Origin of the sequence: Corynebacterium ulcerans, from assembly GCF_900187135.1 — a bacterium.
In the GTDB taxonomy this organism is placed as follows: Bacteria; Actinomycetota; Actinomycetes; order Mycobacteriales; family Mycobacteriaceae; genus Corynebacterium; species Corynebacterium ulcerans.
This window is the reverse complement of the sequence record NZ_LT906443.1, coordinates 173,014-288,356: the sequence shown is the minus strand read 5'-3', so window position 1 is coordinate 288,356 and position 115,343 is coordinate 173,014. Positions and strand designations below refer to the sequence as shown.

Annotated in this window: 96 protein-coding genes and 2 tRNA genes (2 of these 98 only partly in view); 62 read left to right on the top strand and 36 right to left on the bottom strand. The window is 51.5% G+C overall.

What is annotated here, in order from left to right; translation table 11 throughout:
- On the bottom strand, nt 1-1,081 hold the start of the coding sequence (locus CKV68_RS01255) for a DUF5979 domain-containing protein (protein ID WP_095075449.1). It extends 1,307 nt beyond the left edge of the window; 1,081 of the gene's 2,388 nt are visible here — the first part of the coding sequence; it begins with the start codon at nt 1,079-1,081; the stop codon falls past the left edge of the window.
- Nucleotides 1,082-1,413: 332 nt separating this feature from the next.
- Nucleotides 1,414-2,523: an ATP-binding protein gene (locus CKV68_RS01250; RefSeq protein ID WP_013911517.1), complete on the bottom strand. Its 1,110-nt coding sequence runs from the start codon at nt 2,521-2,523 to the stop codon at nt 1,414-1,416.
- Nucleotides 2,524-2,677: 154 nt separating this feature from the next.
- Between CKV68_RS01250 and CKV68_RS11470 the strand changes: the two genes are divergently transcribed.
- On the top strand, nt 2,678-2,887 hold the full coding sequence (locus CKV68_RS11470; RefSeq protein WP_014836393.1) for a hypothetical protein: 210 nt from the start codon (nt 2,678-2,680) through the stop codon (nt 2,885-2,887).
- Between the two features lie 59 nt (nt 2,888-2,946).
- On the opposite strand, the gene CKV68_RS01240 is transcribed toward CKV68_RS11470, so the two are convergent.
- The 5 genes from CKV68_RS01240 to can form a co-directional block, all read right to left on the bottom strand.
- Complete coding sequence (locus tag CKV68_RS01240; protein WP_095075448.1) at nt 2,947-4,311, bottom strand: PFL family protein; 1,365 nt, start codon at nt 4,309-4,311, stop codon at nt 2,947-2,949.
- Between the two features lie 21 nt (nt 4,312-4,332).
- Nucleotides 4,333-4,602 (bottom strand): ACT domain-containing protein, encoded by a 270-nt coding sequence (locus CKV68_RS01235; protein WP_013241939.1) that lies wholly within the window; start codon nt 4,600-4,602, stop codon nt 4,333-4,335.
- Nucleotides 4,603-4,654: 52 nt separating this feature from the next.
- Nucleotides 4,655-5,374 carry a glutamine amidotransferase gene (locus CKV68_RS01230; protein WP_013911514.1) on the bottom strand — a complete coding sequence of 240 codons (720 nt, stop codon included), beginning with the start codon at nt 5,372-5,374 and terminating at the stop codon, nt 4,655-4,657.
- Nucleotides 5,375-5,451: 77 nt separating this feature from the next.
- Nucleotides 5,452-6,030 carry a TetR/AcrR family transcriptional regulator gene (locus CKV68_RS01225; RefSeq protein ID WP_013911513.1) on the bottom strand — a complete coding sequence of 193 codons (579 nt, stop codon included), beginning with the start codon at nt 6,028-6,030 and terminating at the stop codon, nt 5,452-5,454.
- 96 nt (nt 6,031-6,126) lie between these two features.
- A complete protein-coding gene (can, locus tag CKV68_RS01220; protein WP_014525779.1) occupies nt 6,127-8,934 on the bottom strand; it encodes an aconitate hydratase in 2,808 nt (935 codons plus the stop codon).
- Between the two features lie 417 nt (nt 8,935-9,351).
- Between can and CKV68_RS01215 the strand changes: the two genes are divergently transcribed.
- From CKV68_RS01215 to CKV68_RS01205, 3 genes are all read left to right on the top strand, one after another.
- Nucleotides 9,352-9,816, top strand: a complete 465-nt coding sequence (locus CKV68_RS01215) for an Rv1476 family membrane protein (protein WP_095075447.1) — start codon at nt 9,352-9,354, stop codon at nt 9,814-9,816.
- Between the two features lie 573 nt (nt 9,817-10,389).
- Nucleotides 10,390-12,132 (top strand): DIP1281 family NlpC/P60 protein, encoded by a 1,743-nt coding sequence (locus CKV68_RS01210; RefSeq protein ID WP_095075446.1) that lies wholly within the window; start codon nt 10,390-10,392, stop codon nt 12,130-12,132.
- A 143-nt stretch (nt 12,133-12,275) separates the two neighbouring features.
- Entirely contained in the window at nt 12,276-13,406 is a 1,131-nt protein-coding gene (locus CKV68_RS01205; protein ID WP_095075445.1) for a ferrochelatase, read from the top strand.
- Here the strand turns inward: CKV68_RS01205 and CKV68_RS01200 are convergent.
- Nucleotides 13,388-14,161, bottom strand: a complete 774-nt coding sequence (locus CKV68_RS01200; RefSeq protein ID WP_095075444.1) for a hypothetical protein — start codon at nt 14,159-14,161, stop codon at nt 13,388-13,390. The two genes, CKV68_RS01205 and CKV68_RS01200, sit on opposite strands and share 19 nt — an antisense overlap.
- Before the next feature lie 33 nt (nt 14,162-14,194).
- Between CKV68_RS01200 and CKV68_RS01195 the strand changes: the two genes are divergently transcribed.
- Genes CKV68_RS01195 through CKV68_RS01185 form a run of 3 tightly spaced genes read left to right on the top strand, consistent with a single transcriptional unit; the run spans nt 14,195 to nt 16,728 of the window.
- Entirely contained in the window at nt 14,195-15,037 is an 843-nt protein-coding gene (locus CKV68_RS01195; protein WP_095075443.1) for a DUF3097 domain-containing protein, read from the top strand.
- Nucleotides 15,038-15,087: 50 nt separating this feature from the next.
- Nucleotides 15,088-15,516, top strand: a complete 429-nt coding sequence (locus tag CKV68_RS01190; RefSeq protein ID WP_014836385.1) for an NfeD family protein — start codon at nt 15,088-15,090, stop codon at nt 15,514-15,516.
- Nucleotides 15,517-16,728 (top strand): SPFH domain-containing protein, encoded by a 1,212-nt coding sequence (locus CKV68_RS01185; RefSeq protein WP_013911505.1) that lies wholly within the window; start codon nt 15,517-15,519, stop codon nt 16,726-16,728.
- 69 nt (nt 16,729-16,797) lie between these two features.
- Here CKV68_RS01185 and CKV68_RS01180 read toward each other — a convergent pair whose 3' ends face one another.
- On the bottom strand, nt 16,798-17,370 hold the full coding sequence (locus tag CKV68_RS01180) for a hypothetical protein (RefSeq protein ID WP_013911504.1): 573 nt from the start codon (nt 17,368-17,370) through the stop codon (nt 16,798-16,800).
- Nucleotides 17,371-17,458: 88 nt separating this feature from the next.
- Nucleotides 17,459-18,160, bottom strand: coding sequence for a TVP38/TMEM64 family protein (locus CKV68_RS01175; protein ID WP_014836383.1), 702 nt, complete (start codon nt 18,158-18,160; stop codon nt 17,459-17,461).
- A gap of 225 nt (nt 18,161-18,385) precedes the next feature.
- Here CKV68_RS01175 and CKV68_RS01170 point away from each other — a divergent pair, with 225 nt between their 5' ends.
- From CKV68_RS01170 to meaB, 3 genes are all read left to right on the top strand, one after another.
- Nucleotides 18,386-20,197: a methylmalonyl-CoA mutase family protein gene (locus CKV68_RS01170; protein WP_095075442.1), complete on the top strand. Its 1,812-nt coding sequence runs from the start codon at nt 18,386-18,388 to the stop codon at nt 20,195-20,197.
- A 5-nt stretch (nt 20,198-20,202) separates the two neighbouring features.
- Nucleotides 20,203-22,410 (top strand): methylmalonyl-CoA mutase, encoded by a 2,208-nt coding sequence (gene scpA, locus CKV68_RS01165; RefSeq protein ID WP_095075441.1) that lies wholly within the window; start codon nt 20,203-20,205, stop codon nt 22,408-22,410.
- Between the two features lie 76 nt (nt 22,411-22,486).
- On the top strand, nt 22,487-23,590 hold the full coding sequence (meaB, locus tag CKV68_RS01160; protein WP_013911500.1) for a methylmalonyl Co-A mutase-associated GTPase MeaB: 1,104 nt from the start codon (nt 22,487-22,489) through the stop codon (nt 23,588-23,590).
- A gap of 9 nt (nt 23,591-23,599) precedes the next feature.
- Here meaB and CKV68_RS01155 read toward each other — a convergent pair whose 3' ends face one another.
- The 4 genes from CKV68_RS01155 to CKV68_RS01135 all read right to left on the bottom strand — a co-directional run bounded on the left by CKV68_RS01155 (nt 23,600) and on the right by CKV68_RS01135 (nt 28,089).
- The gene (locus CKV68_RS01155; RefSeq protein WP_029975285.1) at nt 23,600-25,072 is read right to left on the bottom strand and encodes an SDR family NAD(P)-dependent oxidoreductase; all 1,473 of its coding nucleotides are present in this window, start codon (nt 25,070-25,072) and stop codon (nt 23,600-23,602) included.
- Between the two features lie 19 nt (nt 25,073-25,091).
- Nucleotides 25,092-26,045 carry a DNA glycosylase AlkZ-like family protein gene (locus CKV68_RS01150; protein ID WP_095075440.1) on the bottom strand — a complete coding sequence of 318 codons (954 nt, stop codon included), beginning with the start codon at nt 26,043-26,045 and terminating at the stop codon, nt 25,092-25,094.
- 46 nt (nt 26,046-26,091) lie between these two features.
- Entirely contained in the window at nt 26,092-27,741 is a 1,650-nt protein-coding gene (locus CKV68_RS01145) for an ABC-F family ATP-binding cassette domain-containing protein (RefSeq protein WP_095075439.1), read from the bottom strand.
- A gap of 262 nt (nt 27,742-28,003) precedes the next feature.
- Nucleotides 28,004-28,089: transfer RNA gene (locus tag CKV68_RS01135), tRNA-Leu, on the bottom strand.
- Between the two features lie 378 nt (nt 28,090-28,467).
- Here CKV68_RS01135 and dhaK point away from each other — a divergent pair.
- From dhaK to CKV68_RS01105, 6 genes are all read left to right on the top strand, one after another.
- Nucleotides 28,468-29,469: a dihydroxyacetone kinase subunit DhaK gene (gene dhaK, locus CKV68_RS01130; protein WP_095075438.1), complete on the top strand. Its 1,002-nt coding sequence runs from the start codon at nt 28,468-28,470 to the stop codon at nt 29,467-29,469.
- Between the two features lie 2 nt (nt 29,470-29,471).
- Nucleotides 29,472-30,119, top strand: a complete 648-nt coding sequence (gene dhaL, locus CKV68_RS01125) for a dihydroxyacetone kinase subunit DhaL (RefSeq protein WP_013911495.1) — start codon at nt 29,472-29,474, stop codon at nt 30,117-30,119.
- Nucleotides 30,116-30,793 carry a dihydroxyacetone kinase phosphoryl donor subunit DhaM gene (dhaM, locus tag CKV68_RS01120; RefSeq protein WP_038618469.1) on the top strand — a complete coding sequence of 226 codons (678 nt, stop codon included), beginning with the start codon at nt 30,116-30,118 and terminating at the stop codon, nt 30,791-30,793. The genes dhaL and dhaM overlap by 4 nt, the downstream gene beginning before the upstream one ends.
- A 116-nt stretch (nt 30,794-30,909) precedes the next feature.
- Nucleotides 30,910-31,446: a YbhB/YbcL family Raf kinase inhibitor-like protein gene (locus CKV68_RS01115; RefSeq protein WP_013911493.1), complete on the top strand. Its 537-nt coding sequence runs from the start codon at nt 30,910-30,912 to the stop codon at nt 31,444-31,446.
- 133 nt (nt 31,447-31,579) lie between these two features.
- On the top strand, nt 31,580-31,834 hold the full coding sequence (locus CKV68_RS11465; RefSeq protein WP_231910445.1) for a hypothetical protein: 255 nt from the start codon (nt 31,580-31,582) through the stop codon (nt 31,832-31,834).
- Nucleotides 31,835-32,037: 203 nt separating this feature from the next.
- Nucleotides 32,038-32,271 (top strand): hypothetical protein, encoded by a 234-nt coding sequence (locus CKV68_RS01105; RefSeq protein WP_013911491.1) that lies wholly within the window; start codon nt 32,038-32,040, stop codon nt 32,269-32,271.
- A gap of 22 nt (nt 32,272-32,293) precedes the next feature.
- Here CKV68_RS01105 and CKV68_RS01100 read toward each other — a convergent pair whose 3' ends face one another.
- The 3 genes from CKV68_RS01100 to CKV68_RS01090 form a co-directional block, all read right to left on the bottom strand.
- Nucleotides 32,294-33,406, bottom strand: a complete 1,113-nt coding sequence (locus tag CKV68_RS01100; protein WP_014525766.1) for a quinone-dependent dihydroorotate dehydrogenase — start codon at nt 33,404-33,406, stop codon at nt 32,294-32,296.
- A gap of 41 nt (nt 33,407-33,447) precedes the next feature.
- A complete protein-coding gene (locus CKV68_RS01095; RefSeq protein ID WP_014525765.1) occupies nt 33,448-34,488 on the bottom strand; it encodes a hypothetical protein in 1,041 nt (346 codons plus the stop codon).
- A gap of 106 nt (nt 34,489-34,594) precedes the next feature.
- On the bottom strand, nt 34,595-35,497 hold the full coding sequence (locus CKV68_RS01090) for an aldo/keto reductase (RefSeq protein ID WP_013911488.1): 903 nt from the start codon (nt 35,495-35,497) through the stop codon (nt 34,595-34,597).
- 27 nt (nt 35,498-35,524) lie between these two features.
- Here CKV68_RS01090 and CKV68_RS01085 point away from each other — a divergent pair, with 27 nt between their 5' ends.
- From CKV68_RS01085 to CKV68_RS01040, 10 genes are all read left to right on the top strand, one after another.
- On the top strand, nt 35,525-36,412 hold the full coding sequence (locus CKV68_RS01085; RefSeq protein ID WP_014525764.1) for an undecaprenyl-diphosphate phosphatase: 888 nt from the start codon (nt 35,525-35,527) through the stop codon (nt 36,410-36,412).
- Nucleotides 36,413-36,526: 114 nt separating this feature from the next.
- Nucleotides 36,527-37,786, top strand: a complete 1,260-nt coding sequence (gene mshC, locus CKV68_RS01080; protein ID WP_095076210.1) for a cysteine--1-D-myo-inosityl 2-amino-2-deoxy-alpha-D-glucopyranoside ligase — start codon at nt 36,527-36,529, stop codon at nt 37,784-37,786.
- A gap of 64 nt (nt 37,787-37,850) precedes the next feature.
- Nucleotides 37,851-38,291, top strand: a complete 441-nt coding sequence (locus CKV68_RS01075; RefSeq protein WP_095075437.1) for a hypothetical protein — start codon at nt 37,851-37,853, stop codon at nt 38,289-38,291.
- Nucleotides 38,292-38,393: 102 nt separating this feature from the next.
- Nucleotides 38,394-41,993, top strand: coding sequence for a methionine synthase (metH, locus tag CKV68_RS01070; protein WP_095075436.1), 3,600 nt, complete (start codon nt 38,394-38,396; stop codon nt 41,991-41,993).
- Between the two features lie 88 nt (nt 41,994-42,081).
- Nucleotides 42,082-42,765 (top strand): HAD family hydrolase, encoded by a 684-nt coding sequence (locus CKV68_RS01065; protein WP_013911483.1) that lies wholly within the window; start codon nt 42,082-42,084, stop codon nt 42,763-42,765.
- A 28-nt stretch (nt 42,766-42,793) separates the two neighbouring features.
- The gene (locus CKV68_RS01060) at nt 42,794-43,057 is read left to right on the top strand and encodes a phosphoribosyl-ATP diphosphatase (RefSeq protein WP_013911482.1); all 264 of its coding nucleotides are present in this window, start codon (nt 42,794-42,796) and stop codon (nt 43,055-43,057) included.
- Nucleotides 43,058-43,072: 15 nt separating this feature from the next.
- Entirely contained in the window at nt 43,073-43,918 is an 846-nt protein-coding gene (hisG, locus tag CKV68_RS01055; RefSeq protein WP_095075435.1) for an ATP phosphoribosyltransferase, read from the top strand.
- A gap of 432 nt (nt 43,919-44,350) precedes the next feature.
- Nucleotides 44,351-45,658: an anaerobic C4-dicarboxylate transporter gene (locus tag CKV68_RS01050; RefSeq protein WP_013911480.1), complete on the top strand. Its 1,308-nt coding sequence runs from the start codon at nt 44,351-44,353 to the stop codon at nt 45,656-45,658.
- Nucleotides 45,659-46,061: 403 nt separating this feature from the next.
- Nucleotides 46,062-47,492 carry an aspartate ammonia-lyase gene (gene aspA / locus CKV68_RS01045; RefSeq protein WP_013911479.1) on the top strand — a complete coding sequence of 477 codons (1,431 nt, stop codon included), beginning with the start codon at nt 46,062-46,064 and terminating at the stop codon, nt 47,490-47,492.
- A 124-nt stretch (nt 47,493-47,616) separates the two neighbouring features.
- Nucleotides 47,617-49,266: a formate--tetrahydrofolate ligase gene (locus CKV68_RS01040; protein WP_013911478.1), complete on the top strand. Its 1,650-nt coding sequence runs from the start codon at nt 47,617-47,619 to the stop codon at nt 49,264-49,266.
- Between the two features lie 56 nt (nt 49,267-49,322).
- Here the strand turns inward: CKV68_RS01040 and CKV68_RS01035 are convergent, their stop codons facing one another.
- Together CKV68_RS01035 and CKV68_RS01030 are read right to left on the bottom strand one after the other, a co-directional pair.
- Nucleotides 49,323-49,592 carry a HigA family addiction module antitoxin gene (locus CKV68_RS01035; RefSeq protein ID WP_014525756.1) on the bottom strand — a complete coding sequence of 90 codons (270 nt, stop codon included), beginning with the start codon at nt 49,590-49,592 and terminating at the stop codon, nt 49,323-49,325.
- Nucleotides 49,593-49,823: 231 nt separating this feature from the next.
- Entirely contained in the window at nt 49,824-50,714 is an 891-nt protein-coding gene (locus CKV68_RS01030; protein ID WP_095075434.1) for a RecB family exonuclease, read from the bottom strand.
- Between the two features lie 154 nt (nt 50,715-50,868).
- Between CKV68_RS01030 and CKV68_RS01025 the strand changes: the two genes are divergently transcribed.
- The 16 genes from CKV68_RS01025 (at nt 50,869) to CKV68_RS00950 (ending at nt 69,105) form a co-directional block, all read left to right on the top strand.
- Entirely contained in the window at nt 50,869-52,188 is a 1,320-nt protein-coding gene (locus CKV68_RS01025) for a M18 family aminopeptidase (RefSeq protein WP_167376979.1), read from the top strand.
- 6 nt (nt 52,189-52,194) lie between these two features.
- Nucleotides 52,195-53,031 (top strand): tRNA (adenine-N1)-methyltransferase, encoded by an 837-nt coding sequence (locus CKV68_RS01020; protein WP_095075432.1) that lies wholly within the window; start codon nt 52,195-52,197, stop codon nt 53,029-53,031.
- A 189-nt stretch (nt 53,032-53,220) separates the two neighbouring features.
- The gene (gene arc / locus CKV68_RS01015; RefSeq protein ID WP_095075431.1) at nt 53,221-54,801 is read left to right on the top strand and encodes a proteasome ATPase; all 1,581 of its coding nucleotides are present in this window, start codon (nt 53,221-53,223) and stop codon (nt 54,799-54,801) included.
- Complete coding sequence (dop, locus tag CKV68_RS01010) at nt 54,798-56,330, top strand: depupylase/deamidase Dop (RefSeq protein ID WP_095075430.1); 1,533 nt, start codon at nt 54,798-54,800, stop codon at nt 56,328-56,330. The genes arc and dop overlap by 4 nt, the downstream gene beginning before the upstream one ends.
- A gap of 101 nt (nt 56,331-56,431) precedes the next feature.
- The gene (locus CKV68_RS01005) at nt 56,432-56,626 is read left to right on the top strand and encodes a ubiquitin-like protein Pup (RefSeq protein WP_013911471.1); all 195 of its coding nucleotides are present in this window, start codon (nt 56,432-56,434) and stop codon (nt 56,624-56,626) included.
- 4 nt (nt 56,627-56,630) lie between these two features.
- Nucleotides 56,631-58,088, top strand: a complete 1,458-nt coding sequence (gene pafA, locus CKV68_RS01000; protein WP_038618449.1) for a Pup--protein ligase — start codon at nt 56,631-56,633, stop codon at nt 58,086-58,088.
- Nucleotides 58,085-59,074 (top strand): helix-turn-helix transcriptional regulator, encoded by a 990-nt coding sequence (locus CKV68_RS00995; RefSeq protein ID WP_095075429.1) that lies wholly within the window; start codon nt 58,085-58,087, stop codon nt 59,072-59,074. Before pafA ends, CKV68_RS00995 begins: the two co-directional genes overlap by 4 nt.
- Entirely contained in the window at nt 59,074-60,063 is a 990-nt protein-coding gene (locus CKV68_RS00990; protein ID WP_095075428.1) for a helix-turn-helix transcriptional regulator, read from the top strand. Before CKV68_RS00995 ends, CKV68_RS00990 begins: the two co-directional genes overlap by 1 nt.
- 38 nt (nt 60,064-60,101) lie before the next feature.
- Nucleotides 60,102-60,386, top strand: coding sequence for a Sec-independent protein translocase subunit TatA (gene tatA / locus CKV68_RS00985; RefSeq protein WP_029975304.1), 285 nt, complete (start codon nt 60,102-60,104; stop codon nt 60,384-60,386).
- 107 nt (nt 60,387-60,493) lie between these two features.
- Nucleotides 60,494-61,582: a twin-arginine translocase subunit TatC gene (gene tatC, locus CKV68_RS00980; protein WP_095075427.1), complete on the top strand. Its 1,089-nt coding sequence runs from the start codon at nt 60,494-60,496 to the stop codon at nt 61,580-61,582.
- A gap of 18 nt (nt 61,583-61,600) precedes the next feature.
- Nucleotides 61,601-64,357 carry a DEAD/DEAH box helicase gene (locus CKV68_RS00975; protein WP_095075426.1) on the top strand — a complete coding sequence of 919 codons (2,757 nt, stop codon included), beginning with the start codon at nt 61,601-61,603 and terminating at the stop codon, nt 64,355-64,357.
- A 39-nt stretch (nt 64,358-64,396) separates the two neighbouring features.
- Nucleotides 64,397-65,539, top strand: coding sequence for a M24 family metallopeptidase (locus CKV68_RS00970; RefSeq protein WP_095075425.1), 1,143 nt, complete (start codon nt 64,397-64,399; stop codon nt 65,537-65,539).
- Nucleotides 65,506-66,279 carry an SDR family oxidoreductase gene (locus CKV68_RS00965; protein WP_014525746.1) on the top strand — a complete coding sequence of 258 codons (774 nt, stop codon included), beginning with the start codon at nt 65,506-65,508 and terminating at the stop codon, nt 66,277-66,279. Before CKV68_RS00970 ends, CKV68_RS00965 begins: the two co-directional genes overlap by 34 nt.
- A 38-nt stretch (nt 66,280-66,317) precedes the next feature.
- A complete protein-coding gene (gene cbiE, locus CKV68_RS00960; RefSeq protein ID WP_095076209.1) occupies nt 66,318-67,604 on the top strand; it encodes a precorrin-6y C5,15-methyltransferase (decarboxylating) subunit CbiE in 1,287 nt (428 codons plus the stop codon).
- Nucleotides 67,605-67,612: 8 nt separating this feature from the next.
- Nucleotides 67,613-68,386: a precorrin-4 C(11)-methyltransferase gene (gene cobM, locus CKV68_RS00955; protein ID WP_095075424.1), complete on the top strand. Its 774-nt coding sequence runs from the start codon at nt 67,613-67,615 to the stop codon at nt 68,384-68,386.
- Nucleotides 68,374-69,105, top strand: coding sequence for a cobalt-precorrin-6A reductase (locus CKV68_RS00950; protein WP_038618431.1), 732 nt, complete (start codon nt 68,374-68,376; stop codon nt 69,103-69,105). Before cobM ends, CKV68_RS00950 begins: the two co-directional genes overlap by 13 nt.
- A 2-nt stretch (nt 69,106-69,107) precedes the next feature.
- Here the strand turns inward: CKV68_RS00950 and CKV68_RS00945 are convergent, their stop codons facing one another.
- From CKV68_RS00945 to CKV68_RS00930, 4 genes are all read right to left on the bottom strand, one after another.
- On the bottom strand, nt 69,108-70,568 hold the full coding sequence (locus CKV68_RS00945) for an amino acid permease (RefSeq protein ID WP_038618428.1): 1,461 nt from the start codon (nt 70,566-70,568) through the stop codon (nt 69,108-69,110).
- A gap of 261 nt (nt 70,569-70,829) precedes the next feature.
- Entirely contained in the window at nt 70,830-72,335 is a 1,506-nt protein-coding gene (gene cobJ, locus CKV68_RS00940; RefSeq protein ID WP_095075423.1) for a precorrin-3B C(17)-methyltransferase, read from the bottom strand.
- Entirely contained in the window at nt 72,332-72,982 is a 651-nt protein-coding gene (locus CKV68_RS00935) for a precorrin-8X methylmutase (RefSeq protein WP_095075422.1), read from the bottom strand. Before CKV68_RS00935 ends, cobJ begins: the two co-directional genes overlap by 4 nt.
- Nucleotides 72,979-74,154 (bottom strand): precorrin-3B synthase, encoded by a 1,176-nt coding sequence (locus CKV68_RS00930; RefSeq protein WP_013911456.1) that lies wholly within the window; start codon nt 74,152-74,154, stop codon nt 72,979-72,981. Before CKV68_RS00930 ends, CKV68_RS00935 begins: the two co-directional genes overlap by 4 nt.
- Nucleotides 74,155-74,635: 481 nt before the next feature.
- Here CKV68_RS00930 and cobN point away from each other — a divergent pair, with 481 nt between their 5' ends.
- The 4 genes from cobN to CKV68_RS00910 all read left to right on the top strand — a co-directional run bounded on the left by cobN (nt 74,636) and on the right by CKV68_RS00910 (nt 81,405).
- Nucleotides 74,636-78,250 carry a cobaltochelatase subunit CobN gene (gene cobN / locus CKV68_RS00925; protein ID WP_095075421.1) on the top strand — a complete coding sequence of 1,205 codons (3,615 nt, stop codon included), beginning with the start codon at nt 74,636-74,638 and terminating at the stop codon, nt 78,248-78,250.
- 70 nt (nt 78,251-78,320) lie between these two features.
- Nucleotides 78,321-78,851, top strand: coding sequence for an FxsA family protein (locus CKV68_RS00920; protein ID WP_013911454.1), 531 nt, complete (start codon nt 78,321-78,323; stop codon nt 78,849-78,851).
- A gap of 160 nt (nt 78,852-79,011) precedes the next feature.
- Entirely contained in the window at nt 79,012-80,568 is a 1,557-nt protein-coding gene (lnt, locus tag CKV68_RS00915; protein WP_095075420.1) for an apolipoprotein N-acyltransferase, read from the top strand.
- Nucleotides 80,569-80,601: 33 nt separating this feature from the next.
- The gene (locus CKV68_RS00910; protein ID WP_013911452.1) at nt 80,602-81,405 is read left to right on the top strand and encodes a polyprenol monophosphomannose synthase; all 804 of its coding nucleotides are present in this window, start codon (nt 80,602-80,604) and stop codon (nt 81,403-81,405) included.
- 79 nt (nt 81,406-81,484) lie between these two features.
- On the opposite strand, the gene CKV68_RS00905 is transcribed toward CKV68_RS00910, so the two are convergent.
- Nucleotides 81,485-81,877, bottom strand: coding sequence for an RNA polymerase-binding protein RbpA (locus CKV68_RS00905; protein ID WP_013911451.1), 393 nt, complete (start codon nt 81,875-81,877; stop codon nt 81,485-81,487).
- Nucleotides 81,878-82,060: 183 nt separating this feature from the next.
- On the opposite strand from CKV68_RS00905, the gene CKV68_RS00900 reads away from it, so the two are divergent.
- Genes CKV68_RS00900 through CKV68_RS00890 form a run of 3 tightly spaced genes read left to right on the top strand, consistent with a single transcriptional unit; the run spans nt 82,061 to nt 83,311 of the window.
- The gene (locus CKV68_RS00900) at nt 82,061-82,387 is read left to right on the top strand and encodes a hypothetical protein (protein ID WP_013911450.1); all 327 of its coding nucleotides are present in this window, start codon (nt 82,061-82,063) and stop codon (nt 82,385-82,387) included.
- A gap of 19 nt (nt 82,388-82,406) precedes the next feature.
- Nucleotides 82,407-83,099 carry a YceI family protein gene (locus CKV68_RS00895; RefSeq protein WP_014525737.1) on the top strand — a complete coding sequence of 231 codons (693 nt, stop codon included), beginning with the start codon at nt 82,407-82,409 and terminating at the stop codon, nt 83,097-83,099.
- A gap of 14 nt (nt 83,100-83,113) precedes the next feature.
- On the top strand, nt 83,114-83,311 hold the full coding sequence (locus tag CKV68_RS00890) for a hypothetical protein (protein WP_095075419.1): 198 nt from the start codon (nt 83,114-83,116) through the stop codon (nt 83,309-83,311).
- 483 nt (nt 83,312-83,794) lie between these two features.
- On the opposite strand, the gene CKV68_RS00880 is transcribed toward CKV68_RS00890, so the two are convergent.
- Nucleotides 83,795-84,775, bottom strand: a complete 981-nt coding sequence (locus CKV68_RS00880; RefSeq protein ID WP_095075418.1) for a bile acid:sodium symporter family protein — start codon at nt 84,773-84,775, stop codon at nt 83,795-83,797.
- A gap of 156 nt (nt 84,776-84,931) precedes the next feature.
- On the opposite strand from CKV68_RS00880, the gene CKV68_RS00875 reads away from it, so the two are divergent.
- A complete protein-coding gene (locus CKV68_RS00875) occupies nt 84,932-87,853 on the top strand; it encodes an FAD-binding and (Fe-S)-binding domain-containing protein (RefSeq protein ID WP_095075417.1) in 2,922 nt (973 codons plus the stop codon).
- A gap of 226 nt (nt 87,854-88,079) precedes the next feature.
- Nucleotides 88,080-89,465 (top strand): MFS transporter, encoded by a 1,386-nt coding sequence (locus CKV68_RS00870; protein WP_013911445.1) that lies wholly within the window; start codon nt 88,080-88,082, stop codon nt 89,463-89,465.
- A gap of 86 nt (nt 89,466-89,551) precedes the next feature.
- On the opposite strand, the gene CKV68_RS00865 is transcribed toward CKV68_RS00870, so the two are convergent.
- Nucleotides 89,552-90,859, bottom strand: coding sequence for a class I SAM-dependent methyltransferase (locus CKV68_RS00865; protein ID WP_014836349.1), 1,308 nt, complete (start codon nt 90,857-90,859; stop codon nt 89,552-89,554).
- Nucleotides 90,860-91,031: 172 nt separating this feature from the next.
- Here CKV68_RS00865 and CKV68_RS00860 point away from each other — a divergent pair, with 172 nt between their 5' ends.
- Complete coding sequence (locus CKV68_RS00860) at nt 91,032-92,393, top strand: NAD(P)/FAD-dependent oxidoreductase (protein ID WP_095075416.1); 1,362 nt, start codon at nt 91,032-91,034, stop codon at nt 92,391-92,393.
- A gap of 103 nt (nt 92,394-92,496) precedes the next feature.
- Here CKV68_RS00860 and CKV68_RS00855 read toward each other — a convergent pair whose 3' ends face one another.
- Nucleotides 92,497-93,081 (bottom strand): class I SAM-dependent DNA methyltransferase, encoded by a 585-nt coding sequence (locus tag CKV68_RS00855; RefSeq protein WP_095075415.1) that lies wholly within the window; start codon nt 93,079-93,081, stop codon nt 92,497-92,499.
- A gap of 42 nt (nt 93,082-93,123) precedes the next feature.
- Here CKV68_RS00855 and CKV68_RS00850 point away from each other — a divergent pair, with 42 nt between their 5' ends.
- Nucleotides 93,124-94,197: a magnesium and cobalt transport protein CorA gene (locus tag CKV68_RS00850; RefSeq protein ID WP_013911438.1), complete on the top strand. Its 1,074-nt coding sequence runs from the start codon at nt 93,124-93,126 to the stop codon at nt 94,195-94,197.
- A 68-nt stretch (nt 94,198-94,265) separates the two neighbouring features.
- Here CKV68_RS00850 and CKV68_RS00845 read toward each other — a convergent pair whose 3' ends face one another.
- Entirely contained in the window at nt 94,266-94,763 is a 498-nt protein-coding gene (locus tag CKV68_RS00845; protein WP_014525729.1) for a PaaI family thioesterase, read from the bottom strand.
- Between the two features lie 246 nt (nt 94,764-95,009).
- Between CKV68_RS00845 and gndA the strand changes: the two genes are divergently transcribed.
- From gndA to CKV68_RS00815, 6 genes are all read left to right on the top strand, one after another.
- Entirely contained in the window at nt 95,010-96,467 is a 1,458-nt protein-coding gene (gene gndA, locus CKV68_RS00840; RefSeq protein WP_095076208.1) for an NADP-dependent phosphogluconate dehydrogenase, read from the top strand.
- Between the two features lie 121 nt (nt 96,468-96,588).
- The gene (locus CKV68_RS00835) at nt 96,589-97,941 is read left to right on the top strand and encodes a DEAD/DEAH box helicase (RefSeq protein ID WP_095075414.1); all 1,353 of its coding nucleotides are present in this window, start codon (nt 96,589-96,591) and stop codon (nt 97,939-97,941) included.
- Between the two features lie 15 nt (nt 97,942-97,956).
- Nucleotides 97,957-99,357, top strand: coding sequence for a hemolysin family protein (locus CKV68_RS00830; protein WP_013911434.1), 1,401 nt, complete (start codon nt 97,957-97,959; stop codon nt 99,355-99,357).
- Nucleotides 99,357-100,409 (top strand): hemolysin family protein, encoded by a 1,053-nt coding sequence (locus tag CKV68_RS00825; RefSeq protein WP_013911433.1) that lies wholly within the window; start codon nt 99,357-99,359, stop codon nt 100,407-100,409. The genes CKV68_RS00830 and CKV68_RS00825 overlap by 1 nt, the downstream gene beginning before the upstream one ends.
- Nucleotides 100,410-100,411: 2 nt before the next feature.
- Nucleotides 100,412-101,299, top strand: coding sequence for a hypothetical protein (locus CKV68_RS00820; protein ID WP_095075413.1), 888 nt, complete (start codon nt 100,412-100,414; stop codon nt 101,297-101,299).
- Nucleotides 101,300-101,336: 37 nt separating this feature from the next.
- Nucleotides 101,337-102,767, top strand: a complete 1,431-nt coding sequence (locus tag CKV68_RS00815; protein WP_095075412.1) for a vWA domain-containing protein — start codon at nt 101,337-101,339, stop codon at nt 102,765-102,767.
- A gap of 123 nt (nt 102,768-102,890) precedes the next feature.
- On the opposite strand, the gene CKV68_RS00810 is transcribed toward CKV68_RS00815, so the two are convergent.
- The 5 genes from CKV68_RS00810 to secA2 all read right to left on the bottom strand — a co-directional run bounded on the left by CKV68_RS00810 (nt 102,891) and on the right by secA2 (nt 107,985).
- Nucleotides 102,891-103,454 (bottom strand): MerR family transcriptional regulator, encoded by a 564-nt coding sequence (locus tag CKV68_RS00810; RefSeq protein WP_032802971.1) that lies wholly within the window; start codon nt 103,452-103,454, stop codon nt 102,891-102,893.
- Nucleotides 103,455-103,577: 123 nt separating this feature from the next.
- Nucleotides 103,578-104,192, bottom strand: coding sequence for a bifunctional nuclease family protein (locus CKV68_RS00805; protein WP_013911429.1), 615 nt, complete (start codon nt 104,190-104,192; stop codon nt 103,578-103,580).
- A 17-nt stretch (nt 104,193-104,209) separates the two neighbouring features.
- Nucleotides 104,210-104,965, bottom strand: coding sequence for a transcriptional regulator FtsR (ftsR, locus tag CKV68_RS00800; RefSeq protein WP_013911428.1), 756 nt, complete (start codon nt 104,963-104,965; stop codon nt 104,210-104,212).
- Nucleotides 104,966-105,080: 115 nt separating this feature from the next.
- Entirely contained in the window at nt 105,081-105,512 is a 432-nt protein-coding gene (odhI, locus tag CKV68_RS00795) for an oxoglutarate dehydrogenase inhibitor Odhl (RefSeq protein ID WP_013911427.1), read from the bottom strand.
- Nucleotides 105,513-105,687: 175 nt separating this feature from the next.
- Nucleotides 105,688-107,985: an accessory Sec system translocase SecA2 gene (gene secA2 / locus CKV68_RS00790; protein WP_095075411.1), complete on the bottom strand. Its 2,298-nt coding sequence runs from the start codon at nt 107,983-107,985 to the stop codon at nt 105,688-105,690.
- A 504-nt stretch (nt 107,986-108,489) separates the two neighbouring features.
- On the opposite strand from secA2, the gene CKV68_RS00785 reads away from it, so the two are divergent.
- The 3 genes from CKV68_RS00785 to CKV68_RS00775 all read left to right on the top strand — a co-directional run bounded on the left by CKV68_RS00785 (nt 108,490) and on the right by CKV68_RS00775 (nt 110,232).
- Nucleotides 108,490-109,677, top strand: coding sequence for a bifunctional alpha/beta hydrolase/OsmC family protein (locus CKV68_RS00785; protein ID WP_095075410.1), 1,188 nt, complete (start codon nt 108,490-108,492; stop codon nt 109,675-109,677).
- Nucleotides 109,678-109,691: 14 nt separating this feature from the next.
- The gene (locus CKV68_RS00780; protein WP_071575948.1) at nt 109,692-110,081 is read left to right on the top strand and encodes a YchJ family protein; all 390 of its coding nucleotides are present in this window, start codon (nt 109,692-109,694) and stop codon (nt 110,079-110,081) included.
- Nucleotides 110,082-110,155: 74 nt separating this feature from the next.
- Nucleotides 110,156-110,232 (top strand) — tRNA-Pro (locus CKV68_RS00775).
- Nucleotides 110,233-110,610: 378 nt separating this feature from the next.
- Here the strand turns inward: CKV68_RS00775 and CKV68_RS00770 are convergent.
- The 3 genes from CKV68_RS00770 to CKV68_RS00760 all read right to left on the bottom strand — a co-directional run.
- Nucleotides 110,611-110,874: a hypothetical protein gene (locus tag CKV68_RS00770; RefSeq protein WP_013911423.1), complete on the bottom strand. Its 264-nt coding sequence runs from the start codon at nt 110,872-110,874 to the stop codon at nt 110,611-110,613.
- 111 nt (nt 110,875-110,985) lie between these two features.
- Nucleotides 110,986-112,290 (bottom strand): MFS transporter, encoded by a 1,305-nt coding sequence (locus CKV68_RS00765; RefSeq protein ID WP_095075409.1) that lies wholly within the window; start codon nt 112,288-112,290, stop codon nt 110,986-110,988.
- A protein-coding gene (locus tag CKV68_RS00760; protein ID WP_095075408.1) for an IucA/IucC family protein crosses the window boundary here: on the bottom strand, nt 112,283-115,343 show its 3' portion. 326 nt of this gene lie beyond the right edge of the window; only the last 3,061 of its 3,387 coding nucleotides appear in the window; its start codon lies off the right edge, out of view; it ends in the stop codon at nt 112,283-112,285. The genes CKV68_RS00765 and CKV68_RS00760 overlap by 8 nt, the downstream gene beginning before the upstream one ends.

Here is a 115,343-nt window from a genome sequence, read left to right as displayed (position 1 = left end):
CAGCGTTGGGGAAACGAACGTATCCTTCGACCTCAACATTGTCGATTGTGGCCTTGTTCGTCACGATGCTACCTGGAGCGGGCTTGGTTTTTGTTACCGCTGTAAGAGTTAACACGGGACCGGACTGCTCGTACAACCCGTAAGGGAATTCAACAGAAACTTCGCTGGGAGTGCAGTTGATTGCGTAATTATAACCATCGCGGAATCCATCATTTTGAGTTACATTACTAAAACCGCTTCGCGTTCCACCTCCGGCATTTCCTCCGGCATCATAAATAGCGTGACGAATTTGTTGCTGACCGGCCATGAATGAAGAAACGTAGACAGGTGCGTAGCCATTATTATCATTACCATCACAGGTAAACTGCCATCCGTCAGGAGCCTTATCTGTAACGATCACTCGCCTACCCGTGTATTCATTTTGATGCTTTTTAGGATCGATTCCTACTGACCACTGGATTTTGTAGTTGCCAGTCTTTTCATCGTAACCGGTGTATTCACCGATTTTTGAGTCATCGTGAAAAAGACCGCCTTCGCGCTGTTCAAATCTCCCGGGTAGGTTACCACTGCCGCAACCGTTGAAATTCAGATTACCGTCGAAATTGTTACTTGTATTCCATGCAACAGAGACGAATGCACTGCCCTCAACATCGAAGTTACGTTCCTGGAAGTTGGTGAGTGTGATGATGAATTCATCGCCGGACCAAGAGCCAGTGGCAACGATCTCGCCGTTTTTATCTTGAAGTGGAACTGTTCCAGTGTTGACGGCTTTTAGCTCTTTTGGAAGCTTGAGTTTAATAGTGTCGCCAGCTTTGGCTTCTTTGTTGGCTTTCCAATCAAATTGGACTTCTGCGAATCCGCTCGGACCTACGTATTTGCCGTCCTTGATGTTCGGACTATCGTCTTTCCATTTGATATTCGACCAGCTACCACCTGTACACGTTTCTTGTGCAGCAGCTGAAGGCGATTGTGCTAGGAGAGGGGAGAAACTTGCAATGAGAAGCAAGGCGAGCAGCACACTAAGCCAAGGGTTTTTTGTTAATCGTTTGACTGAGGCGTGCTTTACGTTAGTAAGCATCATAATTTTCCGTATCGCCATCCTTGAAAGAATGGGTAATAAAATAATTGAGATTTTCTTCAGATTTAAATGGGGGAGACAGCGCAAAATAAATGTTTTTTCGTTGATGTCTTATATGTAGCCTACTTTTATAGGGACATGACAACAAACCAACATTAAGGCACTGAAAAATATTTCATTTCCCTAGCGAAAGGGTGATATTAAGGGCCCCCGTGCTCTCATTCGGGGGTTTCTGAGAATGTCGGGTACAGGTTTTGGGTTGTTTCCCCAGTGGTGGTACCCCGCATGGAAGCTGAATATTCGCAACCTGTGATGACTGACTTAATCGCAAGCAGCTACAGGTACTGTTCGGCGTTGAGCCTCAAGTGCTCGCGCAGATAGGGGAGAGCAAAGTCTGCGCGTCCGCGCCCCGTGGCGACTATAACGCCACGATCAAGGAGTCGCCTGCGATATGTAGAAGGCTGGCTTCCTGGTATGCCTAGTTCGGCTCCCAGTTCATTAAAATTGGCAGGACCTTCAGATTCTGCAAGCTTGATAAGGAATTGCATCTCACGATAAGGGATGCCCTTCATTGCTGGCATATGAACTTGTTGTCCCATGCGCTCGATGACTAGGGGGAGGGATCTGTTGACGTGCTCTTCGGATATGTCATGAGATCCCGCCATGGTCCATGCGATCGAACCGCATAGTTGAATGAGGTAGGCGTACCCATGGCATGCGTAGGTGAGAGTACTAAGTGCCTGATTGTCGATGTCCTTCCCGCCCTGCCTGACCGTTTGGGCAATGGCCGTGCGAACATCATCATTATTCAAAGCTTCTATCGGGATATGCATTGCGCGACGAAGAAATGTGGTTCCCTCATGCGCAAGGAGTTTTGATATCTCAAGCGGCAGTCCTGCCACAGCCAACGCGATATTGTATTCATTGCGTACGCAGTCTTGGATGGCGTCCATGAGGAAATGAAGTGATTCGGGTGACGCTGATTGCACCTCATCCATCGTGATCAAAAGTCCAGATCCACTTGCAGTGAGATCTCTTGCAACATCATTCATTATCGACCATAGGGATACCTGAGGTGGCAACTGAGAAGGCTTGTCAAAGGTTATCCCTCCAATATTGGCAATGGATACGCCCGAAACTCCTATATGCGGCCCGCGGGGTTGTCCTTGTTTAAGCAGCTGTGGCAATGAGACATGAATAAGCTCGTGGTGCTCATGGTCGGACGCGCGGGCACGAACGCATTCCCACTGCAATTCCTTGGCTTCTGCTTCTAGTTGATTGAGGAGAACGGTTTTGCCAGTTCCACGAGTTCCGCTAATAAGTATGAAGCGATAGGGGGCGCCAATGCCTTCTCTTAGTGCAAAGCCGAAGTTATCCACGATGGAAGTTCTTCCGGCAACAACAAGGGGGTTGACTCCAAAGCTGGGGCGGAATGGATTGCGCATATTTCCCAACATACCCTATGTAGGTTTTGTAGGTAATGGAATAGCTTGTAGGTTTTGTAGGTAAATCTCTGTTGGTAGCTAAAGAAACCCCGTAGTATCAAATACAACAGGATGTTTCTTAGTCAGCAATAGCCACGATGGAACGGAAAGAAAAATGAAAAAGTGGTTCACTCTAAACTCTACTGAACGAAAAATCGTTATTTCTGTCTTAGTTGCGGACGTGATAGGCAAGGCTGCTGCATGGCATTTTCTCTATCATCTTCCATCTCAAAAAATAATTGGATCTAAGTGGCTGTGGCTACCAGTTACGTTTATAGGAGGACTGGGCGCACCAGCTTTTTTGGCTTTCGGAATAAAAAAGTAGTGTGCTGAGCAGTTATCCATCAATAACTGCTCAGCACACTATAAAGCTGGAAGAAAAGATTAGTTCCTAAAACCATGTACCGGAGCGGGGATGAAACCACCGCGCTGGATAAAGGCAGAATTATCAACGGTGGATACGGGGATAACGGGGGCGTATCCCAGGAGGCCGCCAAAGTTAACCTCATCGCCAGGGTGAGTACCAGGAACAGGGATTACGCGGACGGCTGTGGTCTTATGGTTCATGACGCCGATTGCAGCTTCGTCGGCGATCATGCCAGAAATCAGCTCTGCCGAGGTAGCTCCAGGAATAGCAATCATGTCTAGGCCCACCGAACAGATTGCTGTCATTGCTTCGAGTTTATCCACGGAAATGTTTCCAGCACGTACTGCGTCGATCATTCCCTTGTCTTCTGAAACAGGGATGAAAGAGCCGGAGAGGCCTCCCACGCGGGAGCAGGCCATCATGCCGCCCTTTTTCACTGCGTCATTAAGCAATGCAAGAGCCGCGGTTGTTCCATGAGTTCCTACTTGATTAAGCCCCATGTGCTCCATAATGTGTGCAACAGAATCGCCTAGTTCCGCGGTTGGTGCTAGTGAGAGATCCACGATGCCAAAAGGAACCCCCAAGCGTTCGGATGCCATATTTCCCACTAATTGTCCTGCGCGGGTGATTTTAAAAGCAGCCTTTTTAATGGCTTCTGCGACCTGATCTAGGCTAGCTCCATCAAGAGAACCAAGCGCCCTATCCACAACACCAGGTCCGGACACACCGACGCTTACCACGCAGTCGGGTTCTTCCACACCATGGAAAGCTCCGGCCATAAAGGGGTTATCGCCCACAGCATTAGCAAAAACGACCAATTTAGCGCAAGCAATTGCACTGTTATCCTTAGTCAGTTCTGCTGCTTCTTTAATGACCCTGCCCATTTCCCTTACCGCATCCATGTTGATGCCGGCGCGGGAAGAACCAATGTTAACGGAAGAACAAACAACATCCGTAACAGTTAGTGCCTCAGGGATGGAGTCAATAAGCTTCTTATCCCCTGAGGTCATGCCCTTTTCGACTAATGCGGAGTAGCCGCCAATAAAGTTGACTCCTACTGCCTTTGCGGCTCGATCGAGAGCCTTCGCAATTTCTACAGGGCTGCCATCGACAGCTGCAGCAATGAGGGCCACAGGTGTCACGGAAATGCGTTTGTTGACGATGGGGATTCCGAGTTCGCGTTCAATGCCTTCACACTCGGATACCAGATCTTTAGCTACGGTCGTGATCTTGTTATAAATCGCATCGCACGTATCCTCCATTGTTCCCCGGACACAATCTAGAAGGCTGATGCCCATAGTTACGGTGCGAATATCAAGACGATATTTTTCAATCATCTCGATTGTTTCCAAGATATTGCTGCTTGAATGAAGCGTAGTCATGTGTCTGAAGTTCCTCAGGAGCTAGATTGTGTTCATAGCATCGAAAATGGCTTGGGACTGAATCCGGATGACCAGATTTTGATCCTTTTCCACTCCTGCCATGTGCTCTTGAATCGTGGCGATGTCTGTCGCAGAATCATCAAAGGAGACGTGAAGAATCATGGTGAAATAGCCATCCATGATTGTCTGCGACACATTATTAATATTGATTTCAAGCTCTGCGCATTTGGTAGCGACTGCAGCAATGATTCCAGTGTGGTCTGCACCGGTGACGGAAATAATGGCGAACATGACGCTATCTTAGCGGGAGGTCGAATGAGCGGATCTTTCGGGGGAGAGTTACTTAGCGGTTGTTCCGGCAGACCTCAACAAAATTTTGTAGCACTTTGTTGGAATGCGTCGTGTCAATATAGGGGAGCATCGCAACGATGGAATCGTAATCTTCGGGGGTGAAATACCCATAGTCAAAATAGAAATCCATACGCGTTTTCATCGCAGCAGCATCCATTTCTGCATGAAACTGGCACGCCCATGTGGAGCTGTTGATTCGAACCATCTGGATCGGACAAGTGGGTCCCGTAGCTAATAACGTAACCCCGTGTCCGAGGCTCTCAGCACTTTCTGTGTGTCCGGTGAGCGAGCTAAACTCTGCGGGAAGGTCGCGGGTGATTCTATCTTGTTTCCCCTCAACAGTGAGCTGAACGATCGTAGGACCAGATGCTTCAGGATGCGAACGCTCGACGGTTCCACCTGTCAGGGATATAGCAAGCGCCGTACCGTAACAAATAAAAAACACTGGGAGGGGAGCGTCGATAAGCTTCTGTAGCTCTGAATGAACCTGAAGCTGCCATTGGTCATAGGAATCGTTGGTAACGTTGAGCGGACTACCACCGACGATTACTCCGTCAAATCCTTCCAAAGACCCCACGGTTGCTTCGGCGGTATCCAACATTCGCTGCGTGAGCTGTTCGGGAGAAAGGCCCGTGGCGCGAAGGACATCGTTATATTCAGCGTGCGCAACTGATTCGCCAGATCGTGGAGAGACTAAAAGAACGGAGACCATAGAAGTAACTCTAGACTACTTGGTCTAGAGTTACAGAATGCTGTGCCGTGATGATGCGGTTTGTCTGGCACGGGGCCCTACGACGTAGGCTTTGAGTGAGAACGCACAGTTTCTTCTACAAGGTCGAGGACTTGATCAAGATCCTCTGTCGCTGTACCGGAAGCTAGGCGGGAAATAAAGCCATCCATCACTGTTTCCAGGTAGGTATGAAGCACCTGTATGGGGACGTCGTCACGCATTCTTCCTAAATGCGCATTTCGCTCAAGGCGAGTTACTACCGCTTCGTCTAATACTCGTTGATGCTCTTGCCACCGAGCTCTGAAAGCTGGATCCGTGCGGAGCATTTTGGTGATCTCTAGCCGCGTGGCCAGCCAATCGTGTCGCTCCGGATGATCAAGCATATCTCGCATGACTTCAACCAAGCCGTTTTCCGCAACAACTTCCGCCATCCGTGCGGCGTCTTCCCGTGCCAACGCCAGAAAAAGATTTTCTTTGTCGCTGAAATGATGAAAAATTGCGCCACGAGACTTTCCTATAGTCTCTTCCAGACGACGTACGGTCGCTCCCTCGTAGCCGTGCTCAGCGAAACACCTGCGAGCCCCTTCTAGGATCTCTTGGCGACGCAACGTCAGTTCGGTGCTACTTACAACGGGCACGAAGGACCCCTTCCTTCTGGTCTAAAGAATCGAGGACTCCACTCAAGGAGAGTGGAGTCCTCGAAGTTCATGATCCTAAATGATTAAAGCTGCACATTAGCCCTTAATCATCTGGCGGAGCACGAATTGCAGGATACCGCCGTTACGGTAGTAATCTGCCTCACCTGGTGTATCGATACGAACAACTGCATCGAATTCAACCTTATCGCCGGAATCCTTTGTAGCCGTTACATGAACGGTTTTTGGAGTAACTCCGTTGTTCAGCTCTTCGATGCCTTCGATGTCAAAGACCTCAGTGCCATCTAAGCCGAGGCTTGCATGCGACTCGCCTTCAGGGAACTGCAGTGGAATCACGCCCATACCAATGAGGTTAGAGCGGTGAATACGCTCGAAGGACTCGGTGATAACAGCTTTGACTCCGAGGAGGTTGGTACCCTTTGCGGCCCAGTCACGCGAGGAACCGGTACCGTACTCCTTTCCGCCTAGAACAACTAGCGGAACGCCAGCAGCCTTGTAGTTTTCGCATGCGTCGAAAATAAAGGCCTGAGGTGCACCCTCTTGTGTGAAGTCGCGCGTATAACCGCCTGCGACGTCTACCAGCTGGTTCTGTAGACGGATGTTGGCAAAAGTGCCTCGCATCATGACTTCGTGGTTACCACGGCGAGATCCCAAAGAGTTGTAGTCATTGCGCGATACGCCATTGGCGTCCAGATATTGCGCAGCAGGAGTTCCTGGTTTGATGGACGACGCAGGGGAGATGTGGTCGGTGGTTACCGAGTCGCCTAGCTTGGCTAGGACGCGGGCACCCTTGATATCGGTGACAGGGGAGGTCTCCAGCGTCATGCCGTCAAAGTAAGGCGCCTTGCGGATGTAGGTAGAGGACTCGTCCCACTCAAAAGTCTTGCCTTCTGGGGTGGGGAGGTTCTGCCATTGTTCGTCACCCTTGAACACATCGGCGTAGTCAGCTTCATAGAGCTCACGAGAGATGGCAGACTCGATGGTGGACTCGATCTCTTCAGTAGAGGGCCAAATGTCCTTGAGGAAGACATCATTTCCGTCCTGGTCTTTGCCGAGCGCTTGAGTCTCAAAGTCAAAGTCCATTGTTCCCGCGATAGCATAAGCGATGACCATGATCGGGGATGCCAGATAATTCATCTTAACATCGGGGGAGATACGGCCTTCGAAGTTGCGGTTACCGGACAGGACAGCGGTTGCGGTCAAGTCGTGCTCGTTGATCGCGGTGGAAATCTCTTCTGGAAGCGGGCCAGAGTTGCCGATACACGTGGTGCAACCAAAGCCGGAGAGGTAGAAGCCCAGAGCTTCAAGATCTTTCCAGAGATCGGCGCGGCGGTAGTAGCCGTCGACTACCTGGGAACCAGGCGCACAAATGGTCTTGACCCATGGCTTAGCTTTGAGTCCCTTTTCTGCAGCCTTACGCGCGATCAGACCCGCACCAATCATGACGGATGGGTTAGAAGTGTTAGTGCAGGATGTAATGGAAGCGATAGCAACCATGCCATGATCGAGCGTGTACTCGCCGCCGTTTGGAGATGTCACCACTACAGGGTTGGACTGACGGCCGGCCGCGCCTGCAGCAGCAGACTCGCCGTTGCCTGAACGGGAAGCGTTGTAGTTAACGTTGGAGTCACCGTCTTCTTGTACTGCGCCCTCGGCGTCCATGCGCTTTGCGGGTAGAGACTCATCAGCAGGTTCTGCTGAACAGTAATCAGGAAGATCTTTACGGAATTGCTCTTTAGCCTCGGTGAGCAGGATGCGGTCCTGTGGACGCTTGGGGCCGGCGATCGAAGGAACAACCGTACCAAGGTCTAGCTCTAAGTACTCGGAATACTGAGCCTCTGGTGCGTCTTGGTCAAGCCACATGCCTTGAGCCTTGGCGTATGCCTCCACGAGAGCGATCTGCTCTTCAGGGCGTCCGGTAAGACGAAGGTACTTGACGGTTTCTTCGTCGATCGGGAAGATTGCACAGGTAGAGCCGAATTCTGGCGACATGTTGCCGATGGTTGCGCGGTTAGCAAGCGGAACGGACTTAACGCCGTTGCCGTAGAATTCAACGAACTTTTGAACCACACCGTGCTCACGGAGCATTTCGGTGATGGTAAGCACAACGTCGGTTGCGGTCACGCCCGTTGGGATTTCACCAGTAAGCTTAAATCCGACAACACGAGGGATGAGCATTGAGACTGGCTGGCCAAGCATAGCTGCTTCAGCTTCGATGCCACCGACACCCCAGCCGAGAATGCCGAGGCCGTTTTCCATCGTGGTGTGTGAATCGGTGCCGATGCAGGTATCAGGGTAGGCCACGCCTTCATTGTCAAAAACAACGCGTGCGAGGTTTTCGATATTTACCTGGTGAACAATGCCTGTTCCCGGAGGAACCACGCGGAAGTTGGAGAAGGACTTGGAACCCCAACGTAGGAACTGGTAGCGCTCTGCGTTGCGTTCGTACTCAATTTCTACGTTTTTAGCCAGTGCGTCGTGAGAGCCGAAAGCCTCAACGATAACTGAGTGGTCGATAACCATCTCGGCAGGGTTGAGTGGGTTGACATCATCAGGGTCGCCGCCCAGGGTCTTAACTGCTTCCCGCATGGTTGCTAGGTCAACAACACAGGGAACGCCGGTGAAGTCCTGCATCAAAACACGCGCGGGGGTGAACTGAATCTCGATGCTTGGCTCAGCGCTGGGATCCCAGTTAGCAATGGCGTTGATGTGGTCGGCGGTGATGTTTGCGCCGTCTTCTGTGCGGAGAAGATTCTCCCCGAGAACCTTCAGGGAGTAAGGCAGATTCTCCATTCCTTCAACTGCATTGAGCGCGAAGTAATCATAAGACTTGTTGCCAACCTCAAGCGTCTGCTTGGCGTTGAAGGAGTTCTTGCTTTCAGTCACGGTGAGCTCCACTTCCAAATAGTGATCAGTTTCTTCTGTTCACAGCTGCTGCGTAGTGCTTTGGGCCGGTATCAGCAGCGGATCATATTGTCGTCGTCACCCGTTTCCTGAACCTCGAAACGGTGTATGGATATGACGTCGCCTAACGCACATTCTAACAGTACGAGCGTTCTGTTGGCCAATGTTTCAGGCCGTGTGTTGTTATTTTCACCCCCTCGTGGCGGTTATCGAGCTTTATTAATTCAGAGCGAATTCACAAGCAGGGGTGGGGGCAGGCAGAAGGAGAGGCGTTTAATTTCCTTTAGGGGTGGGGTCTGTATTTTGTTAGGTGCCTTTCACTCCCGAGCTATCCTGGACTCCTTGTTATATTTGACACCTAGGGCTCTATCTAACAATCATGGAAACACTGGAGGGGCGATGCTGCCGCAGGGGATCGACGTCAATGCCTATGAAGCTGAACTTAAATCAAGTGGCGTAGCTTTGCAGACTCCCAATGTTGAAGTGCGTGAGAAGCTTATCGACGCCACCCAGGGGCGAGGGCTCGCTATCGCGGTGGTTGATCAGACCCCTGAGCATCCGGCCGACCTGAGGGACCTAGCGCAGGAGCTTCTTAATAGGCTTTCCGCTGATAGTGAAGTCTCAACGGTGGCCGTGCGCTCTCCCCATACTGGGGCCATAGTAAGTAAAGGGCATAGTAGGGCAGAACTGGAAGCGGCGCAGCATCAGTTTTTTTCCGAGCCAGATTATGTAGTGGGGGTTACTCGGCTGGCGATGGATTTAGAGCATGAAACCATTCCGCTACTCCCTATTGGTTTCGCGTCCATGGCTGTTGTTTTTCTGGCGATCGTTGGAACATTTATCTCACAGCGTCGTCGAGGTTAGTTCCGTGAGGTAAATGTGCTATAAGCACCCCTTAAGTCAAGCCCTTTTTCTTGACTTAAGGGGTGCTTGTTTATGTTTTGTGGGGATTTTTATAACGCGTTCATTTTTGGGTCTAGCCTGGATGTCTCCATATCTTGTCAGGGTTAGTGGCTTGACTTTTGACTAGTTGGAAATTGGTCGAATGCATTCAAAATCCCGTCTTCCCTGTCCGACACGCAGCAGTGGGTCAATTTGTGATGTAAATAACAAATTGAATGCATGATTGTAGAGTTTGCAGGTCAAGTGCATAAGTGTGACTGAAGTGGCTTTAGAGTACGGGTTAGGCTAAAGGAAAAGATGAAGACAAAGTGGAAAAAGTGCTTTATGGTTCAATTGTTGACTCGCGAGTCGACTCAAGACACTTGACCTAGCCAAAATCACGCATGTGGGGAAGCACGCGGAGGAAGAGGCTGGTCACGATCTCAACGTTGGTTCGCGAGTCGTTTAAATAGAAAGCTGTTTCCTCCTAGTTTTGCGCTGGGACATAGATGTGTGCGGTTTTTCCGTCGCGTTTGGAGACTGACAGGAGAACTCGTGACCAATTTCGCTTCACGCCGCGGCTATACAGCCAGAGTTAATGCGTTAGGGAAAGCTCGCATTATTGTTGCGTCGGGTGTTATCGCCGCATGTATTGGAAGCATCACACCTGTATATGCCGAGCCGGTAAACCCTTCTGACTCAGAGATCGCCGAAGCTAATGGGGCGGTCGGTCAGGCAGAAGGCAAAGTCTCTGGCCTGGCAGCTTCCTTATCTAGTTCTGATAGTCAGATCGCTAGCCTGGAAATGGAAATGGGTGGTCTGCGAGAAGCTGTAAATAAAGCACTTGTGGACTATCACGATGCCCAGAGCTCCGCTCAGCAGGCGCGCGAGGGTGTTTCAGTTGCACGTTCTCATCTTGACGAGACTCAGTCGGAGATTGTTAATGCTCAAAAAGTATTAGATGAGATCTCTCGGAGTGCGTATCGTAAGGGGGCGGCCCCTAGCGGTGTTGCAGGCGTTGCTGGAAAGGCAGCATCTGAGGACGCGCTGGACCGGCAAACATATCTACGTACCAATGCGGAGAAGCAGCGGGAGGCCGTCGACAAGCTTGATCGTCTCCGCACTGAGCAGGCGAACGAGGAATCTCGGTTGCGCGAGGCTCGGAATCTTGCGGAGCAGCGTGAAAAGGCTGCCGAAAGTGCTAAAGCGACAGCTCAACAGGCTATCGACGATTCCAGTGCCAAGCTTGAAGACAACCTACGTAAGCGTGCTGAGCTTGTTGCGCACCGAGATGAGGCTCAACGCGAGCTTGATGCTGCGCGGGGCAATGTTTCTCATCTGAACAACCAGCGCAACGAATATAAAGAGTACAAGGAAGCTGAAGCCGCTCGTAAAAAGGCGGAAGAAGAAGCTGCTGCGGCAGAGAAGGCTCGCCAAGAAGCCGAAGCTGCACAGAGGGCTAAAGAAGAAGCCGCTCGGATCGCCGCGGAAGCTGCTGCGAAGGCTGCAAGGGAAGCTGCTGAAGAGAAATCTCGTAAGGAAGCTGAAGCTCGAGCCGCGCAGGCTGCCGAGGAAGCTGCAGCCGCAAGAAGGGAAGCGGAGCAGCGGGCTGCCGCTCAGGAGCGTGCGCAGCAAACTCGTCGGGATGCGAACACGGCCTCCGCGACGGCAGCTGAGGCACTTATCCAAGCTGCTATGCCAGATCATGCTTCGCTCAATAACTCCCAGACTGGCAACGGGCTCAACACGGTACAGTCTCCGCAGGCCGTAGATGCGGCTAACGGGGATTCCGTACTGCGGGACCTGGATGTTGTGCAACCAGAGACCTTAGACACGCTCACCAAAAAAGCGACGGCAGCGGCTGGAAATGCTAGCCGTTCTGCAAAAATTGAGACTGTTATCTCTCGCGCTCAAGCCTATATTGGAACTGAGTATGCCTGGGGTGGCGGCAATGCAAGCGGCCCCACATTAGGCATACGCGATGGCGGAGTGGCTGACTCCTACGGCGACTATAATAAGGTCGGTTTCGACTGCTCTGGCCTCACACTTTATGCTTTTGCGGGTGTGGGTATCGCGCTCCCTCACTATTCTGGCTACCAGTACCAGAAAGGGACAAAAATCAGTCCTTCCGAGATGGAACGAGGCGACTTGATCTTCTATGGTCCTAACGCGGAAAACCACGTTGCCATTTACCTGGGTGATGGAACAATGCTGGAAGCCCCGCAGTCAGGTTCTACAGTGAGGATCTCCCCCGTGCGGTGGTCTGGAATGAGCCCATATGCAGTGCGCCTGATCTAAGTAGGTGTACAGCAGTTTTAAACGCCCCAGAAGTGGAATTGAGAAAGCAATCTCTACTTCTGGGGTTGGTTTATGGTCCGGGAACGCAGCAGTTCCTCTTTCTTAATTTCTCCTGTGATCTAGAACGGTGTTAGGCTTTGCACATGGCCGACTTTGATAGTGTGTACCGATCAAAAGCTCTTCATTCATTACCTGTGTGGAATTTAGAGGATGTTGATGCTGTGCTGGTTCTATCTTTTGGGGGACCAGAAGGGCCTGAACAGGTGCTACCTTTTTTGGAAAACGTCACACGCGGCCGCGGTATACCACGTGAAAGGCTTGAGGAAGTTGCCGTTCACTACCATCATTTTGATGGAGTAAGTCCTCTTAATCGGCTTAACCGTGAGATTGTGGCCAATCTTGAAGCTGAACTGCGAAAGCAGAATTTAGCGATCCCAGTCTACTTTGGTAATAGGAATTGGCACCCCTATGCCAATGACGTTGCTGAAGAAATATCGAAGGCGGGGCATCGCAAGATTATGGTGTTTGCAACGTCTGCGTGGGGTGGCTATTCAGGTTGTCGTCAATATGGGGAAGACCTGGTCAAGTTAAACCAGCATCTCGACGCCAGGGGACTTCCTCAGTTGGAGTTTTTAAAAGTTCGCCAATTTTTTGACCACCCCAGTTTTATCAATGAAGAAGTCGAAGTCGTACAGCAGGCCTTTGCGAGCTTTGGGGTAAGCGCTAAAGAGGGGGGAAAACAAGGAATACGACTTGTTTTTACTGCTCATTCCATCCCATTGATAGCTGACGAAACTTCAGGAACAATTACTGATGGAAATCTTTATTCACGTCAGATCGCTGAAGCATCGCGTCTTGTTGCTGATCGACTCGGGGTTCAAGAATATGATGTGGTGTGGCAATCGGCTTCAGGAAACGGAAAAATTCCTTGGCTTGAGCCGGATATCGTGGATCATATTACTGACCTTCATTCCCAAGGTATTCGCAAAGTAGTTGTCTCCGCTATCGGTTTTATCTCAGATCATATGGAAGTGGTTTGGGACTTAGATAATGAGCTACAGGTTGAGGCGGAGAAGCTCGGGATCACAATCGTCAGGGCACAAACCGTGGGGCACACCAGCGCATTTGCATCGATGGTTGTCCAGCTTGTTCATGAGACCCTCAACCCAGATTCCGCTCAACATCTTGGGACGGTTCCGTCGAGAGGTTGTTCTTTTAACGGAGCGGCTTGCGCACCCCAGTGCTGTCAGCCTGCTCAACGTCCCCATTCGTGAATGGCATAGCTGACAGCTGTCATTCGAGCTTCTCGTATATGTTTACCCAAGTTTAATAGCTGCTGATCAAAAGAATGATCACCTAGAACGCTGGTCACGGTCTCCATAATCGCCGTTACTTGGTCTGCTCGTGCAATGAGCTTTGCCGCCCTAGGTGCAATAGCATCGGGAAGCCCGGGAGTTTCATAAAAATCGTTGAGTAGTCCAACGGTGAGCCGCGGGTTGGCTAACTCGGAGTTGCGCATACCGCTCGACTGGATCAGCTCAGCGGCGGTTCTGGTTGCTTCAGTCAGCAGGCGATCGGCGTCGCCTGGAGTCAGGTATGAAGATGCAGGCAGGGGATCGGAAGTCGTAAAAGATTCCCAAGTAGTAAACCCATTGATCTCTTTCCAACGTGGAACCAAGATATGGGTTTGGGTTGACAAATTTCCGGGAACAATGATTGCGCCTCCAGCACGTTGAGCCCATGTTGTCGCTTCATGGTGTGCAGGCAGACCAACAGGCGTTCCAGGGCCATCAAGGGCGATTCTGAGTAGGGGATCTCCAGAGGATGTATGTAATAGCGGTCTGGTGATTGACCTTAGGGTCTGGGCTAGTTCAAAGAACCCGATATCTCCGTCTCCTAGGCGGTGCGGGCCTTCGAGGTCATTAAGGGCCTGTTCGGTGTCGTCATAGGACTCATGGCCGTAGAGCCATGCTGCGATCCACAATGCTGTATTTTGCAGCGGTGAATAGACATGTGTGCGGATGTTCATAACTGAAGCGAGTTTAGCGAATACTCTAGGTCTATGAGCTTTACTGATCCTTATTCCGGGAATATTCTTAACGGGCATTCTCGCCAGAAGCGACCGTCTTTTCCTCAGATTCCGGCGGAGCCAGGTCTCGTCGTAGAAGTAATGGCTGATGGTTTTGTCGGTGCTGTAGTTAATTTTGAACGCACTTATGACGGCGACTTCATTCGGCTTGAAGACCGGCACGGGAGAGAACGTATTTTCAAAATGCGCGAAGGTGCGTTCATGATCGATGGACAAAGAGTCTCGTTGACTCGTTATGTACCTAAGGCTCCACAACAAAGGTCTAATTCGGGGTCAAGACGCGTACACAATGTAGAAGCCAAGGTAGCTGCACCTTCAAGGATCTGGGTAGAAGGTATTCACGATGCAGCAATTGTGGAGAAAATCTGGGGGCATGATCTCCGCGTGGAAGGAGTGGTTGTTGAATATCTTGAAGGTTTAGATAATCTTCCCGAACGTTTGGATGAATTTCAGCCACAACATGGACGCCGAGTTGGTGTTTTAGCGGATCACTTGGTCACAGGTTCTAAAGAAATGCGCCTAACCTCATCTGTTGGTCCTCATGTCCTGGTTACGGGGCACCCTTTTATAGATATTTGGGCTGCAGTGAAGCCTGAACGGCTCGGGCTGCGTGCCTGGCCAGGAGTACCTTACGGAGAAGACTGGAAAACTGGGGTTTGCCGGCGCGTGGGGTGGAGTGATCCTAAAGAGGGATGGAATCGCGTTTATAACGCGGTGAGTTCTTTTCGTGATGTGGATTCTTCGCTCATCGGTGCGGTTGAAAGGCTTGTTGACTTTGTGACCACCCCAGAGTTAAGCAAAGAAGATCTTGTGTAGTCCTTAAAATCTTCAACCGATTGCACAGTGTTTTTCAGTATGATGGTGGCGTGGCAGCTTTGATTTGGTTAATCGCAGGTATCTCACTCATTGGCTTAGAGTTGCTTGCCGGTGAGTTGACCTTTCTTATGCTCGGACTTGGAGCTTTAGCTGCAGCCGCAGTTGGCCTTGCAGACGCACCCCTTTGGGTAGAAGCGACTACCTTTGCCGCTACATCTATCGCCTTTCTTTTTATCCTTAAACCAGCTCTTAAAAAGAGGCTTTACAAGCCTGTTGCATTGGATACATCCGCGCGTGCCCTCATCGGATCCGCAGCTGAGGTTCTCGAACCGATAACGGGAGAAGGCGGACAGATTCGATTCGACGGATCTATATGGTCTGCGCGGAGTCTTGATCCGGGGCATCATTTTGAGCCGGGTCAATCGGTCACAGTAATAGAAATTGACGGTGCGACAGCAGTCGTCTGGAAGGAATCATAAGTGTCTTTTATTTTTTTAGCGGTGGTGGTGGTCTTTGTGGCTCTCGTCATCGCAAAATCAATCGTCATTATTCCTCAAGGTGAGGCGGCTGTCATCGAACGTCTTGGGCGCTATACAAAGACGGTTTCTGGTGGTGTGAGTCTTCTTGTTCCCTTCATCGATCGCGTTCGGGCAAAAGTGGATACAAGGGAGAGGGTTGTTTCTTTCCCACCTCAGGCAGTGATCACGCAAGATAACCTGACAGTTGCCATTGATACGGTAGTGACATTCCAAATCAATGACGCTGCTCGTGCTATCTATGGAGTAGACAACTACATTGTCGGTGTTGAGCAAATCTCAGTAGCTACGCTTCGCGACGTAGTAGGCGGTATGACTCTGGAAGAGACTTTAACGTCGCGCGAGGTTATTAACCGTAGACTGCGCGGTGAATTAGACGCTGCTACGACCAAATGGGGTCTGCGTATTAGCCGAGTCGAGCTCAAAGCGATTGATCCGCCACCATCGATCCAGCAGTCGATGGAAATGCAGATGAAAGCTGACCGAGAAAAGCGCGCCATGATTTTGACTGCAGAGGGGCGCCGTGAGTCAGATATTCGTACTGCGGAAGGCGAGAAGCAAGCTAAAATTCTTGCTGCAGAGGGTGAAAAACACGCGGCGATTTTGGCGGCTGAAGCCGAGCGCGAAGCTACTATTTTGCGAGCTGAAGGAGACAGGGCAGCAAGGTATTTGGAAGCTCAAGGTGAAGCACGAGCAATCCAAAAAGTTAACGCTGCAATTAAATCAGCTCAGGTGACTCCTGAGGTCTTGGCCTACCAGTACCTGGAAAAGCTCCCTAAGCTTGCTGAGGGTAAAGCATCGACTATGTGGATGATCCCGAGTCAGTTCGGTGATTCCCTTGAACAGTTTGCTAAAGCGTTAGCCAAGAAAGATGATGACGGAGTTTTCCGTTATGAAAGTAGCGAGGTAGATCAACGCAGCCTTGACGTGGCAGAGGAAGATGATCATGAGGATTGGTTTAAAGCTTCATCCAATCCGGAAATCGAGGCCGCAGTAGCAGCTGCAAAAGCGGTGGCAAACAAACCCGTGGATGAACCTACGAGCGTTACGGGTTCTTCCTCAAAAGAAAAAGCTAGCGCACAGCCTGCGATTGAGCAGAAAACGCTAAATCAGACTGATGATTTAATGTTAGGAAACCCAGAAGCTTTCGCATAAGCGCAATGAAATTAAGCCGTTATCTTCAATATCAGAAGGTAACGGCTTTTCTTTGATTTCGAGGTTTCTTTATGCGTTTTCGCGATTTGCTCGTTTAAGGATCTGGATGGCTAGTCGGTATCCGGAGAGTTCTGCTTGCCAGCCGGCAGCCTGCAATCGCTGGCTCATTGCCTGCTTGGATATGCCAAGTTCTGCTGCGGCTTCGTTTTGGTTAAAACCCGAACGCATGAGACTTGTCGCTTCTCTACCTTCGGGAGTCCGGCGTGAGAGAACATAGTTGAGCAAAGAAAAGGCTGATTGAATAGAATCTGCCCAGTTTTTATCGTGCTTGACCTTTGCTTTGATGGTGCCACCGCGGGCGCTATTACCTAACGCCGTAGCAGCGAGAACAAGAGCATCGTCTCGGGTAGCAGTAGGCGAATCAAGCACGCCTATTCCTATTGCCCAGTCGCCTCCAGCGATGAGTGCCATGACTGTGTCACAGGCGGCCTCGGCTGTTGTTATAACTGACGCTATGTCTTCTACGCCAACAACCGTAAACTCATCCACTCCTTTTAGCGTGCTTAACGCTCGTGCGGACTGTTGAACGAACTGAGCGCGTCGACGCTCTCGTCCACGGTATCGCGCATGGATAGCGAACAAGATACTCCCTTATACATTAAAAATAAATGAAGGTTAAGAGGAAGATGACCTTCCCCTGTAAAACTATATGGATATGAGCATAGTCTATCTACCGGCGCGTTTTAACTGGCATGCGGGCGTCGATAAGCAACCCCAGGATGCCTAACCCTGCAAGTGAAGCTGAGAATAGAAGAATTTTTACATCTGCACCACGCAGGATGGAATCTCCGAGAATAACGACCACGATAGTGCCTGGTGCAGAACCTACGAGTGTCGCTAGAGCGAAGCCAAGAGGGGGAACGGCGGTTAGGGCAGCCACATAATTCATGATGGAAAAGGGGACGCCGGCGATCATACGCAATGAAGCGACAGCAAGCCATCCTCGCTGACGTAGACGTTGGTTGATTCCAGAAACTGCTGGATGAGTGAGCCTTGGCGCCATCCATTCGCCTAATAGTTTGCGGACTATAAGTAGAGAGATCACTGCGGAGATTGTTGTGCATGTGAGAGCAATGATGATCCCTTTGATAGCACCAAAGAGAACCCCAGCGGACAAAGTAAGGAGGGTACGTGGAATCGGAAACTGAGTGATTCCGATATAGAGAAAAGCGAACAAAATCACAAAGGCGCTACCTGCCTCATTGGCCCAGGCCCTTAGTGTTTCCACACTGGGAACATCCATGAGAATCGTAATGAGAATAAAAGCCACACCTAGTGCAAAAACACCTATCTTTTTAGCCATACTCCATGACCTAATAGTGTTTAATCCATCACGAAAAATGCCCCAAGCAAAGTTAAAAAAACTGTTCACGAGGGTTTACCTTAATGCCCGATTCCACCCATTCGGGAAAAAGCCCACAGAAAAGAATTGATGCAGACTACACTTAAGGCTTGTTGTGAGGCATTAGGTGCTTTAGATGATCTGGTGCCCAGCGCCACGACATATCAACTCAAGACACAAACGGAGCTTGGAGTCTGTCCCTTGTCCAAGGGTCAGCCTCGAGTTCCACAAATGTGAGGGGAGTGGGTCCCACTCGTGACTGACACACGATTCGCCCAAACCGAAGAATTTGAAGCCCAACAGCAGGCTTGGTACAAGGCTGTTGCCAAGGTTTTTGCCCGAGTACGTAAGCAAGACGTTGCCGATATTCCGCTTGATATCTGGAAAAAGCTGATTCGTACAACCTATGACGGAATTAACGTTAACCCGCTGTATAACCGCGTTGATGAGCTCGCTGAAGTCACTCTTCCTGGAGTCTTCCCGTTTACTCGCGGCGCACGCGGCGCAGGCGCTGAGGAAGGCGTTGGCTGGGGAGCGACCGAGTCTTTCGGTCCCTCCGCTTCGAATGAGCAACTTTTATCTGCGCTCGATAACGGTACGACTGACATCGTTATTTACGGCGCTGAGGGCGTCGAAAAGCTGTTGAAGGGAGTGCTCTTTCAGTACGCTCCGGTTCGACTTAACTCAGGCGAGGCCACTGCCAGTGCGGCAGAGGAGCTTTATAAGCTTATCGACGCCCAAGATGCTGATCCCAAGCTGATCGAGCTGGGAGCTTCTCCGCTTTCTTCTTGGGTCGATGGATCTGCCTCTGTTGACCTACCCACTGCGGTGTCTTTGGCCGTCGGCGCAGCAGAACGCAAGAATACTCGTGCCATCCTGATTGATGCCGTTTCTTTCTCTAACCAGAGTGCTACGGATGCACAAGAAATCGGTTTGGCTCTTGCCGCTGGCGCTCAGTATCTCAGGGAGCTTACCGCAGCAGGCCTGAATGTTGCTGACGCACTTGATCAGTTGTCCTTCCGATATGCGGTCACCGATGACCAGTTTGCGCAGATCTCTAAGCTGCGCGCCGCGCGTACCCTGTGGGCACGAGTTGCGGAAATCGTCGGCGCAGCAGAGCACGGTAGTGCGCCACTCCACGCCTTGACGGCTCCAGTTATGTTTTCTCAGCGTGACCCATGGGTCAATATGCTGCGTTCAACGGTCGCTGCTTTTGCCGGTGGAGTTGGCGGTGCTCATGACGTTGAGGTGCTGTGCTTTGACTGGGCAATCCCCGGCGGGCTTCCCAAGATTTCTCGCCCGTTTGCGCACCGTATCGCGCGTAACACCAACCTGCTTCTTCTAGAAGAGTCCCACCTAGGCCATGTTATCGATCCTGCTGGCGGTAGCTACTACGTGGAAAAACTCACCTCGGAAATCGCCGAGAAAGCATGGAAGGTTTTCACTGAGATTGAAGCTCAAGGTGGTTTCACCGCAGCTTTCGAATCTGGTGTACTCACGTCCATGTTGGATGAGTCCCACGAGGCAATCCGAAACGATATCGCTCATCGTGTTAAGAAGATCACTGCGATTAACGAGTTCCCCAATCTTGCAGAGGCTCCTCTTCCCGCAGAGCTACGCGTGGAACCAACTCACGTTCGTCGCTGGGGCGCACAGTTTGAGGCGTTGCGTAACCGCTCAGATGCGTTCATGGAAGTCCATGGGAAGCGTCCAGCAGCGGCACTTATTCCACTAGGCCCGCTAGCTAAGCACAACATCCGCACAGGGTTTATCACCAACCTATTGGGTACTGGCGGCATTGAGGCGCTCAACCCCGGTCAGGTCACTCCGGGAACCCCCGAGTTTGAGCAGGCAGCACACGCGGCTTCTATTGCCGTGATCTGCGGAACAGACGCGGAATACGATGCCTCTGGTGCAGAAGCTTTTGCTGCATTGCGTGAAGCAGGCGTTGAGACCATTTTGCTGGCTGGCTCACCAGGGCATGATTTTGAGCCGGATGATTACTTGAACCTCAAGATCGACGCAGGCGCTACGTTGACTAGCCTGCTCGACAAGTTGGGAGCATAAGCACAATGACCACCATCCCAAATTTCGCTGAGTACTCTGCAGCAGCTGAGACAAAAGCTGCGGATAACGCTGATTCTTTGCGTGAACAAGTATGGACAACGCCAGAGGGCATTGACGTCCCGCGGGTATTTAATCGCGATGATCGTGATGATTCGGTTCCGGCTGAACAGCTGGATTCTTTCCCCGGCATGGTTCCTTTTATGCGTGGACCCTATCCCACCATGTACACCAACCAGCCATGGACAATCCGTCAGTACGCGGGCTTTTCCACAGCTGCGGAATCCAATGCCTTTTATCGCCGTAACCTTGCCGCTGGTCAGAAAGGTCTGTCGGTTGCTTTTGACCTAGCTACTCACCGCGGATATGACTCAGATAATGAGCGCGTTGTTGGTGATGTCGGTATGGCAGGCGTGGCTATTGACTCGATTCTGGATATGCGAGAATTATTCGCTGGTATTGACCTCGGTAGAGTTTCGGTGTCCATGACCATGAATGGTGCAGTTCTTCCCGTCCTGGCTTTCTATATCGTGACTGCAGAGGAACAAGGAGTTGCTCCTGAACAGCTGGCCGGAACTATTCAGAACGATATTCTGAAAGAGTTCATGGTTCGTAACACCTACATTTATCCGCCGAAGCCGTCCATGCGCATCATCTCTAACATTTTCGAATACACCTCGATGAAGATGCCGCGGTTTAACTCGATTTCGATTTCCGGCTACCACATTCAAGAAGCAGGTGCTACGGCAGATCTTGAGCTTGCTTACACGCTTGCAGACGGAATCGAATACATTCGTGCGGGTAAAGAGGTCGGACTAGACGTAGACAAGTTTGCTCCCCGTCTATCCTTCTTCTGGGGCATCTCCATGAATACGTTTATGGAGATCGCAAAACTACGCGCAGGACGTCTTTTGTGGAGCGAACTGGTTGCCAAGTTCGACCCGAAGAACCCTAAGTCGCAGTCTCTGCGTACCCACTCGCAGACCTCAGGTTGGTCATTAACTGCGCAAGATGTGTACAACAATGTGCCCCGTACGGCGGTTGAAGCCATGGGTGCTACGCAAGGACACACTCAGTCGCTGCACACCAACGCCCTTGACGAGGCCCTTGCGCTACCAACCGATTTCTCTGCACGCATCGCGCGTAATACCCAGCTTCTTTTGCAGCAGGAATCTGGTACCACAGCTCCAGTTGACCCATGGGCTGGTTCCTATTACATCGAATGGTTGACCGAACAACTCGCTGAGCGAGCACGTGCTCACATCGAGGAAGTCGAGGCCGCAGGTGGCATGGCGCAAGCAACTATCGAGGGAATTCCGAAGCTTCGCATTGAGGAATCTGCCGCTCGTACCCAGGCACGAATTGATTCTGGGCGTCAAGCGCTCATCGGCGTGAACAAGTACGTTGTTGAGGAAGACGAGCAGATTGAAGTTCTCAAGGTTGATAACACGAAAGTGCGTGCTGAGCAGATCGAGAAGCTAGCTAAGTTGCGTGCCGAGCGTGACGAGGCCGAAGTTAAACGCACTCTTGACGCTTTGACAGAAGCCGCCCGTATGGAGACCAAGGAGCCAGGCGATCTGGATCATAATCTCCTTAAGCTCGCGGTCGACTGTGCACGTGCAAAATGCTCAATTGGCGAGATCTCGGACGCACTTGAAGATGTTTTCGGCCGTCATGAGGCAGAGATCCGTACGCTATCTGGCGTGTATAAGGAAGAAGTCGGAAAGGAAGGCGCCGTGGGCAACGTCGATAAGGCTATCGCTATGGCAGATGCCTTTGAAGCGGAAGAAGGCCGCCGCCCGCGTATCTTCATAGCCAAGATGGGTCAGGATGGCCACGATCGTGGGCAGAAAGTTGTTGCTTCTGCTTACGCTGACCTTGGCATGGACGTGGACGTCGGACCGCTCTTCCAGACTCCCGCAGAGGCGGCGCGGGCTGCCGTAGACGCCGACGTTCATGTCGTTGGAGTGTCGTCTCTAGCTGCAGGCCACCTCACCTTGGTACCTGCGTTAAAGGAAGAACTAGCAAAACTTGGTCGTGAAGACATCATGATTGTTGTTGGTGGTGTGATCCCGCCAGGTGACTTCCAAGAGCTTTACGACGACGGTGCTGTGGCAATTTACCCACCAGGTACCGTTATCGCAGAAGCCGCGATCGACATGCTGACTAAGTTGGCAGCAAATCTTGGCATCGAGCTTCAGGTCGATGAAGCTTAGTTAAATCATGCCAACCTCGTCACCGGTCGCTCTTGTGCGCGACCGGTGACGTCGTTTTCGACGGGAAGGATGAGCCATGACCATGGACAATGAATACCTTGAGCATCACTTAGGATCCCTCATGACCACTTCGGGAACAGACCTAGGGGAAGCAACAGCGGTTCCTCCAGAGATTGTGAAACGTGCCCGCCGCCGTATCGACGTGGATGAGCTCTTTGAGGGCGTTCGTCGGTGTGACCGCACCCTTATGTCACGCGCAATTACGCTGTTGGAGTCCACGGCCGCAGCACACCGCGTACTGGCGCAGGAACTGCTGGTTAGGCTGTTGCCCTTTAGCGGAAAAGCATTGCGGGTGGGAATCACTGGTGTTCCGGGAGTCGGAAAATCGACGTTCATCGAGGCACTCGGAATGAAGCTGATCACTGAGGGGCATAAAGTCGCGGTATTAGCTATTGATCCTTCCTCGACCAAAACACGCGGCTCTATCCTTGGCGATAAGACTCGAATGGCCAAGCTCGCAAGAGAAGAGAATGCGTTTATCCGCCCATCACCATCGGCGGGAACACTAGGCGGCGTGGCCAAAGCTACCCGGGAATCCATGGTGGTTTTTGAGGCCGCTGGTTATGATGTCATCCTCGTGGAAACCGTGGGGGTGGGGCAGTCAGAAGTAGCGGTTTCTCAGATGGTGGATTGCTTTACCTTTTTGGCGCTTGCTGGCGCTGGGGATCAGCTCCAGGGAATCAAAAAAGGTGTCCTGGAAATGGCTGATCTCGTCGCAATCAATAAAGCCGATGGCCCCAACCTTAAAAATGCCAAGCGGGCTGCCAGGGAACTAGGTGCTGCGATGCGGATGGTTCGCCAAGAAAGCGACCTGTGGCACCCGCCAACTATGACGATGTCTGCGGTAGAGCATGAAGGGGTAGAAGAGTTCTGGGATCATGTCCAGGAACACCATAAGGTGATGCTGGACTCAGGCACTTTCGAACACACCCGCAGAGAGCAGCAGGTCCAATGGATGTGGTCGATGGTGCACGAGACGCTGCTGCAGCGATTGAACGCAGATCCTGAGGTTAGTTCTGTTCGCAAGCTCGTGGAGATGCAATTACGACAAGCTCAGATAACGCCAACTCTCGGTGCAGAAAAGATTCTTCGGGCTTTTGATCGTAGAGATGAGCGCTGACACGACTTTCTACCAGGGATGGGGCCTATAGTCTTTGAGGAAGCAGCCATAAAGATCAACCCCATTTTCGCCTTGGACTATGGGGTCGTAGACTCTGGCAGCACCGTCGACTAGGTCAAGCGGCGCTCGGAAGCCTTCGTTAGCTAGACGTGTTTTTGTTGTGTGCGGGCGCTCGTCAGTAATCCACCCGGTATCTACGGCAGTCACCAAGACACCGTGCTCGAACATTTCGGTGGCCGTGGTTCGCGTCAACATGTTGAGAGCCGCTTTAGCCATATTTGTGTGAGGATGGCCTGGGCCTTTGTATCCTCGGCCAAAAACTCCCTCCATGGCGGAAACATTGACCACGTACTTTCGACGCGCAGACGATGCCTCTAAAGCGGGGCGGAGCCTGTTCAAGAGGATGAAAGGCGCTGTGGCATTGCATAGCTGAACCTCTAGCATTTCCACGGGATCTATATCACCGACTTTTGCCACCCAAGAATTATGGTTCACTAGGTCGGGGATAAGGCCTCCTGCGTCTACACCGCGGGAGTCATTTCCTGCACGCATCGCCAATGCCGCTATGGTCTGAGCATCGTTAGCGTCTAGGACTCCAGGACTGTCCATGAGGCTGCGATGGTTTTTCTTGCGTTCCAAGGACTCTGGATGGATATTCGTTGGAACACCTAGCTCAAGCAGTGCTACATCATTTTGCAGGCCGCTAAGCGGTTGTGCTTCCGCGGATACCAACCCCGAATATGCTCCGGGCGATCTCCGAACGGTTTGGGCAGCGTTATTGATAAGGATGTCTAACGGAGATTCTCCTACCATGGCGGCAAGCTCTTCGACTCGTGCCGGGTTACGCAAATCAATCCCGACGACGCGCAAGCGCTCAAGCCACTCGGAAGAGTCTGGTATTGCGGTAAACCTGCGGATAGCGTCCTTAGGAAAACGGGTAGTGATGGTCAGATGGGCGCCGTCGCGAAGCAATTTAAGCGCTATATACATGCCGATCTTTGCGCGTCCACCGGTTAGAAGTGCTCGTTTGTCTGTCAAATCTACGCGCTGTTCGCGGCGCTGCCGATTATCACTAGCGCAGTCCGGGCAGAGCTGATGATGGAAGGAATCGACCAAGGTATACGGCTGTTTACAGATATAACAGTTATGCGATTTGTTGAGTCTTCCAGCAAATCCATGGGGTGTGGCTACCGCACCGACTTCAAGCGGAATGGGCTTTTGGCCTTTCGGTGCAATAAGAAGGCCTGCTGTTTCATCGTCAATCCGGCGAGGGTTGGCTGTTGCAGTTGCGGCAAGCACCTGGGCGTCGGCAAGCCTTCTTTGCTGCTTTGCGACGCTCCTGCGATTCTTTTTTACCGTCTTAAAAAGCTTACTCACGGCGTGATGCAGTATGACAGCCTGAGGGTGGTCTTGGGGCAACTCGCCGGCTTCTTTTAAGACTCGTAGCGCAATATCCAACTCGTCTGGATTGATGTCGGTCATTTGCTCTACTTTATCGTCGCTAGGAAGAGCGGCCTATAATAACACCTCCTGAAACCATAAAAGGCCAGGAAATGCCGTTTTTGGTCAGCACAGATAACGGATCGCACTGCGGGGAGAATAATACGTCGCGTTGAGTATAAGACATGAGATACTCGTCAAAGGGAGGCAGCTGAATACGGAGCTGCAAGGCCGCTGCCATTTCACTATCGGAAACATCGTTCTGCCAGCTGCCCATAAACACATCAGGCGATACTTCTAGAAGGGAACCAGCGTCGACTGCTTTTTTAGCTTCGCGACGCACGACGGTTTTAGGCAACGTAGACCACCACGCACAATCGGTTATATGGGCGGGACCGCGAGTGGAAAAATAGTTGGTTATTAACGTGCCAATGCTTGCGTCCTGGTTCACGTTACAGCCAACCGCCTCGGCGCGGATAAAGGTATCGTGATTGCCTGTTTTGGCGCCTTGGATGAGGTCACCAGTGCGGCCTAAACGACGCATGACGTTAGACAACAGAGCGGAATCAATACCGAGGCAATCTCGTAGCTGCTGACGACTATGTGGGGTAGCACAAAGCTGTATGGTGCGTTCGAGGATTTCTGAGTATTCCTGTTCTGTTATCCCAAAACGCTGAGCGGAAGACTCAATAGTTCCCAAACCGCGCTTGCCTATAGCAGCGACAATCCATGCATTATCTTTGTGAAGGAAATGGAGCGTGCCGCGTTGCGACCAGGTACGGATAACCTCATAATCTTTCAGGCAATCGTCTAAATGGCTTTGTATCGTGCCGGTATAAAGTTCATGCACTCCAGTGCGTAAAGCAAGGCCTTGTAATCCACCGGCGTAGTTTTGCCCCTGGGTAGCCATCATGCGAAAGGCCGCGTCCGGTAGCGACGCAGGCTGGGGATGTGCGTCGCTTGGACTGAGATAATGGGCAATCATCCGCCGTGCGCGGATTTCCTCATCGTGCATGACTAGAAATCTTACCCGCTAAAAATTAGGACCGATATTGCACTATCTACGCGGATGAGCCCAGGCAAAGCCTTTTTCCACGCCATTTGTCAATGAGCCATTGGTCGTGGCTGACTATTATGAGAGTTCCGGACCATTCAGAGATCGCGTCTTCAAAAGCTTCGATCGTATTAAGGTCGAGATAGTTAGTCGGCTCGTCGATGAGGAGTATCGCCGGTTGTTTGGCAATGGCAACGGCTATCTGAGCGCGTCGTTGGTTACCCGCGGACAGCGCTGACACTGGAATGTTCCACATAGAGGGATGAATAATTCCTGTGCCCATCTGGCCGATGCCTTCATTCCACACGGTTTCTGTGAAACCGGGATCGCCTTGTTGGGGGAGACGCTGCGGAATAAGTACTAGCCGATCATCTCGTGTAATCGTGCCGCTTGCATCACCATGAGACATAGTCGGTGGGGCGCCAGCAGCAATCCAATTCACTAGCGTGGATTTTCCTGCTCCATTGGGCCCCGTGATAAGCAGATGCTCCCCGTGCATGAGATCAAAGGTGACTTCTTGCAGACGGCGAAGCAGCGTCGCATTTCTCGCAGATACAGCCACTCCAGTCTGCGTCGGTGCGTCGGCAAAGTCTAGGCGCAAGTCATAAGTGCGTAGCTTTCGGACCTCTCGGTTCTTTAAATCGTCGAGGCGTCGATCATCATTGCGAATCCGACGCGCTGCGGTGGAAGTTGCACGATCTGAGTAGAATTTTCGGGCCATGCCTGTTGCAGTTTTCATATGAGAGCCACCCTGAGCGATGCTTTGGCTGGAGGCTCGGTGCGCTTGAATTGAGCGTTTTTCTACCTGCTGGCTACTGTGCAACTGTTTATGCGCTTCACGCGCATGGGTTTTGGCAACAAGATAATCAGAGTAATTGCCCTGACATCTGTATGCACCAGGAATTGTGTCTAGTCCTGAGGCCGTCGCCAGTGCTTGCCAGGAAGCTATATCTAAGTCGTAGATGACCGTGGCCACTTTATTGATAAAGGCACGGTCATGGCTCGCTAATATTACTGGGCCGGACCAATCCATAAGCATCCGTACTAAAAAGTTGCTGCCATCCTTATCAAGGTGATTTGTTGGCTCATCAAGCACCAAAACATCTGGCCGCGACACTAACAACGCAGTTAGCTCAAGGCGCACGCGCTGTCCTGGTGACAATGAGTGAAGGTGCCGTGACCGTCCAGCGCCGGCTAACTGTGGAAGCCCCAGGCCGGCAAGGGTTTCATCGATACGTGCATCGATTGACCACACATCTGTAGAGCTCATCTGGGTGAGCAAAGAGTCATATTCGCTTGCTAGCATGGGATCATTGGGGGAGCAGGCTAGACCAGTGGTCACCTCGTCAAAACGCGATGAAAGAGCGTAAAGATCAGATAATGAATGGTTGAAGAAGTCTTCGACAGTGGTGTGACGCCTAGTGACCTTGAAATCAAACGCATGCGACCGACTGGCATCGTTTGCCGGGTGCATAACGATTTTTCCGTTATCTGGAGTGATTTCTCCAGTGATAAGTTGCAGGAGGGTAGTTTTCCCGCAGCCGTTAGGTCCTACGAGACAGGCGCGTTCGCCAGCGCCGACATGCAAAGAAATATGGTTAAGAAGGGGACGCGAAGTATACGCAAAAGTGACGTCGGTGAGTTCGACAGAAGTCATAGTTGATCTCCAAGAGCAGGGCAACGGTGTAAACGTCTCAGCTCAGCTGAGTAGAGATCAGATCAACATCGAAACGATAACCTCACACATTCGTTTTATTCGACTTAGAGTGGATGGCACTAGCTTAGGCCACAATATACCTGTGGTGCTACCATCCGGGCCGTGTCCGGCGAGATGAGTAACAAGGTGAAATAGTAAAGCAAAACGGAGGTAACAATCCCTTTCGAGTTTGTTACCTCCGTTAAAGCACATTAACTATTTGTGCCCGAGGGGGGACTTGAACCCCCACGTCCGTTAGTAGGACACTAGCACCTCAAGCTAGCGCGTCTGCCATTCCGCCACCCGGGCCGGGTAGTGTTTCCAGCCGCTTGGCTGTTGACTCGCTTAACTATATGAGTGAGTCAACAGATAGGCAAATCGGCAGGTCATAATAGGTAAAAGGCATGTGCGCGTATGTGGTTGAAGCATTTCACTTCAGTGCGTCCGTTATGCCATGCATCTTTCGCCCCTTGATTGTTTTTCGGGGACTGCATCAGAGCTGAATTTTTACATGGACAAAAGCACTCGTGACTTTCCCGCGATTTAGATCACAACACAACGAGATTAAAAATCCGTACAGTCGAACACATAAAACCATTGCATTGGCAATATATGCATTGGTGCTGTCGCTTGCGTGAGGGCCTGTGAGCGATGTGATCAGCTTTTTATCTGCGAAAGGTTGGGTCTATGAAAAAGCTTGTTAATGATCCTCGAAAGGTTGTCCAAGAAACCATCGATGGATTTGCTGCCGCTCACAAGGACATAGTTTCGGCACACAGCGATCCCTTATACATCACGCGTGCGCAGCTAAAACAAGAGGGGAAAGTAGCTCTTATATCTGGTGGCGGCTCCGGCCATGAGCCACTGCATGCCGGTTTTGTCGGAGAAGGAATGCTCGATGCTGCGATACCGGGACCGGTCTTTACTTCTCCAACGCCAGATCCCATCGTGGAAGCCACAAAGGCAGTTCACCGTGGGGCGGGTGTGGTGTACATCGTTAAAAATTACACAGGCGACGTTTTGAATTTTGATACGGCCGCGGAACTTGCAGAGTTCGACGATATAGAGGTTGTTCAGGTAATCGTGGACGACGATGTAGCCGTTGAGGATTCTCTTTATACTGCAGGACGTCGTGGGGTGGCCGGTACTATGTTGGTGGAAAAGCTTGCTGGAGCAGCAGCTGAACGTGGGGATTCGCTGGAAGAAGTCGCTGCTGTGGCTAAAAAAGCAGTAGAAAATGTTGCTTCCATGGGGGTTGCGCTATCGGCTTGCACGGTACCTCACGTAGGAAAACCATCGTTTGATCTTGAGGAAAACGAGATTGAAATCGGGGTTGGCATTCATGGGGAACCGGGGCGACGAAAAGTTCCGATGAGCAATGCTGATGCAATCACTGATCAGCTTATAGATCCCATCATCCACGATCTTCAGCTCACCCAGGGGCAACGCGTCATTGTGGTGGTCAACGGCATGGGAGGAACTCCTTCATCAGAACTCTATGTTGTCTACAGGCGAGTCCAGGAGCGCCTGGATGAGGCTGGGATCGTTGTGGAGCGTGCGCTTGTTGGCAACTACGTGACAAGCCTTGACATGCAAGGAGCATCGGTCACCTTGATGAGGGTTGATGAGGAAGCATTAAAGCTTTTCGACGCTCCCGTCAATACCGTTGCTTACCGTAAAGGAATATAACCATGCATTTTCTTACTGTTGATTGGGCTAGCGATTGGATTAACCGATGCGCCATCTCTGCAAAAGAACACCGCGACGAGTTGATAGAGCTTGATCGTGCTATTGGCGATGCGGATCATGGAGAAAATGTCGATCGCGGGTTTAGCGCTGTCCTGGAAAAACTAGATGGTCAAGATGTGACTACGCCTTCTGAGGTGCTCAAAATCACCGCTGCTACGTTGATCTCCACCGTCGGCGGAGCTTCAGGGCCATTGCTGGGAACCGCTTTTCTGAGAGCCTCGAAAGCGATTAAAGGAAAAGAGAAGCTAGATGCTGAAGCTGTAGCAGGCCTTATCGAGGGCGCTTTGGAAGGCGTCACAGCTCGCGGTAAAGCCGCCGTAGGGGAAAAGACCATGGTTGACGCATGGAGCCCCGCTGCCAGCGCCGCAAGAGACGCAGTGAATGGTGGAGCCACAGCTACTGAGGTGCTTATTCGTGCAGCTGAATCTGCTGAACAAGGGGCTGAATCGACTATCCCCATGATCGCTACCAAGGGCCGAGCCTCCTACCTGGGAGAACGATCTGCAGGGCACAAAGACCCCGGCGCGACATCTTCCGCATTATTCCTCAGGGCCGCGGCAGATGCTGCAAAGGAGTCGGTAGCTTCATGAGCACACAAAAAGTGGGGCTTGTCCTTGTCTCCCATTCGGCCTCCTTAGCTGCAGGGCTGTGTGAACTTGCCCAGCAAATGGCTGCTGACGTAGCCATTGTTCCGGCAGGTGGGCGCGACGATGGTGGAATAGGTACTTCCTATGACCTGGTGGAAAGCTCAGTCGATGGACTTTTACATAAGGGACTTGAGGTCCTTATTCTCACTGACTTGGGTTCGGCAACGATGACGGTAGAGACCCTACTGGACTTTTACGATGATCAGCCCGTGGCTTTTGTTAACGTCCCCTTTGTAGAAGGCACAGTTGCCGCTGCGACTGCGGCGCAACAGGGTGATTCTTTGGATGAAGTCATCAAGGCTGCCTCCTCTGCGGTTTCCTTGTTTGCATCAGAGCCCGTTGCTTCTGTTAAAGAGCCAATACCATCGGGAGAATATGGACGTCAGGTTACCGTCGTTGATGCAGCCGGTTTGCATGCTCGTCCTGCTTCTATCATCTCTGAAATCGCGTCAGAAGCTGAAGGGAATATACACGTGAACGGGGCAGATGCTGCATCATCTTTGCTGCTTATGTCTCTTGGTATCCGCCAGGGTGAAACTGTTACGGTTTCGGGTGCGCCCGCGGATCGCGCGTTTATCGATGCTATTGCAGAAGCCATAGAGCGGGGATTGGATTAAAACATTCACGCTTATTGACGCCGCTGGGGTCAGCTCAGGTGTGCGAGGGTTCTCTAAACTATAAATAGAGACAGCTTTCATAGCCGTGAGACAAATGTTCAGGTAAAAATGACCACATGAGTACCTATGTAGATTCCCGTTTCCCTGGCCCTGACCCCTATGCTCCTTTGAAAGATCTTCCGTCTTTTCCTCTGAGTTCCACGTCCTTTGGAGAAGGGGAAAAGATCCCGGAGATTCATTTGGCGGAAGAAGGACTGTCGCCACAGTTCTCATGGTCAGATTTGCCTGAAGGTACAAAATCTCTGGCTATTACGTGTTTTGATCCTGATGCCCCAACCGCTTCAGGTTTTTGGCATTGGGCTGTCTTTAATATTCCAGTTACTGTTAGCGAGCTCGCTCAGGGTGCAGGAGACGAAGTCCTTGGGAGTATTGAAAACGTAATAACGCTCAAGGGTGACTCAGGTATTCGTGGCTATTATGGGCCAAACCCTCCCGCAGGTCACGGCCCACACCGTTATCTTTTTGCGGTGCATGCAGTAGACGTAGAGACCCTTGATGTTTCAGCCGATGCAACGCCGACTGTTCTGGGCTTTAACCTGTATTTCCATTCAATTGCTCGAGCGGTGTACTGGGGCTGGTACGAAAATGTCTAAGGCCTCAGCACATCAGCCCACAAATCCTAGTATTCCGATAGGACTACGGGTTGGAGGTGCTTTCGTAGCCATTGCGTTTGTCTTATTTATCTTCACGTTCGTTCAAGTAGCGACCGTAGGGTGGATGGAACCTGTGGCAGTAACCGCCCGTTTTCTTTTAATCGTTATCGCTGCAGGAGTATTTGGCGGATTTGCCACGATCCGGAAGGACCAGGCTGCATCGCGGCTACAAGTAGGGGCGCTTATCGTGGCGTTGGTGCTTGTGGTAGTCGGTCGCTTTTTAAGCCCCGAACCGATAGTCGTGTGGGAGCAGTATTGGTTACCTATTTATGGGTCCTTAGCACTTGTGTGTGGACTTATAGTTAGGCAATCTGCCATAAAGCAGTAAGCTTTCGTCTCTTAGCCCTGTTATAGATACAAACTCCATCAATCTGGGGGAGGAAAAGTGAAAGATTAGTTTCTTTTTCTCTTCCTCCATGGCAAAACACTGCGTCAGTATTAATGCTTAGTTATCATTCAATTAATAGGCAGGATAACGTCGTGTTTTACTGTCATGTACCATTGCCACGGACAACGCGAAGGGTCAGACTGATGCGAGGGCGGACAATCGCAGGAATCCTCTGCGAAATTGTGAGTGGAATTATGTTTGTTGGTGCGTGGTGGTTCAAGAAAGCTACTGCTCACGACTTCACTGAGAATAACGGCCCTATGGTGTTGTGCATAGGGGCGTTATTTTTTGCAGTATCCGGTGCTGTGCTCTTGATCGCGGGGCGTTTAAGAAAACGCCGCCGTCTAGGAATGATTACTACTGTTGATTATGAATAACTCGCCGGTTGGTAAGTATTCTTTAGTCAAGAGTCCATGGAAGCTCTGAACCTACGGCTTCAGCAATATTGCTTAGTCCATGAGCACGCAATTGCGCAGCTATCCCAAGATGTATATCCCGGATCCAATCAGGGCCACCGTAAATAAGTCCCGTATAACCTTGCAATAAGGTTGCGCCTGCGGCAATTCTTTCCCAAGCTTGCTGGGGAGTCGATATTCCACCAACACCGATAAGGACTAGGTCTTTTCCAACTCGGGCGTAGAGCTGTCGAAGCACGTCCAATGAACGTTCTGCCAGAGGTGCGCCAGAAATACCACCTGCGCCCATATCTTCAACAGTGCGCGTTGGGGTGACCAGCCCCTCTCTAGAGATGGTGGTGTTCGTTGCTACGATTCCGTCCAGCCCTAGTTCAACAGCAAGGTCTGCAACGGCATCGATATCATCGGCACCTAGATCCGGGGCAATTTTAACTAGTACAGGGGTAGACGTTGTTTCCTGCACGGCTTTTAAAATAGGGCGCAGTGAATCAACCGCCTGTAGGTCTCTTAGTCCTGGTGTGTTGGGAGATGACACATTGACCACAAGGTAGTCTGCGAGATCGCCAAGTAAGGCGGCTGATCTGCGGTAATCGTCTATCGCTTTTTCCGCCGGCACCACTTTAGTTTTGCCAATATTAATGCCGATAACGTCTTCAGAAGTACGGCGGCGTAGATTTCCAGCTACCTGAGCCGCACCCGCGTTGTTAAAACCCATGCGGTTGAGGATGGCTTTGTCTGCGGGTAGACGGAAAAGACGCGGCGTAGGGTTTCCAGGCTGAGGCGATGCAGTCACAGTTCCCAACTCTGCGTATCCAAATCCCACAGCAGCCCATGCATCGGGGGCATCTCCGTCTTTGTCAAAGCCCGCAGCAAGACCTAATGGGCGGGGAAACACGGTGCCAAAGACTTCCTGCGACAATATTGGATCGTCAACGGCCACAATTTTTCCCAGAGCCGTGTTGATAGGGCCGGCAACCTGCAGAACGTTCATTCCCTTGCTGATGATGCCATGGATACGCTCAGGGGACATCGTAAACATTCCTTTGAGCGCGAGGTTGTACATCTTCGTACGGAGTGGATGCTGAGGGATCGACATGGATCAAATGAGCTTTCTTTTGGTCAAGAGGGGATGAAAACTTAGGGTTTAATTATTTGGAGACCGTCACCGGTAGCAGAACCTGCAATCACGGTGGCGTCGTCAAGCACCACCATCGAATGCACGTCCGCAACGGAGGAATAATGGCGCTTCGGCTCTGCAGTTCCGCTTGAAATGCTATACGCAGTTAGCTTGTTATCAGAGGTCGTGCTCACCCACGCCTGTTGATTCTTTTTATCCCAAGCTACCGCCCATGGGCTTACTCCTACGGGAGAGGACTGATGAAGTCTGATCACTTCTTCTGCGCCATACACCATCAGCTGGCCGCCAATAGTGTCGGACGCTAAGAGAATTGATTGTTCAGCGGGAGCAATCTGTCCGACCCCGCGTCCGACACGCAACAGAGCACCACTTTTACCTTCTGACCAGTGAATATCCTGAATGATGGTATGTTCATTGTTGACGCGAGCCACGGCATCAGGCTGACCATCCACAGGTATAGCAACAATCTGGTTGGTGATGAATTCTGTCTTGATGCTCTGGGGGGCTTTATCGCTGCGATACACTTTCAAACTCGCTGTATCTGAGTCGCCCGCGATGATCTCTCCGCTTGTCGTTTTAGCCGCGACTGTTGCGGGCTCTTGAGTGGCCACATCATGAGTATCAGGAGTCCGAGCATGGACAACATGCACTCCATCGGGGCATGGGAGGATAAATTCCTGGGCAGTTGCAGTGAGCGCACCGCAGGCTTCTTGTACATCAATCTTTGTTTGGGTTCCCTCATAAAAAGCTTTGGTAGGCCCCACGTGAAGCACAGTTTTTTCTCTCACAGCAAGGATATCCCCAGCCTTTTGCATCCCTAGGATGGATGCAAAAGGAATAACCTGTCCTGACGGCGAGGAAGAAGCCGGTGACTTTTGTGCCGTCGCATTTCCTTGTACCCCGGAATCTTGTGGATTAGGACCATTTTCTTTCGTACAAGCAACAAGGCTTAAAGATAGTGCGAGCAGCCCCGCGATCGCAGTTCTTTGGACTCCCGACGTGCTCTGTGCGTTTCTCACACAGAATGACCCTACCAGCATGTAGCTCCTGATAACGCCATATGACCCCGCATCTTTGCCCCTGTTTTGTGCTTGAGTGAGAAAAGCGCATATTCAGCCAGGTACGAGGACAGGTACGATGACTCGATTAGAGGGTTACATCGTCAAAAGCCTTGGAGATTGTACGAGGAATGGTTACGTCCGCGCTCGTAATGAGTTCTCGGCAATGATGCGTTGTGCGAGGAGTCGCAATCATAGCGCTAATACCCGGTTGACTAAGGACCCACGAGGCTGCCGTGATAGCCGTGGAGATACCTAGCCCCTCAGCGGCAGTCTTTAAAGCTTCGACTACGGCGTGGCTTTCGGGGATTAAGCCATGCACATCTGCATAGACCTCGGGAGAAGCAGCGCGTGAGGTACCAGGAATATTCCTGCGGTACTGACCGCTGAGTACTCCCTGAGCTAAAGGTGCGCCGGCTATAACTCCAACACCCAAATATTGAGCAGCAGGCAGTAGGTCAGTCTCAATAGAACGCTGCAATAAGTTATAAGGAGCCTGCGCAGAAATGATATCGCGGTGACGTGTTACAGCAAGCTGCCAACCGTTGTAGCCACGCACGCCCGCATAACGCACTTTACCCACTTGGATCATATGCGCAAGGGTGTCGGCGACTTCATCTGGTGGGGTATGCGGATCCCAATAGCCCACATTCCATAGATCTATATAATCCGTGTTTAAGCGCTGCAAGGTGGTGTCCAATTGGTGCAATAGATTACGTCGTGAGCAATCTACTCGTTGTCCAAAAGGCGCCGCAGGATTTACGCCGCTGCTTACAGAGACAACAAACTCATGGCGGTCGGTGACGAGCTGACGCGCAATGATGTCAACAGCGCTGGGGGAGACGTCGATAAGCGTCCCACCTGCGTTGCGGAAAACTTTGAGTATCTCCGTAGCCTCCGATTCGGGAGTGCTACGTCCCCATGTTGTTGTACCGAGCCCTAAAGTAGACACTCTTAACCCGCTTGAACCGACTGTTGCTTCTCTCACCATCTCCACAGTAGAGTACGGTGATTCTTTGTGACTGAATCGATCATCCTTGCCGACAGCGTGTCGACGGTTTCTGCAGCTTCTGCAGATCAAATATCTTGGGCGCAAACCATTGTTTTATCGATTGTGCAGGGGCTTACTGAGTTCTTGCCGATCAGCTCTTCTGGCCATCTGCGAATTATCTCCCAACTTTTTTGGGGGGAGGATGCTGGGGCAAGCTTTACAGCAGTAGTCCAACTCGGAACAGAACTTGCAGTGCTGGTGTACTTTGCTAAGGACATTGCAAAGATTGTCGCTGGTTGGTTCCGAGGCTTATTCAATAAGGATGCACGCGGTTTTGACTACCGCATGGGGTGGATGGTGATCGTAGGAACTCTTCCCGTGGTCATCATTGGTGTTTTGGCTAAAGATCTCATCCGTGACGCATTTCGTAATCTGTGGATCACAGCAACGGTGCTCATTCTCTTTTCATTCGTCTTCATCGCTGCCGAAAAATTCGGATCGAAGAAACGTAACTTTGAAGAATTGACGATGAAAGACGCCATAATCATGGGCCTTGCGCAGTGTCTCGCATTGATTCCAGGAGTCTCCCGCTCTGGTGGAACGGTCTCTGCTGGTCTCTTTGTAGGGCTCGACCGCGAGGTTGCTACGCGCTTTAGCTTCTTGTTGGCAATTCCTGCGGTATTGGGTTCCGGGCTGTTTTCGCTTCCCGACGCCTTTGCCCCTGATGCCGGCCAAGCCGCATCGGGAATGCAGCTACTGGTGGGAACGGGCATTGCTTTTGTGCTGGGGTATGCATCCATCGCGTGGCTGCTTAAGTTCGTGGGTAACCACTCATTTAGCTGGTTCGCGGTGTACCGTATCCCCGTTGGATTGCTAGTCATGGGACTGCTTGCTACTGGAGTTCTTGCTGCTTAAACAGCATTGAAAGATCACGTGCCTGCTCGCAACAGGCACGTTTTCTACGTTAAGGAGTGCTCTGGGCCGCATTGAGTTCGGTCAAGAGCAGTGATAGCGGTTATTCTGGTTGCCATGAAATCATGGCCCGCACCAAAAATCCCAGCTGTACCGGGAGAAAAAGTAGCGCTTTCCCTGTACGACACAGCTGACCGCGTGATTAAGCCGGTGGACTGCAGTAATGGGGAAGTCGGTGTGTATGTGTGTGGCATTACTCCTTATGACTCCACGCACCTAGGGCATGCAGCGACATACCTCGCGTTTGATCTCATTAACCGGCAGCTTATCGACGCCGGCCACACCGTCCATTTTGTGCAAAATATTACGGATGTGGACGACCCGCTTTTCGAACGTGCGGAACGCGACGGTGTGAGCTGGCAAGAACTGGGCACTGACCAGATAAACCTTTTTCGCTCAGACATGGAAGCCTTATCCGTGGTTCCACCCCGTGACTACGTGGGAGCGATGGAATCAATCGATGAAGTCATCGAGATGGTCCAGACTCTGTTGAACAACGGTTCCGCTTACATCGTTGAGGTCGATCAATACCGCGATATCTATGCCTCGATCTCTGCGACGAACCATTTTGGGTATGAATCTAATTATTCGCGTGCCCTCATGGAGGAATTCTTTGCAGAAAGGGGCGGCGATCCTGAGCGCCCGGGGAAAAAAGATCCCCTCGATGCATTAATCTGGCGATCTGCACGTGAAGGTGAGCCTTCCTGGGAGGCTCCTTTTGGTGCAGGACGTCCTGGATGGCATATCGAGTGCTCTGCGATCGCTACCAATAGGCTTGGGCATCATTTTGCTATCCAGGGCGGAGGTTCCGATCTGATCTTTCCGCATCATGAGTTTTCTGCTGCACACGCGGAAGCAACCCATCATGTGCACAGGATGGCTAACCACTACGTGCATACCGGAATGATCGCCTTGGACGGCACTAAAATGAGCAAGTCTTTAGGCAATCTAGTCTTTGTATCTCAGCTCACAGCCGATGGGCATCATCCTTCTGCTATCCGCCTTGGTCTGTACTCTGGCCACTATCGGGCTCCGCGTGAATGGTCTGATGAGATTCTTTCTGACGCAGAAAAGCGCAGAGAACTATGGATTAATGCCGCAAATGCAGCAACAGATCTGGAAGCGGTCCAAGATCTCGTACACAACATCAGGATCCGCCTGTCCCAAGACCTTGATACCCCGAAGGTGCTTGAGGCCGTAGATACATGGGCAAACACAGTAGGAACAACAGACAAGAACGAATCTTCTCATGGAAGAACTGCAGCCGGCGATCTGGTGGCATGTGCCTTAGACGCTCTTTTAGGCGTGAAAATCTAGTCCTTGCTCCGAACTGCTTTAAACAGCAAAAACAAACATATATCGGCTAAGACGATGAGGAAGAATGACATCTCGATTTCAGTGCGAGGATAGTATTGCTGAATTTATTTCAGATCTCCGTGCTTTTGCCACCGGAAGCTACCTTCAAAAAGACGAATTAGAGTGGTGGGAACCGCCATTTGAGGTAAGCGCAGTATCTGAGATTGATGCGTTTTTTCAAGATTTTGCCCAATCACTTATCCCGATGGCTCGGCATAGTAATAGTCGTTCTAAAGATCAGATTGCATCCCTTGCTCACTTAGACTTTGTGGCGCGGGTCGGTGTGTTGTTTAGCGATATTGATGCAGTCAATCACGCATACGGATATGCCGTCATAGAGACAGAAGAATATGCCGACCTCCAGCACATCATTGAAAAAGCCGCAGAGGACATAGGATTAACCGCCGAAGAAATAGCAGATTTACCCACCTATGAAGAAGCTATCGCGTTGGAAGATGAAGATTAGCTGATTGAGTATGCGATCCGGAGTCTCTTGATGAATATAAAGCATCATCTCGCTATAAAATATTGACTCAGTTCACATAATACGTACTAAGCTGTCTACTCAATGACTACAGCAACTATACCTTTCCGCACAGATTTTCTTGACGCAATGAAAGACCGCGTTCTCATCGGTGATGGAGCCATGGGAACACAGCTACAAGTATTTGACCTCGATGTGGATAAAGACTTCCTTGGTCTGGAAGGTTGCAATGAGATTCTTAATGTTACGCGTCCAGATGTCGTAGCTCGGATCCATCGTTCATATTTTGAAGCTGGCGCTGATCTCGTTGAAACAAATACCTTTGGCTGCAACCTTCCCAACCTTGCCGATTACGGGATCGCAGAGAGGTGCCGTGAGCTTGCTTATGAGGGCGTTCGAATAGCTCGCGCTGTTGCCGACGAACTCGGCCCCGGCCGCGATGGCCTTCGTCGTTTTGTCCTTGGCTCTATGGGGCCCGGAACCAAACTTCCGTCCCTTGGTCATGCGCCTTTTGAAGAGCTGCGCGAGTACTATGCCGAAGCCGCTATAGGGATGGTTGAAGGTGGTGCCGACGCCATTCTGGTTGAAACTGCCCAGGATCTGCTTCAGGTTAAAGCTGCTATTCATGGCTGCCAGCAGGCATTTGAAAAAATAGGGATCAAGATCCCTATTGTGTGTCATGTAACAGTAGAGACCACAGGGACCATGCTTTTAGGTTCCGAAATTGGGGCTGCGCTCACTGCTCTTGAACCACTGGGGATAGACATGATCGGTCTCAACTGTGCGACTGGGCCCGACGAGATGAGTGAGCATCTTCGCTTCCTTTCTCGCAATGCAAGCATTCCGATCTCTGTGATGCCCAATGCAGGCTTGCCTGTGCTCGGCAAAAATGGTGCCGAATATCCACTTTCTGCTCGGGAGTTGGCAGCGGCGCTCAAAGGTTTTGTTAACGATTATGGGCTCAGCATGGTTGGAGGGTGTTGCGGTACCACGCCGTCCCATATCTCAGCGGTTCGGGACGCTATTGTTGGAACGGCTAACGTCCCTGCAGCTCAGCAAGCACAGCGAAACCCAGTGGTGGGGGATGCCGTATCTTCTCTCTACACCAGCGTGAACCTTACTCAAGATACTGGCATCACGATGATCGGAGAACGCACCAACGCGAATGGTTCTAAAGCATTCCGTGAAGCGATGTTGGCAGCGGATTGGGAGACCTGCGTTGATATTGCCAAGCAGCAGACACGCGATGGTGCGCACATGCTCGACCTATGCGTGGACTACGTAGGCCGCGATGGGCGGCAAGATATGGCCCAGCTAGCGTCGTTGCTCTCCACAAGTTCGACGCTGCCGATCATGATTGACTCAACAGAGCCTGGTGTTATTCAAGTCGGTCTTGAGCACTTGGGTGGTCGCTGTGCTGTGAACTCGGTTAACTTTGAAGACGGTGATGGCCCCGACTCCAGGTATCAGCGGATTATGCGCTTGGTTAAGCAACACGGGGCTGCGGTAGTAGCGCTTACGATCGACGAGGAAGGCCAGGCGCGTACAGCTGCTCAAAAGCTTGCCATCGCAGAACGCCTCATTACGGATATAACTCAGACCTGGGGGCTCAAAGAAGATGACATCATCGTCGATTGCCTCACTTTTCCTATTTCTACCGGGCAAGAAGAAACTCGTCGGGATGGTATTGAGACCATTGAGGCGATTCGAGAGCTAAAGAAGCGTTATCCGCGTATCCACACGACGCTAGGGCTCTCTAATATCTCATTTGGCTTGAACCCCGCGGCCCGGCAAGTCCTTAATTCAGTTTTCCTCAACGAATGCATCGGTGTTGGTCTCGATTCGGCTATTGCGCACAGCTCCAAGATTCTGCCGATGAACAAGATAGATGAGGAGCAGCGTCGTGTGGCTCTGGACATGGTTTATGACAGGCGTACCGCGGATTACGATCCTCTGCAAACTTTTATGCAGCTCTTCGAGGGCGTATCCGCCAGCAGTGCAAAGGATGCTCGCGCTGAGGCTTTAGCCGCAATGCCCCTCTTTGAACGTATCGCACAGCGGGTCATTGATGGCGAGAAAACAGGTATTGAGGCCGACCTCGATCAGGCTATGGCAGAAAAAGAGCCGCTGCGGATTATCAATGAAGACCTGCTTGAGGGAATGAAAACTGTGGGAGAGCTTTTCGGCTCTGGGCAGATGCAGCTTCCTTTTGTGCTCCAATCTGCTGAGACGATGAAGCACGCCGTTGCCTATCTTGAGCAGTTTATGGAGGTCGAAGACGACACGGGTGGGAATGGAACGATTGTCATCGCTACGGTGAAAGGAGATGTTCATGACATAGGCAAAAACCTCGTCGACATCATTCTTTCTAACAACGGCTTTAACGTAATCAATATCGGCATCAAGCAGCCTATTTCCAATATTCTAGATGCTGCTAAGGAGCATAATGCCGACGCTATTGGGATGTCGGGCTTGCTGGTCAAATCTACCGTGATCATGAAAGAAAATCTGCAGGAAATGAACGCTGCAGAGGCTTCCCATTTTCCCGTTATCTTAGGTGGTGCTGCGCTGACCCGTGCATACGTGGAAGATGATCTCACCGAGGTATATGACGGCAACGTTTATTACGCCAAAGATGCGTTTGAATCACTTCGCTTGATGCAGGAATTTATGGCACGCATTAGGGGAGAAGGACTCGATCCCAATTCGCCTGACGCAATTAAGGCTGCCCAGAAGAAAGCAGAGCGTAAGGCGCGTAAAGAACGTTCCAAGAACATAGCCGCTGAGCGCAAAGCTAAGGCTGAACCGGTAGTAGTTCCCACCAGGTCTCAAGTATCGGAAACTTCACCTCTTGCCACTCCGCCTTTCTGGGGCACACGGATTGTCAAAGGCCTGAATTTGTCCGAGTACCTGCCGTTACTCGATGAACGCGCCTTGTTCATGGGACGATGGGGGCTTAAAGCTACTCGTGGCGCAGCAGGCCCATCCTATGAAGAGCTCGTGGAGACTGAGGGGCGACCGCGGTTGCGCTACTGGATTGACCGGCTTAAGGCCGAAAAAATCTTGGACCATGCAGCTGTAATCTACGGTTATTTTCCTGCAGTGTCTGAGGGCGATGACGTCATATTGTTGGAGTCACCCGACCCCAGCGCTGCCGAAATCGCTCGTTTTACGTTTCCACGACAGCAACGCAGTAAATTTCTATGCATCGCCGACTTCATTCAGTCACGTACTCGCTGCCTTGAACAAGGAACTGTCGATGTGTTCCCACTTCAGCTCGTAACTATGGGGCAGCCCATCGCCGACTTTGCCAATGAACTTTTCGCGGCAGATAACTATCGCGACTACCTAGAAGTACATGGAGTCGGCGTGCAGCTCACTGAAGCCATGGCAGAGTATTGGCATGCGCGTGTGCGGAGCGAGCTAACGTTGAGCGACGGCTCTTCCGCAGGAGACAAAGATGCAAAAAATCTTCAGCGCTTTTTTGACCTAGATTATCTGGGGGCTCGGTATTCCTTTGGCTACGGTTCTTGTCCCAACCTGGAGGATCGAAAAACTCTGGTTGAGCTGCTGGATGCACAACGCATTGGCGTTGAACTATCCGAGGAACTCCAACTCCATCCAGAGCAATCAACAGATGCATTTGTGCTTTATCATCCGGAGGCGAAGTACTTTAACGTCTAGCTAATAAAACGTCTACGAGGAGGGCGCGCGTAGTAAGAGCGCACAGCTTATCGACGTAACCAGCGCCCTGCCAGCTAGACTAGTGCGCATGCTCGAAGCAATTTTGTGGGATATGGATGGAACCTTAGTCGATTCCGAAGGCATCTGGGCGGAAGCCACGTTTGCTATGAGCGAAGAGATGGGGAAACGACTTACCGCCGATCAACAACGGCAAACCGTAGGCGCAAGTTTTGATTTCACGCTACAGTTGTGCGCGAATAATGCCGGTCTCACACTTGATGCAAATAGTCGAGAGTTCTGGGAAAATCGTCTTTTCTCCCAGGTATCGGATTTATTTGCAACGGAACTAACGCTCAAGCCTGGTCTTTCCAATTTGCTCAGCTCTGCAGGTCACGCTGGGCTTCCTATGGCTATTGCTACCAATACTGTGCGTCGAGTAGCACAGCACTCTATTCGCGCCATCGGCGAATCTTATTTTGACACCACAGTATGCGGGGATGAAGTGGCTAACCCCAAACCGGCACCTGATATCTACTGTGAGGCGGCGCGCCGGTTAAAAGCTCAGCCACATAACTGCATTGCTTTTGAGGATTCCTACAACGGTATGCTTTCTGCGCTTGCAGCAGGATGCATAGTGATCGGTGTACCTGAGCAAGACGGCATGCGCATCCCCCAAGGGGTAACACTTATGACCGACATTCACGGTTCTACTGATTTTTCTGGTGTCACGCTAAACACTATTGAGGGATGGTTCAACAAACTTTCCACGTAGTTAACGGAAAATATGTCACAATTACTGCGTGAAAAACTTCGACTCTTTGTATGCAGAACTCCTTGATCGCGCCCGCACCCGTCCAGAGAATTCTGGAACTGTCCACGCCCTCGATTCGGGAGTGCATACCCTTGGCAAAAAAGTCATTGAGGAAGCCGGAGAAGTATGGCTCGCTGCAGAGTATCAATCCGATGACGAATTAGCAGAAGAAATCTCGCAGCTGCTGTATTGGGCCCAAGTAATCATGGTTAAACGGGGTTTGACTCCCGAAGACGTTTATAAGTTTCTGTGAGACTGGGAGCCAGACATGCTTAAAATAGCCATTCCCAACAAGGGATCACTTTCCGAAGCCGCCGTGGAGATACTTAAAGAGGCCGGTTATGCGGGGCGCGGGGAGTCAAAAACTCTCAATGTTTATGACAAAAATAATGACGTTGAATTCTTTTTTCTCCGGCCAAAGGACATTGCAATCTACGTAGCCGGAGGACAACTCGATTTAGGAATTACTGGCCGTGACCTTGCATTAGATTCTCGCGCAGAGGTCTCAGAAGTCATGCAACTTGGCTTTGGTTATTCCACATTTAGATATGCTGCTCCTGCAGGAGAAGCATGGGAACCACACGACTTAGCAGGGAAGAGGATCGCAACGTCCTATCCCAACCTCGTTCGTGATGATCTTGCGAGCCGAGGCATCGATGCTTCCGTCATACGACTTGACGGAGCCGTTGAGATTTCCATCAAACTTGGTGTAGCCGATGTGATCGCTGACGTGGTTTCTACAGGTCGTACGCTACGCAAGCAGGGGCTTACCACTTTTGGCCAGCCGTTGTGCGAATCTGAGGCTGTGGTTGTGGGCCGAAAAGGCAACGCAATGGATGAAGAACAGCGAATATTCCTGCGAAGAATAGAAGGAATTCTCCACGCGCAGAATTATCTCATGCTCGATTACAACATCGATCGTGACCGGTTGGAAGAGGCGAAGAAAACCACGCCAGGAATCTCAGGCCCCACCGTTTCACCTCTTGCTCGTGATAATTGGGTAGCCGTACGCGCGATGGTGCCACGTGTCCAGGCCAACCACATCATGGATCAACTAGCCTCCCTGGGGGCTCAGGCTATCCTGGCATCAGAAATCCGGATCGCGCGTATTTGACACACACTGGTTTTCTTGGGCTTTCTTATCTGAAGATTGAAAAGAAAGCCCTTATCTTTTTCTTCCCAAAGACTGAACCTAAAAGTGTCCTGCCATAAGAATTTGACCTGAGTCCTGCATAAAATTCAGACGTCTGACATTGTGATCAATCTTTCATACACAGAAAATATTTCTTACTGGATTAAGTTTGACCTTGGCTTTAAGGTGGAGAGGTTTCCCTCCATTTATATCGCTTATGCATGTGGAAGGCGGCTACCTAACAACCTACAGGTTGCTCCTTACTGAGGGGGTAGGGCACGATAATAAAAGTGATTGGAAATGATGGCGTCAGATGACAGTGATCGCGATCATTGACAACCCGGTTTTGTTCTACGGTTTAAACCGCCCGCATCTGCTTCAAGCAGACGTCCTTATTAAAGGCCAGGAGTAAAAGTGGTTTTTGTCCACATCATCATCGTTCTCGCCGCGATTGTTCTCGGCGCGCGCCTCGGTTCTATTGCGATTGGATTCGCAGGCGGCCTTGGCGTTCTTCTCCTAGGAGCAACAGGCGTACCTGTTACTCGTGAAGACATCCCCTTCGACGTCATCGGCATCATCATGGCTGTTATCGCAGCTATTTCTGCAATGCAGCGCGCCGGCGGCATGGATTACCTCGTGCATCTTGCAGAGAGAATGCTTCGGAAAAATCCCAAGCACATCACATATGTGGCTCCGGTAGTCACCTACTTAATGACCCTCTTTGCAGGCACCGGCCATACCGCCTTTTCGACGCTCCCCGTCATCGTCGAGGTCTCCAAAGAATCCGGTGTACGTCCCTCGCGTCCACTGTCGATAGCAGTGCCAGCTTCCCAGATGGCCATTACTGCCTCCCCAATTTCCGCCGCTGTAGTCTTCTTGGCCACTGCGCTTGAACCGCTTGGCGTGGGTTATCTCTCCCTGCTTGCTGTGGTTATTCCTTCAACGTTCTTGGCCATCTTCCCAACCGCTTGGCTTTGTAATCGTCTGGGCAAGAACCTAGAAGATGATCCGGTATATCAGCAGCGTCTAGCCGAAGGTCTTGTTGCTGCACCAGGTCAGAAAGAGAAGTACATCCCGACTAAGGCTGCAAAGCTTTCTGTATGGATTTTCCTTATCGCCATTCTTGCCGTGATGGTGTACGCGACCCTCATTTCCGATCAGGTCGGTCTCATCTCCGATCCTTCGCTTCCTCGCAATGAAGCAATCATGGCCATGATGCTCACTGCGGCGACCATCACTGTCATCCTGTGTAAAATTCCAGCAGGGGATATCCTCAACACGCAGGTATTCCGTTCTGGCATGTCCGCATGCGTGTGCGTACTAGGTGTGGCCTGGCTAGGTACCACTCTTATCAACCACTACATCGATGACATCAAGGGATTCTCCGGCGATATCCTGGAAAGCTCTCCATGGATGCTCGCAGTGGTCCTCTTTGCTGCTGCAGCTCTCCTTTATTCTCAGGCAGCTACGGCAAAGGCCCTTATTCCAGCAGCGCTGGCCATCGGAGTATCGCCGCTGACAGCCGTGGCATCCTTTGCAGCCGTCTCTGCATTGTTCGTTCTTCCCACGTACCCCACGCTCCTTGCAGCTGTGGAGATGGACGACACCGGATCAACGCGAATTGGCAAGGCCGTGTTCAACCATCCATTCCTGATCCCGGGAACCGTGGGCATCGCTATTGCAGTCGCCTTAGGCTTCCTCTTTGGCAGCGTTATTCTTTAACCCCTGCCATTTCGGCTTAGTCACTTAACGGTGGACGTCGAAAAGCTATAAAGGAAAATTCCCTAAGGCCAGTGTGTAACAGAGCACTGGCCTTAGGGAATTTTTATAAAATTAAAGCCATGTGGGCGCAATCTAATCGCCCCATAGAGGGGCAAAGCTCCTTAAACGGGGGTACATAATAGGGGGTAGTTTTAGGGGGTTGATAAGTGGTGAGCAATACCACATTGATTTCCATTAGATTGTCTGTTTGAACAATATCGTTCTGACATGGATAAACGCCTTTAATATCTACCTAATAGCAGGTAGGGGGCATGTTTTTAGCCTGCTTCAAGCAGAAAAATAATGGTTCTGTGACGTACCCTTGGGGAGTCAGAAATAAGCCCTGAACCTAAGAGAGGTATCAATGGCAGAGAGCAAGAACAGCCGCATTGAGGTTGACCTACTCGGTGAAATGGAGGTCCCCAACGACCTCTACTACGGCGTGCATACCCTACGCGCGATCAACAATTATCAGATCTCCGGAAAAACTATCAATGAGATTCCTGAGTTCATCCGAGGAATGGTCCAGGTGAAGAAAGCCACAGCGCTGGCTAATCACCGCGTGCGCGCGCTTCAAGGCGTGAAGAAAGATGCCATTGTATGGGCCTGCGATCAGATCATTGATGAAGGCCGCTGCATGGACCAGTTCCCAATCGACGTCTTCCAAGGCGGCGCTGGTACGTCAGTAAACATGAACACCAACGAGGTTGTGGCCAACCTTGCGCTAGAGCGCTTGGGACACGAAAAAGGCGAGTACAGCGTCATCAATCCTAACGACGACGTCAACATGTCTCAGTCCACAAACGATGCCTATCCGACGGGCTTCCGTCTCGGCGTCTACTACTGCATGCAAACGCTCATCCATAAGCTGGACGAGCTCCGCGCAGCTTTCGACGCTAAAGGCGAGGAATTCTCCGGCATCCTCAAGATGGGCCGTACCCAGCTGCAGGACGCCGTTCCGATGACCCTAGGTGCTGAGTTCCATGCCTTTGCCAATAACCTCGCAGAAGAGCAAGCAGCGCTCAAGACCGCATCCGAGTCCATGCTTGGCGTTAACCTAGGTGCTACCGCTATTGGTACCGCCCTCAATACCCCAGAGGGATTCACCGAGGCTGCGGCTAAGGCGCTAGCAGAGGTAACTGGTCTGGAAATTGTCTCTGCACTCGACCTCATCGAGGCAACGAGCGACACCGGCGATTACGTCCTAGTTCACTCCGCGGTCAAACGCGCTGCTATGAAGATTTCTAAGATCTGTAACGATCTTCGTCTACTATCTTCGGGCCCGCGTGCAGGTATCCATGAGATTAACCTTCCTGAGCGCGCTGCTGGCTCATCCATCATGCCGGCCAAGGTCAACCCAGTTATCCCCGAGGTTGTTAACCAGGTGTGCTTCAAGGTGTTTGGCAACGACGTCACGGTCCTCATGGGTGCGGAAGCTGGGCAGCTGCAGCTTAACGTCATGGAGCCAGTCATTGCTTCGGCCATGTTCGAGTCGATCCAGCTCCTAGGAAATGCAGCGGACACCCTTCGTGAGAAGTGCATCGACGGAATTACCGCTAACCCCGAGGTTTGCCAGGGTTACGTAGATAACTCTATTGGCATCATCACCTACCTGAATACGATCATTGGACACCATAATGGCGACATTATCGGTAAAGAAGCCGCAACCTCTGGTCGTTCAGTTCGTGAGCTCGTTCTTGAGCACAATCTGATGAGTGCTGAGGAACTGGACAAAGTTCTTTCCCCAGAAAACCTCATGAATCCAAAGTTTACTGGTAAACTTTACGATGATTAGTAGCCCCCGACTAAGCATTTAACAATCGCTTAGCCCAGACCCCGCCCCGCGTACCGTGGAGCGGGGTCTTTCGGTTACTCTTGAGCTACGTCACCGACCCTGAAACAGGAGTGTTTACCCGACCATGCCCTCAGACGTCCAGATCGCCCAGGCTCACACTCTGGAGCCCATCGTTGACATTGCAACGCGTGCTGGAATCAGCACAGAAGCTCTCATTCCTTACGGCAAAACAAAAGCCAAAGTTGATATCACTGCAGAAGAACTCCAACCAGATGGCAAGCTCGTGCTAGTAACTGGTATGTCCCCAACCCCTGCAGGAGAAGGTAAATCCACTGTCTTGATCGGCCTCTCCGATGCGATGCGGTTGCGCGGACACAACGCCATTGTTGCTATCCGGGAGCCTTCCCTCGGCCCAGTCATGGGGATCAAAGGTGGTGCTGCTGGAGGTGGATATTCTCAGATCGTGCCCATGGAGGACATTAACCTTCATTTTACGGGTGATTTCCACGCGATTACGTCCGCGAATAACACCCTTGCAGCAATGATCGATAATCATATTCAGCAGGGTAACGAGCTAGGTATCGACGCACGACGTATTACGTGGCAGCGCTGCTTGGACGTTAACGATCGCTCGCTACGCAACGTTGTCACCGGTCTGGGTGGAAAGCCGCATGGCACTCCTACCCAGACCGGTTTTACTATTACAGCCGCAAGCGAAATCATGGCGATTCTATGCTTGTCCACCGACTTATCGGACTTGGAAAAGCGGATCTCTCGTATCGTGATCGGACAGAGCTTTGATGGTAAACCGATCACTGTAAAAGAGCTGAACGCACAGGGCGCAATGACGGCTTTGCTGCGCGATGCGATTAACCCCAACCTCGTTCAAACCCTTGGCGGAACCCCCGCTTTTTGCCATGGCGGGCCTTTTGCCAACATTGCTCACGGCTGTAACTCTCTTATCGCAACCAAGACTGCTTTGCATTATGGTGATGTCGTTCTTACGGAGGCCGGTTTTGGGTCCGATCTTGGTGCAGAAAAGTTCTTTGATATCAAGATGCGAGCAGGAGAGCTCTCGGCTTCAGCTGTAGTCATCGTTGCTACTATCCGATCTTTGAAATATAACGGTGGCGTTGCCAAAGACCAGCTCACTTCAGAGAACCTTGACGCTCTCAAGCAGGGAATAGTCAACCTTGAGCGGCACGTAGAAAACATTAGAAACTTTGGCGTGGAGCCTGTTGTAGCGCTCAACATGTTTACCTCTGATACCGCCGCAGAGCAGAAGTATATGGAAGATTGGGCGGCTGGCTTTGGGGTGCGATTGATTCCGGTGCAGGTCTGGGCTAAGGGAGGGGAAGGGGCTCTTGAGCTCGCCGATGCGGTGGCCGACATGCTGGGACAATCTTCTGAACCGCTCTATGACCCAAGCCAAGGACTGGAGGCTTCTTTAGAGACTATCGCTACAAAAGTCTATGGCGCTAAAGAGGTCATGTTGAGTAAAGAAGCACAGCGAGACCTTGACTATCTCAAGGACAACGGCTGGGATACGCTTCCCGTGTGCATATCAAAAACCCAGTATTCCTTTAGTGATGACCCCGCAGAGCTAGGCCGTCCCGAAGGGCACATACTGCACGTGAGAAGCTTGCTGCCTCGGATTGGTGCTGGGTTCATCCTGGCACTCACTGGTGACGTCATGACGATGCCAGGCTTGCCCAAGCGTCCAGCAGCCGAGAAGATCACCGTAGAAAACGGAAACATCCACGGCTTGTTCTAACTACGGTAAAAAGCCACGGCGTTGTACGCCTCACAGAAAGCAATCAAACGCCGTGGCTAATCGGAGTCACTTTCAGCAGCTTGAGCTAAGTCCCAGTCTTCTTGCCTACGCACCCACAACTCTGGCGATTCATGGAAAAGGTGTCCAAGACCAAAGGCGATCACATCGTTTACTGGAATGTGTCCAGCGATAAAACGATTCGCCATAGTCTCTGTAATGTGCAGTGACTTTGCCAGGTCATAGTGCGAGAGCTTCCGGGGTTTAAGGTAATCCGCATCAAGGATCTCACCTGGGTGCCGAGGCGTTGTATCTCGTTTGCTCAACACTATCAGCTGACCTTTCAGACTATTTCTGGTAAATAAGGGCTGCTTTCCTGTTCCTAGGTTCATCAATAATGCGGAAGGTGGATACCTTTTGCCCACTATTGATCAAAGAGCTTAGAGCCCAAGAAAATGCGAAAACAGCAGTCTTGTTTAGCTTAGGTCGAACTTTGGCATGTCCACTAGCTTGGTTAGGCTGACATATCAACCTTTTGGCTGATACGCACAGACTTACGCTTAAATAGAAGGGCATCCTGGGTATTCAGGTGGCGTACCACCAAAAGCGGGGCAGAGTGACTGATGGGAACACCAGCCGCACAACTTTGACGTCTTAGGGCGGAAAACCCCTGTCGCTGCGTCGCCAAGTATTTTTTGCCATAGGTCGCCAAGATCTCGCTCAAAGTACTCCAGCTCCTCTTTGGAAGGCGTAAGAAACATTGAATCGGTGACTTTGAGATACATCAAACGGAGCTGATCTGGGATTTTTCCGTAAAGCCGCCAATACACCAAGGCGTAGAACCGCATTTGAAAGATAGCTTGTTGGCTAAAACGTGGTATCGGTTTTTTGCCGGTCTTATAATCAACCACCCGGACTTCGCCAGTAGGGGCTATGTCCACACGGTCTATAAAGCCACGTACAGGAACACCGTTAGGCAACTCAGCAGATATATACATCTCACATTCGTGGGCATCAAAGCCCTGAGGGTTTTCCATTTCAAAGTAGCCTCGAAGAAGCGTGCGACATTCCACCAGGAAATCGTGAGTCTTATGCTCTGGAACAAGTTCTTTAAGCTCATCGTCTTCATCGCACATTCTTGCCCACTGTGGCTTCAGACGTTTTACGGCAGCAGGGTAGAGCCGCTGCTCACGAGGCCATGCATGCATCTCTTCCAACACCGCGTGGACCAGAGTCCCTTTAACCTGCGCAACAGTCTTTGGTTCGGGCAACTTATCAATAGCTCGAAAACGATAGAGCAACGGGCATTGTTGATAGTCATTGGCACGCGACGGGGATAACGCTAGGCCTTTTGGGCGTTGAGGCTGTGTCTCACCGACACTCGTACCGTTTACTTCCGGAGTGGTGCCTAGAAAGGATGTCTCGGAAACCGCGTTGTTAGGATTAGTCACAGAACCAGCAATCTTTTGAACGTGAAAAGTACTACTTGCTCCACCACGATAAGCGGAAAACCACATTGAACCAAAAGTGGCGAGGCTTCACCTGTCACGCCGCAAGACAATCAGTATCGCTAAGGTAAAAGCCATGACCAATCAGGAGATAAAGATGGATTCCGGCAGTAATAGCAGCACCACTGACCACCAGGCGGTTGAGACTTTCGCCTGGGATTTTGTCAGCTACATCGCCAATTCTCCGAGTTCTTTCCATGCCGCGCAACAAGGCGCATTAATCCTCAAAGAAGCAGGCTTTGAGGAGGTAGAAGAAACTCAAGAGTGGAACGCCTCACCTGGTGGGCACTATCTTATTCGCGGTGGGGCGCTCATGGCATGGTTTGTGCCGGAAGGTGCTTCTGAAAAATCTGGTTTCCGGATTATCGGCGCCCATACTGACTCGCCTGGTTTTAAGCTCAAATTATCTCCTAATCTTCAGTCAGCAGGCTGGCAACAGGCAGCTATGGAAGTCTACGGCGGCCCGATTCTAGCTTCATGGCTTGACCGTGAGTTGGTTCTCGCGGGAAAGCTAGGGCTTAGCGACGGCACTACAAGGCTCGTAAGCACCCCACCAGTTTTAAGAATCCCCAGCTTGGCGATTCACCTAGACCGGGACGCCAATAAAGCCCTCACACTTGATAAGCAGCGCCATATGCAACCAGTCTTTTCGTGTGGGCATCCGGATCTCAGCATCCTGGATGTACTGGCGCACGCTGCCGATGTACAAGCAGAGGACATTATTTCCCACGACCTCATCACCGCAGATGCCCAGCCGGGCGAAATCTTTGGGGCAACAAACGATTTTTTGGCTAGCGGAAGGCTCGATAATCTTTCCAGCCTTTACCCTGGACTTTGCGCTTTGGTTGAGGCCTCGCAAGACGTAGTGGTCGGCAAAAAAGGGAGCCCAGACATCCTCGTGCTTGCAGCCTTTGACCATGAAGAGGTTGGCAGCGCGACTGTTACTGGAGCTGCAGGCCCAATATTGGAAGACGTGATTTATCGCACCGCAACGGCTCTGGGGGCGGATATTGAGGGCATCCGTCGAATGATTGCTGCATCAACGTGTGTTTCTGCCGACGCTGCGCACTCTATACATCCCAATTATCCGGAGCGTCACGACCCTACCAATTTCCCCGTCCTAGGTTCAGGACCGGCCTTAAAAATTAATGCGAACCAAAGGTACGCCTCTAATACAGAAACGGAAGCTTTATGGATTCAGGCTTGCCAGCGTGCTGGTGTTCCGTCGCAAGTGTTTGTGGGCAATAACGCTGTTCCCTGTGGCTCTACCATAGGACCGATTACGGCAACTCGTCTCGGTATCCCAACCGTAGACGTAGGAGTTCCATTGCTCTCCATGCATTCTGCTCGTGAGCTAGCTAGTATCTCTGATATTCATATGCTAATGCGGGCATTGCATAGCTATCTGGTAGGTTAATCGCTCATGGCAAACTCCGGACCCTTCCAACCTGGTGATCGCGTCCAGCTCACCGACCCCAAGCGCAGGCATGCAACAATCGTTCTTAATGCAGGCGACAAGTACTTCACGCATAAAGGCGCTATCAACCATGATGACATCATCGGGGCGCAAGAGGGAAGTATCGTCAAATCAGAACAAGGATACGAGTATCTTTGCTTCCGTCACCTCATGGTGGATCATGTGCTGTCTATGCCTCGTGGCGCTGCCGTCATCTATCCCAAAGATTCAGCACAAATCCTGGTCGAAGGCGATATTTTCCCAGGAGCGAGAGTACTGGAAGCAGGCGCGGGTTCTGGCGCGTTATCTATGGCACTTCTCCGTGCGGTAGGGGAAAAGGGCACGGTTTTCTCCTATGAAATCCGCGAAGATCACCTGGAGTATGCAGAAAATAATGTCGATGAGTTCTTTGGTGGTCGCCCTGAAACATGGCAACCACGCCTAGGAGACTTTAGCGGTATCACCACAGATGAACTCGGCGGGCCCGTTGACCGCATTATTCTGGATATGCTTGCCCCCTGGGAATGCCTAGAAACAGCCTCAAAGCTTCTTATCCCTGGCGGTGTATTCATGACCTATGTGGCAACAGTGCCACAATTAATGAAGGTCATGGAGGGCATCCGGGAGCAAAAATGCTTTACAGAGCCTCGTGCTTGGGAATCTCTTGTTCGCGATTGGCGCGTTGAGGGACTAGCCACCCGCCCTGAACATCGCATGAACGCACACACTGCTTTCCTTGTATGGACGCGCAGGCTTGCCGACGGCGTGACCCCGCCACGTCCCCAGCGACGTGCCCGAAAATAATTTTGGGTCAGGCTAAGCTAATTGATCTGCATCTCATGGATTGACCATCATAAGTGATGGCATTCAGGGAGGTGCAGTTTCTTTATGTGCGACCGTTTTAGCTGGTAGAGGAGCCTCGCGTGCGTTATGGCAACCACTAAAATCAACCCCGCCTCCTCCTAGTGCGTGTTGGTTAGTAAGGTAAGCATCATGCATTCAGCTCAAGGGAACGCTCGCGCAGAGGAAATAAATGATCAGCTGCACAACACTGAGGAACTCAAAGCAGCGCTCCGTCGACAGAAAAAAACAGCGGATGATTTAAGCGCTCGGAATGCCAAATTAGCCGAGTTGCTCAAAGCTTCTCGCAATAAGCTCATGGTCTTGAACGAGCAGATTGAAGAGTTAGCTACACCACCATCCACGTATGGCACGTTCTTGGAGTTTTCTTCGGACAAGAAGACGGCGGAGGTCTTTACAGCGTCGCGTAAGATGCGCCTGCAAATTTCTCCACTTGTTAATAAGTCTTTGCTGGTGCCAGGTGTGCAGGTTCGTCTGGGGGAGGCCAGCCACGTTGTAGAAGTTTGTGACTTCGATTCCACCGGTTCCCTGGCGACTCTCGTGGAGATGATAGGGACAAACCGTGCGCTGGTTGCGGACTATAACGGCGAAGAGCACATCGTGCGGCTAGCGGCCCCTTTGCTAGAAACCTTTTGCAGGCAACCGCGTGCAGGAGACACGCTTCTGGTCGACTCCCGGGCTGGCTATGCCTATGAGGTGATCCCCAAAACGGAGGTCAGCAAACTAGCTCTCGAGGAAATCCCAGATGTCACATACGCCGATATCGGTGGCCTCGATGAGCAAATCGAGCAAATTCATGATGCCGTAGAGTTGCCTTTCGCGCACCCAGAGCTCTACCGAGCTTACGATCTTCATCCACCCAAGGGCGTGTTGCTTTATGGTCCTCCCGGCTGCGGAAAAACGTTAATTGCCAAGGCCGTCGCGCACTCATTAGCGCAGCGAATAGGGGAGGGAAATCAAAGCTATTTTATTAACGTCAAAGGACCAGAGCTCTTAAATAAATACGTGGGTGAGACGGAACGCCGAATTCGACTCATTTTCGAGCGCGCCCGCGAATTAGCAGAAGAGGGACGCCCCGTCATCATTTTCTTTGATGAGATGGAGTCTATCTTTAGGACTCGTGGCTCAGGGGTGAGCTCAGACATGGAGACAACCGTTGTTCCTCAGCTACTCACAGAGCTCGACGGCGTGGAAAGCCTAAGCAATGTCATCGTTATCGGTGCCACTAACCGCGAAGAGCTCATTGATCCCGCTATCTTGCGTCCCGGCCGATTAGACGTGAAGATCCGAGTCCAAAGACCCGGCAAAAAAGCAGCTCAGGATATATTCTTTAGGCATCTCACAAAAGATATTCCGATCACAGAACCAGTCGCCGACCTTATCCACACCACAGTGAACTATCTTTTTGCGGATAAGCCTTATGTGGAACTAACGCTTATCGACGGCACCACGGAGATCCTGCATTACCGTGATTTCGTCTCCGGCGCCATGATTGCCAATATCGTCGACCGTGCGAAAAAATACGCGATCAAAGAACACATTGCCGGGCATGGACGAGGAATCGCTGCCGCGCATCTACTCGCCGCGGTAGACGCAGAGAACCGAGAAAGCGAAGACCTACCTAACACCGCTAATCCAGATGAATGGAGTCGGATCACCGGTAGACAAGGCATCCGGGTAACCCACGCTAGAGTTTTAGGAGGACACCGGTGAGCTTCATCGGAACTGAAACTGAATATGGCATCGCGACCCCTTCGGATGCCACGTTAAGCCCCATAGTGACGTCCACCCATGCGGTTGTTTCCTTCAGCATGCGGGAACGTTGCGCTAGCGGCGCACGCTGGAATTTTGCAGCTGAGCATCCCCTAAGAGACTCCCGCGGTTTTGACCTGAAAAGATACCATAGCGTCCCGATCATAGACCCCAACGCTATCGGCGTAGCCAATGCCGTACTAACCAACGGCGGACGGTTCTATGTGGATCATGCACACCCCGAGTACTCATCTCCCGAGACTACAAACGCATACGATGCCATGCTTTACGACGTCGCCGGCGACGTAATACTCAACCGCGCAGCCGAACTCGTTGCAGAACAAACCGCGGCGGGGGAATCCATACTTGATCATCATGAGCCCTGCCCACCCCTTAAAATTTATAAAAATAACGTTGACGGAAAAGGCGCAAGCTACGGCAGCCATGAAAACTACTTGTACCATCGCGACACTAATTTTGATCGACTAGCGCAATCGCTTATTCCGTTTTTCGTAGCCCGGCAAGTCGTTGCAGGGGCAGGACGTGTGGGCCTCGGACAACTGGGAGAAAAAGCTGGCTTCCAGATTTCGCAACGTGCAGATTATATCGAACAAGAGATTTCCCTTGAGACAACGCTCAACCGAGGAATCATTAATACTCGCGATGAACCTCACGCCGCTGCAGAAAGCTACGGCAGGCTCCACGTGATTATCGGGGACGCTAATATGTCCCACACCTCGATTTTCCTCAAGCTAGGGATGACAGCACTGGTCATTGATGCGATAGAAAAAGGGATTGACTTCAGTGACCTGAAACTCAGTAACGCTGTGGCCGAGGTAAGCACAGTGTCCCGTGACCTAGAGCTATCGCATCGCCTGACGCTATCAGATGGCCGAAAACTCACTGCCCTTGAGTTACTCGCACAGTATCGCGAAAGGCTCAACGCCACTACTGACGTCGAAAAGCGCGTCATCACTGCGTGGGATGAAGCCGTAGAGGCACTGAGCAAAGGTCCACAGCATGCTGCGCATCTACTCGATTGGTGTGCCAAACTTGCGCTCATCCGCTCTTACGAAGCCCGGGGAGTCTCCATTGCAGACGCCAAGATAAAGCTCATCGATCTGCAATATTCTGATATCGACCCCGCCAAAAGCCTCTTTCATGCCTTAGTTCGCAAAGGAAGAATGCGTACCCTTGCTACCTCCGAAGAGATCGCTCATGCCGCATGGAAGAGTCCTTTAGACTCTCGCGCCTATTTCCGAGGGCATGTGATCGAATCATTGCCAGGAAAAATAGTGGCCGCTAACTGGGAAAGCATCATCATCGCCGATGGATCCTCCCACGTGAAAATCTCTCTTCCACAGCTTGATACTCTCTGCTGTTCTTCTTCCCAAGAAGCTTTTGCAGACCTCAACGGCAATGTTGGCAGGCTCGTACAACGGATCGGGCATCTTGCTCCAGTAGAAAGATTGCTGCCGCAATCAGAATAAACCGCGCCTCTCTTACACACGCGTAAGATCACGTTACGTTAGCCTAAGTTGTAATGAACGCAGTCCACCAAGAACCAAGATCAAGGAGATTTCTTTAACTCATGAGCTCCCAACAAAAAAACATTAATGCTGGCGGTTCCAACTCTAACGACGACTTCCCGGACCCTACACTCGGCGCAGCTCAAGCGCAGATTTCAACAACCGGCGTCGATGATCTCTTGGATGAGATAGACGGCCTTTTAGAAAATAATGCCGAGGAGTTTGTTCGTTCTTACGTCCAGAAGGGCGGGCAGTAATACCGTGTTGTCGCCGCATTCCCACGCAGTAGCACCACACGCGGCTTTTACCAGGCGAATCACTGGAGTTGAGACTGAGTACGGGATAACGTGTGTCTCAGAGGGAGGCAGTCGTCGCTTAAATGCCGATGAAATCGCTCGATACATGTTCCGACCAGTAGTAGAGCGCTGGTCTAGCTCGAACGTCTTTGTTCCTAATGGTTCTCGCCTTTACCTCGACGTGGGGTCGCACCCGGAGTACGCTTCCGCAGAATGCGACTCTCTAGCGCAACTCGTTGCCTATGATCGTGCCGGAGACGTCATTGTTAATGAGCTTGCTGTTACTGCAGAAAAGAGCTTAGAAGCTGAGGGCATCGGCGGCAGCGTTTATCTTTTTAAGAACAACCTTGATTCTTTTGGTAACTCGTATGGTTGTCATGAAAACTACTTGGTAGGCAGAGACGTAGTCCTGAAAACCTTGGGCAAACAACTCTTGCCTTTTTTGATTACCCGTCAGCTCATCTGTGGCTCTGGGTCCATTCAAAATGGGGAGTTTCAGATTTCTCAGCGCGCCGATCACGTGTGGGAAGGCGTATCCAGCGCAACCACGCGCTCTAGACCGATCATCAATACTCGGGATGAGCCGCACGCAGATTCCCACCGGTTCCGGCGACTACACGTTATCGTCGGGGATTCCTCCATGTCTGAGGTAACTTGTGCTCTTAAAATCGGTTCCACCCAGTTAGTTTTGGAGATGATCGAGGCGGGCTTCGATCTTGCAGACCTAGAACTCGATAATGAGATTGCAGCTATTAGAGACGTCTCTCGGGATACAACGGGCAAGACTCTTATCCAGCTCAAGAATGGGTCGCAACAACACGCCATATCCATCCAGCGCAGTTATGCAGAAGCTGCACAACGGTGGCTCGAGATCAGGGAAGAAACCGGCGGAACCAGCAACGCTGCTATGACAGACATAGTAAATCTCTGGCTTAAGGTGACAGCAGCAATCGAATCAGGTGATGTGAGCGCACTAGAGCGCGATATCGATTGGGTGATAAAGCTCAGTATGCTGCAAAAATACCAAGCACGACTGGGATTGGAAGCAGATGACTTCCAACACCCTAAGCTGGCTCAAGTAGATCTGGCCTATCACGATATTCGTCCAGGTCGTGGCCTTTTTCGCGTCTTAGAAGCTAAAGGATTAGTTAATCGGTGGATCACTGACCAGGACATCCATCATGCAGTAGACAACGCCCCTGATACCACGCGGGCGGCACTACGCGGGCGATTCCTACACGCAGCCTCGCTTCTAGGAGCCCCTATCTCCACGGATTGGTTAAGGCTCAAAATCAACCGTCCGGAGCCTCAGATCGTAGAGCTCTCAGACCCCTTCTCTGCGGTTGACGAGCGCGTGGAAGAACTTATCGCTTACATGGAACAGCATGCAGAGTCTTATGCCCAGGAAGGTGTTCAGGAGTGAAAAAAGACACGGTCATGGAGCGGATCGTCAACGTTACTTTTGCCTTCCTTAACGCTGAAAGCCGCGGACACCGCTATCTCACAGCGGAATGGATTATCGAACATGTTGAGGGATATAAGAAAAACCCAGAGACAGGGGAGACCCGCTCCTATGAGGCAGCACACCAATTGTTCAAACGGGACCGCACGGCGTTACTACGCGCTGGTGTTCCCATTGAGACAGTAGCCACTAATGCACAGACTGCGTACCGACTCCAGGCGGAAGAATACCCACTGAAAAAAGTGAATTTTACTGCCGAAGAAGCAACGGTTCTCGCACTTGCCGGGCAGATGGGTCTAGGCGATGAACTAGCAACCTTTTCTCGTTCCGGTTGGACTAAGATCGCAGCCTCAGGCATTGATCGCGAGTTAACCGCAACACCTCGTTTCCATCCCGTAAACGACTGGAACTCTCTTTCGGCTTCTCACTTTGACGCAATATTAGAAGCCTGTCGGAGTAACAAGCGGCTTCGTTTTGAATACCTCCGCAATAAAGCATCTGCGCCACAATGGCGAACCATGGATCCCTGGGGGATTGTTTCCCACCGAGATCGCCTGTACTTAGTCGGCTTTGATATTGAGCGACAAGAAAAACGAGTTTTCCGCGTTACCCGCATTGTTTCTGTGGCAAAGCCAGAGCCCATCGCGTCCGAGGACATGTTCCATTCGCCGGAACCAGGGACAAACTTGCAAGAGCTAGTAGAAGAACAGTTAAGGCAAGGCCAAGTGCTCGTCAATGCGACGGTAAAAGTTAAAGAAGGTCACGGGTTTGAGTTCAGCTCACGCGGTACCCGTAATCACGACGGGAGCTATTCGCTTATCGACGTTGACCGGGATTGGCTGGTACGAACTGCTGTAGCCCTCGCGCCTTCAGCACTAGTCGTTGAACCCCAGGACGTCATTTCAGACATAGTTTCTTTACTTTCTTCTGCAGCAGAGGAGCCCTAATGGCTACGTCGAAAAGCAAAAATAGGCGTTTGACAGACCTTGTCCGCCTGCTTAACCTCCTGCCATATTTTGAAGCACACCCAGGTCGCTCAATGATGGAGGCAGCTACCGATCTTGGCCTTTCTCCTAGTCAGGTTCAAGAAGACCTCAGTCGGCTATTCTGCTGTGGTCCAGGAACTTTTCCAGACGAGCTTGTCGATCTAGACGCAGAGCTGCGCTCAGTTACTGTAATCAATAATCAAGGGATGGATGCTCCTCTACGGCTCACGCACACCGAAGCAGGCGCCCTTTTGCTTGCGTTGGAAACGCTAGAGCAGGTCCCAGGGCTGGTAAAGCGCTCAGCTGTACTATCAGCAGCCGAGAAATTACGGAAAACCATGGGGGAAGAGACCCATGGAATCTTTGACTCCACAGCTTTGGGGAATGATCTTGCACCCGAGCCGGATCTAGAAACGATCCGAGAATCGATGAACACTCGCACCCAAATTGAGTTCGATTATTACAACCGTAATCGCGACGAATTATCCCACCGTGTGGTGAGCGCAAGTCGCATCTTCACCAACGGAGGAGAGACGTACCTCACAGCTTGGGAAGACTCCAGTGAGTCCCACCGGACATTCCGGGTCTCAGCCATGCGCGCTATCGCACTCACCGAGCTTCGAGCTACCCCGCGATTGGAACGGGCCGTCTTTGACGAGTCAGACCCCTTCAACTTCTCTGCTACCTCAGAATTTGCCAAGCTTGAGCTCTCCGCAGAAGCTCTCTGGCTCGCAGATACCATCCCGTTAGAAGTCGAACAAGCCAACGAGAAGGGCTGGTATGAGGTGATGCTTCCGCTGGCTTCCAAGGAATGGGTTATACAATTTGCCTTAAGCAACCTTGATCGAGTGCGCGTGATAGCTCCACGTGATCTTGCTCAAGCAGTGCAGGATCGCGCCAAGCTCGCATTGAGCGTGTATGATCCAAAACGAGTAACAAGCAGCAAATAAACGCTGTTTTGGTCCTATGTCACAGTGAGGGGTACGCCATGAGCCTTGGTCCTACCGAAATCATCATCATTTTATTCCTTATAGTTCTGCTTTTTGGCGCCAAGAAGCTTCCAGACGCTGCACGTTCGATTGGCCGTTCTATGCGTATTTTCAAGTCTGAAGTCAAGGAAATGAGCAATGATGACCAGCGTGCCGAGCAGCAGCAGGCGCAGCTGATGCAGCAGCCTTATGTTCAGCCGCAAAATGGCATCGTTCCTCCGCAGACTCAGGCTCCGGTTGAATACCCAACCCAGCAGCAACAGCAGAATCCCCAGCACGGATAAGCGTTTTATTTAGCTACCGTGTTCTGAATAAAACCTTGTGGTTCCTAGTAATATGTGGAAACCACAAGGTCACTATTTTTACGTTAAGGCAGTAGGCAGGAATCTTAATGAGCTCGGTTGAAGCTTCCCCGCAAGGTGGCGTTGTCCCACGCCGTGGGCTTAAGAAAGTGTTTACGCGGGCAAAGAAACAAAACCATAGCGAAATGTCCCTGGTCGAGCACCTTCAAGAGCTACGACGCAGAGTGATCATTTCTGTTTTTGCCGTGATAGTCACAACGATCATCGGTTTTATCTGGTATCAGCATGCCGTTAACCTCTACTGGTTTTCTATCCCTTCTCTGGGGGATATTCTCCGTGGTCCCTATTGCGATCTTCCCCCACAAAAGCGCGCAGATCTTACGCATGATGGCACCTGCAGGCTGATAGCAACCGCACCGTTTGAGATGTTCATGCTGCGCCTTAAAGTAGGCGCATTGGCTGGTCTGGTCTTTGCTTCGCCGATCTGGCTGTATCAGATTTGGGCGTTTATCACCCCTGGGCTGATGAAGAACGAACGACGCTGGACATTTTCTTTTGTCAGCATTGCTGTGCTGCTGTTTATCTTTGGTGCGGTTCTTGCCTACTTTGTTCTTGACTATGGTCTTGAATTCCTCCTAGGCATCGGCGACGATGTTCAAACCGCCGCGCTATCTGGTGACCGTTATTTCAGCTTCATACTGGCACTTCTTGCCATGTTTGGAGTGAGCTTTGAAGTTCCACTCATTATCGCGATGCTCAACATCGTGGGGGTTTTACCGTACGAGGTCATTAAAGATAAACGGCGAATCATTACCGTTGTTTTGTTCATTTTTGCGGCTTTTATGACTCCCGGCCAAGACCCCTTCTCCATGCTTGCCCTCGGAGTGTCGCTCACCTTGCTGGTTGAGGTCGCCATGCAATTTGCACGGATAAACGACAAACGCAGAAATGTCTCGCGGCCTAGCTGGATGGATCTCGATGATGAGTCAGCGTCACCGCTTGATCTTCACGCAGGAGGAGTCGATTCGCCCAACCCTGTTACGGCTTCAGGTCCTGTGTCTGCGTCCTCTACTTTCGAGTCAAGCAACGACATTAATGCTCAGCCTATTACGCGGCCTGCTCCGCTTAAACAAACAAAACCCTTAGATTCTGGTACCAACTTCGACGACGTTCTCTAGGCACAGTAGCCTTAAGGCATGACGATTACGCCAGCCTCTGACTCTCATCTCCGCGAGTTCATCTCTCGGCAAAAGTTTCCCCTCGATGATTTCCAGATTCAGGGATGCCAAGCCATTGAAGATGACCGCGGAGTTTTAGTATGTGCGCCGACAGGGGCAGGCAAAACTATAGTCGGAGAATTTGCAGTCTCTTTGGCGCTTTCTCGTGGCACCAAGTGCTTTTACACCACGCCAATCAAGGCGCTCAGCAACCAGAAGTTCCATGATCTGGTTGAGGTCCATGGTGAAGAAGCTATTGGTTTACTCACCGGAGATGTATCCATCAACCACGATGCCGACGTCCTGGTGATGACCACTGAAGTTCTCCGAAATATGATCTACGCGCGATCAGAGGCTTTAACCAGGCTTACCCACGTGGTCATGGATGAGATCCATTTTCTATCCGATAAATCTCGCGGCGCGGTATGGGAGGAAGCAATTCTCGGTCTTGACGAATCTGTCAGCGTGGTTGGTTTATCTGCCACTGTCAGCAACTCGGAGGAATTTGGCCGCTGGCTGGAAACAGTCCGAGGAGACACCGAAGTTATTGTTTCTGAGCACAGGCCGGTTCCCCTTAACCAGTGGATGATGGTGGGACGCCGTATTCATCCGCTATTTGAGCCGGATTCAGGCGGTGAGGTCAACGCTCGGCTTGAAGATCACATCGATCGTTTAGAAGGAAAGGAAGCGATCGACCGAGGGCGTGCTCAGTTCAAAGCTGGAGGCTTCCGTGCACGTTCGTCCGGAGACTCTCATAGTTCACGTTCAGGCCGTCCGCGACAAGACCGGTATCGCCCTCTTGGGCGTCCGGAGGTTCTTGATGTTCTACAAAGCCAAGACATGCTTCCGGCAATCACCTTCATCTTTTCCCGTGCCGGATGTGAAGGCGCACTATATCAGTGCATGCGTTCCAGCATCGTGCTCACGGATCAACAAGAGGCAGAAGAAATCGCCCGGATCGTCGATGCCGGAGTAGCCGGTATCCCAGAAGAGGACCTGAAAGTTCTTGATTTCCGCAAGTGGCGGTCTGCACTGATGCGTGGCTTCGCTGCCCATCACGCTGGAATGTTGCCTGCTTTTAGGCACATAGTCGAAGAGCTTTTTACTAAAGGCCTCGTGCGCGCTGTTTTTGCTACGGAGACTCTCGCGCTTGGCATTAATATGCCAGCCCGGACAGTCGTCCTAGAAAAACTCGTCAAATACAATGGTGAAGCGCACGTAGATCTCACTCCTGGTCAATACACGCAGCTCACTGGCCGCGCAGGCCGCCGTGGCATCGATATCATCGGAAACGCTGTGGTCCAGTGGGCGCCAGCAATGGATCCGCGTTCCGTGGCAGGACTTGCATCAACGCGAACCTATCCGCTCATATCGACCTTCTCACCCGGCTACAACATGTCGGTTAATCTGCTTAAAACCATCGGGTTTACCCCGGCGCACCGGCTCTTAGAAAAGTCGTTTGCGCAGTTCCAAGCAGATGGCAGCGTGGTGGACGTTGTACGGAACATAGAGCGCTCCGAAGCCCGGGTTAAAAAACTTGAAACACAGCTCAGCGCTCATATCCCCGAAGAAGATATTGAGAAGTTTGTAGAATACATTGACCTCAGACGTGAGCTTACTGATGAGGAACGCCGGGCAAAACGGCACTCATTGGAACAACGAGAGATAGAGGTTAGCAGGGTCCTAGCCAGCCTTAATCTCGGAGACGTGATTGCTATGCCAGGCAAAAAACGCCCGCTATTAGCCGTGGTCGTGCAGCCTTCCAATAACTCTTCTGACCCTAAGCCCTGGGTCACTATGGAATCTGGTTGGTCGGGGAGAGTGGATACCACTGCTTTCCCAATGCCCCCTGTGGTGGTAGGTCATATGAAGCTCTCTCGCGCCACGATTGCCCAGCCTCGGAAAAACTCCAAGTATGTGGTCAGACAATTTGAAAAACTCACATACTCCCGTCCTAAGCGTCTCAAGACTCAGCAGCGTCATCGGCCGACGGAAAAGATCACTGAGCTTCGCGCCCGCATACGCTCCCACCCAGCTCATCAGTGGGATAACAGAGAAGACCTTGCAAGAATCGGAGAAAAACTCGCGCGCGCACAGAAAGAGACATCTCGACTGCGTACCACAGTAGAAACCGCTACCGATACTCTGGGGAAGACGTTTGACCGAATCTTGGGACTGCTCGGAGAACTCGACTACGTGGAGTTTATCGATGGCATTCCACAGGTAACGGAAGAAGGGGAAAACCTTGCCAAAATCCACAATGAATCGGATTTGTTAGTGGCACAGTGCCTCAAACGCGGAATCTGGGATGGGCTCGATCCCGCAGAGCTTGCCGGCGTTGTCAGTATGTGCACATTTGAGAATCGTAAAGAAACGCGTGGTGAACCGGAAGCTGCAACGGAACCCATGGCCGTGGCAATGAACAATACACTCCGACTTTGGGATGAGCTCAGCGTTAATGAACGCCGCTACCAGTTGCCTGTAACCAAGTATCCAGAAGCTGGTTTTTCTCTAGCTATTCATCAATGGACGGCTGGCGCGCCACTTGGCTATTGTCTCGCAGCTGCCGCAGAATCAGGGGCGGAGCTCACCGCAGGTGATTTTGTGCGGCAGTGCCGTCAGGTTATTGATTTACTCGAACAGATCAGGTCAACTGCCTACAGTAAAGAGACGAAAAAATCTGCTCGGTCTGCCATTGAAGCAATACGACGCGGTGTGGTCGCTATAGGCAGCTAGGTGGCGTCGATAAGCTTTAAGTTCTCTAGAATAAGCACTATGTCTATCAATGAATATCGAGGTTTCGCCCCCGAAGTCTATGCGCATAGGATCGCACGCGCAGCTGCTCTTGCGCGCGAATCGGGTTTAAGCGGACTCATTATCGGAGCAGGCGCACAATTTGCCTATCTCACCGGTTCCTGGATCTCAACACACGAGCGGCTTACGGCCCTGGTGATTCCAGCTTCCGGGGCTCAACCCACCCTGGTCGTGCCGGACGTAGATCGAGGTGACTTACGGAAATCCTCTGTTTCGCTTCTCGGCATTAACGTTCTCGGTTGGATAGACGGACAAGACCCCTATGCGGCCGTGATAAGTGCGTTGGGGGAACCTCCTCACACGATCGTTGGCGTAGGAGAGGAACTCACGGCTAATCACTTGATATCACTTCAAAATATTCTGGGAAAGCAATCAGTTACGGTACTGGCGACTGCCGTTCTAGCCGAGTTATTCATAGCCAAGGATACTGAGGAAATCGAGCAGCTACGAGCAGCTGCTCAAGCTATCGACAGAGTCCACGCGCAAGTGCCTTTCCTCCTGCAACCGGGGCGGACAGAAGCCGAAGTAGCCGAGGACTTGGCTGTACTCATCAAGAAAGACCATTCAAAGGTCGACTTTGTGATCGTAGGAAGCCAGGTCAATGGAGCTAATCCACACCATGATTACTCAGATCGCGAACTCGTACCCGGAGACATGGTTGTGGTTGATATCGGTGGTACTTACGGTGTGGGCTATCACTCGGATTGCACCCGAACCTATGTTGTTGGGGGCAGCCCTGATCTCTTAGATGCAGACGCGCAACAGATGTACGATGTGCTTCTCCGTGCACAGGAAGAGGCGGTTAAAGCTATTAAACCTGGGGTCACCGCAGCAAGCATTGATAAAGTAGCCCGCGATATTATTTCGGAGGCAGGCTACGGACACGCATTCATCCACCGCACCGGCCATGGCATTGGCTTATCGACGCACGAAGAGCCCTTTATCATGGAAGGAAACGACCTTGTTCTCCAACCAGGTATGGCATTTTCCGTCGAACCAGGTATTTATCTCGAAGGCCGTTTCGGCGCTCGCATTGAGGACATCGTCGTGGTAACAGAAAACGGCTGTGAATGTCTCAACAACCAACCACGGACGCTCCAGTGACCTCCAACGTTCGCACCTTGCTCATCCTTGGAGCCACCAGCGAGATTGGCGGGCAGATAGCGCGACTCCTAGCGCCTGGCCGCCATGTGGTGCTCGCTGCGCGCCGCACTGAAGCTCTCAAAGACCTTAGTGCGGAGCTCATGGACGTGGGAGCCGTATCAGTACATACTGAATTTTTCGATGCTTCCGACCTGCGCTCACATCGGAAGATAATAGAAAATTCCGGCGATATTGAACATGCCATAGTATGTTTCGGCATTCTCGGAGACCAAGAGACCGCCGAAGTTGATGAACACCATGCTGCGAACATCGCCACGATAGACTACACGGCACAGATTGTTGCGCTTACTGTCCTCTCGGATCGCATGAAGCGTAACTCTCAACCCAGTACCATCACGGCTTTCTCCTCTATCGCTGGTTGGCGAGCTCGGCGAGCTAACTACGTCTACGGGTCGACTAAGGCTGGCTTAGACGCCTTTTGTCAAGGCCTCAGTATGGCTTTACACGCAACGAATCTCCGCATGATCACTGCTCGACCTGGGTTTGTGATTGGAAGAATGACTGCTGGAATGTCTCCTGCGCCTATGTCTGTGACACCGGATGTCGTGGCCCAAGCTGTTGTACGGGAGATAAATACTGGAAGGAGGTCCGCCACACTGTGGATACCTCGGCGCCTCATAGCACTAGCCCTCCTCATGCGTGTGGTTCCTAGCTCAATATGGCGGCATATGCCACGCTGATCACAGCGAATGCCTTTTGTATCGCTAGAATTTTTTCTATGAGTACGGAAGCGACCTCGTTACGGCGTATTGCGGTAGGAGATTCAGTAGCCACAACGGGTTCTATCACCGTGGTAGGGATTAGCGCCGGTGGCGTAGATGAGTTGGGATCCCAAGCGCGCGAGGCCATCTACCAGGCAAAAGTGATCATTGGCTCGTGGCGTCAGCTAGGACTCGTCCCTGATGATGTCCCCGCGGAACGCCGCCCATGGCCGTCTCCCATGCTTCCCAAGATCCCGGAGATTTTTGCAGAGTTAACAGACCAGAATGTGGTGGTCTTAGGCTCCGGCGACCCGATGTTCCATGGCATCGGGTCAACACTCATACGGATGCTTCCGCAACACTCGATTACAGTCATCCCGCATAGTTCTTCAGCATCCCTTGCGTGTGCGCGTCTAGGATGGCCCCTTGACAAAACTCCCGTGTATAGCCTGGTTACCAACGCTGTAGACCATCTTGTGCTTCCGATACAACGCGGTGGACATTTCCTGGTGCTCGGGCAAGATGAAAAAACTCCTGCCCGTATCTGCGACCTGTTACTTGAGCTCAACCAATCAGACGCACACGTAACAATACTCAGCGATTTGGGTAGCCCCGATGAGGCCATAGCTTCAGGAACTGCAGAAAATCCTCCTACCGCTACGAGCGCCCTCAACGTTATTGCGGTCTCTCTACAACGTGCGGGCGAGAGCATGCTTCCTGGACTTTCCGACGCCCACTATCTCTCCGATGGCCAGCTCACTAAGCACCATGTCCGAGCTCTGACGCTATCGGCTTTGGCTCCTCGCCAAGGCGAGACCTTATGGGATATTGGTGGGGGTTCTGGTTCCATCGCTATCGAGTGGCTTCGATCCACACTTGGTACAACTGCAGTCTGCTTTGAGGTCGTTGAGGAACGCCGCAACCGCATCGCAGAAAACGCACGGACGCTAGGCGTTATCGACCGCTTAGCCATCCACAACGGGGCACCCCAGTCTTTCGACGAGGTCCCTACATCTCCGGATGTCATATTCATCGGAGGCGGACTCACAGCACCTGGGATCTTTGAGGCCGCATGGGCTAGGCTTCCGATAGGCGGCCGTCTTGTAGCTAACGCAGTGACAATTGAAAGCGAAGCAATGCTCTGGGAGCTAAGACAAGCATTGGGCGGAACCATGGCGCGTTTCGATATTTCGCAAGAACATAACGTGGGATCTTTTACCACGATGAAGCCAGCGCTGCCTGTACTTCAGTGGGTTATTACCAAATCCAACACCACTGCCATTGATAAAACCGTAGAAAATTAAAGGTATACATGACTGTCTATTTTATTGGCGCCGGTCCAGGTGCCGCAGATTTGTTAACGCTACGCGCACAAAAACTCATCAGCACCTGCCAAGTGTGTATGTATGCTGGCTCTATTGTTCCGGCTGAGGTCTTAGACTCTGTTCCAGACAATGCCGAGGTCATCAATACCGCTCGTATGCCGTTAGATGAAATTACCCAGCGCATTCTCGACGCACACGCCGAGGGAAAAGATATCGCACGGCTGCATTCCGGCGATCCTGCCATTTATTCTGCTGTGGCCGAACAAGCCCGGCGTCTCACCGCGCATGGCGTGGATTATCAGATAGTGCCTGGGGTACCTTCCTTTGCAGCTGTTGCTGCAGCATTAGGACACGAGCTGACCGTACCTACGGTAGGTCAAACCGTCATCTTAACGCGTGTATCCGGACGAGCTTCGGCGATGCCGGAAGGGGAGGATCTGAGCACGCTGGGACAAAGCGGAGCCACGTTATGCATACATTTAGCAGCCCACGATATCGACCGCGTGGTAGCAGAGCTCATCCCTAATTATGGCGAGGACTGCCCGGTCGCCGTTGTCGCTTTTGCCTCCCGCCCAGAGGAGAAAATCATTCGGGGAACTCTCGCAGATGTTGCGATAAAAGTAAAAGAATCAGGCATTACTCGCACAGCAATTATCGTTGTCGGTCGAGTTTTAACTGCCGAAGGCTTCCCGGATTCCTTCCTCTATTCCGATGGACGTCCTCGAGATGCAGAAGGAAGGACTATTCCATGCGTGCACTGATTCTTGGTGGCACTGGCGAAGCTCGGGAAGTCGCTCAGTTGCTTTACGACGCTGGCTGGCATGTTACTAGCTCGCTCGCAGGAAGAGTTGCAAACCCTAAACTACCTGTAGGAGAAGTGCGCATTGGTGGTTTTGGCGGCCCTATGGGTCTTACCCAATGGCTGATCAAGGAAGGCGTGGAAGTAGTCATCGATGCCACGCATCCTTTTGCCGAGCGTATTAGTATTTCCGCTGCGGAAGCCACACGAGCCACCGGAATTCCGCTCATCGCACTCCATCGCCCTGCGTGGGTAGCTGCCCCCAGAGATCGTTGGCGACCCGTCTCTTCAATGGCCGAGGCAGCCCGCCTGGCTGCTAGAGATTATCACCATATTTTTCTTACTATCGGACGCCAGCAACTTGCCCCTTTTGCCGAGGATCCTCATAACTTGTACGTAATACGCACCGTGGAGCCGCCGCAGGTGATACTTCCGCAGCGGCACCGATTGATTATGTCTCGTGGTCCTTTCACCGTAGCTGATGAAAAGAAGCTCATGGTGGATAATCAGATTGATTGCGTTGTCACCAAAAATTCTGGTGGTCCGTTGACAAGCGCTAAATTGGACGCAGCACGCGAGCTTGGAATTGACGTGATCATGGTCCAGCGCCCTGTTTTGCCTCACGCAGCGTACACAGCTGCTTCTGCGACAGAAGTCATGGACGTCATACAAAAACTCTAAAATTAACGCTCGTTATCCACGAATACAGCGCCGTCAATTATGCGGTGATGGCGCTTGGCACACGTAAAATACATCAGGGTCATGACTGCTAAAAAGCCGATTCCCACGGCAAGCGCTAGGTGGTATTCAGGAAGCCACACCATGATTCCAAAAGTAAAAGCGATAAAGCCAATGGCAAAGTACTGTCCCCACGGCCACAAAGGAACTTTATAGCCTAGAGCTGCTATTTCTGTAGCACTCATTTTTCTCCGTGAGAAGAGATGTGCGAGAAGAATCATCAACCAGACATATACGGTGGCAAACGTGGCTAATGCTGCAACGATCTCAAACACGCGGTCGGGCAGTACCACGTTGAGGGCCGCTCCGATGATCAGCACGATGACCAGAATAACCGTGGTCATGACAGGGACATTACGGTAGGTATGCGCCATCGCTTTCGGCGCAAGGTTTTGTTTTGCTAGTCCAGTAAGAACTCGCCCCGCGCCAAATAAGTCCGCATTAATTGCTGACAGCGCCGCCGCAATCACCACCACATTCAGCAGAGCCGCTGCCCACGTTACCCCGAGGGAATCAAATATTTGAACAAAAGGAGACTCATCGCCGGTAATAGTCCGCCACGGGTTGATCAACAAGATCACCAAAATCGCGAGAACATAAAAAAGCAAAATACGCAGAGGAACAGTATTAATTGCTTGTGGAATCGACTTTTCTGGATTTTCTGCTTCTGAGCCTGCCACACCGATGATTTCAGTGCCGCCGAAAGCAAAGAGCACCAACATGAAGGATGCAATCATCCCCTTTATGCCGTTGGGGAAGAAACCGCCGTCCGCAACGAGATTTGCAGGTCCAGTCTCTGCATTACTCAGGCCAAAAACAAGTACTGCCGCACCACCAATGATCATCGCGATAACAGCCCCGACCTTGATGAGAGTGAAAAAGAATTCCAGTTCCCCGAATGCTTTTACAGTAGCTATATTCGCCGCGCCTACTATCAGCAGAGTCACTACAACCCATACCCATTGGGAGACATGTGGAAGCCAAAACTTCATATAGATGCCGATTGCAGTGAGGTCGGCCAAACAAACTATGACCATTTCAAAAGCAAACATCCACCCGGTGATATAGCCGGCCCAGCCGCCCATATGCTCACGTGCATATTCCGCAAAAGATCCGGAAATAGGGTTGCGAACCGCCATCTCACCCAATGCCCGAAGCATGAAATAAACCACTGCGCCACCGAGCACATAGACAAGCAATACTGAAGGACCTGCTGCTTGTATAGCCCCAGCTGAACCATAAAAAAGGCCTGTTCCTATGGCAGATCCTAAGGCAATGAAATGAAGGTGCCGATGTTTTAAGCCACCGTTGCGTCTAATTCGAGAAGTACGAACTTGCCGCTGCTTTATGTTAATCGGTAACTCTGCCACGGATTGAGCAGGGGAGCCACTGTCATTGGCGCTCATCGCAATGAGTCCTTTCTAAAAAAGACCTCTCCGTCTACGGGATGAGGCCGCAGCTAAGATCTCACCAATGCAATAACACGTATTCATCCGAACACGACGTTTCTTGCCTCACGGTTTTTCGTGCCGGCTCCAGCTACCCGGAATAGTTTAGACCGCTTTGTATTCAGCTCATATAACAGCTGTTCACAGCTCTTATTCGAGTCACGCCCTTAACCTATAGCAAAAAGCTACCGCGGTTTTACACAGCGATAGCCTTTTGGGTTATTCGTAGCGTCGTGAAGTAAAAACGCGGAGTCCATCTGCTCCTATGTATTGGCGCGTTGTCGACGCTCCCACGATCACCATGGTGCGCATGTCAACAATGTCTGGGTCAAAGTCTCGCAGGGTAGTCACCACAACTTTTTCCTGGTCGGATCCCACCGCACGAGCCACAATGACGGGGGTATCTTCCGGCTGGTATTCCAAAACAATCTCTCTCAGTTTTGCTACCTGCCAACGACGTTCCTTTGATGCAGGGTTGTAGCAGGCAAAAGCCATGTCAGCACCTGCGAGCGCACGGATACGCTTTTCCACGATCTCAAAGGGCTTGAGCCGGTTAGACAAAGAGATCATCCCAAAATCATGGCCTAAAGGTGCGCCTACTCGGGACGCTACGGCTTGCGCCGCGGTCATACCGGGGATAACGCGAACCGGCACCTCGCGCCATTGTTCGTCATCAGCTGTTTCTAGAACTGCCGCAGCCATGGCAAACACTCCGGGATCCCCAGAAGAAACCACCACAACTTTTCTTCCCTGTTTTGCCATGTCTAAGGCCATTGCTGCGCGCTCAGCTTCCACCTTGTTATCGGAGAGGTGTCGGCGTTGCCCGGCGCGCAGAGGCACGCGGTTGACATAGGTGGAATAACCAACAATGTCAGTGGCGTTTTTTAATTCCGTGGTGGTCTCGGGTGTCATCCACCGTGAGGCACCAGGCCCGAGGCCTACGACTACGACTTCCCCTAGGGCAGCATCCTGGCGATGCGCTTTGGGCAATACACCATGTTTTTGGTGCACCAACGAGGGGACAACCGCTACTGCGAAATAGGGGATAGAATCCGGATCGGCTTCAAGTACAGGGATTGTGCTTTGCCCCTCCATTCCTACGCGCTTTACCACGTACGCTCGATCAGCAACTCCTGCATCTATGAGGCACTGTCGAACTTTTGTAAACGTACGACCCAGCTTCATCACGACTGCTGTGTCGCAATCAAGAAGTCGCTGGGTTAGTTCAGCGCTAGGAAGTGTTCCTGGGATGATCGAGAGAACTTCATCATCCTCAGATAGCGGCATACCCAAGACATCAGCTGCAGCAGTAATAGAGGGGATTCCTGGGATGATTTCTGCGGGAAATTCTTCTGCGAGATGCTTATGCAAGTGCTGGTACGAGCTATAAAGCATGGGATCGCCGAGTGCCAACACAACGACGGTTTTACCTTGCTGTAGGTATGTGCGAAGTCGCTGGGTGGCATCAAGGTAGAAGTCGGCCATAGCTCCGGCATATCCTCCGGGATGATCAGTGATTCCTGTTGTCACTGGATATTCCAGAAGTACATACTCTTGTGTGTCCGTTAAATAAGCTTCGGCGATCTTCCGTGCAGCTGATGTTCCGTTAGGCCGAGCATGGTAAGCAATTACGTCTGCGTTTTGAATAGCTTTTACGGCTTTGACTGTTAACAGTTCGGGATCGCCAGGGCCTACCCCTACGCCAATGAGTCGTGCCTCGCTCACGGGAGTATCTCCTTTTCTGTGGCAAGAGCATTAATAGCAGCACATGTGATGGCGGAGCCGCCACGACGTCCATGGACGGTAACAAACTCAGTACCAAGATCTGCGGCCACATTAGATAAAGCTGACTTGGATTCAGCAGCACCGATGAACCCCACGGGGATCCCGATAATTGCGGCGGGGCGCGGCCGGGCGGCATCTTCGGCAAGCCAGTTCATTAAGTGGAAGAGCGCTGTAGGAGCGTTGCCGATAGCTACGATGGCGCCGTCGAGACGCTCAGCCCATAGTTCTACTGCCGCGGCAGATCGGGTTGTGCCGAGTCGGGCTGCAAGTTCTGGGATGCGTTCGTCTTTAAGCAGACAGATTACGTCGTTGTCTGCGGGAAGTCGTTTACGGGTCACTCCGCTTTTTACCATGTTGACATCAGTAAAAATGGGGGCTCCCGCTTTAAGCGCACTTCGAGCTGCGGGAACAAGGTTCGCCGAGAACTCAATGTCCTCAGCGAGATCTACCTCACCGGCGGCATGAATCATACGGACAGCAACTTGTGCTTGGTCTGGATCAAAGTTACTGAGATCGGATTCCTCACGAATCATCGCAAAGGATTGACGGTAAATCTCATTGCCGTCGGTGATGTAGTCAAAGCTCACCTTGCTGATACCTCGTACTCTCCGTCGCCGGTGGCAACGTATTCCGTGTGATGGGATAGGGGATGACCGCAACGGCGATCGCACCCTGAAAAGTGTACAAGGCCCTCTGGTGCTTTATCTGAAAGGACCAACTGTGTTGCGTCCTTTTGGGTGTTGGATAAAGATTTCTGGCAACCTGGCAGACCGGTGCACGCGGTTACGCGTAACCATGGTGATTCTTGGTCAAAAATCAGCCCAAGCGGTGCCAGTACTTTCACCACGGCATCTGCATCATGGTGAGGGAGATCGTGGATCACGATTGATGCCCAAGGGGTAATCGTTGTCTCTGCATCTATAGCGCTTAAAATATCGGCAACCTGCGCAGTGAGGAAGCCAAAGCGAAGCCCCGCTCCCAAAGAAACACGCTCATCACCAAGGTCAATCCAACCAACCGGACGCGCAGATCCCTCAATGACTGGAGGGGTTACCGGTTGTGTGTCCACGGAAAAGTGCGTCTGGACTTGATCGAGGATGTGAGCGCGTATGGATGGGCTTTCATGTAGACGCCACGAGTCTTCACGATTTTCTTGCCACATTCGCGCGGCAAAAGTAAGCACCTCGGGGATGATGTCTAGGGTATTCAGGCGAATCTCAGTGATCTGCCCGCCCAGGATCATATGGTGTGCATCATCAAGTGCGATAACGCCGAAGTCTGGCCTTTGGCCCAGAATGTCGCCTTCGCCTGCGTCAAACCCAAAAAGGGTGCGCCCAGACAAACCCGAGACTACGTCATCGTTTAAAAGCGCAGCGTCTAAGCTTTCTACTAGTGGCCGCAGCTCAGGGTGCAGGGGAGAGGCTAGGATGTTCCTAATCTTATCGTGGCTCCGCGAAGGCAAGAACCCAGCCTTTTCGACCACGGTGGCAAACTGTGCTTCATCTTTCACACCGCGGAACTGCATATTTCCTCGGGTAGTGATGTGAATTGTTCCATCACCAAGTTCTCGAGCGATCTGGGCAATCGTTTTCCATTGTTCTGGGCGTACTCGCCCGCCGGGGAAGCGAACGCGCCCAATAGATCCGTCCGTAGCGTGATGCAGCTTAAGCGCACCAGGGCACATATCAGAACGACTACGGTCAGGATGAGCAATCAGTACTGCTGATTGCGAGGGATTAGGGTGGGTCATGCGCAACATGATAGTAAAAACAAACACACTTAAACCAACATTGTGACCTGTAAAACTTTGTTGAAATCAACACTTTTCTTAAGTTTTTTGACACTTTGCGCGCCATACATGCCTGATATAGGTGGGAACATCACAGAGCAATCATCGCTGTTAGCGAGCGCCTCACCCCCATACAGCCCCAACTCACAGCACAGATTAGCTAAGGTAGTACACGCCCTTGGGCATGCTGTTAAAAACAACGTAATAATGAAAATAGAGAACCGCACTGTGGTTCCCAAGTGTTGTGTGCACGCCAAATAAGCCCAGCCTAGAGCACCGAAATATTTCGGGAAAGCTTATCTTCACGTGTTGATGAATCCGGTGGAATTCCGGACGGTCGCGCCACTGTTATAGCCAGACCATCGATTTCATGAAAATCACGTGTCACAACACCCCTCTTCAACAACGCCGTCGATGGGCGCGTCACCCACGAAAGGACACCTTGCCTCGCATGATCACGCTTTTGTCTACATCGGATACAGATCTCCTTTCGGCCAAAGTAGCGGGAGAAACTGATAACGTCAGCTTCCATTGTGCTAACCCAAACTATGTCTCCGAAGAAAAGCTCGACGAACTTATCGCACAGACTGACGTCTTTGTCGTCCGTCTTTTGGGAGGAAAACGCGCATGGGAATCTGGCTTAGAAAAAATCCTCGCCTCTTCGGTTCCTTTGGTAGCCGTTTCCGGCGAACTTGCAGTGGACGCTGAGCTCACCGAGTTATCCACCGCACCGGCAGGGGTTGTCACCACAGCCCATACGTACTTAGCCGAGGGCGGCCAAGCTAACTTTATAAATCTTCACAATTTTCTTTCCGATACTCTGTTGTTTACTGGCTTAGGCTTTGAAGAGCCACAACACATGCCGGTGTGGGGATATCTAGACAGAAAATCCACGATCACGGCTCCACCGCAGGCTCCCCGAATCGGCATTATTTATTACCGAGCACAGCATCTAGCAGGCAATACCGCCTACATCGAAGCCCTTTCCCACGCCATCGAGGAAAAAGGCGGACTACCTGTACCAATTTTTGCCGCATCACTGCGTCAAGCATCAGAAGAATTACTTCAAGAACTACGAACCTGCGATGCCTTAATCACCACTGTGCTTGCCGCTGGCGGCACGAAACCGGCTACTGTAGGAGCCGGCGGGGACGATGAAGCGTGGGACGTCGCAAAGCTTGCAGCTCTCGACGTGCCCATCATCCAAGGTCTTGCGCTCACCAATGCACGCTCCGAATGGGAAGACAACGACGAAGGACTCAGCCCTCTCGACGTGGCCACCCAAATCGCGGTACCAGAATTCGACGGGCGGATCATCTCCGTACCATTCTCATTCAAAGAATACGACTCCGACGGTCTCATCTCCTATGTACCCGATGCCGAACGATGCTCCCGCCTAGCTGGAATAGCCATCCGCCATGCGGCACTGCGAACTATCGAGAATAAAGACAAAAAACTCGTCCTCATGCTCTCTGCATATCCCACCAAGCACGCCCGCATTGGTAACGCCGTGGGACTCGATACTCCGCTTTCTACACTCCGTGTCCTTCAAGCCCTCAACAACGCAGGCTACGACCTCGGTAACACCAGTGAAATACCAGGTTATTCAGAAGACGGCGCTCATGACGGAGACGCATTAATGCACGCCATCATCGCAGCGGGTGGACACGACCCAGAATGGCTCACCGATGAGGTCATCGAGAACAACCCCCTCAAACTTTCCCAAGCGGATTACCTCAGCTTCTTCGCCTCCTTACCGCAAGCAATGCAAGACGAGATGATCCAGCACTGGGGACAAGCCCCCGGAACTCATTACGTCAACCAAGAAACCGGCGAACTCTATATAGCTGGATTGCAGTTTGGCAACGTCGTCGTGATGGTTCAACCGCCCCGTGGCTTCGGCGAAAACCCTGTCGGCATCTATCACGATCCCGACCTTCCCGCCAACCATCACTACCTAGGGGTCTACTATTGGCTCAGAGAAATCTTTGGAGCCAACGCCATCGTGCACATGGGCAAGCACGGAAACATGGAATGGTTACCAGGAAAAAACGCAGGCCTTTCCGCTGAATGCTACCCGGATCAGGCCATCAGCGAATTACCGCTTATTTATCCCTTCCTAGTCAACGACCCGGGGGAAGGAACACAAGCCAAAAGACGAGCCCATGCAACACTTGTCGACCACATGATTCCGCCCATGGCGCGCGCCGAAAGCTACGGAGACATCACCCGGCTCGAACAGCTTCTCGACGAACACGCAAACATTGCGTCCATGGATCCCGCCAAACTCCCCGCTATCCGCCAAGAAATCTGGACGCTGCTTCAAGCAGCAAAAATGGACAAAGACCTTGGCTGGGAAGAACGCCCCGACGAAGACGCCTTTGATGATCAAATCATGGAAATCGACGGATGGCTCTGCGAAATCAAAGACGCAGCCATCCGCGGCGGACTCCACATCCTAGGAGAAGCAGTCACCGGGGAAGTCCGCATCGAACTCGTTCTAGCAATGCTACGCGCCCGCCAACTCTGGGGAGGCGACAAAGCAGTACCAGGCTTGCGTGAATCCCTAGGATTATCCGAAGCCGGCGATGAAACCCTCGGCAGGGTAGACACGGTAGAAAAAATTGCCCACGCTCTTTTAACAGAGATCGACGCTGCAGGCTGGGACCCCAACAGCGTGAGCCCCATTCTGGACGCAACCGAACTACCTGGAAACGCAAACAAAGAAGAACTAGCCAAGCTCCTGGGTTTTGCGTGCAAGGAGATCATCCCGCGGCTAGCCCAATCAGAACGGGAAATCGACCAGATCCTCCGCGCGCTCGATGGAAGGTTTATCGAGGCAGGCCCCTCCGGTTCCCCCATGCGAGGCCTGGTCAACGTCCTGCCTACGGGACGCAACTTCTACTCAGTTGACCCCAAATCACTCCCGTCCCGCCTAGCATGGGAAACCGGCCAACTCCTCGCAGATTCCCTCATCGAGCGTTACCGGGCAGAACACAACGGAGACTACCCAACATCCGTCGGACTTTCCGTCTGGGGAACCTCTGCCATGCGCACCTCCGGAGACGACATCGCCGAAGTATTCGCGCTCCTTGGAGTGCGCCCCGTGTGGGATGAAGCATCGCGCCGGGTGATTGACCTAGAAGTCATGTCCCTCGAAGAGCTCGGACGACCACGTATTGACACAACAGTCCGTATTTCTGGTTTCTTCCGCGATGCATTCCCTCACGTGCTTGCGCTTATCGACGATGCCGTCCAGCTAGTGGCCCACCTCGACGAGCCGCTACACATGAACTACATCAAGGCCCATGCGCTTGACGATGCACAACAAGACCACGTACGACGCATTTTCGGATCAAAACCAGGCACGTATGGGGCCGGGCTGCTTGAGCTCATCGAGTCTGGCACATGGCGCGACGATAAAGATCTTGCGGATGTCTATACAGCGTGGGGCGGTTATGCCTACGGACGTGGTATGAGCGGGGTAGAGGCTGCTGACGATATGCGCACTGCTTATCGACGCATTCAGGTCGCTGCAAAGAACGTGGATTCCAAGGAACACGATATCGCCGATTCTGATGATTACTTCCAATTCCATGGCGGCATGGTTGCTACAGTGCGGGCGCTCACCGGTAAAGACCCTGAAGCCTATATCGGTGATTCGACGCGTCAGGAAACCGTCAAAACCCGCACGTTGCATGAAGAATCACGCCGTGTTTTCCGTGCTCGTGTTATCAACCCACGGTGGATTGCAGCCATGCGTAAACATGGATATAAGGGTGCCTTTGAGATGTCCGCTACCGTTGACTATCTCTTCGGATATGATGCGACCACCGGGCTCATGGACGATTGGATGTATGAGACGCTGACGGATACATACGTTAAAGATCCAGAGAATAAAGAATTCTTTGAAGCTTCTAATCCTTGGGCGCTCCGTGACATTTCCGAACGGTTGCTTGAGGCTGCAGATCGTGGACTGTGGGAAAACCCTACCCAAGAAGCCCTGGATACCCTGCGGGGGACGTTCCTAGAGATGGAAGGCACCTTGGAAGAAGATTCTCAATAGAAGTAGAGTCTGACATCCCCAGAAGCTGGTAGAGCATCATCGATAAGACAAAAACAGTAAAGTAAGGGCTATGCCGCTTTTTATTGGTCTTCCGTACATTTTGATCGAAGCTCTTGCCTTCTGGGGTGTTGCTCAGTGGCTGGGGACCGCCACTGCACTCATCGCGCTCATCGCTTTTCTTTTTGGCGGCTTATTTCTTGCGGCCTTTGAAATGCGAAGCATTTCACGTCGTCTAGCCTCTGGTAATTCGTCTCCGGGGCGTGCCGCAGGTGATCTAGGGCTATTAGCTGCCGGAGCCGTGGGAGTAGCCCTCCCTGGCTTTGTCACAAGCTTATTTGGCCTTCTGCTTATTCTTCCTCCTACTAGAGCGCTCATTCGATCGTTTTTGGCCAAAGGACTTAGAAAAAAGATCGAGGATATGGGCGTTCGCAGTTTCGAGGCAACCAATAGTTATAGGCAACATGCCAGCTACGGCAGCTTTAGCGCACAATCAGTGATCGAACATGACCAGCTCGACGAGGAAGAGATCCAAAAGTGGTCCCGCGATATAAAGCCTGAGGATTTCGGTGGGCCACACGGGCCGAATCCGCAACAAAAATAAGGCGTTCTAGCTGCTAAGGCTTTTCATACAGAAACTTCTTTTGTAGCCTCACTCAGTAGCGCTTATGTCTTTCTCAGGGATGACGGCAAGTGTGCCAGCCGTCTTTCGTCTAAGCCTGGGCGCGTGTTCTTTCCCGTCTCTTGATCAGTGAGCAGTGTTTATGTCCTTCTCCTCGCACGCGGTGCGATCAATCCTTGTCCGGTCTGCGGTCGCAGCTCTCGCGGGGCTATCTGTTTATGCTTCCTACGCGCCCCTTGGGTGGTTTTTCGCAGCTCCCATTGGCCTTGCACTCTTATGCGGTGCTTTAGCCCCGTGGAAAGGAAACCACCCATCAGGTAAAACTGGTGCACTCCTGGGTTTTGTTTATTCCGTCACGCTTTTTCTCCTTCTTTTGCCCTGGATAGGTGAGTTTGTTGGCGCTATGCCCTACATTGCGCTTTCCACGTTCTTGTCCTTGTACTCCATTCCGTTGGGAATAATAGGCGTTCGGCTTTTGCGCCATCGTGTGGGATGGGTCTGGTTTCCCTTTGTCATCGTGGCAGTGGAATGGGCGCGCTCTAATTTTCCGTTCGGTGGGTTCGCGTGGGTTCGTATCGCGTGGGGTCAGATTGATAGTCCTCTCGCTGGAGTAGCTTCTTGGGGAGGACCAGCCCTCGTATCGCTTCTCACTGCCGTTGTGGGGACGGCGCTTTGGCAATGCGTCACTAATTCCGCTTATCGACGCCAAACTGTGTCCACTATGGTCGCGGTTCTCCTAGTGGCGGGCGTCGCAACGCTCACAAACGGGCGAGCTCATGAACAGGGAACCGTGAACGTAGCGGCTATACAAGGCAACGTTCCACGGTTAGGGCTCGATTTCAATGCTCAACGCCGGGCCGTACTAGCCAACCATGTGAGGGAAACGGAAAAGCTATCTGAACAACCTGACTTAGTAATCTGGCCGGAAAACTCAGCCGATGTGAGCCCGTTGAGCGATCAGCAGGCTGAGCAACTTGTGTCCCAAGCCGTGGCACATGCACAAGCGCCTATCCTTGTAGGAACCATCACCAAGGATGCCGTGGGACATCGAAATTCCATGGTGGTTTTTGACCCGCAAACGGGCATAGGGGAGACCCACAACAAGAAATACCTTCAGCCTTTTGGCGAGTACATGCCTTGGAGAGAGTTCTTTAGGAAACTCTCTCCATTGGTAGACCTGGCTGGAGATTTTAAACCTGGAAATGGCAACGGCGTTGTGCACATGACAGCTGCCACCACAGGAAAGAATATAGCCGTAGGCATCGCCACGTGTTATGAGGTCGCGTTTGATCAAGCCGGCCGCGACGCAGTTACTGCTGGTGCTCAGATACTTACGACTCCCACTAACAACGCAACCTTTGGGTTCACAGATATGACCTATCAGCAATTGGCAATGAGCCGCATGCGGGCCATTGAATTGGATAGGGCAGTAGTTGTAGCAGCGACGTCCGGGGTCTCCGCACTGGTGAAACCCGATGGTTCCGTTATTTCTCAAACTAAAATCTTCCAGTCTGCTACTTTGGAAGATGCGCTTCCTCTTCGCGACACGCTGACCTTTTCAGCTAGGTATGGCACCTATATTGAGTACGCCTTGGTTATCATAGGAACCATGTGCGCTTTGTGGTCGTTGTTCTTTCAGAGCACCAGCACAGGTAAAGGAACCAGCCGCAAACTGAAGTCTCAAACCGCTAAGCGCTAGTTTTAACCGCCTACCAAGGAGTCACTTAAAGCAATGACCAAGCCCAGCGATAAGACCCTGGTGATCATTCCCACCTACAATGAGCTGGAGAATCTTCCCCTCATCACCGGTCGTGTCCGTGAGGCCGCTCCTGACGTGGACATCTTGATTGTCGATGACAACAGCCCCGATGGAACCGGCAAAGCAGCTGATGCATTGGCAGAAAAGGATAGCCACATCAAGGTTTTCCATCGGGAGGGCAAAGGCGGCTTATGCGGCGCTTACGTTGCCGGCTTCCGTTGGGGCCTTGAGCGTGATTACACAGTATTGTGTGAGATGGACGCAGATGGTTCTCATGCGCCTGAGCAGCTGCACTTGCTCCTTGACCAGGTAGACGCGGGAGCCGACCTTGTTATCGGCTCCCGATACGTCCCCGGTGGCAAAGTAGTGAACTGGCCTAAAAACCGTTGGGTCTTGTCCAAAGGCGGTAACATCTACATTTCCGTTGCCCTTGGCGCTGGGTTATCGGATATGACGGCGGGGTACCGAGCCTTCAAGCGTGAGGTTTTGGAGGCTATCGATCTCGATGAGCTATCCAATGCAGGTTATATTTTCCAGGTCGATATGGCATGGCGCGTTGTACAAGCAGGATTCGATGTTCGCGAAGTGCCAATCACGTTCACAGAGCGCGAAATCGGGGAGTCTAAGCTAGACGGCAGCTTTGTTAAAGACTCGCTGCTCGAGGTAACCAAGTGGGGACTGAACCACCGGAAAGAGCAAATCACCAACATCTACCGTGAAGGCTCTAAGCTGGCGAAACATGAGATCGCTGCTTTCAGAAAGAAGCACATGATCTAATCTCAAACATATAAAAGTGATCACCCCACGCGGCTCGTAGGAGCATCGCGTGGGGTGATCACTTTGAAAGATCAGTTAATTACTGATTATTTGCTTGCGCTGCAGCTTCTTCCTGCTGCTGCTTTAACAAGCGTGCAGCGTTACGACGACGCTTACGCAGGAGCTCAATACGCTCTTCTAAAAGCAGATCCAGTTCTTCGATGGAACGGCGCTCACGAAGCATATCCCAGTGCGTACGTGGGGGCTTTGCTGGCTTGGATTCTACGCCTTCTCCCTCCATGAGCGTTCCGAGCTGGCCGTTTTTGCACAGCCACGTACCTGGAATTTCCGCGTCATGTGCAAAGGGTACGTCAAAGATCTCGCCGGTTTCTGTCTTATATCGAACCATCTGACGAGGAGCCAGGTCATGGTCCCTGTCGGTTTCGTAGCTGACAGCACCCATGCGGCTGCCGCGCAAAACACGATCTGCCATAGGGGATCAGTCCTTTCCATCTCAAAGGGGGCACGGCGAAGTCTCCACTACGGAGAAAACGCTCAAGGTCTTCCACTATAACGTACGAACCAGTAGTTTTTGTTCCTCAGGTTCCTTAAATAGGGGATTACTACCTCCCACAGAACTAATCCAGCTGGGTCTTGGTGGTTTAGACTGAAGTGGATGTCTACTTTAAGGCTTAATACGTGTGCATGGTGTGGTAAGGAATTTGCTAATCCTGGACGCGGACGTCCAAAGAAATTTTGTTCGCATTCTTGCAGGCAGCGGGCATATGAACAAAGAACCGCGAGTATAGGACCAGCAGTGCCAGAAAACGCAGTAGTATTACGACCTGAGCGAGTTAGTGAGCTACGCGACTCTTTGTTTGAGCTTCGCTGCGCCGCAGAAGACATCGCCACAGCCAGTTCAGAGGGCGCCGATCCAACAGAGATGCAGCAGCTTTGTTCTGAATTGGTCGTGCTAGCTAAACAAATAGAGAAACTCAGGTAGAAGGATAACCAGCGCACCCATGGAAAAAAAGCATAAACTCATTGCACTTGGCACGGCAGTTATCGTTGTTCTTTTGTCTGTTTTTGCCGTTGCCATGGCGATTATCCCACTCATCAACGGGCCCGGTGTAAAAACCGAAGCTCTTGACGCATCCGACGCAAAGGCCGCTACAACGGACATTAACGGAACGTGGGAAGTTATCTATGGCAAGGCCCCAAATATTAGTTCTGCGGGGTTCACTTTCTATGAGGTGCTACCGGCAGAGAAACGCGTTACCTCTGGATCAACTCAAAGCGTAACCGGCACGGTCGAAGTTAAAGAGCAAAAGATCGTTTCAGGAAAAGTAGCCATTAATATGGCAGATATCCGCACCGATAACGATAAACGCGATAACAACGTGCGCGCCAAGATCTTTGAGGTGGAAAAATATCCGGAAGCAACCTTTGAGACCACCGGATCCACGGATGTTTCATCCATCCCTGAAGATGGAACCACAACGGAGATTACGATCCCAGGCAAACTTACTATTCACGGCAAAACGAATACGATCTCTCCCAGCTTTACGATCGTTCGCGATGCAGACACGGTCAAGCTTTCCTCAACCATCCCGATTAACCGTCTCGATTATGATGTGAACACCCCGGAATTCGTGGCAGCCAAAATCGACACGAATGGCGAAATCAACGTCTTACTTACCCTTAAAAAGAACTAGAGAGTCACTTATTCATGGCATCAAGAATGATCCCCGGACTATGGCTACGCTTCATCGTCCTTCTAGGTTTTGCGGCTTTCATGATCTACGAAAAGCTACCGTGGTTAGCAGTTTTTGCAGCCGTCTTTTCCGTTATCACGCTCATTCAGCTTTATTATGCGTATCGAGAACGGCGTAATGCAGGAGCAAACCTTCAAGCAGACCGCCAATAGGTAGAAGACTTAGTACAAATACATACCCTTTATTACGTCACTGTGACGTAATAAAGGGTATTAGACGTTTGGAAAAGACCGTAAGGGTAGAAAATATCTCAAGGTTCTACCGGATTAAACGCAAACCAACATCTAAGCGGGTTGAAGACTCAACAAAACAGAAGCCACAAAGCTGCAAGAGATTTCTTGTCGCTTCACGTTCCACATCAAGCCTGATGCTCCAATGGTTCACACCAGAGATATACACATACAGGTGTAGCAAAACAAAGAACGGCGCAGCATCGCATTCAAGGACTGATAGAGCTATAGCTTTTCCACAAAGACGCGGAGAAGCTGCATACATATCCATTAATCGCCAGATTTGCTCGATATGCCCCTACAGTGTCAATTGTCCGATAATGTACATTATGTCATTTTAGATCTGCCCCGCCGGAGCACCTACCGCGATATATCCCATACCGGTAGCTCCAAACAGGTCGACACCTAGACTGCTCGATGACGATGTCGCATGATGGCCGCAAAAATAGCACCAGACACATTCGCATACATTGCTGCGATCGCGCCCGGCAATGCCGCCTCAGCAGAATAAAACTGAGCGGACATTGCAGCAGCAAGACCCGAATTCTGCGTGGCTACCTCGATAGACGTTGTCCGACATGCAGGCTCATCTTCTTTAAGAAGCTTTGCGCTCACATAACCAAAGACAAAACCAATGACGTTCTGAAGCGCCACACCTGCAACCACAACAAGGCCAACCACTGCCAACTTATCTCGCGCCCCAGACACCACAATCACCATGACAAATCCGATGACAGCAATGGAAATCCACGGAAGAGCTGGCAGGATTCGATCAACAACCTTGCCCGCCAGCCACCTCAGTGCAAGTCCTGCGAGGACTGGCACCAGAACAACCTTTAACAAGCTAATAGTCATCCCCGCGGCATTAAGCTCCGCGCTGCGCCCAGTCAAAAGCACCATCAATGCGGGCGTGGCTAAAGGTGAAACCAACGTGGATACTGAAGTCATTGCAACAGAAAGTGCAACATCCCCCTTTGCCAGATACGCGATCACATTAGAAGCCGTTCCACCTGGCACAGATCCCAATAAAATAAGCCCAAAGGTGATGGCCTCATTAAAGCCCAATGCGCGGGAAATTAACAACGCCGATACTGGCATCACAATAAATTGGCATGCCACACCCGCGATAATCGGCAACGGTCTACGTGCCACCTCACCCAAATCCGGCAACGTAATGGTCAGTCCCATAGAAAACATGATCAGCATAAGCATGGGATTGACCAAAGGCTTAAAACCTACAAACGTTTCCGGGGAAAGATATGCGATCACCGCCCCTACAAGGATCACCAGCGGGAAACATATTACTGCCACCTTTGCCGAGCGTTCCTCTGCCGCAGCTCCCCCACGTTCGTTGTCCACATGTTCGTGGCTATCGAGCATTGACATAACAACGACCTCACTTCATCTCGCTTTCGAGAAAGCCTAGCAATATGTTCCATACAGTGGAATATAAATCCCAAAACCACACCCATGAGGGTGAAATTTTCCGTTTGCACACATTTTTGAGGCCATAAGCGCCATTCGCACGCTTACCCTGAAATCATGAAGAAACTATTCACCCCAGATCCAGCCCACATTGGACAGCCAGCCAGGTCCACCTCTCAAGCTGATGCAGCAGGTCCTGAACTATTACACGGCACGCCCCCATGGCTCGTCGATAAGCTTTCCGCAATAGTAGGACGCAAGAACGTTTTAGGCTCATTATCAGATCTCATCCGTTTCGCCTCCGATGGCTCCCCCTACCGGCGGATACCCCAAGTCGTGGTTCGTCCGCGAAACGAAGATGATCTTTCCCAGTTGATGGTTTTTGCTCAGCGGGAACGGCGGCACCTCACGTTCCGAGCCGCCGGAACCTCGCTTAATGGTCAAGCCTCCAGTAATGACATTCTGGTCGACCTCAAAACCCACTTTCAAGGCCTAGAGGTACTCGATGATGGCGCAAAACTCTGGTCCCGCCCAGGCACAATCTTAGGCGACGCCCAAGCGATCCTTGGCAGGTCAGGAGTGATGCTCGGCCCCGACCCTGGATCCACCTCTGTATGTACGATTGGCGGCGTTATCGCAGATAATGCGGGAGGAATGCGCTGCTCAATAGAGAGGGACACCTACCATTGCATAGAACATGCCCGCATTGTTTTACCCAGTGGGTCGGTAGTCGACACCGCACAAGGAGACGAGGCTTTCAAGCTTCAGGAACCCGCACTCCATCAAGGTTTGCTCGAATTACGCGATCGTATTCGCTCAGATTCTCAGCTTGTTCAGCGCTTGCGTACCAAGTTTTCTATCCGCAACACCAACGGGCTGCGTCTCGACGCTTTTCTCGATGAGGATCAACCCGTACGCATTTTGCTCAAGCTTATGGTGAGCTCCGAGGGAACTCTCGGAGCCGTAACAGAATCCGTTATCCGCACAGTTCCGCTGCCAAAGAAAAGGGCTGTGGCCTGGGTGATGCTTAATGACATTAGAGACGCAGCAAACTACGTCAGTCCACTTATGCAAACCGGAGCGGAAGCATGCGAATTGCTCGTTGCGCCTGTCCTTAAGCGCTCCGTCGGCAACTTCCCCGAAGCTCCCAGTTCTTGGAGCTCCATTCCGGACAATAGCGCTGCCCTACTCTTAGAGGTAGGTGGCGTTGATGAACATGCGCTCGATAAAGCTATCGAGCGGGCCACGAAGGTTTTATCCGAGGCAAAACTCATCGCTCCGCTTCAGTTTGACAAGACCGCAGAGGGGCAACGCGGAGCGTGGCACATCCGCAACGGACTTTTCGGCGTTATTGGGTCCGATCGCGCTCAGGGAACTGCCCTTATTACTGAAGACGTCTGCTTCCCGCCTGAAAAAATTGGTGAAGCTGCTGCCGATTTGCTTGATCTACTTGCCGCGTACGGGTATCCCGAAATGGTCATGGGCCATGCAGCTTTTGGAAACTTGCACTTCTTCATCCTCCCGCACTTTGGCATACAAGAAGAACGTGAAAAATACGCCAGATTCCTGGACGATCTGGCAAGCCTCGTTCTTGACGATTATGACGGTTCACTCAAAGCAGAACACGGAACTGGCCTCAACATGGCCCCCTTCTTGGAACGCGAATGGGGAACACAAGCCTGGAACCTCATGTGGGAAGTAAAACGTCTTCTGGACCCAGCCGGGATCCTCTCCCCTGACGTCAAGCTCACAAAGTCGCAGGATATTCACCTCAAAAACTTTAAAACTTTCCCGCAGCTAGAAGAAGAGATTAATCCTTGCGTCGAATGCGGTTTTTGCGAACCTGTGTGTCCTTCTCGACATGTCACTGTAACTCCCAGGCAGAGAATCGTATTACGTCGAGAAATGGCGCGACAAAAGCAGGGCTCCCCTGTGCTGAAAAAGCTGCAGGAAGAGTACCAATACGCCGCAATCGATATGTGTGCTGCAGACGGAGTGTGTTCTATCGCCTGCCCGATCAGTATTGATACCGGAAAAGTGATGAAAGGCTTCCGATCTGCTCAGACAACGCATACCGCGCAAAAAGTCGCCTTATCAGGCGCGCAAAAATGGGATGTCGTGGAAAAACTAGTCCGCGGTGGGGTTATAAGCGCTCATGCCCTTGGTACCAACACAATAAAAGTACTCTCTGACGCGGCTCGCGGGGTCATCAACCCCGATATCCTTCCCACTGTGCCTGGCGAACTTCCCAAAGCAGCCCAACGATTGCCCAGCACCCAACGCGAGGGAGCCTGTGCGGTGTATTTTCCAGCATGCATCAACAGAATGTTCGGGCCTTCGCCACATTCTGCCCCTGACTCTCTTGATCTACCCCATTCCATCGTGGAACTGGGCCGTCGGGCCGGAGCACCCGTATGGATCCCAGAGAACGTCGCAGGGCTTTGCTGCGGCACACCTTGGTCATCAAAAGGATACGACGAGGCTTTAGCTTTCACAGTTGGATCAATAGTCAATGCCATGTGGAACTGGTCTTCCCAAGGGAAACTTCCCATCATTATCGATGCGTCAAGCTGTGTCCATGGACTACTAGACAATGCCTCCGGCACCCTTAACGGAGAAGACCTAGAACGATTCCATGCTTTAAGAATTCTGGACGTAGTGGAATGGCTCGATGCTGAAGTTATCGACCACCTTACAATTACGGAAAATATAGGGACTGTCGGGCTGCACCCTACGTGTTCCATCCAACACATGGGGCTGGTCGATACGCTCATTCATGTAGCAGCTGCCACAGGATCAGTAACGATTCCCTCCGGCGCTCATTGTTGCGGCGCTGCTGGAGATCGGGTGATGCTTCATCCCGAGCTAACGGAATCCGCTACTCGCGAAGAACGCGCTGCGCTCAATGCAGAGAAGTGCGATTGCTTTGTAGCCTCCAATCGCACATGCGAGATGGGGCTTGAGATGATGTCTGGAAAACCCTTCGAGCATGTGGCAACCCTCCTGGAGCGAGTATCCCGTCCAGTAATATCCCCTTAAATTAGGTAAAGGTTTTACCTCCACACCTTTTCCAGCTGCATAGTAGTGACCTGCGCCATTAACGCAGGTCACTACGCATTTCACCTGTGCCATACGAACTTTACTTCCCCACAAGCCCCTCCCCCCCCCACAAAATCCCACAAAATGATATTTGCATCCCATTAGACGGGAAACTATGTTAGGGGTTCCACCCTTTTCGGATGGATATCGATGCATAAGGAGTGTGATGATGAGCTCATCGACCGCCCCCGCCATAGCGGAGCACAATACCCATGGGACAGCACGTCCAAAAGTAGATAAAGCCATGAGACGTAAAATCATCACCGCTTCCCTTGTGGGAACTACCATTGAGTTCTACGATTTTTACGCTTATGCCACTGCCGCAGTTGCGGTATTCCCCCACCTGTTCTTCCCCAAAAATGAAGATCCAACCGTTGGTCTGCTCGCGTCTTTTGCCACGTTCGGCTTAGCCTTTGTAGCTCGCCCACTGGGTTCTATCATTTTCGGGCATTTTGGGGATCGTATTGGGCGAAAAGCCACTCTCGTAGGCTCCTTGCTTACGATGGGCATAGCCACTTTTCTTATCGCATTCCTACCCACATACGCCCAAATAGGTATAGCCGCACCCGCACTTTTGGCTCTCATGCGGTTTTGTCAAGGTCTGGGATTGGGAGGCGAATGGTCAGGAGCCGCCCTTTTAGCAACTGAAACAGCTGAAAAAGGCAAACGAGCCTGGGCTGCAATGTGGCCACAATTAGGAGCCCCTTTTGGTTTCCTCCTGGCCAACGGTTTCTTCCTATTTTTGGTCACCACCTTGGGACACACAAACGGTGATCTTGAGGGTGCCTTCATGACATGGGGTTGGCGGATCCCCTTCGCGATGTCTGCAGTAATGGTGATTATCGGTTTGTGGGTTCGCTTTACCCTTGAAGAAACCCCCGTTTTTAAAGCAGCAGTAAAGTCCGGCAAGAAGGTAAAAACTCCGCTGACCGAGGCTTTCAAGACAGCTTGGCGCCCCATGATCTTGGGAACTTTCATCATGCTGAGCTGCTACACACTGTTTTACCTAGTCACCACATGGGTGCTGTCCTATGGCATCGGCAAAAAGGACCTTGGACTGGGGCTGGGGATCCCCTATATTGACTTCCTCAAACTCCAGCTTATTTCTATCGTCGCTTTCATCATCGGCATCCCGCTGGCAGGACAAATGGCAGATCGTCGCGGCCGAAAGTCCTCACTCATTGGCATCTCGATAGTCATGATCGTTTTCGGTTTGTCGTTTAAACTCTTCCTCGATCCCGCAACGGCTACCGAGGGCAGCGTCTTGGCTTTCCTCACGATCGGAATGTTTATCATGGGTCTCATCTTCGGCCCTATGTCTGCGGTTCTCCCAGAGCTATTCCCCACCAATGTGCGATATACAGGATCGGGAATTAGTTACAACGTTTCATCCATCCTGGGTGCTGCAGTAGCCCCCTTCATTGCTACCGCTCTTGTTCATTCTTATGGAGTGGGAGCGGTCGGAATCTACCTCATCGTCGTATCACTCATCACGTTGGTCGCAGTTTTCTGTATGAAAGAAACACGGCATTTTGATATGTCTGAAATCTAGTTCCTAACAAATAAGCACAATGCACCCATATGCGTGATCAAAAATATTAAGATCACAGCTCAGGGTGCATTATGTCGTCTTATTGCCTATCGACGTCGCCTGCGGTTCCTTGTTGTCGCCGTAATCTGTACAGCATCCAACGCTCCAACGCGAAATAGCGCTTCCCGAATAGCCAATTGGAATACCCATAGCCGCCGGTATACCGGGTCAAAACCATCTGCAGCAGCCTCTCGTAGGAGGCCCTCAAATGTGGCTCGTTGCAGGCGCAGTCCTTCCTGATAATGGCCCCCGACATGCGTTTCCGCAGTTATTCTCAAATCCGAGGAGACGTCGAAAAGCTTATGCACGTTCTCCATCGTCATAAGGTCTAAAGCAGGCCAAATATACGCTTTGCACACACCTAACGCGTTTGTGGTGACATCCGGCATAAGGCCAGTCAGAACTACGGATTGCGCTGCAAGAAAACCACCCGCAGTAAGCAAGCGATCAAGCGTTTGTACATAGCGTTTACGCATTCGTGGCCCCATAAGCTCAAGCTTTTCCACGCTGGTAATCACGTCATAGCTCATAGGCCATACAGCAGCTTCTGGTATCGCAGTATCAAGCAACTCCACATGAACGCTGCCCTCAACTTCCGCAAGGTCTAGCACGTACTTCATGTCTTGAGAATGCTCACGATCAGCTGTCAAAACATCAACAGTTGCACGCCGGTGCGCTGCATTGATCGCTAAGGCGGGCCCAGAACTGGGAAAATCAAGGAGATGCGTCCCTGCATGCACGTGTGCTGCGTCGAGAAGCATCGTTGTTGCGCGTAGCTGCCCATCCCCGAGATCGGCCTTCTCCACTACCGTGGGGTCGCTTACCGTCGTGACATCCACAAAGTGACTTGCTGGTTCGTTAGTTTTTCCCGCGCCTCTGACAAAACTTCTTACAGAGGTTCTCTCCGTGGTGGGAACACCTGAGGAAAAGACTGTCCCATGAACACTCATTCCGTCCCCAGAAAACAGCCTGATAAGTTGTGGCGGAATCTCTTTCCCCTGGTACTCGCCACCTAACGAGGCATGGGAGGCCTTCGGGTTATACCCCACAGCAAAAAGCTTTACTAGTACGTCAACCAGCCGTTCAGACGTCCATTCTTCCGCCATATAGCCTTCGGCAAGCCCAAGCCAACCCGCCTCAGCTATTCGACGAAACAAGGTTTCCTCTACTACAACAAGATCCGGATCCTCGCCATCAAGGCGCAAGCCGGCTTTGGAACAAGCAGCAGCAAACCCCGATTCCGCTTTACGAGCCTTCATTTTAACCCGAAAGCCCTCAGGCACAGTGGCTATGCTTGGCCACATTTCGGCGTTGATACGCACAAGATGATCACGCGAGCCTGAATGTCCTTTCACAAGGGTCAAGCTTAGTGTGAGCGAATCGCTTATGAGCGCAGACGCGCGAAGCTAGGAGCGGATGATGTATTACCAGCCAAGTAGGACTACCATAAAGAAGTCGCTCAAAAGCGGGCGAAAATCACACTAGCGAATGACTTTTTTCACTTTTTAGTCGAGGAGACAGTTTTCAATGTCTGACAAACCATTTCGCCCTGAAGGCGGCCGCCATCACGTCGTCGTGATTGGCTCCGGCTTCGGTGGTCTATTCGCGGTCCAGAACCTCAAGGATGCTGACGTCGATATCACCTTGATCGACCGGACAAACCACCACCTTTTCCAGCCGCTGCTCTACCAAGTAGCAACCGGCATCCTTTCCTCGGGTGAAATTGCCCCCCAGACGCGTCAGGTCCTGCTCAAACAAGACAATGTCAACGTTGTCAAAGCCGAAGTCACCGACATTAATACCTCGGCTAAGACAGTGTCTGCATCACTTGGCGAGTACTCCAAGACCATCGAATACGATTCCCTGATCGTGGCCGCCGGCGCAGGGCAGTCCTACTTTGGAAATGATCACTTCGCACAGTATGCCCCAGGTATGAAGACGATTGACGATGCCCTTGAGCTGCGTGCGCGTATCCTCGGAGCATTCGAGCGTGCAGAGATTTGCGATGATCCTGCCGAGCGGGACCGTCTTCTCACCTTCGTGATCGTTGGTGCAGGTCCCACAGGTGTTGAGTTGGCAGGTCAGCTCGCAGAGATGGCGCACCGCACGTTGGCAGGCGAATACACTCGCTTCAACCCTGCCAATGCGAAGATCATCCTCCTCGATGGCGCACCTCAGGTTTTGCCACCTTTTGGCAAGCGTCTGGGACGTAACGCTCAGCGCGAACTCGAAAAGATTGGTGTGACAGTCAAGCTCAACGCCATCGTCACCGACGTTGACGAAAACTCAGTCACCTATAAATCCACAACAGATGACTCCACTCACACCATCAACTCTTTCTGCAAGATTTGGTCTGCTGGTGTCGCTGCATCCCCGTTGGGCAAGGTTCTTGCCGATCAGCTCGGAGTGGAAGTTGATCGCGCTGGACGCGTCCCTGTTAACCCGGATCTCTCCGTAGGCAGCGAGAAAAATGTCTTTGTTATCGGTGACATGATGTCGCTGAATAACCTTCCCGGCGTCGCGCAAACTGCTATTCAGGGTGGCGCGTATGTTGCAGAACAGATCGCAGCCGAGGTTGAAGGACGCAGCGCCGACGAGCGCGAGCCGTTTGAATATTACGATAAAGGCTCCATGGCTACCGTCTCCAGGTTCAATGCCGTGGTCAAACTCGGAAAAGTTGAGGTCACAGGGTTCATCGGGTGGATCATGTGGCTCTGCGTCCACCTCATGTTCCTCGTCGGTTTCCGCAACCGCGCAACTGCAGCATTCTCATGGGGAATCAACGCACTGTCGCGTAAGCGCTGGAACTTGGCAACCACTCGCCAACAACTACATGCGCGTGGTGCGCTTGCAGAGCAGGATAAAGCACAGAAACCTGCTAAAGATTAGCCCTAGAGACCAGAAATTCTGCTTTAGAAGAGAAGAAATAGAAGTCACTTCTTGATACGCCTATAGTCCTTCGTTACATAGAAGGGCTATAGGCGTTGACCTTTTAGTTTTTACTCACAATCGAAACCAAAAATGTGGATTCTTCCGAAAATGGCCGTAGATCCCATGATTCAAAGTTAGCGTCGATGCTAAAACCGGCAGCACGAAGATCTTCAAAAAAGTGCGGGAAGATATATCCGCGGCCTGCACCAAAGCCCAAGACGCATCGACCGCCCACGGCCGTCGCATCATAGATGTTCTTCAGAGCATCTGCGCGATTCTCCGGAGCTATAAATGTCATTACATTTCCAGCGCATACCACGAGTTCAAACCCATTATCAGGGATGGTTTCGCAGCCCAGGTCAGTGACATGCCAGGTAGCGTGAGGATAATTCAGACGCGCTTGGCTGATAAGGTAGTCGTCGATATCTACACCAACTACCGTATGCCCACGTTCGGAAAGATAGCCGCCAATTCTTCCTTGACCACAACCGGCGTCCAAAATACGAGCTCCTCGTTGCGCCATGGCGTCGATAAGCCGAGCTTCACCTACGATGTCGTTTCCTGCAGCAGCTAAGTTATCCCATCTAGCCGCATAGTTGCGAGAGTGCTCAGGATTACGCGTAGTCATGTCTTTCCAAGTTGGCATGTAAACAAGTATAGAGACCGCAAGTTTTGAGGAGGCCCATAGATGCCCGCAATGAGGCCACGCAGAGTCCACCAGTTTCCGCCACACCGGTCCGCTATGCCAGTAGAAGAAATTACTGACCACTGCCGGGTATACGTTGATGGAAACCTGCAGACAGCTGCGTTAACGCACAATGAGGCACTCCGTAAGGTAAAAGAGCTCAATGAAAACGGTCACCATGCCTTTGTGTGGCTTTCTGTTGAGGAACCCACGCAGGCCCACATGATCCAGCTAGCTGAGGACTTTGATATCCATGAGCTGATCGTTGAGGATGCTGTTGCAGCTCATCAGCGGCCAAAAGTCGAACGCTACGATGACCAACTTTTTATTGTGGTCCGGTCCGTTGTTTATCGTGATCATGAAACTGTCGATGATGCCTCCGATATCATCAACACTGGCGAGGTCCAGATGCTCGTCAGCGACGACTTCATCATCACTATCCGACATAAAACAAAGCTGCCGCTTCTCGACGCTCGGCTCGACGCGCCTGACGAGGTTAACGCTTATGGGCCGATGGGCATTGCGTGGGCCTGGTCCGATCACTTAGTGGATAACTACATCCGCATTGTCGGTGAACTTAGTCAAGACGTGGATGAGTTAGAAGAAGAAGTCTTTACTCCCGGCAGTACCTTTAACATCGAACAGATTTATATGCTCAAGAGGGAGATCCTCGAGATGCGACATTCTGTGGATCCTTTAGACCCGGCTTTCCGTTTGATGATCGGCGCTAATAAAGACATGATCAACAAGCAGCTTCGATCCTATTTGCGCGATGTCTTAGACCACATCATGGTGGTCAAGGATCAGGTTATTAGCTTTGACGAGCGCCTCTCTGCACTTATCGATGCAGGCGTGGCCAAGATTACGCTCCAGCAGAACTCTGACATGCGAGCCATCTCTGCTTATGTGGGTATGGCGGCTGTCCCCACGCTGATAGCCGGCGTTTATGGAATGAACTTTGAGCACATGCCTGAATTAGGTTCTCGGTACGGCTACTACATAGTCATCGCCGTCATGATAGGTATTGTGACGTGGTTGTGGTGGTACTTCAAGAAGATGCGTTGGCTAGAAAAATAAGTGACTAGCTCATCCGCCAGCTACTTTTCTAGCCTGTCGCTTCATGCTTATCGACGCATCGAGAAATATCAGTCTGCGCTGATATTGAACTTGTCTTTCTTGGGGGCTTCAGGCTGTGGCGTGATAACAATTGTGCGAAGAGTCGCCCGCGCCACCAGCTTGTGCCGGTGATACAGGTCAATCCCTATCAATTGGCTGGTACGTCCTGGGTGGATGACGTGTGCATCCACATCAATGACCCCTGCGCTTACTGTTCCCAGAAAATCAGTCGTGCAATTAGCTCCGACAACGAGTTTCCCGTTAGCCGCAATAACTCCAGCTACCGACCCGACAGTTTCCGCTAGCGACGAATAGACTCCTCCGTTGACCATCCCAGAAACCTGCAAGTGAGCATCACTGACCGGTAGCTCTGCTTTCACCGACTGCGGCGTTATTTCTGTAAAACGTAGCCCGAGTGTTTTGCTGAAACCCTCGCTGAGAGAATTAAATTCATCAAGCTGCTCAATGCTCAAACCGCACTGGTTGAGTCCCTTGAGCATTTCCAGCATTTTTGTTCCGTTGCCCATACGCCCTAATCTAACCGATTCATGAGCTATCCGCAGTCCCTACTGTCCGATCGGACAGAAAAACGGATAGAGATCCATCACAAAGCAACCAAACAGACAAAATAATGGGCGTGACTGTGCATAATCTTCTTCTCGTGACCAGCCACAAATCTGTACCTCTCCCCTTCCTCCGATTTTCCAAGTTGAGAATCCCTCTACATGGCGCTGTTGTGTCCTTTCCTCACCCTCGGGGTATCCTCTGATGTTATGACTGATCAATCCAACTTGGCACACATCGGCGTTGTCGGACTTGCGGTGATGGGTTCAAATCTCGCCCGCAACTTTGCACATAAGGGACACACCGTAGCTGTCTATAACCGCAGCTCCGCAAAGACCCACACGTTGATGCAGGAACACGGTTCTGAAGGAAACTTCATCCCCTCAGAGACAATTGAGGACTTCGTTGCCTCGTTGGAAAAACCGCGCCGGGCGATCATCATGGTCCAGGCAGGTCCCGCGACTGACGCTGTAATCAACCAACTTGCAGACGCCATGGAACCAGGCGACATCATCATCGACGGTGGCAACGCCTTGTATACGGATACAATTCGCCGAGAAAAAGACATCGCCGAGCGCGGGCTCAACTTTGTCGGCGCAGGCATTTCAGGCGGCGAGGAAGGCGCCCTTAACGGTCCCTCCATCATGCCAGGTGGTCCTGCAGAGTCATGGGATGCACTAGGACCTCTCCTGGAATCTATCTCTGCTGTCGTCGATGGCACGCCTTGCGTAACTCATATCGGCCCAGATGGCGCAGGACACTTTGTCAAGATGGTTCATAATGGAATCGAATATGCCGACATGCAGGTTATCGGCGAGGCCTATCAGCTTCTGCGCTATGCGGCAGATATGGAGCCTGCGGAAATCGCTGAGGTTTTCAAGACCTGGAACAAGGGTGATCTTGACTCATACCTCATTGAAATCACCGCTGAGGTACTGTCCCAGGTTGACGCAGAAACTGGACAGCCGCTTATCGACGTCATCGTCGATGCTGCCGGGCAAAAAGGAACGGGTCGCTGGACTGTAAAGGCTGCCCTCGATCTGGGTATCCCCGTAACCGGCATTGGAGAAGCCGTTTTTGCTCGCGCTCTCTCTGGCGCAGCTGAACAACGCGCTGCGACCATCGGTAGCCTCCCCTCCGGAACGCTTCTTACGCTCGATGAGCTGGGAACGGACAAAGAGACATTCGTCGAAGACGTTCGCCGGGCACTCTACGCTTCTAAACTTGTTGCTTACGCTCAGGGATTTGATGAGATTCAGGCTGGCTCTGAAGAACACAACTGGTCTGTCGATCCTCGTGACCTAGCCACAATCTGGCGCGGCGGATGCATTATCCGGGCGAAATTCCTCAACCGTATCCGTGAGGCCTACGACGCAGATCCTGCTCTGCCTTCTCTTCTCTTGGACCCCTATTTCAAGGCTGAGCTTGGTGGTCTTCTGGATTCATGGCGTCGAGTCGTTATCACGGCCACACAGCTAGGACTTCCCGTTCCGGTTTTCGCTTCTTCGCTTTCTTACTACGATTCGCTTCGTGCAGAGCGCCTTCCTGCGGCCCTTATCCAGGGACAACGTGACTTCTTCGGCGCACACACATACAAGCGCGTTGATAAAGAGGGCACCTTCCATACGCAATGGTCCGGCGACCGTAGCGAGATCGAAACGTCTTAAAGCTATCTAAACGTATTTTTGCAGGGACAACGCACCTGTTCTATGTCGCAGTAGGCGGCAAGCAGCAGGTGCGTTTGCTGCAAAATCAGTTAAATCCTCGCCGCAGGCTACACTCAATACAATGACTTCATTCTCCGACCTCGGATTGCCGGTGTCCATCGTCCATGTGCTCAATCGCCAAGGAATAACCACACCGTTTCCTATCCAAGAGGCTGCAATCCCAGACGCTCTAAAAGGGCGAGATGTTCTTGGGCGTGGCCCCACTGGTTCGGGGAAAACCTTCACCTTCGGTCTTCCCATGATCGCGGCCCTAGCTAAAACAGGAGCCTCGGTTCCGGGTCATCCCCGTGGTCTGATTCTCGTCCCTACAAGAGAATTGGCAGCCCAAGTACGTGAGCGTCTCGACGAACCCGCTGCAGCCTTGGGGCTCAGGCTCCTTGATGTTGTTGGCGGCGTCAACATTAATCGCCATATCACTGCGCTCGCGGCTCCTGTTGATATTTTGGTGGCAACACCAGGACGCGCACAGGATCTTGTGAACAATAAGAAGCTCTTCCTTGATAAAGTCCTGATCACCACTCTCGACGAGGCTGATCAGATGGCAGATATGGGTTTTCTTCCGCAAGTCCTTAAACTCCTCAATCTCACGCCCAGCAATGCTCAGCGTTTACTCTTTTCCGCGACCCTAGACGGCGACGTCAATAAGCTTGTTGAGCGCTTCATGCATGATCCTGTAACACATTCCACTGCGGAAGTAGCCGCTGCCGTGGACACGATGACGCATTACCGTTTGCACGTGGGTGACCGAGATGCCCGTAATGACGTCGTTCTGAGTATTGCAGGGCGTAGCGGAAAAACAATTATGTTTATGCGGACCAAACACGGTGTGGATCGCCAAGTGAAAAAGCTACGACGCATCGGTATTAACGCCGTCGGTATTCACGGCGATAAAGGCCAAAACACACGCACAAATGCCATAGCGGGTTTTTCCGATGGCTCTGTACCGGTTTTGGTGGCTACAGACATAGCAGCCCGTGGAATAGACATCGGAGACGTCGACCTCGTTGTCCATGTCGATCCTCCAGCAGAGCACAAAGCCTATCTACACCGCGCAGGGCGCACGGCAAGAGCAGGTTCTTCCGGAACAGTGGTCACCCTTGTCATGGAAGAACAGATACAGGAAGTAGACACGCTCCTACAGAAAGCTGGTGTGGACGCAGAGTTTCTGGAAGTTTCAGCTAACTCCCCGGAACTAGTGCGTATCACTGGAGCGCAAAAAATTACGGGAGCGCCTTTACCCCCGTTCGGTGCGGCACAGCCACAACAGCGGCAAAAAGGGTCACAATCAACAAGAAACAATGCGGCACGTCGTAGGCGGCCCCAACAACAACGTACGTCCTCTAAAACTCGTGGTGGTACAACAAGTTTTAGAGGAAAGAATAAGAAAGATGGACAACGCGGTGGGCGGAGCTAATCCCCGCATCTAACAATGGACATATTGATAAGTATCCTTTCACTTTTTGGTTTTGTGCTTCTAACAGCAAGCACCGGCTTATTCGTTGCGGTTGAGTTTGCGCTCACTGGCCTCGAACGCTCGACAATCGAGAACGACGTACGTGAACGCGGAGATAAGAAGTCACTGGCGGTTCAGCGGGACTATCAAAATCTCTCTTTCGTTCTTTCTGGTGCACAGCTTGGCATCACAATCACGACACTAGCCACAGGCTATTTGGCAGAGCCTGTCCTGGCTAAGTTTCTCACGCCTCTTTTGGCGTTCTTCGGGCTACCGCATACTGCGAGCACTGCGGTCGCTCTAGTCTTAGCACTTGTCATCGCAACTCTGCTGTCTATGGTTTTCGGTGAGTTAGTCCCCAAAAACATTGCGATCACTAATCCGCTCGGTACAGCACGACATGTCGTTGGTCCTGTCAATGCATTCAATACCGTCTTTAAAGGCTTCATCAACGCATTAAACAAGTCAGCAAACTGGACAGTGCGTAAGCTAGGCATTGAGCCAGCCGATGAGCTGGCCACAGCCAGATCAACTCAAGAGTTGACGGCATTAGTTCGTAGTTCCGCGGAAACAGGCGACATAGATGAAAATACGGCCCTGGTCCTAGACAGGTCTCTGAAGTTTGGTGAGACCACCGCCGAAGAACTCATGACCCCTCGGTCAACGGTAGAGACGCTCAGCGAAGACTCTACTGTTATTGATTTGATCAATCTTGCCATTGAAACCGGGCATTCTCGTTTCCCCGTTATCCGAGGTGATCTTGATGACACGATCGGCGTCGTTCATTTTAAAGATGCTTTTTCCGTTCCCAAAGATCAGCGTCACTCCGTTCTTTTAGGTTCATTGGCTCGACCCGTTCCCATAATTCCAGCAAGCCTTGACGGCGACTCTGTTCTTAATGCCGTCAGATCAGCCGGCTCCCAAATCATTTTGGTTGCCGATGAATACGGCGGCACTGCGGGGCTCATCACGATCGAAGATGTGGTTGAAGAGATTCTGGGAGAAGTCTACGACGAACATGACGATGAAGAATCTGAACGAGATTTCCAGCGCTTTGGTTCTAGTTGGGAAGTATCCGGACTGGTTAGACTCGATGAACTAGCTGAAAAGGTCGGCTATTTTGCACCGGAAGGTCCCTATGAAACTCTCGGAGGCTTAGTCATGTGCGTTCTGGGACGCATACCAAAAGTTAATGATGAGATTCTTGCACCTGAAAGTGATAATCCGTTCCTTGCCGAGTTTGAGTCTGGCTACAACGGGCGATGGATAGCCAAAGTAACTGTTATGGAAGATAGACGAGTAGATAGAGTGATTCTCTCCCCTGTCACAGACGAGGAAGCCGCTCGTTTTACTAGCGCGCAAGAGGAGGAGAACTAATGAATCTTCTCACCGCTATCGTGTTGATAGTTGTTCTCTTGTTGGCCAACGCTTACTTTGTCGCCGCTGAATTTGCTTTGATTTCTTCAAGAAAAGACCGCATTGAAAATCTCATTTCGCAAGGAAGGCCTGGGGCAAAACGGGTACTATATGCCACCGAGCACCTCTCTATCATGCTGGCTGCGTGCCAGTTTGGTATCACAATTTGTTCCTTGATCCTCGGTAAAGTAGCTGAACCGGCCATCGCGCGTTTTATCGAAGAACCTTTTGCTTCCTTAGGACTACCTGCGCATCTTTTACACCCCACCTCATTTGTCATCGCCTTAGGCATCATCACCTTCCTGCATATTTTGTTCGGCGAGATGGTCCCCAAAAATATCTCGTTAGCGGGGCCAGAAACACTTGCCTTGTGGCTTATTCCCACGCTCATTGTCTTTTGCCAAATCACTCGACCGTTCTTAGCTTTGATGAACTGGTTTGCACGAATCACGTTGAAGGCTTTTGGCATTGAACAAAAAGATGAGCTTGATTCCACCGTCGATCCGAATCAACTGGCCACGATGATCTCTGAATCACGCTCAGAAGGTTTCCTAGATGCTGAGGAGCATGCCCGACTCAACAAAGCGCTCAGAGTGGAAGACCGTTCCATAAAAGAAGCTCTTATCCCATTATCGCGCGTAAGAACCCTCGATTTTGGTACCCGTGGCCCCAAGCTAAGCGATCTTGAACAAGCCGTTGCAGAGACCGGTTTTTCTCGTTTCCCTGTGATGGGTAAAGATGGTTCGTATATTGGTTATGTCCATGTCAAAGACATTTTGGACCGTTTTGATACTGATACACCCGATCACATCATCCATCGCTCAGAAATTAGGCCTCTGACCATCGTTGCTGCCACCGGCACGATGGACGAAGCTCTTCAGCTGATGCATAAAAAATCAGCCCACATGGCGCAGGTCCGCGACCGAGGGGCGTTACTGGGCGTGATTACGCTAGAAGACCTTATCGAGGAATATGTAGGTACTTTCTCAGATTGGACCCATGAACAGGGATGATGATGGCACAGCCTCACATGCAACTAGCCCCCGAAGAATGGAAAGCACGGAGTATCGCGCACCGTGAACGTGCGCGTAGCTATACTGCCGAGCACCTCATACGGAGGAAAACTGGCGCTAAACATCCTGTATTTGATTTTCTTTTTGAATACTATCCCGTGCGCATAGCGCACTTGGAGCGCTGGCATCCGGGTTTTGGTGTACATCTTATTCATGAGAAAGACTGCATACCCCCGCATGCGCAATGGAAAAACTACGCGACAACGCATCGCTCGACATCGGTAGATGTTCGTTCTTTTTGGTCTCGTCGCGGTCGAGCCATGTCGTATATAGAGAATTTATTGGTCTCAACCAACGACAATCCAGTACATTTCGATTGTTTCGGACTACACGAATGGGCGATGGTCTACCAAACTGATCAGCCTCGCCACGATCTTCCGCTACGTCTGGGCTCTAACGAAACCAACAAAGTGGTGGAAAATAGCGCCGTCAAATGCACTCACTTCGACGCTTTCCGCTTTTTCACACCGCCGGCTAGACCGCTTAACTTCACTATTTTGTCGCGTGAGGATCAACCGAATTTTGACCAACGAGCTTGCGTTCATGCGGCCATGGATTTATACAAGTGGGCCACAAAGCTGGGACCACTTGTATCCGGAGAACTATGGCTCGATACATTTGAGCTTGCTTGGGATGCTCGAATTTTAGACATGGAAGCCTCACCATATGACTGCAGAGAGTATGGGCTAGGAGTAGTTCCCATCGAAACGCCTGAAGGAAAAGCCGAATATGTAGCGCGGCAACGTGCGTTATCACAACGGGCAGTTCCGTTAAGGAACCGGCTTGTCGCCGTCATTAGAGAGACTCGGAACGCTACACTGACTGAATAGCGCGCTGTGATAGCAACCTCGAAAGGTGGAGGAATCCGTGGCAAAGCACTCCGATGGCAAAAACAATTACTCGGTGTCCAAGGGCCTCATTGGTCTTGTCGTTGTGATCATCGTCCTTGTCTCTGGTGTTCTATGGTGGTTGAACACCAAGGATTCTTCCACTTCCGCAGCAAAAGATTGCATCCAGGGCGAACTAGTCCTTCCGGTTGCTTCCAGCGACAAAGGTGCTGCTCAAAAGGTTATCGACGCCTACAACGAAGCCGGCCGTACTGTCCGCGATCACTGTGTCGTCGCAAAGCTTAGCGACGACATCACGACAGCCGGTGTCTACCTCAGTAGTGAATCCGATAACACAATAAACCAAGAATTGAAAAAAGCTTCGCGCTCTCCAGCGACTCTTGAATGGCCCACAGTTGCCACGGACAAGGTAGGAGTAGCGAGTAAAACTGGACTCGATTCATTTGATGCGGCGACCAACGTTACTTATCCGGTGAGCTCGGATGCAGTGGCAAGCGCTCTTGTTGCTGCAAAACTTCATGCAAACGATGTTGAAGCCACAAAAACCGCGCTGAGCGCTTCGCTGCATCTGACTATAGAAGAAGCCACACAACAGCAATCAGAGACGATTGCAATCGCGGAATCTCATCTTCCTTCTGGTTACTCTTTTGTTCCCGCAGATGGTCTGACTAAGCCATTACGCTCTGTCGCTTTAAATGCAACGGATAAAGTACAGGAAGACACTATCCGGGCAGGCGCAGATTTTGGTACTGCAATAGCCAGCAATGCTGCAGAAACAAAACCATCAGACAAGGCTTCTCTGGAATCTATAACTGCAGCAGAAGTGCTTGCTACGCTACAGACACAGGCTGCAGAAGGTGGCGATAAACCAGAATCCGCGTCTCTTGTACAACCCACCGACACTCTGTTTTTGTTGGATACCTCGGTGAACATGGGCAAACCTACCTCGGATGGTGGTTCTTGGCAGTCTCATTCTGCGCAGGCGATTATTCAGGCATCAATGAAGCTGGAGAATCTAGGGAAAAACCTGGCGCTCTGGAACTACTCCTCACCGCTCAGCCACGGCGCAACGCATGGTTGGCGTGACAATATCGGTTTTGGCACTGCCAAATCAGCAGAAACAATTTCCCAAGTCATTCAGGAGTTTGGCATAGGTGGGCACCCGCTTACGCGTGAGGCAACTGTGGCTGCGTTATCGGTTGCTGATGCCCATATCCGAGAAGGTCACGCTGTCAACCTCGTCATTGTCACCAGCGGCACCGAAGATTCTTCTGTTTCACTTGCCGACATTCCTAAAAACAGTCAGCTCCACATCAACGTGGTGCATGTCGGCGCCGCTCCAGTAGATCAGGAGCTCGCACAAGCTGCGCAGGCAAGTGGCGGATCTGCACAAACTGTAGAGGACCCGCTACAGCTCAAAGCGGCGATCGATAAAGCTTCTCAGATATAAAAAACCCTCCCCGGGCACTTTAGTCCGGGGCACATTATCAGAATTCCCTTCCTAGATGCTAGATAAAGTGATGCCTCCAACGGGCCAGATCCGTTGGAGGCATCACTTATCATCTCCTTGCGCTTAGGAAGTCTTCCTCCTGCGACGAGCAGCAAGCTCATCAACGCCCACTACGTTGTCATCCATAAAGCTATTTATTTTTTCCGACGGGAAAGCCGAAATCGTTCCGGTTAGTTCGCGAACGATACCGGGAACTGCAATACCAAAGACGCCCTGTCCTCCTCCTAGAAGATCAATAACTTCCTCGTTAGAGCGACACTCGTACACCGTAGTGCCATCTGAAACCAAAGTGATCTCCGCTAGGTCATCGACGCCACGATTACGGAGCTTATCTACGGCAAGGCGAATATTCTGCAGGGAAATACCAGTATCTAGCAGTCGCTTTACAATTTTTAGAACCAGAATATCTTTAAACGAATAAAGACGCTGTGAGCCGGAGCCCCGTGCTGTACGGATGGTAGGCTCTACGAGCTTGGTGCGTGCCCAATAATCGAGCTGGCGGTATGTGATACCGGCAACCTGGCAAGCGATAGGAACCCGGTAACCGACTTCCTCGTCTGGCCCCATATCAAAAAGGGCTTCCTGTACCGGGGTACTATTCCTTGCGGTCTCTTCAGTCACGATCATTCTCCCTGCGATTTCTGGCTTTCGCGTTGAGCCTTGCTTTCTATTCTTAGCCAAGGGTAGAACAACGTCAAGAAGAAAACTCGCGACACGCCCAAAAGTTAAACCTCAAGTTGAAGTTGAGGTTTATCTCCCCTTATCACTGTCAGGGAAATCATCAGTATAGCCTTCCAGGGTATTGGGTGGCGACTCACCAAAAAGCTCATCTTCCGCCATTCCAAGATCCGCCATGAGCTGCAAGAAATCAGCGTCTGCTTCCGGGTTCCCTGATGCAGAAAGAGAGGGATCTTCCTCGTCACTTTCTACTGTGATGCCTAAATATGCTTCAAGATCTGATTCATTAAGAAAAACGCTTACCTGATTAAGCATGGATTCCTCCGCCATCACAGGAACTCCTAACATACGAGCAACTGTGATTCCATCGGAAGGACGGCAATCAATCTCTTCCCCATCAGATAATACGAGGGAACAAAGGAATACGCCTTCGTGATAACTTACAATCCTCAGTTCTACGACTGGGCTACCAATCCTCGATAGTGCGTGAATCAGCAGATCGTGGGTCAACGGACGACGAGAACCGAATTGTTCATCTTCATCTCTCGCAGCAATGGCAAAGGCTTCAGTTTCTTCAATCCATATAGGAAGAATTCGGTTACGCTCAGACCAGCGCAGGATAATGCACGGATCATTATCCGGCGATAAAACATGAACGGAGTGATACTCCATCTCGCAAAAAGACATCGTGTTAAAGACCGTCGCTACTGACCAAGCTCGTTGCGAACCATCGTCTTTACGAGTGTCGCATTGAGAGAAACGACAAGCGCGCTCATTTGCTGCGACATCTCCTCTGCACGCTGCTTTGCACCATCGCTTTTAGAACGAGCTGTGGGAGTAGCTGCACGCGTAATAAAGTCTGCTTGACGGCTCGCAGTATTTTTCAAAGATTTGAGGTGCCTCACATCAAATCCAAAGTCTTTGAGCTGAGAAGCTATCGCCACTACTTGCACATCATCGGCGGTAAAAAAGCCGGAGCTATCAGGTCGGATAATTCCCGCCGAGCTCAATTCTTGCAACAGAGATAGTTCCACACCACTACGGTCAACAACGTCTTTATCGCTCAGCCGAGTTGCCACTGGAGCCCGGAAATTCTCTGGGCTAATAAGTGGCTTTGCGTCTCCGCCACGGCCTATCGGTGTCACGGCGCCAGAATCCATAGCTTCCAGCTGCTCGCGAATCACTTTTAGGGGGAGATAGTTATCCCGCTGGGTAACCAAGATATACCGAAGACGCTCTACGTCATCATGAGTAAAGCGCCGGTATCCCGAAGCCGTCCGTTTTGGCGCAATTAGTCCTTCTGCTTCCAAAAACCGGATCTTAGAAACGGTCACATCGGGAAACTCTGCTGTCAGTTTCTCCAGGACCACTCCAATAGACATGGTCTTGTTACCAGTTCGGGGGCGCTGTTGCCCTGGAACGACAGGTTGGGAACCAGAGCTCTGAGGAAGTGCACTCATCTATGCTTCGTTTCTCGGTGTGGTGGGTGTACTAACGGAAAGCAATATTCTTTAAACAGATTACTTTAGGAGCATAAATGCTCACAAGCATCAAGCAAGAACAGTTGCGGAGTATTTAACTCTTGGAGCCCTCAATGAAGACGAGTCGGAACTTGCCAATCTGGACTTCATCTCCAGAAGACAAAACTTCCGAATTTCTAGGCTCGCGATTGACGTAAGTCCCGTTGAGGCTTCCCACGTCAACAACTTCAAAGGAGCCGTCCTGCAAACGGAATTCAGCGTGTCGACGCGACACAGTGACATCATCAAGGAAGATGTCACTCTCCGGGTGGCGTCCTGCCGTTATAGTTTCGCGATCCAAGAGGAAGCGAGCGCCGGCATTAGGGCCGCGCTTAACAACAAGCATTCCCGAACCGGAAGGCGGGGTGACATCGCTACCGGTGGCCGGCGTCGCGTTCGCACCGGACTCCATTTCCTTGAGCAGATCTGCACGGAAAACCGACGTGGTCTCTACTTGCACGTCAGGAGCAGCGCTGTTGTCACTCATTATTCAACCTCCGAGTCAAACGAGCTTCGAATGAAATTCGAACTTTCAGTCAATGGTTTACATCATAGCCCTAGAGAACTACTGATGAAGAAGTACTAGTGGTAACAAAGAGATAACACCAATAGTCTCTTAGAGATTCTTAAGCAGTGGAACAATTCCACCAAAGTCTACCAATCTACCGGAAAATACTACCGATTCCCCGAAGCACAGAATTTCCGTTACCGGATAAAGGATTATCGCTGACCATATAGGTCCACGTAGCCGAGGGACGGGCCAGACCATGTTCTTCCAAATGTGCACCGTCCGCATCAATAGACACGTCTGCAAATGTTTTCACGGCCTCATCAACAGCCCTTTGAGCTAATTGTTTGAATTCCCGCACAGCGATTCTGTGATATTCGTCGATGGGAGTTTCTCTCGCAATTGCCCGCAGGTGAATTGATTCCCTTACGTCATCCATTATTGCCAGATGATCGCTCCAGCATCGATCAAGGTGATACAGCATGATGTCTCTGGCGGCTTGATGCAAAACATCAGAACTAATTTCTTCCTGCACTAATGATTCAGCTCGCTCAGGGTTTGCCTGGGCAAGCTCTTCCCATGCTTTATTTGTGTCCAGCAGGTCGTTTCGCCGCTCGTCAATGATCACGCGTTGATCCGCAAGCAGCTTGTTGTATTTCCACGTCTGAGAGTGAATCTCTAATAGTTGACCTTCAGTCACTCTCTGGCAATGCGCAATAAAATCGTTGATGCGTTTGGAATCAATCCGCCCATCGGACTCAGGGCGAGCTTTCACCTCTTCCCCAGCCCCGCCGACTGCGACCACGTCATCTTCCAGGGAAACAAAAAATAGGGAAAGCCCCGGATCACCTTGTCTGCCCGCGCGCCCCCGCAGTTGGTCATCAAGGCGCGAGGTTCTATGCCGGCCTGTTCCGATCACAGCCAAACCACCCGTATTGGCAACTTCGGCACGGTCTGCCTCTTGCGCCCCGCCGAGTTTGATGTCGGTGCCTCGCCCAGCCATTTGTGTTGAAACGGTAACCCGCCCAACGTCACCAGCCTCTGCGATAATACGGGCCTCTTCAGCATCGTTTTTAGCGTTGAGAACGCTTACCTCAATGTCGAGGTCTCGCAGCGCCTTTGCCAGTCTCTCAGATTCTGAGACGTCTTGAGTTCCTACCAGCACCGGCTGCCCCGTCGCATGAATCGCAGCGATTTCTCGAACAAGGGCATTAAATTTTTCTTCAATCGTGGCGTACACACGATCAGCTTCGTCAAAGCGCTGCGACGGCACATTCGGCTCTATCACAGACACTCTGAGGTCATAGAATTGCCGCAGCTGATCTGTCGCAGCAACCGCTGTGCCTGTCATGCCGCAAACCAGCGGATACCGTCCCATCAGCGCCTGCAAAGTCATTGTGTCAAGAATCCGCCCCCCTTCGGTGACTGCCAATCCTTCTTTTGCCTCTACCGCCGCCTGAACGCCGTCTGGCCAACGCTGCAATTCCGCTATGCGCCCCTTGGAAGCGTCGATCAAAGCAACTTTTCCATCCCGGACGATGTAGTGAACATCTCTGATCAGCAGTGCTTTAGCGTGCAGCGCAAGATTCACTTGTACCAGCGTCGTGCCCACATGTTGATCGTCGTAAAGGCTATTAATTCCCAGTGCTTGTTCGACAAGAGCCGCGCCGTCTTCAGTGAGGAAAGCGTTGCGACGATCGTCGTCAAGCGTGTAGTGCTCGCCTTCCTTAAGACGGCGTACGATCTCGGTTACCCTCCCCCCAGGCGCAGCTCCGGGCTCATTCCCGGCCAAAACGAGCGGAACGAGGGCCTCGTCGACCAAAACGGAATCGGCCTCATCAACAATAGCCACGTCCGCCCCATGCTGAACCGCATCTTTACGGTGTGTAATGAGCTGGTCCCGTAGCACGTCAAAACCGATCTCATTGACAGGACCGTAGACAATATCGCAGGCATAAGCTTGACGACGCTCCTCAGCGGTCTTCGATTCCGTAATCGAGGACACAGTCACACCAAAAAAACTAACCAACGGGGCCATCCACTGGGCGTCCCGCTCCGCAAGATAATCATTAACAGTGATTACATGAACTGACTTGCCCATGAGCGCATAACCGGTAGCAGCCATCGCACCGACCAGTGTTTTTCCTTCACCGGTCGCCATCTGGATCACGTCGCCATCCAACAGGCGGAGAACAGCCTGCAGTTGAACAGGGAAAGGGGTAAGGCCCAGGGTCCGAGAAGAAGCCAAGCTCAGCACAGCCAAGAACGTAGCTTGGTCCTTTATTTTCCCCGAGTCAACGAGTCTTACGGCGATTTCTCGCAGCTGTTCATCGTCCAAAGACTCAAGCGCAACTATTTCCGACCGCGCCCGTTCAACAACCCCTCGGCTCTTAGCTTGGCTTCGGCTAGCTTTTCCACCCATTGCTTTCCAAAACCAGTCAAAGCCCGCCACGGTAGATGTTCCCTTCTCCTTGCATACACAATGCTTTTTGCAATGCCTTTACAGCAGTATGTCCTTGTTTAGTTCTACCCCATCACAGCACGGTCAGAGCGTAAAAGGCCCGTCAAATACCCTCACCGATTGTCAATTCCATGACTTGCGGAGATACAAATAAAACAAAACCAATAGAAAATTTAATAAAACTTAGTATATACTCATAGCAATTAAAGCCATTGAAGTACCCTCGCCCCATTCATCTCCCACAAGGTGAGCATTAACCATAAAGTGCCTCCTACGTGACCTACGCAGCACAAGGCATGTCATTTTGAATTAGGAGACAGATACACAAACCGTCACCACCTTTCAGAACGTTTCCCGATAAGCTGATATACATCATCCCTTGCCCTCGGGGATGCTTTCTCATGCCTTTATCAAATTGTGGCCTTTATGTCCCCGCCAAGGCCAGAAAGCTCCAAAGGGATGCCACTATAAGTCATATCCGGCAAGGAGTATGGAATGCATTCTGTAAGTGTGAAGGTACCTTCCAGCAAGGGATACCAGATGGCTGGGACCATCGATTTCCCAGACGCACCACCTACAGCCTTCGCGCTTTTTGCACACTGCTTTACCGGTTCCCGGTTTACCCCAGCGGCCGCACGAGTATCTAAAACTTTGGCGGATCTTGGTATCGCTTGCCTTCGTTTTGATTTCCCCGGACTTGGTCAATCGGAAGGAAATTTTGCAGACACCTGTTTCAGCGAAAATGTGGAAGACATCCGCGCTGCAGCACAGTGGTTAACAGATAATTACAACGCCCCACAGTTGCTCATAGGGCACTCACTCGGAGGAGCCGCCTCCTTAAAAGCAGCAACCGAGATGCCAAGCATCAAAGCGGTCGCAACCATTGGCGCACCTTTTGACCCTGCCCACGCAGTTCTGCACTTTGCCGACAGGATTAGCGAAGTCGACGAGACAGGGGCGGTCACACTGTTGCTCGGCGGACGTGACATCACCATCTCACGAGACTTCCTCGAAGATCTTGCAGAAACCAACCCCGAGGCTTACCTCCCCCGACTGCGCAAGCCTTTGCTAATCCTGCACTCCCCCACTGACACAACAGTCGGAGTGGATAATGCGCAGCTCATCTTCCGCACGACCCGTTACCCAAAGTCCCTTGTTGCGCTCCACAAAGTGGATCACCTGGTCACAAAACAAGGGGCCGCACAACACGCTGCACACATTATCCACACATGGGCCCAACAGCACCTTGTCGTTGAGAATGCAGTCGAAGATCCCAACGCAATCTCCGAGACCACAGCTATCGCCCATTCGATTCCTACCGGTAAATTCACAGACCACGTGCAAACCGGCACACACAGCTTCACCACCGACAGGGAAAAGGCACAGGGCGGAAAGAATCTCGGCTACTCGCCTATAGCTCTCATCGTCTCTGCACTAGCATCAGCATCATCGCAAGCGATAAGGATTGCGGCTAAAGAAAAGCGCATCTCCGCCTTGAAAAACGTCAACGTTACCGTGGAAAAAACGCTTACCGCTGACGGCAGCGTCCAGCTTCGCCGGGAGATCGACCTCGTGGGAGAATTATCACAGGAAGAGCGGAACATATTGCTCGCCGCAGTTAAAAATAACGAGATTGAAGCATTGCTCAGCGAAAATATCGCTATCGACGATCTCACCCGCTAGTGCAGGCAATCCCCATGTCCCACCAGACCATAGCCTGTCCATGCATGACATCGTTACCTTTGAGCGAATGCTGCCAGCCTTTCCTTAACTTCTCCAAGGCTGCTCCCACCGCGGCCACCCTTATGAGGTCGCGGTTTACCGCTTTTGCACTAGAGAATCCACAGTACCTCGTCGCAACGTGGCACCCCTCAACTCGACCTGCTGATCTAGAGCTTGATCCCGACATTACATGGACACGGCTCATCATTCACGACTCTATACGGGGCGGTTTACTGGACACTGAAGGAATCGTAGAATTTACCGCCTTTTATGAATGTGAAGGATCACGAGGAAAGCACCACGAGCGCTCCCGCTTCACCCGTGTCGACGGCCTCTGGACCTACGTCGACGGAATAGTCACCTAATTTCCTGCCATTACCTGCGAATTCGCATTCTACAATCACAATGATGTAACCTATAGCAGTTGCCAAAACAACATCGGACTGTGGCGCAGCTTGGTAGCGCACTTGACTGGGGGTCAAGGGGTCGCAGGTTCAAATCCTGTCAGTCCGACCAAAGCCCTGTTCAGAAGGTGTTTTCACACTTTCAGAGCAGGGTATTTTCTGTATAAATGCACATCCTAGGGCAAAGACAACTATACAGGACAACCGTAATCCGACAACATAGCCCGGTTGTCAACGACCTGCGGTTTTAGCCTAGATTGGCATAGGAATTGCACGATTATTGCACGAAAACACAGGGACAAACAGCCAAAAAAGACGGGCTAGTAACCGCCTCTTAAAACAACCACTACCGTAACGTCTATACCCTTCTTTTAAAGGCTACGAAAGCACCGAGAAGGAAAGAAAATGGCACATTCGTGGCACAAAAAGTACTACAAAGGGCCACGAGTTTTACCCCCAGCCTCAGTACTGGCAGAAGGGACGTACATAGCTATTTTCTAAAGCTAGAGAGAGCAAACCCGGTTGCTGCTGCGATAAGTCCAATTAACCCTGCCGTTACAGCCAACCACTTCATCTCCAACAAGATTAAAATCACTGCCCCTAGATAAAGCAGACTGGCTCCGCCAAACCACGCAGACGCTTTAGCGGACTTTTCACCCACCAACGGATGCTGAGGTTTAGCTTTGGTAGCCGATATAGCAGCAGTAATTGTTAAAACAGCTGAACTGATCGTGATGAATAATGGGTAGAGCATTACTAGCCTCCCTAGCTGTGCCACTTAGCCAGTACAGTTTTGGACATAAAAGAGTATAGAGCGAAAAGAATCTTCCGCATCTATACACCGCTGCTCTAGCGTGCCTTGTCCCTAGCCCACTCTCCTACTCCTCATCATTAATCCAAGGGCTGGCAGAATAAAGAAGATATTGCCAGCAACCATGCAATTTATCATCACAGTTGCACTTGCATGATCTGCGATAATCCCCAAGAAAAATGCCCCGCATGGGATGAGCGCGCGATCTGTTTGGGAAATTCCGCTAAAAAGTCCCCTATGAGCATCTGGTGCTAGGAGCAACGTGGCGACTCGGTTAGTCGTACGATACAACTGCCCGATAAGCCCGATACTTCCGATAAGCAAAAGGTTAAGCCAAGCGATATTCCCGGTAGAAAGCGATGTCGCAAGCCCAGCAAGTGGTAAGGCTAGGAAAACAGCACTATAAAGTGCCACTATCGCCGCGGGTTTTTTCACCCATCGCTTTAGAACTAGTGCTCCCAAGACCGCTCCGATGCCAGCAGCCCCCGCCATAAGTGCAACGCCATGTTCTGCGTCCTCTTTGAAAGCTGAATGCGCTATAACGGGAAGCATCGCGGTATAAGGGAACACAAAAAGCATCGGACCTGCGGCTAGGATGAGTTGTGCGCCGAGAGCTGGCTGTTTACGGATTTCTGCCCGAATAATCGCTAGGCTTTTCGTGTTTTTTTGCGGGGAAACCTGCTTTTCAGATTCTTCATCCGCAACGATTTCTTTTGCAGAGGCGTCGCGACTGCGCTTCCGGTTTTTCCCACAAATAAACATCCTCATGGCGATAACAGCAGCGATGCCGTAGAACACCGCGCTGAGAGCAATGGCGAGAGCGGCTCCACCAATCGCCATCAAAAGACCCGAGACTGCTGGTCCGATTGCAAGCGAAAGCGTTAAAACCAGCGACAGAGATGACATATTCGACACAAACATTGTGTCTTCGCTTAGCCTGCTTAAGACCACGTTTCTAATAGCCGGCTCAGCAGACGTTATTAATGCGCGGATAGCCACAACACCGCACACAAGCCACACTATGTGCCAGGTGCTTAAAACCGAAGTACGCGCCGCTACCAAAATTAACCCAGCTATGAGTAACGTGGCTGCGCTGCCGATAAAAAGCACAAATGCAAGTAACCGGGTGGGATCTTTTCGGTCAGACAGGGCCCCTAACTTGGGCGCAGCCACAAGCAGCGGAGATAACCTGGCAAAAGTGATAAGACCGACCAGCGTGGATGACCCTGTGGCATGAAAAATCCACCAATTGAGTGCTACGAGCTCAGAGGAACTTGCTACTCGAGAAAGCAATGCCTGGCCTATGAGTAGCCGAACATCATTCGGTTTGTCTTTTCCGCGCATCAAAATTTTATGCATCGCTATGCAGTGGATTTGTCACATCAATGTATATATCCGTTCCCGTTTTGTTCATCCCCATGGATAAAAACCCTTTGCGCCTCATAGCTTCTCGACGCAACCATTGGGCATCGTTCTCCGGAAGCGAGCATGGTAGCGCATCAATAAAACGCTCGATTTCTGCACGCGCTATCGTCCATACATCATCAATATCCACCCCCTGTAGGTGAGCAATCTCAGTGACTAATCCGTCAAGATTCCCAAAAACAGAGGCATAAAACCCCTTATTGATAAATTCTTCATAATCATCCGTCAGGGTTATTGCATTGGGTTCAAATGGGTTTTGTTCGCACCATTGATTAAGCCTTGGTAGGTACGCGCGCAATCCAGAAAAATCTCTTAACAAGAGACCTCGATAAACAGGAGTCCCGTCCACAAAAGCAATACGAACCATCGTGTTTTGCAAATGCTGTTCTAGAGCAATCCCCCGGAAACACATAAGACCCAATACTGTGCTCATAAGGTCAAAGGTGTATTTACGTAGAAAATCCAGGCCGAGTTCTTGCAGAGGGCTGGCTAGTATTCCCTCGTGCCCGCGTAAGACACATGCGCTTATCGCAATTTCTCCGTCTTCTAGGTAGTTGGTAGCGTCGTCGCGAAGCAAAACAGATAAGCCACGCTTGGCGGCTTCATCCGTACTTCCAATACTCCTAGCCAAGGTAACGCCCGCTAGTTCAGGGATAACCTTGACGCGTCGGGAAGCTCCCATGTTTTCCTGCACATAGGCAACCGCATTTTTTACGAGTTCAGCAACGCGCGGTGTTCCTAGCGCGCTATTTTGCGAAATAGAACGTCGCGTTGACGTGAGCACGACGTCGACCGCACACTTGATAAAAGGACGTTGTCCTAGCACCGAAGGCGCATGTGGGATAGCCGTGCGTAAAGAAATGGTTGGACGCACAGCCAGTGTCACGTGGGGAATAATCACCACGTTCTCACTACTGATGTCCTGAGCATATGCCCTTGAAATCACGTGTTCCCATTGCCAGGGATGAACAGGAATGATCTCAAACTCTTGTCGTTGAAGACCCATCCGACCCAGTTCTTGAGCTGCGGCATCAACGTGGTTGGCAAAATGACGGGTGAAAAAAGCATGAAACCCCTCTGTTGAAGAGGTCTCCAGCAGATCGCGGTGTACCGCTAAGAGCCGTAAGTCTACTGTGGAATAAGACTCGGGGCCATAAGCTACGGACTCTTCCATGGAGAATCCCCGCCGAAGTTTTGCCAACGGATGCACATTGTGTCCGCTAATTCCTAGCGAATCGGCAGTAACCATTGCCTCGTGTGAGGGCAGTTCCTGGAGCATAGTCCATAGACTCCGATGGCGCTTCCCTATATGTTGCTCTACGTGAGTCCGGACGAGCGAAAGATTCTCTGTCGCGTTCCTTATATCTTCTGATAGCACTGTGAGGTCATCGGCAGAAAGGCCTTCGTCTTTAGCAGCAGCGTTCACGCGGTTGTACACACACGATTCAGCCCATGGTCTGTTCCTCTCGATTTTTCTGCGTACATGTTGTTGCTTCAAAAAGTCTTCATGTTCCAAGGGATTGTGAGCAAACACATATTCCTGCTCTGTCACAGCACCGGAAAGACGCATGCCGAGTACTCGCTTAACCGGTAATTCGCTGCCTAAAAAGCGACCATAAACAAGTGCCAGATGCTGATCCACGGGGGTTTCCATCGGTGATTCTGCACCAAATTTAGCTGCACGGCTGCGCCAGTATTCACGCGCAAGCAAGTACGAAATCTTAGTAGAGATGCTCTCTATCTGCGGTTTTTCCAAAGAAAGAGAGTCCAAGAGGTTTCGGTACAGATTAGCGACCAGCGGGTAGAACACTTTATCAACAAGCCGCAGCGCATCCTTTTCGCTCAGCGCAGTACCGGCAACCTCATCAATGATGCCGCGTCCCACACTATGCTCTGCTAACGGCCCCTGAGACCACAGTCGGCAGCCTCCCAAATCTCGCACAAATACCTTGTGCGGCATGCCATCGCGCAATACCACAACAACATTTTGTGGGTGTGGCTCAAGCGCGATTCCCCAACGTCCTAGCAAAGCCGACGCCGGGACAAACAGCAATCGGCCTAGTGCACTAAACCATTCCTCGATAAAATCTTCCGTTTCTACGCAAGAGCGACGGGATAGTTCTTCCGCTAAATCTTTGAACACACAATTGCCGGTCAATGGGTTTCGCGCTATCAGCGTTGCGACGGGCAAAGCCACATCACCAGAGCGCACATTCCGCGCGGGATCTTCTCGGAGTATCGCTCCCAAACAATGTGACCGAATTCCGGTACTTTCATCCCATCTGATCGCAGCTTTATCCCGCACAAGGTTAAATCCGGGTTCATCGTCTGGAGTGCGAGGAACAAAGCCTGAATCCAGAGCCATAATTGAATCAATCACAGAAGAAATCAGCGGTGCTTTTACCGCGCCTTCAGAAATACCTCGGACAGCACCTGTAAGCTGCACTTCCAATGCAAGTTTAATGTGAGCAGATCCCACGCCGTCGCTTACGCGCACAGTCCGAACAGACATAAGAGGTTCAGCTGAAATAGTTGTATGGAGTAGCTGCACTACACCATCTGAAATTTCTTGAGAAAACTCTTTCCTTATCACCGAATGCCACTGAAATGGATGAACAGGAATAACTTCTTGATCTACTCTCCCTTCTTCTAGTAGCTCGGCTTCTAGCATGCGAGAGAGCTGTGGGAGTAGCGTAGCCAGCTCCTCGCGCATGCTTGCCCCTGTGGCTACGACAAACTCCCGAGGAACAGCTATAAACCGTAATTCATACGACTCGATTTGCTCAGGAAGGACTTCCTGCCAGGCCTCTCCCACACCTAAGGATGTCTTTGCCGCAGGGTGAGCTGGGTGTCCATCACACACTACTTGTTCGCACCTGGCCAATAACGCAGATGAATCAGCCACCGGACACCGTTGTAGCATCGCCGCAACAAGTGCAGAAAAGGGCGCTTGCTCCAGGCGGCTGGATTCTTCTGAAGAAAGTTCT

Bases quoted from the DNA above. Each gene is read 5' to 3' on its own strand.
- CKV68_RS01250 (WP_013911517.1), bottom strand. From the start codon at position 2,523: ATGCGCAATCCATTCCGCCCCAGCTTTGGAGTCAACCCCCTTGTTGTT.
- CKV68_RS11470 (WP_014836393.1), top strand. From the start codon at position 2,678: ATGAAAAAGTGGTTCACTCTAAACTCTACTGAACGAAAAATCGTTATT.
- CKV68_RS01240 (WP_095075448.1), bottom strand. From the start codon at position 4,311: ATGACTACGCTTCATTCAAGCAGCAATATCTTGGAAACAATCGAGATG.
- CKV68_RS01235 (WP_013241939.1), bottom strand. From the start codon at position 4,602: ATGTTCGCCATTATTTCCGTCACCGGTGCAGACCACACTGGAATCATT.
- CKV68_RS01230 (WP_013911514.1), bottom strand. From the start codon at position 5,374: ATGGTCTCCGTTCTTTTAGTCTCTCCACGATCTGGCGAATCAGTTGCG.
- CKV68_RS01215 (WP_095075447.1), top strand. From the start codon at position 9,352: ATGCTGCCGCAGGGGATCGACGTCAATGCCTATGAAGCTGAACTTAAA.
- CKV68_RS01205 (WP_095075445.1), top strand. From the start codon at position 12,276: ATGGCCGACTTTGATAGTGTGTACCGATCAAAAGCTCTTCATTCATTA.
- CKV68_RS01200 (WP_095075444.1), bottom strand. From the start codon at position 14,161: ATGAACATCCGCACACATGTCTATTCACCGCTGCAAAATACAGCATTG.
- CKV68_RS01195 (WP_095075443.1), top strand. From the start codon at position 14,195: ATGAGCTTTACTGATCCTTATTCCGGGAATATTCTTAACGGGCATTCT.
- scpA (WP_095075441.1), top strand. From the start codon at position 20,203: ATGACCACCATCCCAAATTTCGCTGAGTACTCTGCAGCAGCTGAGACA.
- meaB (WP_013911500.1), top strand. From the start codon at position 22,487: ATGACCATGGACAATGAATACCTTGAGCATCACTTAGGATCCCTCATG.
- CKV68_RS01155 (WP_029975285.1), bottom strand. From the start codon at position 25,072: ATGACCGACATCAATCCAGACGAGTTGGATATTGCGCTACGAGTCTTA.
- CKV68_RS01150 (WP_095075440.1), bottom strand. From the start codon at position 26,045: ATGCACGATGAGGAAATCCGCGCACGGCGGATGATTGCCCATTATCTC.
- CKV68_RS01145 (WP_095075439.1), bottom strand. From the start codon at position 27,741: ATGACTTCTGTCGAACTCACCGACGTCACTTTTGCGTATACTTCGCGT.
- dhaK (WP_095075438.1), top strand. From the start codon at position 28,468: ATGAAAAAGCTTGTTAATGATCCTCGAAAGGTTGTCCAAGAAACCATC.
- dhaL (WP_013911495.1), top strand. From the start codon at position 29,472: ATGCATTTTCTTACTGTTGATTGGGCTAGCGATTGGATTAACCGATGC.
- dhaM (WP_038618469.1), top strand. From the start codon at position 30,116: ATGAGCACACAAAAAGTGGGGCTTGTCCTTGTCTCCCATTCGGCCTCC.
- CKV68_RS01115 (WP_013911493.1), top strand. From the start codon at position 30,910: ATGAGTACCTATGTAGATTCCCGTTTCCCTGGCCCTGACCCCTATGCT.
- CKV68_RS01105 (WP_013911491.1), top strand. From the start codon at position 32,038: ATGCGAGGGCGGACAATCGCAGGAATCCTCTGCGAAATTGTGAGTGGA.
- CKV68_RS01100 (WP_014525766.1), bottom strand. From the start codon at position 33,406: ATGTCGATCCCTCAGCATCCACTCCGTACGAAGATGTACAACCTCGCG.
- CKV68_RS01095 (WP_014525765.1), bottom strand. From the start codon at position 34,488: ATGCTGGTAGGGTCATTCTGTGTGAGAAACGCACAGAGCACGTCGGGA.
- CKV68_RS01090 (WP_013911488.1), bottom strand. From the start codon at position 35,497: ATGGTGAGAGAAGCAACAGTCGGTTCAAGCGGGTTAAGAGTGTCTACT.
- mshC (WP_095076210.1), top strand. From the start codon at position 36,527: ATGAAATCATGGCCCGCACCAAAAATCCCAGCTGTACCGGGAGAAAAA.
- CKV68_RS01075 (WP_095075437.1), top strand. From the start codon at position 37,851: ATGACATCTCGATTTCAGTGCGAGGATAGTATTGCTGAATTTATTTCA.
- metH (WP_095075436.1), top strand. From the start codon at position 38,394: ATGACTACAGCAACTATACCTTTCCGCACAGATTTTCTTGACGCAATG.
- CKV68_RS01065 (WP_013911483.1), top strand. From the start codon at position 42,082: ATGCTCGAAGCAATTTTGTGGGATATGGATGGAACCTTAGTCGATTCC.
- hisG (WP_095075435.1), top strand. From the start codon at position 43,073: ATGCTTAAAATAGCCATTCCCAACAAGGGATCACTTTCCGAAGCCGCC.
- aspA (WP_013911479.1), top strand. From the start codon at position 46,062: ATGGCAGAGAGCAAGAACAGCCGCATTGAGGTTGACCTACTCGGTGAA.
- CKV68_RS01040 (WP_013911478.1), top strand. From the start codon at position 47,617: ATGCCCTCAGACGTCCAGATCGCCCAGGCTCACACTCTGGAGCCCATC.
- CKV68_RS01025 (WP_167376979.1), top strand. From the start codon at position 50,869: ATGGATTCCGGCAGTAATAGCAGCACCACTGACCACCAGGCGGTTGAG.
- CKV68_RS01020 (WP_095075432.1), top strand. From the start codon at position 52,195: ATGGCAAACTCCGGACCCTTCCAACCTGGTGATCGCGTCCAGCTCACC.
- arc (WP_095075431.1), top strand. From the start codon at position 53,221: ATGCATTCAGCTCAAGGGAACGCTCGCGCAGAGGAAATAAATGATCAG.
- CKV68_RS01005 (WP_013911471.1), top strand. From the start codon at position 56,432: ATGAGCTCCCAACAAAAAAACATTAATGCTGGCGGTTCCAACTCTAAC.
- CKV68_RS00990 (WP_095075428.1), top strand. From the start codon at position 59,074: ATGGCTACGTCGAAAAGCAAAAATAGGCGTTTGACAGACCTTGTCCGC.
- tatA (WP_029975304.1), top strand. From the start codon at position 60,102: ATGAGCCTTGGTCCTACCGAAATCATCATCATTTTATTCCTTATAGTT.
- tatC (WP_095075427.1), top strand. From the start codon at position 60,494: ATGAGCTCGGTTGAAGCTTCCCCGCAAGGTGGCGTTGTCCCACGCCGT.
- CKV68_RS00975 (WP_095075426.1), top strand. From the start codon at position 61,601: ATGACGATTACGCCAGCCTCTGACTCTCATCTCCGCGAGTTCATCTCT.
- CKV68_RS00970 (WP_095075425.1), top strand. From the start codon at position 64,397: ATGTCTATCAATGAATATCGAGGTTTCGCCCCCGAAGTCTATGCGCAT.
- CKV68_RS00965 (WP_014525746.1), top strand. From the start codon at position 65,506: ATGTCTCAACAACCAACCACGGACGCTCCAGTGACCTCCAACGTTCGC.
- cbiE (WP_095076209.1), top strand. From the start codon at position 66,318: ATGAGTACGGAAGCGACCTCGTTACGGCGTATTGCGGTAGGAGATTCA.
- cobM (WP_095075424.1), top strand. From the start codon at position 67,613: ATGACTGTCTATTTTATTGGCGCCGGTCCAGGTGCCGCAGATTTGTTA.
- CKV68_RS00950 (WP_038618431.1), top strand. From the start codon at position 68,374: ATGCGTGCACTGATTCTTGGTGGCACTGGCGAAGCTCGGGAAGTCGCT.
- CKV68_RS00945 (WP_038618428.1), bottom strand. From the start codon at position 70,568: ATGAGCGCCAATGACAGTGGCTCCCCTGCTCAATCCGTGGCAGAGTTA.
- CKV68_RS00930 (WP_013911456.1), bottom strand. From the start codon at position 74,154: ATGTTGCGCATGACCCACCCTAATCCCTCGCAATCAGCAGTACTGATT.
- cobN (WP_095075421.1), top strand. From the start codon at position 74,636: ATGATCACGCTTTTGTCTACATCGGATACAGATCTCCTTTCGGCCAAA.
- CKV68_RS00920 (WP_013911454.1), top strand. From the start codon at position 78,321: ATGCCGCTTTTTATTGGTCTTCCGTACATTTTGATCGAAGCTCTTGCC.
- lnt (WP_095075420.1), top strand. From the start codon at position 79,012: ATGTCCTTCTCCTCGCACGCGGTGCGATCAATCCTTGTCCGGTCTGCG.
- CKV68_RS00910 (WP_013911452.1), top strand. From the start codon at position 80,602: ATGACCAAGCCCAGCGATAAGACCCTGGTGATCATTCCCACCTACAAT.
- CKV68_RS00905 (WP_013911451.1), bottom strand. From the start codon at position 81,877: ATGGCAGATCGTGTTTTGCGCGGCAGCCGCATGGGTGCTGTCAGCTAC.
- CKV68_RS00900 (WP_013911450.1), top strand. From the start codon at position 82,061: ATGTCTACTTTAAGGCTTAATACGTGTGCATGGTGTGGTAAGGAATTT.
- CKV68_RS00895 (WP_014525737.1), top strand. From the start codon at position 82,407: ATGGAAAAAAAGCATAAACTCATTGCACTTGGCACGGCAGTTATCGTT.
- CKV68_RS00890 (WP_095075419.1), top strand. From the start codon at position 83,114: ATGGCATCAAGAATGATCCCCGGACTATGGCTACGCTTCATCGTCCTT.
- CKV68_RS00880 (WP_095075418.1), bottom strand. From the start codon at position 84,775: ATGTCAATGCTCGATAGCCACGAACATGTGGACAACGAACGTGGGGGA.
- CKV68_RS00875 (WP_095075417.1), top strand. From the start codon at position 84,932: ATGAAGAAACTATTCACCCCAGATCCAGCCCACATTGGACAGCCAGCC.
- CKV68_RS00870 (WP_013911445.1), top strand. From the start codon at position 88,080: ATGATGAGCTCATCGACCGCCCCCGCCATAGCGGAGCACAATACCCAT.
- CKV68_RS00860 (WP_095075416.1), top strand. From the start codon at position 91,032: ATGTCTGACAAACCATTTCGCCCTGAAGGCGGCCGCCATCACGTCGTC.
- CKV68_RS00855 (WP_095075415.1), bottom strand. From the start codon at position 93,081: ATGCCAACTTGGAAAGACATGACTACGCGTAATCCTGAGCACTCTCGC.
- CKV68_RS00850 (WP_013911438.1), top strand. From the start codon at position 93,124: ATGCCCGCAATGAGGCCACGCAGAGTCCACCAGTTTCCGCCACACCGG.
- CKV68_RS00845 (WP_014525729.1), bottom strand. From the start codon at position 94,763: ATGGGCAACGGAACAAAAATGCTGGAAATGCTCAAGGGACTCAACCAG.
- gndA (WP_095076208.1), top strand. From the start codon at position 95,010: ATGACTGATCAATCCAACTTGGCACACATCGGCGTTGTCGGACTTGCG.
- CKV68_RS00835 (WP_095075414.1), top strand. From the start codon at position 96,589: ATGACTTCATTCTCCGACCTCGGATTGCCGGTGTCCATCGTCCATGTG.
- CKV68_RS00830 (WP_013911434.1), top strand. From the start codon at position 97,957: ATGGACATATTGATAAGTATCCTTTCACTTTTTGGTTTTGTGCTTCTA.
- CKV68_RS00825 (WP_013911433.1), top strand. From the start codon at position 99,357: ATGAATCTTCTCACCGCTATCGTGTTGATAGTTGTTCTCTTGTTGGCC.
- CKV68_RS00820 (WP_095075413.1), top strand. From the start codon at position 100,412: ATGGCACAGCCTCACATGCAACTAGCCCCCGAAGAATGGAAAGCACGG.
- CKV68_RS00810 (WP_032802971.1), bottom strand. From the start codon at position 103,454: ATGATCGTGACTGAAGAGACCGCAAGGAATAGTACCCCGGTACAGGAA.
- CKV68_RS00805 (WP_013911429.1), bottom strand. From the start codon at position 104,192: ATGTCTTTTTGCGAGATGGAGTATCACTCCGTTCATGTTTTATCGCCG.
- ftsR (WP_013911428.1), bottom strand. From the start codon at position 104,965: ATGAGTGCACTTCCTCAGAGCTCTGGTTCCCAACCTGTCGTTCCAGGG.
- odhI (WP_013911427.1), bottom strand. From the start codon at position 105,512: ATGAGTGACAACAGCGCTGCTCCTGACGTGCAAGTAGAGACCACGTCG.
- CKV68_RS00785 (WP_095075410.1), top strand. From the start codon at position 108,490: ATGCATTCTGTAAGTGTGAAGGTACCTTCCAGCAAGGGATACCAGATG.
- CKV68_RS00780 (WP_071575948.1), top strand. From the start codon at position 109,692: ATGTCCCACCAGACCATAGCCTGTCCATGCATGACATCGTTACCTTTG.
- CKV68_RS00770 (WP_013911423.1), bottom strand. From the start codon at position 110,874: ATGCTCTACCCATTATTCATCACGATCAGTTCAGCTGTTTTAACAATT.
- CKV68_RS00765 (WP_095075409.1), bottom strand. From the start codon at position 112,290: ATGCATAAAATTTTGATGCGCGGAAAAGACAAACCGAATGATGTTCGG.